This is a genomic window from Streptomyces sp. NPDC050636 (genome assembly GCF_040654775.1).
Classification (GTDB): Bacteria; Actinomycetota; Actinomycetes; order Streptomycetales; family Streptomycetaceae; genus Streptomyces.
Map to the genome: position 1 here is coordinate 345274 of NZ_JBFAIP010000002.1, position 115343 is coordinate 460616.

A 115343-nucleotide genomic window follows, 5' to 3' on the forward strand; every position below is an offset into this window, starting at 1 on the left:
GCCGGGGTGGGCGGTGCGCTGCTGCCGTTCGCCACCCGCCATTTCGCCCTGCAGACCGTTGCGATCACCCTCATGGTGCTGTCGTTCGTGCACGTCAGCGGCGATCCCCAGGCTGCCGCCGAGCGGATCGTCGACACCTCGATCGCCTGCGGCATGGTGCTCGTCGTCGGCCATCTGCCGCGGCTCGCGGACCCGCGCCGCCGGATCGGCCAGCGTGTCACCTCGGCCCTGCGCGCCACCGAACACTTCCTTCGGCACGTCCTGGAGTCGGAACCCGGGCAGGACCCCACCGAGCGGCTGGCGCTGCGCCGGGCCGCCTACCGGGCGCTGGGGGAGGCCCGGGCGGCAGCGGAGACCGCCGCGGCCGAACTCCTCGCCGCCCGCGACCGCAACCCCGACTGGCTGACCGTCGTCACCGCGGCCGAACGCATCGTGGACGCCGCGACCGCCTGCGCCGTACGTCTCGACCACGGCGCCCGCCGCCCGAGCCCGGATGACGCGCGCCGGCTGTGCCAGGCGCTGTCCGCCATGGCCGACGCCCTGGAGGACCCGCGCCGCCGGGCAACCGGGGCACCCGCCCCGGAGATTCACCCCGTCCCGGACTGCGCCACCCTCACCGACGTGGCCACCGAACTGGAGCGCCTCCGCGGGTATGCGGGCGCGAACTGATAACGGGTGCGAGCTGATAGCGGGAGCGATCTGACACAGGGAGCGACCTGACACCGGCCGACCCCTGTTGCTGCCCGCCTGGTCGAGGCCTCGGCCGAGGCGCCGCTGCGGACATGGCGATGCGGAGTCTGACTGAGCGAGCTGGGCTGCGGTGACGGAAGCCAGGCGGGGGTATGGGCGTTACCCTCGTCCTCGCCGCAGGCGGGCCACGTGACTTCCTCACAGCAGGTTGTGCGCAGAGCACATCGGGGCACCCGCAAGTCACCCGCGTCGGCTCCGTAAAGTGTGGGCCATGTCGGCGGAATCCCCCCTTATACAGAGCATGCGTACGGCCGTTGCGGCTGCGCCTGATGACGTGCCCCTGCGGCTGCACTTCGCTGAGTTGCTGCTGGCCGCGGGGCACGGTGACGCCGCGGTGGGGGAAGTGTCCGTGGCGTTGCAGCATGCGCCCGGTGATGTCCAGGCACGCGAGTTGATGGTCCGGGCCCTGACAGGTACTCCGGCAGCCACGCCCGGTGAAGCCGCACTGCCCGCGCCACCGCAGGCCCCGGTGCCCGGCCAACGTCCTGCCCCCGCCCCCACCCCCGCCTCGGGCCCGGGCTTCGACTGGAGCGCGGCCGAGGATCAGGTCGGCGATGTCGTGCCGCCACGGTTCGTGGAGGCGCCGCTCACCGTTGACGGCAGCGGTGATCCTGGGGACGCCGCCGCCTGGGAGGTGGAGCGGCCCGGGGCCATCCGTCTCGCCGATGTGGGCGGCATGCAGGAGGTCAAGGAGCGGCTGGAGGCCGCCTTTCTGGCGCCGTTGCGCAATCCGGAGCTGCGCCGCCTCTACGGCAAGAGCCTGCGCGGCGGGCTGCTGCTGTACGGGCCGCCCGGCTGCGGCAAGACCTTCATCGCGCGGGCCGTCGCCGGTGAGCTGGGGGCGAACTTCCTGTCCGTGTCGGTCAACGACGTACTGGACATGTGGATCGGTAATTCCGAGCGCAACATGCACGAGCTGTTCCAGACTGCCCGCCGCCAGGCCCCGTGCGTGCTCTTCCTGGACGAACTGGACGCGCTCGGTGGAAAGCGCAGCCGCACCCAGAGCAACGGAATGCGCAACACCGTCAACCAGTTGCTGACCGAGCTGGACGGCGTCGAGGCGGAGGCGAACGAGGGCGTGTTCGTGCTCGCCGCCACCAATGTTCCCTGGGACGTGGACATCGCCCTGCGCCGCCCCGGCCGGCTGGACCGGACCTTGCTGGTGCTGCCGCCCGACGGACCGGCCCGGGAGGCGATTCTCCGCTACCACCTGCGTGAGCGGCCCATCGAGAACATCGACCTCGGCAAGCTCGTCAAGGCCACCGACGGCCTGTCCGGCGCCGATCTGGCCCATGTGTGCGAGGCCGCGGCCGAGCACGCGCTGCTCGACTCGGCCCGTACCGGCACCGTACGCCTGATCGGGATGAAGGACCTGCTGGCCGCGGCGGGGCAGATCGCGCCCTCGACGGAGCCATGGTTCGCGGCCGCCCGCAACGTGGCGATGTACGCGAACGACGGCGGGATGTACGACGACCTGGTGGCCTACCTGAAGAAGAAGCGGAAGCTGTGACCACACTGAACCCGACCGTCGAACAGGCCCAGGCCCTCATCGACTTCAAACGCTACGAGCAGGCCCGCACCCTGCTGTCGCAGCACCTCGCCGAAGACCCCGGCGACCTGGCCGCCTGGATCGAGATCGGCAACTGCCACCTCAAGATGGAGCAGCCGGAGCAGGCGCTGGAGGCGGCTGACGAGGCCCTCAGACTCGCCCCCGAGGACTTCTTCGCACTCATTCTGCGCGCCCGGGCGATGACCCGCGGGCCCAATGGCTCATGGCGCGAGGTCGAGCCGGTACTGCGCGAAGCGGTCCGCGTCGATCCGGAGCACTGGTACGGCTATACGATGCTCGCCGATGCCGTGTCCCGCATGGCGCTGCTCCGCTACGTTCAGGCAACCGGTGTCAACGACCTCCGGAACCACGACCTCGGCCACGTCATGCGCGAGGCGTCCGACCTGGTCATGGAGGCGCTGCGGCTGGGCCCCGAGGAGGTCTACGCCCACGAAGTCGCCCTGCAGATCGCCAACTGGTCGAGCAACGTCACCCTCGCCGACCAGCTCGAACGCGCCATCCTCCGGCTCGACCCCACCCACGCTGAGGCCCTGACCGCGCAGACCCACAGGGCCGCCAACGCCCCGGGCGTCAAGGCTGCCAGGGCCGCCGACTTCTACGCCACCGGGCTTGCCGCCGCACCGGACTCCACCGGGATGCAGCGCGGTCTCGACCAGGCCACGTACCGCATGCTGCGCGGGGTACGGTGGCTCGCCCTGCTCTGCGTCGCCTTCGCCGGCACGGGGATGGACCTGTTCGCCGTCGAGGGCAAGGTGCAGCGGGAGTTGCCACTGCCGCTCGGCCAGCGCCTGTGGTACCTCGTGGTGGCGACCGCCATCTGGCTCGTCGGCGCCCTGCTGCGCTACCGGCGGCGGCGCGCCGGCGTCCAGCTCAACGTGCGGTCACTGATACACCGCCGCCGGTGGCCCCGCATAGTGCTGGCCCAGGCGGCCTGGGCCATGCTGTGCGCCCTGCTGATCGCCGAAGTTCCCTGGACGGACCGGCTGTTGCCGCAGGTGCTCTTCTGGGCAGGTCTCGCGCCGACGTTCGCCACGATCTGGTTCGACCGGAAGAAGACCCGGTGAAGAACCGAGCAATGCCGAGGCCGAGGCCGGGGCCTCGACGGCCGCGAGCAGCAGGTCGCCTTAGGCGAAGATGATGGCAAGCACGAAAAGGAGAGCAACCAGGGCGAGCGTCTCCCAACGCATCACGCGGCGCAGGTCCTCCAGCCGCAGGGACGACCCGCTGTGCGTGCTGGCCCGCCCGGAATCCGAATCGTCGCTGTAGTCGTCACTCATGTGTCCAGTACCTGATCTTTCTCGTCGGTCGCCGACATCGGTCCTGCCCGCGCGTCCAGTATCCCGAATCACTCGGACTCGATGGCACACGCTCAAGGTGCGTTGTCACGGACACCTGGCCATCTTGATCGATGGGCCGATTTATGGGAATCGGCGGCATTGAGCACGGGGGTTGCCGGGTGTGTGTCGTGGGGTGTGGTTAGCGTTGGCGCATGGCTTACGACGAGGTGCTGGCGGGGCGGGTCAAGGAGCGGCTGGAGCCCGACGGGGTGGTCGCGAAGAAGATGTTCGGCGGGATCACCTTTCTGCTCAACGGCAATGCGCTGGCCAATGTGTACGACGAGGGCCTGATGGTGCGGGTCGGGCCGGATGGCATGGACGATGCCCTGTCCCGCTCCGGCGCGCGGCCGCTGGTGTTTCGCGGCAAGGAGCAGAACGGCTGGGTGGTGCTGGCGGAGGAGACGCTGGACGATGACGTCCTGGACGACTGGCTGAAGGTGGCCATGGAGGTTACTGCGGAGCTGCCGCCCAAGTGATCCGGGTCGCCCGACTGCGGCCGTAGCCACCTGTTCACCGGTCCACGGCGTCCGTGCCGCCGGGCCCGTTCACCGCGTTCTCCCCGTCGGTTTCGGCAGACCCGGCAGATGCGGCCAGCGCACGGGCAGCGCGCAGCAGGCCGTTGCCCAACTCCTCAAGGTGTGGGGCGAGTTCGGGTGTTCCCCGAACGACGCCGTCCGGGTCGAGGGTGACCCCCAGGAGTTGTCGGGCGATCTGGTGGGGGCTGTCGGCCGCGAGGTCGAGGGCGCTGGTGTGGTCGTCGAGGGGGTGGACGCGGCCGGGGAGGGAGTAGGTGCGGGCGCGTACGGCGGCGGCGTCGGCCAGGGCGGTGGCGTGGATGGTGTAGCGGGCGGGGGCGGCGGCGATGCGCGCGGCGACGTAGGCGGCCGTATCGGTGGCGGGCAGTTCGCGGGGGGCGACGCGGCGGCCTGTGGGGGCGGGGTCGGTGAGGCGGTCGACGCGGAAGATGCGCCATTCCTCGTGGTCGGTGTCGTAGCCGGCGAGATACCACAGGGGGCCTGCGGCGACCAGGCCGTGCGGTTCGGCGCGGCGCGGCCCCGTGGTGCCGCTGCTGGTCTCGTAGGTGAAGGTGACGGTCTCGTGGTCGCGGCAGGCGGCGGCCAGGGTGGCGAGGGTGGAAGGGTCGGCCGTCGGGCCGGTGCTCCAGGGCACTGGAAGGGGAGAGGCCGTGGCGTGGATCGTGGCGACCTGGTGGCGCAGGCGGACGGGCAGGACCTGTTCGAGTTTGGCCAGGGCCCGGACTGCGGTCTCTTCGATGCCGGTGACGCCGGTGGTGGCGGTGCGCAGGGCGACCGCGATGGCGACGGCTTCCTCGTCGTCCAGGAGCAGGGGCGGCAGGTCGGCTCCGGCGGACAGGCGGTAGCCGCCGGCCTGCCCCGTCGTCCCTTCCACCGGGTAGCCCAGCTCGCGTAGCCGGCCGATGTCGCGGCGGATGGTGCGGAGGGTGACGCCGAGGCGTTCGGCAAGTTCGGTGCCGGTCCAGGCGCGGCGGGTCTGGAGCAGGGACAGCAGGCGCAGCATCCGGGCGGGCAGGTCCTGGGGCATGGCGCCTCCTCGGTCATGTCGTGTCCTGGGCCGTGTCTTCCAGGCTGCCAGGCAATGGTGACGCGAGGTGTCCTAATAAGGATCTACGGTCGATTTCAGCGGTCGTGAACCGCGCCGACGTCCCGGCACCGACCCTGTCGGGTCGCGGCACACGGCGAGGGCTCCGCCCCACGCGGCCTCGCCGCTCCTCTCCCATTACCTTCCCTTTGCCTTCCTTGAAAGGACAGCGCCATGACCATCCCGTCTCCCGGCAGTGTCGCCTGGTTCGAGATCGACACCGCCGACCCCAAGGCCGCCCAGGACTTCTACGGCACTCTCCTCGGCTGGACCTTCCAGCCCGTCCCCGCCCCCGACGGCCGGACGTACACGCTGATCACGGTCCCGGGTGACCCCTACCCGACGGGCGGCATCCGGCCGACCGGCACCGGTGGTGAGGAGGGCATCACTGTCTCCATGGTGTCCACGGACGCGGCCGCCGACGTGGCCAGGCTCAAGGATCTGGGTGCGACGGTGGTTCTCCCGCCCGCCAAGGCCGCCGACGGCGGCGACTACGCCCGCCTGAAGGACACCCGCGGCAATCTCTTCACCATCTGGACACCGCCCGTCACCAGCTGGACGCCCCCCGAGCAGTCCGCCGGGAACGGTGCGGGGCGGCAGTCGGACCAGCGCGCGGGCGCCCCGCAGCCCGGCTCGTTCGCCTGGTTCGAGATCGGCACCGCTGACATCGAAGCGACGAAGAACTTCTACGCAGAGGCGTTCGGCTGGACCTACCAGCGCGACCCCGGCGCGGTCGCCCGGCCGTACTACGGCGTCACCACCGGGGGCGAGCGTTCCACCGGCGGCCTGTCCGACAACAGCGCGGAGGCGGTCGTCGCGGAGTATGCCATCCCGCTGTTCCTGTCCTTGGATGTGCCCGCCACCGTCGCCAAGGCTCAATCACTCGGCGCGACAGTCGAGTTCGGGCCGGAAACCACCACCTACGGCCTGGCCTTCGCCCGGCTGAAGGACCCGCGCGGTGTGAGCTTCGGGCTCTTCTCCATGCCCCAGGGCTGACCCGGACGCGGACCCGGCCCGCGTGGGGCCGGGTCCGGCGCCGGCCCCGGGCGGGCACGTGTACATCTTCCGGGGCTCCCGATGCAGCAGCTCCTGAATCACCCCGGGTGACCCCTTCCACCCGTGGGTCCCAGATCCGACACCACTGCGCGCGGGGCCCGGTGTGTTTCCGGGCTCCACCTCCGCGCTACACGAGAGGCAGTTGCTCGCTCCCTCGCGGCGGTTGTTCGTCGGTTACGACCGTGACCTCGGGAACCCCACGATGAATCCTCGGCCACCAGGCGAACTGCCAGTTGCGGCACGTCCGGTGCAGTCTCGATCGACGTAGTGGAGCGTCGGCCGGGATGGAGTGGTCCTTCTGAGTAAAAGATCGGAACGGGGCATGTTCTGCTATTCGGTGACCTGATTTCCGGCTGACGCACAACTCAGTAAGGGCATGATAGGTCCAGTCGGGCTGTCATTCGATCAGCGCGCGGATACCACCGAGGCCGTGCTGGAGCTGGAGGATGGTTACCGGCATGTGTGGGAGGAAGTGGTCTCTGCCGCCAACTTGGAGGAGCAGATTCCGAAGCTGGAAGCCCTGGAACGTGCGCTGAGGGACACGTTGGAGGGAATCCTTGAAATCGCTCGACGATATGTGATCGATGCTGAGCGTTGGAGTCTCAACTGAAAGGCTGCTGACGCCTGCACAACCCGTTATCAGCGGAGACAAGTTCTGCCCCGGCATGTGCTGAAACGGTCTCTGTCCAGGTGGTGGGCCAGCCTTTGGCCCACCACCTGGCGTCAGTTCACGATGCCTTATGCCTGCATCTTTGCCCGCAGGCTGAGCGCGTCTTGCGGGCCGGCGACAGAAACCCTGGTGCAGTCATGTCCGTACGGCCAGACCTTCGCGCCAACCCTCGCCGCGGCTAGGGTTTCCGGCTCACCCGTGCGTGAGCGTGCTGCTGACCGCCTGCTCGGCGGTGCTGACCGGAGCCCATCTCGTTCGCGGCGATCGGGCAGTGGGCCCGCAGCGCCCCGCAGGACGCCCTCGCCCGGCTCGGTCTACGTGCTCATGACTTTGCAACAGCCCTGTCTCGGCAGGCCGGATGGCGTGCGAGGTTGAACAACAGGCTCAGAATTGACAGGGGCGAGGCGATATGCCCCCGGCGACTTGCTGAAACCAGCGTTTATTCACGGTCACTCAGGAATTGACAGGGGGGTGGCGATATGCCCCTGCAACTCGCGGAAATCAGCAGTCTATTGACGGGTATTCAGAAATTGACACGGGCGTGACGATTGCCTACGGTCCCATCGCGTCAGGTTTTTACCGATCGCACCCGAGGGTATTCATGACCACGTCCCCAACGTTGCCGAAGTTCAGGCAGCAGTTGATTCTTGCCGTTCTCATGGTGTGCTCGCTGCTGATCTGGCTGGACAACACCGTCCTGAGTGCCACCTTGGAGACCCTCGCCGACCCGGTTCGTGGACTGGATGCCGGCCCGGCCGAGCTTCAATGGGCCACAGGCTCGTACACCCTGGCCTTCGCCACCTTGATGTTCACCGCAGGTGCACTGGGTGACCGCTTCGGCCACCGGACTGTGCTCGCAACCGGATTGGTGATCTTCGCCGGCGCCTCGGTGTGGGCGGCGTACGCAGGCGACGCAGGCCAGCTGATTGCCGCTCGAGCCGCGATGGGAGTAGGCAGCGCGCTGATCATGCCCGCCAACTTGGCCATCCTTATATGGACCTTCACCGGCCCCGCGCGGGCAACCGCGATCGCCATTTCCTCGACATCCGCCGGTGTCGGAATGGCCGCAGGCCCGGTGTTGGCAGGGTTGCTTCTCGACCATTTCTGGTGGGGCTCGGTCTTTCTGGTCAATGTCCCGGTCGTGGCGCTGGCGTTGGTCGGGATCGTCATGCTGGTCCCGAATTTCCGCAGCCCCACCCCGCGTCCGCTGGACCCGGCTGGGATGTTGCTGTCGATCAGCGGGCTCGCGGCGTTGGCCTACGGGCTGATCCGTGCGGGGCAGGTGGCCGCCTGGAGTCGTACGGATGTCTGGGCGCCGATCGCCGTCGGACTGGCCCTGCTGGCCGCTTTCGTACTCGTCGAACTGCGTATCAAGGTGCCCAGCTTCGATCCCCGACTGCTCGCGCAACGTGCATTCGGTGGCGGCAACGCGGCGATCGGATTGCTCCTCTTCGCCACGACCGCCGTCACCTTCTATAACGCGTTCTACCTGCAGGGTGCACGCGGCTTTTCGCCGATGGAGGCGGGCTTGGCCAGTCTCCCGACCGCGCTCGGTGCGATCCTGGGGGCGTACCTTGGCGCGCGTCTGGTTCGTCGCTGGTCGCTACGCCCGATTACCGCACCAGCGCTCATCGTGGCGGCGCTGACCATGGGCGCGTACGGGTTTCTCGGACTGCAAACCCCACTCATCTGGATCGAGATCTTGTTGTTGGTCCAGGGCCTCTCCATCAGCATGGTGATCAGCCCAGTGACGGCAGCATTGATCAGCTCCCTGCCGTTGGAACGGGCCGGTGCCGGGTCGGCCGTCACCAACACCGTGCGACAGACCGGCAGCGTTATCGGGATCGCGGTTGGCGGCACGATCATGTCGATCGTGTATCGGCGCGCGATCGAACCCTCGCTGAGCGATGTACCCGGGTCGGTGCAGGACCGGGCGCGGGTTTCCGCCGAACAGGCCCGGCATGTCGCCACCGCGATCCACCGGCCCACTCTTGCGCACGCTGCCGATGATGCGTTTATTCACGCTATGCACGTCGGCGCGGCCTGGATCATGCTCATCGGGCTCTTCGGAGCAGCTGTGCTGGTGATTGCCTTGCGTCCTGTCGGAAAGTCCACGGGGCTGGTACAGGAGCCGGAATACGATCGAGGAGGCAGCCGCTCAGTGAATGGGGCGACCCCCCATTCTCGGGCTGACAACCAACCCGCTCGTGAGGGCGATGACGTGAGCAGCCACTGACACAATGGGAATCGGGCAAAAACTTCCTGGTGTCCTGCTTGATAGTCAGGCCACGTACCTACCCGACCGTCATATGTTTGCTTTGTGGACCTGGTCCGGCCGCGCCGTGGGGGCTGCCCCGCCGGTCGGTGATGTCGAGACCGTTGCCTTGGTTGTCCCGACGTCAGACCTTGGCGGGTTTGAGGTGTCCGACGTCGAATGCGCACTGATCGAGCCGGACAGGCTCGCCGGCGTGCCCCTCGACTCGCCTGGTCGGTCGGTGGATGTCTGGCGGGCGTGGATTGCGGGTGACGATTCGGCCCTGCCGATCGCAGCGCATGCCGTTCCCGATGCCACCGGTATCGCCGTGACGTCGGCGGAGCATGCCGTGGCCGTCTTCCGTCATACCAATGCTGTTGCGACCGAACTGCGCACAGCGCTGACCGCCAAGCTGCGGCCATATCAGGTTCGCGGTGTGAGCTGGCTGCGTGAGACCGTCGATGAACACGGCGGTGCGGTGCTGGCCGACGAAATGGGGCTCGGTAAGACGCTGCAGGCCATCGGCTATATCGCCGGGCGCGCCGAGGAGGGGCCACAGCTGGTGGTGTGTCCCACTTCGCTGGTCGGGAACTGGGCACACGAAATCGCGCGGTTCGCACCTGACCTGCGGACGATAATCTGGCGTGGCGGGCCGCTGAAAGCGGTGGATAGCGGGACGGTGGTGCTCACCGGTTACCCGACGCTACGCATACACAGCCCTGTCATGATGGAGCATCATTGGGTCACTGCGGTTTTCGATGAGGCCCAGGTGCTGAAGAATCCCCGCACGCAGGTATCGAAGGCCGCGCGAACCATTGCGGCCGACGCGCGAATCGCCTTGACCGGAACGCCCGTCGAGAATCACCTCGAGGAGCTTTGGGCGCTGCTCAATCTGGTCGCACCGCAACTGTTCGGGCACAAGACGCAGTTCCGTCGTCGCTTTGTCCGGCCGATCGCGGACGGCTCCCTCGCCGCCGCTGCCCGACTGCGCGGGGCAATCGAGCCGATCGTGTTGATGAGGAAGAAGTCCCAGGTCGCAGGCTCACTCCCACCCAAGATCCACGCCGACCTGATCTGCGACCTCACCGAGGAACAGCAGCAGTTGTACGACCAACTGCTGGAGCAGGCGATCGACGATGGCTTCGGCAGCGGCGCACAGCGCCACACCAAGGTGTTGGCAGCCCTCACCGCGCTCAAACAGGTCTGCAACCACCCGGGCCTGATCACCGGTGACCTCGGTGAGCTGTCAGGAAGATCGGGAAAACTCGACCTCTGCACCGACATTGTGGCCAACAACCTCGAAATTGGCTCTCCAACCCTGATTTTCACCCAGTACCGACAGACCGGTGAGCTGCTGGTGCGACACTGCGGCGAACAGTTCGGCGTGTGTGTGCCGTTCTTCCACGGCGGCTTGAATCAGGAGCAACGGGCCGACATCGTCCGCCGGTTCCAGGCCGACAACGGCCCGAAAGTGCTGGTGCTCAGCCTGAAAGCGGGTGGCACCGGGCTCACTCTCACCCGCGCAGCCGACGTCATCCACTTCGACCGATGGTGGAATCCGGCCGTGGAAGCGCAGGCCTCCGATCGAGTCCATCGGATCGGTCAGACCCGCACCGTCACCGTCACCACTCTGACCACGGGGACCACCGTCGAGGAGCACATCGCGGCCATGCACTCGCGCAAATCCGCACTCTCCGATATCGCTGATTCGTCCAGTGTCGCCGAATTGGCCCGCTTGGATGATGACCGCCTCATTGCGATCCTGCGCCGGAAGCGAGACAGCTGACATATGCCCGACAATGATTTCGGCTACACGGTGTGGGGGAAGGACTGGGTTCGGCTCGCTGAGTCGTTGCGTCAGACCCGCCCTGATCCGCAGCTGCCGGGCGCGCGCAGAATCGCACGCGACGGGAAGGTGCAGGTCACGATCGACGGCCGGATCGTGCGCGCCGTCGTACACCGTGGTCGCAGCGCTTCGGTGGCCAACATCGAGGTTGCGCCAATGTCCCGGGAGGCGATAGTCGGGATCTCCCGCCAGTTGTGTGGCGTTCGGCCCGTCCTCACCGACGAGCTGTATCGCGCGATCACCGAAGCGGGCCACCCGCCTGCACCGAAACTCGTCGGCGTCGACTGCTCCTGCTCAGCCGACACTCCACGATGTATCCACGTGTTGGCCGTCTACTACGAAATGGCACGACGCGTCGATGACGATCCTCGAATTGCTCTCGATATCCAGGACTTCTTCCGCGCCTCATCGGACCGTACTGAAGTATCCACCGCAGTAACGCCGCAGCGGTGGATCGCGCTCAATGCCCTTAATCCGGCCGACTACTTCATGGTGTCCAAGTAGTCGCACCATGCGGCGTATGTCAACGACTGTTGCGCGGGCAGACATCGGCAGGGTGTCCCGCGTGCCATCGTGTGCCGCAGCGAACGATCCCGTCTGCTGCGTCGACGAGAACCGTCGCCTCTCCTTGCTGTTGGCATTTTGCTGACTGTGAAGCAGCGCAGCGGGAGCGAGGAACGTTGCACGCGGACCTCAAGTGCAGCCCCGGCGGCACGACAGGGGTTGGGCCGCGCTTCTGCACCTTCCCGCAGGGCGACCGCCCTGCGGGAAGGTGGCTGCCGTGTCCCGATTTCCGCTGCAATTCGGCTGGTTGCCGAGTGGCGCGCGTGCTTCACCCATTTGGCTGATCTGGATCGAATGCCGCTTTCCCGAGGCGGAACACGCCGGTTTGAATCCGGCCGTCCGGGCAGCGGTCCGTACCCTGGCCCCACGGCGAGCGCCGCACGGCACCGCCCCGTCATCGCTGGGCGGGCTGTGGCGTATAGCTGAGGATGATCATGCCGGTGCTGTGTGCCTCCGTGCCGTTCAGTGTGAACGCCGTCGGCAGCCCGTCGCGGTAGAGGAGTTCCGATGGCGCGGCCTTCCCCGACAGGACCGGGTGCAGCCAGATACGGAGTTCGTCGAGCAGGCCGTTGTCCAGCAGCAGTCGGGTGACCTGGCCGAATCCGTACTGGAGGATGTTCCCGCCGGGGCCCGCCTTGAGCTTGCGTACCTCGGCGGCGACATCACCGCTGATCACGCTGGTGTTCGTCCAGGCGGGGTCGCGCAGCGTCGTCGAGACGGCGTACTTCGGCATGCTGTTCATCCGGTCGGCGAACTCGTCCGCGCCGGCCCGCTGCGGCCAGGCGTCGGAGAACGCCTCGTACGTCTTCCGGCCCATGATCAGCGCATCGCTCCCGAAGAGCTGGGCGGTGGCGGCCTGCCGTGCCTCCTCGCCGAAATACGGGAAGTGCCAGTCCTGCATGTTGGTGATGTCGCCGTCGAGCGTCATATAGGTGGCGTTGATGATCTTCCGCATGGTCTCGTCCTCTGGTGGTGTGCAGTGGGCCGCCGAGGCGTTCTCGGACTGTTCGAAGAGATAGACGGCTGCGGCCGCCGATACTCATCGCTGGCTCTTCGTCAGCCGCGCGGACCTGCGGAAATATCCCTTACGGGGGCGAACGCCTGCTCGGATAGGGTGATGGGCGGTCGCGGAACGACGTGCGGCACGGGGGCAGGGGGCAGGGATTCATGGGGGCACGGGGGGCACCGGTGGCACAGGCGGATCGGGCCGGCGACGGCGGGCTCGGCGAGGACGAACTCGCCGCCTTCGACCGTACGGTCGCCCGGCTGCGGGAGCTGCCCGTCGACGACCCGGTGCGGTTGCGTGCGGAGCGGGTCGTCGGCTCGTTCCTGCGCGAGGGCCGGCTGACCCGTCGCAAGGCGCTCAAGCGGGAGCGGGCCATGGCCGACGCGGCGGCATTCGCCGCGACCGCGACCGGGGCGCTGGACCGGCGCGAGGACACCGCTCTGGACGAACGGGCCGGTAGAGGCGGCGAGTTGTCCCGCCCGCGTCGGTGCTATGTCTGCAAGTCGCTCTACCGGCAGATCGATTCCTTCTATCACCTGCTCTGTCCTGAGTGCGCCACCGACAACACCGCCCGCCGTTCGCTGTGCACGGATCTCACCGGGCGCCGCGTGCTGCTCACCGGGGGCCGGGTCAAGATCGGGTTCCAGCTGGCGCTGATGATGCTGCGCGACGGCGCGGAGCTGCTGGTCACCACCCGATTCCCGCGGGACACCCTGCGCCGGTTCCGGGCCGCGCCCGGCAGCGCGGGCTGGCTGGACCGGCTCACGGTCGTCGGCATCGACCTGCGCGACCCACGTCAGGTGCTCGGACTGTGCCAGGAACTGCGGGACGAGGGGCGGCCGCTCGACATCCTCGTGAACAACGCGGCGCAGACCGTACGCCGACCGCCGGAGTCGTACGCGCTGCTCGCGGCGGGGGAGCGCGGAGAGTTGGCGGGTGAGCGCGGCGAGTCGGAGGGGGAGAGCCGTGGCGAACTGCCGGTGTGTGTCCGGCGTGCTCCCGGGTTCCGTACCGATCTCGCGCTGACGGATCGCGCCGAGAACACCCAGCGTCGAACAACGCACGCGCTGGAACTCGTGCTGCCTGCGGCCACCCCCGATCTCGCCGCCGCCGTGGACGAGGCCGGGCTGCTGCCGGACGCCGCGCCCGTCAACTCCTGGTCGGCCCGGATCGGAGACCTCGACCCCGCCGAGCTGCTGGAGACCCAACTGGTCAACGCCCTCGCGCCCGCACTGCTCTGCGACCGGCTGCTGCCTCTGCTGCTCGCCTCGCCGCACCCCCGCCGTTACGTGGTCAATGTGACCGCCGTCGAGGGGCGGTTCACCGTGCGCAGGAAGACCGGTGGCCATCCGCACACCAATATGGCCAAGGCCGCCCTCAACATGCTCACCCGCACCAGCGGCTCCGAACTCGCCGCTCAGGGCGTCCACATGTGCAGCGTCGACACCGGCTGGATCACGGACGAGAACCCGCTGCCGACGAAGGCCCGGATCGCCGAGGCCGGCTTCCGTACCCCGCTGGACATCGTCGACGGCGCGGCCCGCGTCTATGACCCGATCGTGCGGGGCGAGGCGGGAGACCCGGTCGCCGGTGTCTTCCTCAAGGACTACCGGGAAGCGGAGTGGTGAGCGTGCCCCAGGCCCAGCCCCAGGCCCAGCCCCAGGCCCAGGCCAGGCCGGAGCGATAGCCCCGGCCGGAGCCCGAGCCGGAGATCGAGTGGCCCGTGGGTCCCGGCCCGGCCGCCCACCCCGGCCGTCCGCAGCGTGCACCGTACGGCCATGGCACCCACGTCACCGACGGTCCCCGTCTCACCGACGGCACCCCGTCACCGACCGCGCCCACGGAAGACGACCGCCGACGGCTCGGGGGCACCCCGCCTCACCCCCGGGGTATCAGCGCGAACGTCTCGATCCAGAACCGCTGGGCGTCGCTCGACGCGCCGACCAGGTACGTGGAGCGCAGCTTCGGCGGCAGCAGAGCCACCAGCCGGGCGACCACCTTGCGGTGCTTCTTCAGCTGGGACAACTCGGCGTTGGCCAGCACCTGGTGGACCACGTCGCTGTCGTTCGACCCCTCGCTGGACGCGGCCGCCGCCTTCCGGAGCCGCGCTTCCCAGGCATCGATGTCGTTGGCCAGCTCCCGCAGCCCGGTCACCGGACGTTCGTTGAGCCGGTCGATCAGGGCGGTCAGCGGCACCGGCGCATACTCGCCGTCACCCAGATAGACCGTACCCATCTCCAGCGGCAGCCCCCGCTGGTGGAGTTTGATCAGCCGCTCGATGGTGCGCTTGGTGATCCAGGCCCGGCCGTCCTCGTCGATGTCGTGCTTCCACCACTCCAGGACCGTCTCCGCGACCGCACCGTACTTCGCGATCAGCCATTCGTTGGCCGGGATGTCGCCGGGCGCGACCACCAGCGAGGCCGTGAAGCGGGTGGCCTGCGCGATGTTGTTCCGGGCGACCAGGAGCTTGCGGCCGAGGTGGTACGGCGGATTCTGCACCGCGATCTGCGCCCGCAGATTCTCGATCCGCCGCCCCGCCAGCGACCACTCCTGAGTGATCTCCATCAGCTTCGCGAACGCGGCCTTGTCCTTGGGCCGGTTGTACTCGTCCCACACGATCGCCTTCGGCTCCGGCCCGAGGAACGGCCCGGCCAGGAGGTTCTCCAGCGCACCGTCGGTGGTCGGAATCGGCGCGCACAGGTCCTCGACGTTGGTCACCGGCATGGAGAAGTACAGCGGCTCACGCCCGCCGAGGCCCTCACGGACCGTCTCCCGCACCAGCTCCGTCTTCCCGCACCCCGGCGGCCCCTGGAGCAGCACCGACCAGCGGTTGCGCAGCGCCGCGCGCACCACCGCGCGCACCGGATCGGGGATCGTGGTCGGGTTGTCGGCCCCTACCGCGGCCGCGATCCGGTCCAGCACCTCCGCCGTACGGTCCTTGCCGCGCTTGCCGTCGATCCGGGTCTCGACCAGTCGCAGCCGCTCCCCGTTGACCAGCGGAAGGCCCCAGCTCAGCGGGAATCCCTCGCGGGCGTTGGCAAGGATGTGGTCGATGGTGCGCGGCGAGAGCTGCTCGCGCAGCGCCGGGCTGAGGGTGGCCCAGGTGGTGAACACCTCGCGCAGGTTCCAGTCGCGGTACTTCGCGGCGAGCTCATGCCGCCAGGCCGTGTCATTGGCGGTGAGACGGGTCGTCACCATCCGGTCCAGCACGGCCAGATCGCTGCGCCGGGCGGCGGTCTCCGCCAGGGATTCGTTGTCCGTCAGGAAGACGCCGATGCAGCCCAGCGCCCGCAGGTCGAATTCGCCCAGCGTCCAGTTGCAGGCGATCTGCATCAGCTGCGACTGGATCGTGGCACCGGCCTGCAGCGAGTCGTCTATCAGCAGGACGAACGGCTTGCCCGGCCGGAGCTGGCTCATCACCAGCTGCCGCAGCACCAGTTCACCGGTCCTGGCGTCGCGTACCGGGGCGTTGGCGAGCAGATCGTCCGGCGTGAGATTGGCGGCCGGCACAAAGACCAGCTCGGCGTCGGGATACGCCTTGGGCAGATACGAGAAGAAGGTGGCCGTCTTGCCGATGCCGTGCTCGCCGAAGATCTGGCCGGTCTGCCCCATGTCGATCATCGCGTCGATGAACGACTCCAGCCGGGACACCCCCGTCCAGCCCTCGGGCGGCTCCGGGTATGTGGCGCTCGCCCGCCAGCCCTTCCTTGCGGCCGGGGTGACCGGCGCCGCGGAACCGGGCGTCGCGGCCGAAGCGGGCGTCGCGGTCGGCGTGGTCGTGCTCATCGGTCTCCTGTCGTCACTCGATGGCAGGCCATCGGCGTGCTGTGGTGGTCGGGCCAGTCGTCGCCGCCGGCGGTGATCAGCCAGATCCACTTGTCCGGCTCGGCGGGGGTGATGTGCGGGGCATAGCCGTCGGTGAGCATCACGACGGCGTCCGGTATCTCGTCGAAGTGCGCGCCATCGACGGCCGTGCGGCCCTCGACGTAATCGGCCACCGCCTGGAAGCTGGTGCCCCCGCCGCCGTACACCGGCTCACCGGGCCTGAAGGGCATCACCACTCCGTCGAACGACAGCCAGTGCGCCTCCACCCCGTCGATCGCGCCCACCAGCTCCGTCAGCCAGGACACCACCCCATCGGGCATGGAACCCGAGGTGTCATACGCGATGACCAGGACCTTCTCGCGCACCGGTCCGCGCCGCGACAGCATCGGATCGTGGCCCAGCGCGGCCAGCAGGGCACCGCGCTTCTTCGGATAGACCAGCCGCTCGCCCTCCCGCAACTTAGAGGCGAGGACATCGACGAGCCAGCGCTGCCACCAGTCGACCTTCCCCGTCCGCGCGGGCCGGCCGCGCAGCGCCCCCGCGCCCAGCCGCCCCCACACCCGGCTCGCATGCTCCGACGCCCCGTCCGAACGGTCCATCAGGTCGAGCAACTCCCGTTCCGCGCCCGGGTGTCCGCGCCGCGCGGCGAGCAGGGAATTGAGCAGTGCGGAGGAGGCCGTCTCGTCGATGGTCTGCTGGTCGCCCGCCAGCCCGGGATCGGTGAGATGTACACACGGCACGGCGGGAACCGGTGGTTGCCGCATCCTCCTGAGCTCGGCGAAGACGCTCATGTCCGTCTCGACGAAGTTGTCGTAGCCGAGCGGCTCCAGGCCCTGGTCCGTCAGATCGGCGACATAATCCGCGTAGATCTCGTGTGGATCCACACCCGCGGGCCGGCCGTCGATCAGCGGCAGCTCCGTACGCCCCAGCCGCACCAGGGCGACGTGGTTGATGGAGACCTCGGCGGCGATGGTGAAGACCGGGTCCTCGCGCAGATCGAGATCGGCGAACAGATGCCGGTGCACCAGATGCCGCGCCTCATGGAAGAGGACGAACTTCACCCCCTCCAGGCCCAGTTGGACGAAGAAGTCCGGGTTGTAGAGCAGCAGGCAGGTGCCGTCCCCCGAGGCCACCACGGCGGCCGTGCCGACCGCCGTCGTCGGGATCTGGTGATGGCACTTCGCATAGATCCACGACGCGACCACGGAGTCCGTCAACCCGAAATCCAGCAGCGCGGCCTCCTTGAGCCGCCGCGCCTCTTCCACCACACCCGGCTCCGCCGGCCGCCAACTCTCCAGCGCCCGCCGGTCGGTCAGCTCGACCACCGGCCGGTGCTGCGCCGCCCGTGCGTCCAAAGCCACGTCCCACCCCCGTTCTCAGCTGCTCCAATTCGTATCAGGAGCCACTGACAATTAAGCTTCCGGGCAAGGGGCGGGGTCGTATCGCAGAGGCAGTCGAGCCCGGTCTCCAAAACCGCGGAAGACGCTGGTTCGAATCCAGCCGCCCCGCCCCCCTCCGGCCCTGGACGCCGTCAGGCCGCGGTCGACGCGACCGCCCCCGCCGTCCTCGCCAGCTCCGGCAGCGTCCCGTCGAAGGTCGGCAGCAGCTGTGCGAACACCGCCCAGGCCTCCGTGTTCCCGCCCAACTCCGTCCGTACGAGCGGCCGCAGGGTCTCCAGCGCCTGCGCCAGCCGGTGCGGGAACGCCCAGCGGCCCACATCCAGGACACGCAGCACGTGCCGGGGTTGGGCGTGGCGCGAGACGAAATCCTCCGGGTCCTGCACGATGCCCGCCTGCGCCAGCCGTCTGCTGAACTTCGGGTGGGAGCCGAACTGTTCGCGCAGCGCGGGCGGGCAGTCGACCCGGACGGCGAGGTGCCAGCGGGCGTAGCCCGGCAGCGGCTCCGCGCGGTCCGCGGCGGCGACCGCCTCCCAGTCGCCGGGTGTCACCGTCATCGCCGCCGCCCGGCCGTGGCTCATCCGGCGGGCCCGGCGCAGCTCGCCGATGACGCCGTGCGGGCTGTCCGCCAGCCGGATGCGGGGCGGCTCATCGCTGGCGATGCTCTCGTGGACAGGGACAGGGACAGGGACAGGGACAGGGACAGGGACAGAGACAGGGACAGGTCCCGGATACGGCCCGAACGGAACGCCCCGAAGGATGTCCCGCCGGATGGCCGCGGTCGCCCGCTCCGACGCGTAGACCTCGCGATTGATGTCCGGGTCGTCGTATTCGAGCATCCACAGCATCACCGAGGCCGGTGTTCTCCGGTCGTTCAGAATCCCGCGCGCCTCGGACGGGACGACCGGCCGCCCCGCCCCGTCGTCCGCGGCGAGGCCGAGCCGGTCGCGTACCCGCTCGGCCTGCGCCGCGTCGATCAGCCCCGGCAACAGCGAGAGATGCTCCCGCTGCCGCCGGTCGCCGTCGTCCGGCATCAGCGCCCGCCCCGCTCCTTGCCCAGGAGCCCGGCACGCCGCAGAGCGTCGGCCATCGCGTCGTTGGCAGGCCCGGCATCGCGGCCGCCACGGCGGTCCCCGCCGCGCGGCGCTCCGCCGCCCTGCCGCTGCCGGGGTGCGCCGCCACGACCGCCCTCGCGCGGTCCGCCGCCGCTGCCGCCCCGGCGCTCGCCGCCCGCACTACCACGGCGCTCACCGCCGGCGCGCCGCTCGCCGCCGCCGGCCGAAGCGCCCTTGCCGTGCTCGTCGTCCAGCCGCAGCGTCAGCGAGATCCGCTTCCGCGGAATGTCCACATCGAGCACCTTGACCCGCACGATGTCGCCGGGCTTCACCACGTCCCGCGGGTCCTTGACGAACGTCTTCGACATCGCCGAGACATGGACCAGACCGTCCTGGTGGACGCCCACGTCCACGAACGCCCCGAAGGCGGCGACATTGGTCACCACACCCTCCAGGAGCATCCCCGGCTGCAGATCGCCGATCTTCTCCACGCCCTCCTTGAAGGTCGCGGTCTTGAAGACCGGACGCGGGTCCCGCCCCGGCTTCTCCAGCTCCTGGAGGATGTCGGTGACCGTCGGAAGACCGAACGATTCATCGACGAAATCCGCCGGCCGCAGCGCGCGCAGCGCCGTCGCATTGCCGATCAGCGAGCCGACCTCGTTGCCCGTGGACGCCACCATTCGGCGCACCACCGGGTACGCCTCCGGGTGCACGCTGGAGCCGTCCAGCGGGTCGTCGCCGCCGCGGATCCGCAGGAAGCCCGCGCACTGCTCGTACGCCTTCGGGCCGAGCCGTGCCACATCCTTGAGGGCCTTGCGGGAGCGGAACGGGCCGTTGCTGTCCCGGTGCGCGACGATGTTCTCCGCCAGGCCCGAGCCGATGCCCGACACCCGTGAAAGCAGTGGCGCGGACGCGGTGTTGACGTCCACACCGACACCGTTCACACAGTCCTCGACCACCGCGTCCAGGGAGCGCGACAGCTTCACCTCGGACAGATCGTGCTGGTACTGCCCGACCCCGATCGACTTCGGGTCGATCTTGACCAGCTCGGCCAGCGGGTCCTGGAGCCGGCGCGCGATGGACACCGCGCCGCGCAGCGACACATCCAGCTCGGGCAGCTCCTGCGAGGCGAACGCGGAGGCGGAGTACACCGAGGCGCCCGCCTCGGACACCATCACCTTCGTGAGGTTCAGCTCGGGCTGAGCGGCGATCAGATCGGCCGCCAGCTTGTCGGTCTCCCGGGAGGCGGTGCCGTTGCCGATCGCGATCAGCTCGACGTCGTGCTCGCGCGCCAACCGCGCCAGCGTGGCCAGCGACGCGTCCCACTTCTGCTGCGGCACATGCGGATAAATCGTTTCCGTGGCGGCCACCTTGCCCGTGGCGTCCACGACCGCGACCTTCACACCCGTACGGAAACCCGGGTCGAGGCCCATCGTCGCGCGCGTCCCGGCGGGCGCCGCCAGCAGCAGATCGCGCAGATTCGACGCGAAGACCCGCACCGCCTCATCCTCGGCGGCCTGCCGCAGCCGCAGCCGCAGATCGATCCCGAGGTGCACCTGCACCCGGGTGCGCCACGCCCAACGGACGGTGTCCTGGAGCCACTTGTCGGCCGGGCGGCCCCGGTCGGCGATGCCGAAGCGGTGCGCGATGGACCGCTCGTACGCACTGGGCCCCTCGGTCACCGCCGACGGGTCCTCCGGCTCCAGCGTGAGGTCGAGGACCTCCTCCTTCTCGCCGCGGAACAACGCCAGCACCCGGTGCGAGGGCAGCTCGGTGAAGGGCTCGGCGAAGTCGAAGTAGTCGGCGAACTTCGCGCCGGGCCCCTCTTTGCTGTCGCCCTTGCCCTCGCGCACCTTCGCCGCGACCCGTCCGCGCGACCACATCCGCTCGCGCAGCTCGCCGATGAGATCCGCGTCCTCGCCGAACCGCTCGGTCAGGATGGCCCGCGCACCCTCCAGGGCGGCGGCCGCATCGGCGACCCCCTTGTCGGCGTCCACGAACGCCGCAGCCGCAGCCGTAGGCTCCACCGACGGATCGCTCAGCAGACCCTCGGCCAGCGGCTCCAGGCCCGCCTCCCGCGCGATCTGCGCCTTGGTGCGCCGCTTGGGCTTGTACGGGAGGTAGATGTCCTCCAGCCGCGCCTTGGAGTCGGCGCCGCGGATCTGCGCCTCCAGGGCGGCGTCCAGCTTGCCCTGGGACCGTACGGATTCCAGGATCGCGGTCCGCCGCTCCTCCAGCTCCCGCAGATAGCGCAGCCGCTCCTCCAACGAGCGCAGCTGCGCATCGTCGAGCAGCTCGGTCGCTTCCTTGCGGTAGCGCGCGATGAACGGGACCGTCGAGCCGCCGTCGAGGAGCTCGACCGCGGCCTTCACCTGCCGCTCCTTGACGCCGAGCTCCCCGGCGATCCTCGCTTCGATGGACCCGAGGGTCCCGATGGGCTCAGTGGATGCCGTCACGTTGATCCTGACCCGCCTTCCAGCGCTTGCTTGAGCCTGCATTGTGCAGGTTGGCGGGCCGGACTGTCGCGCCGCCCAGCCGGGAGCGCCGGGGTGTGAGAAGCCGCACGCACACCCCGGCCGGCGACGCAGTGCTTCTCAGTCCTTGCCGAACAGCGCCGCGGGGAAGGCCCCCGCGTTCATGGCGGCCGTGGTGAACCCGGTCGCCAGCTCGGTGAGCCGGGCCACGCCGTCGGCGCCCAAGTGCTCGTACGGAGCCCGGTCCAGTCGGTCCGTCGTGGTCTCCAGGTCCTTGCGCAGCTGTGCGCCGGCCTCGGTCAACTCGCCCTCGGCGTCCAGGATGCCGCGGGTACGCAGCCGTTCCTGGGCCGCCGTCCAGTCCTCCTGCGACCAGCCGCGGGTCGTCATGACGCCGTGGTAGCTCATGCCGCGGCCGGTGGCGTGGTGGGAGACCAGCGCCTCCAGGCCGTCCAGTTCGGCGTCCAGCAGCGCCATCAGATGGCCGTCGCCGCGGTGTTCGCGCAGCAGTGTCGAGGCGTGCCAGTACGCGAGGTGCGGCGCGTCGGGCACCGGCAGATCGGCGTGCGCGGCGTACAGCGGCCGGGCGTGGCGGGTACAGCCCTCGACGGCGCGCAGCGCGAGCTTCGCCGCCTCCGCCATCTCCGGGGACTCCAGGGCTTCGTCACCGAGCAGCCGGCGCAGCGTCGCGTCGGCGGCGCGCAGCCGGGCCTCCAGGACGGCTTCGGGCGAGGCCACCGACCAGATGTGCGGGACGTGCCGCGCGATGAGCTCGTGGTTGAAGTTGTAGAAGGTCGCCGTGATGGTGCCGGGGCCCACCGCGCCCATGGCCGCGCCCCGTGCGGCGAAGTACGCGGCACTGCGGTTCTCCAGTCCGAGCTCGGCCAGCTCGGCGGGGAACTCGGGCGCGAAGTAGTGCGTGGAGTGGAACGGATTGATGACGTTGTGGCAGTGACGTCCCGCGGTCTCGGACAGTGCGCTCGTAGATGTCATGGCAGCAGGTTACCGACCGCTCGGTATGAGGCTAGGGGGAGGCCCCCTCCGGTGCGACCGATGGCAGTAAAGGTGGGTTATTCGTCATTGCTGTCATCACCGTGACTGCCCAGGATGGACGGTATGGAACAGCGCGATGTGCTGGTCGTCCTCTTCGACGGCCTCCAGAGCCTCGATGTGACGGGACCGGTCGAGGTCTTCACCGGTGCGAACGGCGGCCTGCCCGGCGCCTACCGCATCCGCACCGCGAGCCTGGACGGCGGCCCGGTCCGCACCTCCAGCGGCCTGACGCTCACCCCGGACCTCGCGCTCGCCGACGCCGCAGCGCCGCACACCCTCCTGGTGCCGGGCGGTGACGGCACTCGTCACCCCGACCCGCGGCTGATCGACTGGCTGCGGACGAACGCCCCCCGCGCCCGCCGGAAGGTCTCGGTGTGCAGCGGTGCGCTGCTCCTCGCCGAGGCCGGACTGCTGGACGGCCGCCGCGCGACGACCCACTGGGTGCTGTGCGACACGTTCGCCGAGCGCTACCCCGCCGTCCATGTCGACCCGGAGCCGATCTACGTACGGGACGGCGACCTGGCCACCTCAGCGGGCGTCACGGCCGGTATCGATCTCGCCCTGGCTCTGGTCGAGGAGGACCTGGGCCGGGACCTGGCGCTGTCCATCGCCCGCCAGCTCGTCGTCTTTCTGCGGCGGCCGGGCAATCAGACCCAGTTCAGCGCCCAGCTCGCCGCCCAGACCGCGGAGCGGCGGCCGCTGCGCGACGTCCAGCAGTGGATCACCGAGAACCCCGCGGCGGATCTGTCCGTCGACGCCCTCGCGGCCCGCGCGGGCCTCTCACCACGGCACTTCGCCCGCGCGTTCCGTGACGAGGTCGGTATGACCCCGGGGCGCTATGTCGACCGGGTACGGCTGGAGGCCGCCCGGCGGCGCCTGGAAGACACCGTCGACGGCATCGAGCAGGTGTCGCGCCACTGCGGCTATGGCACCCCCGAGGCGATGCGCCGCGCATTCGTCAAGGCTCTCGGTGCCGCCCCGGCCGAATACCGCCGCCGCTTCCAGCCGGCACTGCCTGCCCACCCGGGCGGCTGACCTGCACCGACCCGCTCTCCCCGTACCTCTCTTCGCACCACACGGCACGTCTCTCCGCATGACCGCCGTCATTCGACCGCCGGAATTCGACCACCGGTATTCGACCATCGAAAGGACCCCGCAATGCAGATCGCGATCCTCCTCTACGACCGCTTCACCACGCTGGACGCAGTGGGCCCGTACGAAACCCTGAGCCGCATCCCGGGCGCGGAGACCGTGTTCGTCGGCGAGCGCACCGGCCCGTACCGCAATGACAACGGCTCGCTCCGACTGGTCGCCGACGCCCCGCTGTCCGACGTCACCGCGCCGGACATCCTCGTCGTACCGGGCGGCCCCGGCCAGATCGCGCTCATGGAGGACGGCCCGCTGCACGAGTGGATCCGCGCCGTGGACGCCCACACCACCTGGACCACCTCGGTGTGCACCGGCTCCCTGATCCTGGGTGCCGCGGGCCTCCTCAAGGGCCGCCGGGCGACCTGTCACTGGCTCGCGCTGGACCAGCTGCCGGGGCTCGGCGCCGAGCCGACCGGGGAGCGGGTGGTCTTCGACGGCAAGTACGTGACGGCGGCGGGCGTCTCGTCCGGCATCGACATGGGGCTGACGCTGGCCGGCCGGATCGCCGGGGACATCGTGGCCCAGGCGATCCAGCTCGGCATCGAGTACGACCCGCAGCCGCCCTACGACGCGGGCTCCCCGGAGAAGGCCCCGGCCGAGGTCACCGCGATGATGCGGGAGCGCAGCCGGTTCTTGCTCACGGGGGAGGAGTAGCGGCCCGCGCCGGACGGACATCGGACAGACCCTAGCCCGCCGGCCAGGTGAAGCGCGGCGCCCTGCGCTCCAGGAAGGCGGCGGCACCCTCGGCGGTGTCGCCGCTCTCGCGCGCCTGCGCGGCCCAGTACGCGCCCCGCTCCTCGGCCTCCGCCGGCGGCACGTCCCACGTCCCGTTGGCCAGCTCCTTCGCCGCGGCCTGCGTCACCAGCGACCGGCTCGCCAGGACGGCCGTGAACTCCGCCACCCGCTTGGCCAGCTCGCCCTCGGGCAGCACTTCGTCCACCAGACCGGTGCGCAGGGCCCGCGCACAGTCGATCAACTCCCCTGAGAACAGCAGGTACTTGGCGGCCGAGGGCCCGACCAGCCGGACCAGTCGCCGGGTCGCGGACGCCGAATAGGCGATGGCCAGCTTCGCGGGCGTCACACCGAAGAGCGCGCCCTCCTCCGCGAACCGCAGATCGCAGGCGGCCGCCAACTGGGCGCCGCCGCCCACGCAGTAGCCGCGTATCGCAGCCAGCGTCGGCCTGGGAAAGGCCGCCAGCGCCTCCTCGGCCGCCACCGCCAGCCCCTGCGACTCGTCCGCCGCGTCCCGTAGCGACCCGATGTCCGCACCGGCGCAGAACGTCCCACCCTCGCCCGTCAGCACCAGGGACCGTACGGCACGGTCGCCGGCCAGCCGCTCCAGCAGCGGCGGCAGCTCCCGCCACATCTGCACGGTCATCGCGTTCCGCTTCTCGGGATTGCTGATCGTGACGGTCGCCGTGCCGTCGCTGACATGCGTCTTCAGAGCCGGTTCCATATCCCGGATATTAGGACGACCCACGTCCACCCGGCCGGATACGATCGACGGTCTGATGTCAGCAACCCTTGTCGCCAAAGATCTCGCCGCCGGCCACGGCGAGCGTGTCCTGTTCTCCGGCCTCGATCTGGTCGCCGCCCCCGGCGATGTGATCGGCCTCGTCGGCGCCAACGGCGCGGGCAAGTCCACCCTGCTGCGCCTGCTCGCCGGGCTGGACACTCCGGAGGAGGGCAAGCTCGCGCTCAGCCCGCCCACCGCCACCGTCGGCCACCTCCCGCAGGAGCCCGACCGCCGCCCCGGGGAGTCCGTACGGGCCTTTCTCGCCCGGCGCACGGGCGTGGCCGACGCCCAGCGTGCCCTGGACGCCGCCACCCAGGCGCTGGTCGACGAACGGCCCGGCGCGGACGACGCGTACGCCACCGCCCTGGAGCGCTGGCTCGCGCTGGGCGCCGCCGACCTCGACGAGCGCGCCGAGGAGACCGCCGCCCAGCTCGGCCTCACCATCGGCCTCGACCAGCCGATGACGTCCCTCTCCGGCGGCCAGGCCGCCCGCGCCTCGCTCGCCTCGCTGCTGCTCTCCCGCTACGACATCTTCCTGCTGGACGAGCCGACCAACGACCTCGACCTGGACGGCCTGCAACGGCTGGAGTCCTTTGTCACCGGGCTGCGCGCCGGCACGGTCCTGGTCAGCCACGACCGCGAGTTCCTGGCCCGTACGGTCAACCGCGTCGTTGAACTCGACCTCGCCCAGCAGCAGGTCAACACCTACGGCGGCGGCTACACCTCGTACCTGGAGGAGCGTGACCGGGCCCGGCGGCACGCGCGCGAACAGTACGAGGAGTACGCCGACACCAAAGCCGCCCTGGAGACCCGCGCGCACACCCAGCGCAACTGGATGGAGAAGGGCGTCAAGAACGCCCGTCGCAAGGCCCCCGACAACGACAAGATCGGCCGCAAGGCGCGGGTGGAGGCCACCGAGAAGCAGGCGGCCAAGGCCAAGCAGACCCAGCGCCTGATCGAGCGGCTCGATGCCGTCGAGGAGCCCCGCAAGGAGTGGGAGCTGCGGATGGAGATCGCTGCCGCGCCCCGCGCCGGCGCGGTCGTCGCCACCCTGCGCGGCGCCGAGGTGCGCCGCGGAGACTTCCGCTTCGGCCCGGTCGACCTCCAGATCGACTGGGCGGACCGGGTCGCCATCACCGGCCCCAACGGCTCCGGCAAGTCCACCCTGCTCGCCGCGCTCCTCGGCCGGCTTCCGCTGGACGCCGGGCAGGCCTCGCTCGGCCCCGGCGTGGTGGTCGGCGAGATCGACCAGGCGCGCGGCCAGCTTTTCGGTGAACACGGCCTGGGCGACGAACCGCTGATGGACGCCTTCCGGGCCTCCGTACCGGATCTGTCGCCCGCCGATGTCCGCACCCTGTTGGCCAAATTCGGCTTGAAGGCGGCGCATGTGCTGCGCCCGGCGCGCACGCTGTCACCGGGGGAGCGGACCCGTGCCGCGCTGGCTCTCCTCCAGGGCCGCGGGGTCAACCTCCTCGTCCTGGACGAGCCGACCAACCACCTCGACCTGCCGGCCATCGAACAGCTGGAGTCCGCGCTCGCCTCGTACACGGGCACCCTGCTGCTGGTCACGCACGACCGGCGGATGCTGGACGCGGTGCACACCACACGGCGCATCGAGGCGGACGGCGGACAGATCGCCGACCGGGCGGTGTAAGGGGAGCGGCGGAGGGGGCTTCGGCCCCCGCTGCGATTATCGATTTGGTCATGGGTCCGGCGGCCCGTAAGGTGGGGTTCACCGACGCGGGGTGGAGCAGCTCGGTAGCTCGCTGGGCTCATAACCCAGAGGTCGCAGGTTCAAATCCTGTCCCCGCTACTCAGATGGAACGGCAGGTCCGGTGCTCAGGCACCGGGCCTGTTTTCCTGTACGGATCTTGTGTGCGGTCCGCGGTCGCCGTTCTCCGGTGTCGCCCTTCGGGTTCGCGCTTCGATGCCGTACTTCGCCGTACCTCGCGCTGATCTGATGGCGCGTACCGTGCGGTGGCTGCTTGCGGGCAGACCGCGAGTAAGGAACAAAGCGCACGGATACGGTCGCCAGGCCGATCAATTCACTCAGAATCGGTCGTAAGGCGTCGATAGGTGCTGACTTGTGTTCAGCGGGCCGGTCCGGACCAGCGCATTCTCAACACTCGTCCTGTGAGGATGCCTTCCGGACCCCCCGCAGAACCCCCCGAGGAGCTGACCTCCCCGCTCGCGTACGAAGGCGTGTGGCGGTTCACCGCCCCGGCGCTGGAGTCGTCGGTGCCGCAGGCGCGCCACGCGGTCCGGGATCTGCTCGACGAACAGCGCGTGCCCGTCGCCGCCGACATCATGGACGGCCTGCTCCTGATCGTCTCCGAACTCGTCACCAACGCCGTGCGGCACGCCGCCCTGCTCTCGCCCCAGATCGCCGTCCAGCTCACCATCGGGGCGAACTGGCTGCGGGTCGCGGTCGAGGACAACCACCCGTACCGCCCGAAGGCGCTGGAGGCGGACCAGGGTGATGTCGGCGGCCGGGGCCTGTGGCTGGTCAAGACGCTCACCGCGGAGGTGGGCGGCAAGTGCGATGTCGAGCACACCGCCACCGGCGGCAAGGCCATCTGGGCCGAACTGCCGCTGGTCCCGCTCGCTACCAGCCCGCCGAATTCCCGGTGAGCTCGCGGACCGCCGGGCGCGCCGCGTCCAGCACGGTCATGAACCACGCGGAGAACGGCGCCTCGGCATGCCGCTCGGCCAGCTCGTCGGGCGTCACGAACGCGATCTCGCCGATCTCCTCCGGATCCGGTGCGGGCTCGGCCCGCACCAGCCCGACGAACAGGTGGTTGTACTCCTGCTCCACGAGGCCGGAGGCCGGGTCGGGGTGGTTGTAGCGCACCGTGCCGGCCTCGGCGAGCAGCGTGGGCGCCAGCCCCAGTTCCTCGGCGACGCGGCGGGCGGCGGCCGCGAACGGCGTTTCGCCCGGGTACGGGTGGCCGCAGCAGGTGTTGGACCACACACCGGGGGAGTGGTACTTCGACAGCGCCCGGCGTTGCAGCAGCAGCCGGCCCTTCTCGTCGAAGAGGAAGACCGAGAACGCCCGGTGCAGCTGCCCGGGGGGCTGATGCGCGGCGAGCTTCTCCGCGGTGCCGATCGTCGTGCCGTCCTCGTCGACCAGCTCCAGCATGATCGGTTCGGCGGAGCCGTCCCGTGAGCTCACCGCCGAGATCCCGGCGGTCTGTCCGTTGGCAGGTGTGATCGGCATGCCCATCCTTGTCGTCGGTCTACGACGCCAAGTCTGCCCTAGCCACGCGCGCATAAGTCGCAGAGTGGTGCCGTGCGGGTGCGCGGCGCCGGCGTGTTCGAATGCGAAACGATCACGCGGTCGGGCGACGGACAGCACAGCACCGGCCGTCCCGCACGGTGCGTCCGGCCCGTGAGATGGTCCACACCACTTCCCGCCGCCCGCCCGGCCACCCCGTGCCGACACGGGGCAGCGACCACCGGCTCCGCACCCGGCATGGATCTCGCCACATCCGCCCCGGCACAACCCGCCCACCCATGACCAGCCCTCTCATAACCGGCACCGGATCGGGCATCGCGGCCGGACGCCAGTTGTTCCCGCCCCACCCGATCCACCATGATGATCGCGGCAGGCGCAGCCGTCGGTCACTCGATCGTGCGGTGAATGCGCGGTGAACGGCCGCATCCGGCGATCCGATAACCTCTGCCGACGTGCCACCCAGCCCCGCCGGGCCCGAGGTGTGCCACGCCCGCTGCCCGGGTAGTCCGTATCGAATGCGGACGCACCGGAGCTGCCTTGTCAGCATTCAAGGAGTGAGTTCGTCTGTCGACCGCCATCCTCACCGGTCCGCCGGTAGCCGGGTCGCCGCTCGAAGGCGACCTGCGCACGCTGGGCTTCGACGTCCGTACGGCGAGTGACCCGGCGTCCGTCGCCGAGCTGATCGCCGCGGTGCCCGCGCAGGAGCGGGTGGCCGTGGTGGACCCCCGTTTCGTCGGCCATCTGCATGCCCTGCGGCTGGCACTGACCGACCCGCGCTTCCCGGCCGCGGCCGTGCCGGGCGCGCTCACCGCGCAGCCCGAGGCGCGCTCCGCGCTTGCCCGTGCGGCCGCGCGGATCCCGGTCGGCGCCGGTACCGCCCACCTCACGGACGTCCTGACCGGCACGCTGACCGAGTCCCTCGACGGTGAGGACATCGGTCTGCACCGGGTCGAGCTCGGCAGCCTGGTCGCGACCGTCGCGCTCACCCCCGCGCAGCGCGAGGACGCCCAGGAGGACGTCGCGGCCGTCGACGACGAGGCCGTACGGCTGCGCACCGCCGTGAAGTCCCGCGACGGCTTCTTCACGACGTACTGCATCAGCCCGTACTCCCGCTACCTCGCCCGCTGGTGCGCGCGCCGCGGGCTCACCCCCAACCAGGTCACGACCGCGTCCCTGCTCACCGCGCTGATCGCGGCGGGCTGCGCGGCCACCGGCAGCCGGGGCGGCTTCATCGCCGCCGGCGTCCTGCTGCTGTTCTCGTTCGTCCTGGACTGCACCGACGGGCAGCTCGCGCGCTACTCCTTGCAGTACTCGACGATGGGCGCCTGGCTGGACGCCACCTTCGACCGGGCCAAGGAATACGCGTACTACGCAGGGCTCGCCCTGGGCGCGGCCCGCGGCGGTGACGACGTATGGGCGCTGGCGCTCGGCGCGATGGTGCTCCAGACCTGCCGCCATATCGTCGACTTCTCCTTCAACGAGGCGAATCACGACGCCACTGGCAACACCAGCCCCACCGCGGCGCTCTCCGACAAGCTCGACAGCGTCGGCTGGACGGTCTGGGTACGCCGGATGATCGTGCTGCCCATCGGTGAACGCTGGGCCATGATCGCGGTCCTCACCGCGCTCACCACCCCGCGCATCGTCTTCTACGCCCTGCTCATCGGCTGCGCGCTGGCCGCCTGCTACACCACGGCCGGCCGGGTGCTGCGCTCGCTGACCCGCCGGGCGCGCCGTACCGACCGGGCCGCGCAGGCGCTGGCGGACCTGGCCGACTCCGGGCCGCTCGCCGAGCTCTTCGCCGAGGGCCCGGCATCGCGCGGAAACATGACCGCCCCCTTGATGGCGCTGGCGGGTGTGGCCTTCCTCATGGCCCAGCTGGCGTGGAAGGAAGGCGGCAGTTGGTGGCCCGTGCTCGGCGCGGCCGTCTACGCGGCCTTCTCCGGCGCCGCCGTCGCCCGTGCCCTCAAGGGCCCCCTCGACTGGCTGGTGCCGCCCCTCTTCCGGGTCGGCGAATACGTCACGATCCTGGTCCTGGCGGCCCGGTCGGACGCGCAGGGAGCGCTTCCTGCCGCGTTCGGGCTGGTCGCGGCGGTCGCCTACCATCACTACGACACGGTCTACCGCATCCGCGGTGGCACCGGAGCCCCTCCGCGGTGGCTGGTCCGGGCGACCGGCGGGCATGAAGGACGGATCCTCGTGGTCACGGTCCTCGCCGCCCTGTTGTCCCCCACAGGTTTCACAATCGCGCTGACGGCCCTTGCTGTGGTCCTGGCGCTGCTGGTGCTCATCGAGAGCATCCGCTTCTGGGTGACCGCCCATAAACGTGGTGCACCCGCCGTACACGATGAAGGAGAACCCGCATGATCGGCCTCGTGCTGGCAGCCGGCGCTGGACGGCGTCTGCGCCCCTACACCGACACCCTGCCCAAGGCTCTGGTGCCGGTCGACGGCGACACGACCATCCTGGACCTGACCCTCGGGAACTTCGCCGAGATCGGCCTGACCGAGGTCGCGATCATCGTCGGTTACCGCAAGGAAGCCGTGTACGAGCGCAAGGAGGCCCTGGAGCAGAAGTACGGCCTCAAGCTCACGCTGATCGACAACGACAAGGCCGAGGAGTGGAATAACGCCTACTCCCTGTGGTGCGGCCGTGACTCGATCAAGCACACCGTGATCCTCGCCAACGGCGACACCGTGCACCCGGTCTCCGTCGAGAAGACGCTGCTCGCCGCCCGCGGCAACGGCCAGAAGATCATCCTTGCGCTGGACACCGTCAAGCAGCTGGCCGACGAGGAGATGAAGGTCATCGTGGACCCCGCCAAGGGCGTCCAGAAGATCACCAAGCTGATGGACCCGGCCGAGGCGACCGGTGAGTACATCGGCGTGACCCTCATCGAGGGCGAGGCCGCCGAAGAGCTGGCCGACGCCCTGAAGACCACCTTCGAGCGGGACCCCGACCTCTACTACGAGGACGGCTACCAGGAGCTCGTCAACCGCGGCTTCAAGGTGGACGTGGCCCCGATCGGCGACGTCAAGTGGGTCGAGATCGACAACCACGACGACCTCGCGAAGGGCCGTGAGATCGCATGCCAGTACTGACCCGCCTCATCCCGTCCCCGGTCGTCGTTGACATCAACGCCGGCGCCCTGGACGACCTGGCGGGCCTGCTGGCCGATCAGCGCATCTCGGCTTCCGGCAAGCTCGCCATCGCGATCAGCGGTGGCTCCGGGGCACGGCTGCGCGAGCGGCTGGCCCCGGCGCTGCCCGGCGCCGAGTGGTACGAGGTCGGCGGCGGAACCCTGGACGACGCGATCAAGCTCGCCGATGCCATGAAGAAGGGGCACTACGACGCGGTCGTGGGCCTCGGCGGCGGCAAGATCATCGACTGCGCGAAGTTCGCCGCCGCCCGCATCGGCCTGCCGCTGGTCGCCGTCGCGACGAACCTGTCGCACGACGGCCTGTGCTCGCCGGTCGCCACCCTCGACAACGACGCGGGTCGCGGCTCCTACGGTGTGCCGAACCCGATCGCCGTGGTGATCGACCTCGACATCATCCGCGAGGCCCCGGTCCGCTTCGTCCGCTCCGGTATCGGCGACGCGATCTCCAACATCTCCGCGGTCGCGGACTGGGAGCTCTCGCACCGCGAGACCGGGGAGAACATCGACGGGCTGGCGGCCGCCATGGCGCGCCAGGCCGGCGAGGCCGTGCTGCGCCACCCCGGTGGCGTCGGCGACGACAACTTCCTCCAGGTGCTGGCCGAGGGCCTGGTCCTCACCGGTATCTCGATGTCGGTCGCGGGCGACAGCCGGCCGGCCTCCGGGGCCTGCCACGAGATCAACCACGCCTTCGACATCCTCTTCCCCAAGCGGGCGGCGAGCCATGGCGAGCAGTGCGGCCTGGGTGCCGCGTTCGCCACGTTCCTGCGCGGGGACAAGGAGACGTCCGCGCTGATGGTCGAGGTGCTCCAGCGGCACGGTCTGCCGGTCACGCCGGGTGAGATCGGCTTCACGGACGAGGAGTTCGTCCAGGTCGTCGAGTTCGCCCCGAAGACCCGCCCCGGCCGTTACACGATCCTGGAGCACCTGGACCTGTCCACCGACGAGATCAGGGACGCATACGCCGACTATGCCAAAACCATCAGTAGCTGAACTCCGCCCGGTCGTTCACCCCCCGGGTGTGAAGGACCGGCGGAGCGGTGAGCACTGGGCCGGCCGTCTGTACATGCGGGAAATCTCGCTGCGCTGCGACAGGTACCTGGTGAACACCAGGATCACGCCCAACCAGCTCACGTATCTGATGACCGTGGCCGGTGTCCTGGCCGCCCCGGCCCTGCTGGTGCCGGGGATCCCGGGCGCCGTGCTCGGCGTGGTGATGGTCCAGCTCTACCTGCTGCTCGACTGCGTCGACGGCGAGATCGCCCGCTGGCGGAAGCAGTTCTCGCTCGGCGGCGTGTACCTGGACCGCGTCGGCGCCTATCTGTGCGATGCCGCGGTCCTGGTCGGCTTCGGGTTGCGCGCGGCCGACCTGTGGGGCTCCGGGCGGATCGACTGGCTGTGGGCCTTCCTCGGCACCCTCGCCGCCCTCGGCGCCATCCTGATCAAGGCCGAGACCGACCTCGTCGGTGTCGCCCGTCACCAGGGCGGGCTGCCGCCGGTCAAGGAGGCGGCGGCCGAGCCGCGCTCGTCCGGTATGGCACTGGCCCGCAAGGCCGCCGCGGCGCTGAAGTTCCATCGGCTGGTCCTCGGGGTCGAGGCGTCGCTGCTGATCCTGGTCCTGGCGATCCTCGACACGGTCAGGGGCGACCTGTTCTTCTCGCGCCTCGGTGTCGCCGTGCTGGCCGGGATCGCCCTGCTGCAGACCCTGCTCCACCTCGTGTCCATCCTCGCCTCCAGCAGGCTCAAGTAATGGGGGCGTCCCGAATGCGGCTCGGTGCGGTTGTCCTGACCATGGGCAACCGCCCCGAGGAGCTGCGCGCGCTGCTGGACTCGGTCGCCAAGCAGGACGGCGACCCGGTCGAGATCGTGGTCGTCGGCAACGGTTCGCCGCTGCCCGAGCTCCCTGAGGGCGTACGGACCGTCGAGCTGCCGGAGAACGTCGGCATCCCGGCGGGCCGCAACGTCGGCATCGAGGCGTTCGGGCCCGGTGGCAGCGACGTTGATGTGCTGCTCTTCCTCGACGACGATGGGCTGCTGTCCAGGGAGGACACCGCCGAGCTGTGCCGGGCGGCCTTCGAGAAGGACCCGGAGCTCGGCATCATCAGCTTCCGCATCGCCGACCCGGACACCGGCGAGACCCAGCGCCGGCACGTCCCGCGGCTGCGCGCCGCCGACCCCATGCGGTCCTCCCGGGTCACCACCTTCCTCGGCGGTGCCAATGCCGTCCGTACGAAGGTGTTCCAGGAGATCGGCGGGCTGCCGGACGACTTCTTCTACGCCCATGAGGAGACGGACCTGGCCTGGCGGGCCCTGGACGCGGGGTGGCTGATCGACTACCGGTCGGACATGCTGCTGCTCCACCCGACCATGGCCCCCAGCCGGCACGCGGTCTACCACCGGATGGTGGCCCGTAACCGTGTGTGGCTGGCCCGCCGCAACCTCCCGGCCGTACTGGTTCCGGTCTATCTCGGTGTCTGGTTCCTGCTCACGCTGGCCCGGCGCCCCTCCTGGGCCGCGCTGCGGGTCTGGCTGGCGGGCTTCAAAGAGGGCTGGACGACCCCGTGCGGTCCCAGGCGTCCCATGAAGTGGGCTACGGTTTGGCGACTGACCCGATTGGGTCGCCCTCCCGTCATCTGACAAGCTCGTATCTGAGAGCATCAGCCGCGAGCCGGGGCGTGGCCCCGGCAGCGCACCTTGAGGACGAAAGTGTCAACTGTGAGCGAGACCACGCACGACAGTGCGGTCGCCATGAGTGCCCCGCCATCTTCCGATGAAGGGCTCACTCCGGCCCAGCGGGCCCAGAAGTACGGGCTGTCGCAGAGCGGGGCGCGCCCCAGCCTCCCGCAGTACATCCGGGAGCTGTGGGACCGGCGGCACTTCATCTCCGCCTTCGCCAGCGCCAAGCTGACCGCGCAGTACAGCCAGGCCAAGCTGGGCCAGTTGTGGCAGGTGGCGACGCCGCTGCTGAACGCGCTCGTCTACTACTTCATCTTCGGCGTGCTGATCGGTACCCGCGACGGCATCAAAGACTTCGTGCTGTTCCTGGTCACCGGCGTCTTCATCTTCACCTTCACGCAGAACTCGGTGATGGCCGGCACCCGCTCCATCGCCGGCAACCTCGGCCTGGTGCGGGCCCTGCACTTCCCGCGCGCCTGCCTGCCCGTCTCGTTCTGCATCATGCAGCTGCAGCAGCTGCTGTTCTCGATGGGCGTGCTGGTCCTGATCATGCTCGCCAAGGGCCAGATGCCGATGTGGTCGTGGCTCCTGGCGGTCCCGGTGCTGGCGCTGCAGTTCGTCTTCAACACCGGCCTGGCGATGATCATGGCCCGGCTGGGGAGCAAGACCCCGGACCTCGCGCAGCTGATGCCGTTCATCATGCGGACCTGGCTGTACGCGTCCGGCGTGATGTTCAGCATCGACAACATCGCGAACAAGGCGGACATCCCCGGCTGGGTGCAACCCGTGCTGGAGTACAACCCCGCCGCGATCTTCATCGACCTGATGCGCTACTCCCTGATCGAGAGCTTCACGGACGACCGGCTGCCTGCTCACCTCTGGGCCGGCGCAGGCTGGGCCCTGCTGCTGGGCGTCGTCGGCTTTGTGTACTTCTGGAAGGCTGAGGAGCGGTACGGACGTGGCTGAGCAGAAGAACGGCATGCAGCCGACGGAGGCGGCAGAGGCCCGCGTACCGACCGTGATCGCGGACGATCTGCACATCGTCTACCGGGTGTACGGCACCGGTGCGGGCAAGGGCGGCGCCACCGCGGCGCTCAACCGGATCATCCGGCGCAAGCCGTCGGCGGGCGTACGCGAGGTGCACGCGGTCAAGGGGGTCTCCTTCACCGCGTACCGGGGCGAGTCGATCGGCCTGATCGGTTCGAACGGCTCCGGCAAGTCGACGCTCCTCAAGGCGGTGGCCGGACTGCTTCCCGCGGAGCGCGGCAAGGTCTACACCCATGGCCAGCCCTCGCTGCTGGGTGTGAACGCGGCCCTGATGAACGACCTGACCGGCGAGAAGAACGTCGTCCTCGGCGGTCTGGCGATGGGCATGTCCCGCGACCAGGTCCGCGAGCGCTACGACGGCATCGTCGACTTCTCCGGCATCAACGAGAAGGGCGACTTCATCTCGCTGCCGATGCGCACGTATTCCTCCGGTATGGCGGCCCGGCTGCGGTTCTCCATCGCCGCGGCCAAGGACCACGATGTGCTCATGATCGACGAGGCCCTGGCCACCGGTGACCGCAGCTTCCAGAAGCGCTCCGAGGCGCGCATCCGCGAGCTGCGCAAGGAGGCCGGCACGGTCTTCCTGGTCAGCCACAACAACAAGTCGATCCGGGACACCTGTGACCGGGTGCTGTGGCTGGAGCGGGGCGAGTTGTTGATGGACGGTCCGACGGATGAAGTGATCAAGGCGTACGAAAAGGAGACGGGCAAGTAGCCCCTCCCGCGTCCGAAGGCCTCCACGAGCCCGGCTCGTGGAGGCCTTCGAGCGTGAAGAGATGGTCAACTCGTCCGGGTCCGGGAACAGTTGGTCCCCTTTTGGTGTTGACTGGGTCGTCGCCGGAAGCCTCGGTACCCACTCGGACACGGACGAGATGTACAGCGTAAGCTGTACGCGTACTGAACAGCACAAGTGGTATAAGTCGGGCAATGCTCACCTGGACGGGCGATGGAAGCGCGAACAGGGGCGCGTCGTGACCTGCGGCGTGTCCGAAATGGGATGCTTTAGCTTGGCGGTGTAGAACGGGAGACGTGACGGCAATGGCTAGTGGTTCGCTCCGGCTCCGAAACGCGCCGGGCAGCCCCCGGTGAGCGGAGGGAGGCGCAGCGTCTTCAACAGGCGGGCGGTGGTCTCCGGCGGGCCGGCGGACGCACAGTCGCGCACCGTACTCGACCAGGCCGCACACGAGAACTTCCCGGTGGCGCCGTTCTTTCTGCCCCGCGCCTGGTGCGCCGACCTGATGGCCGTCTACGGCTTCGCGCGGCTCGTCGATGACATCGGCGACGGTGATCTCGCCCCCGGCGGTGGCGATGCCGCGCTGCTCGGCCTGGACCGCGCGCAGAGCGATGACCGCCCCGCGATGCTGGACGCCCTTGAGGCCGACCTCCACCGCGTCTTCAGCGACCGCGCTCCCGGCCCCCGGCATCCGCTCATGCGCCGCCTCGGTCCGACCGTCCGCCGTCGCGCGCTGACCCCCGAACCCTTCCTCGGCCTGATCGAGGCGAACCGGCAGGACCAGCGGGTGTCCCGCTACGGCACCTACGACGACCTGGTCGCCTACTGCGAGTTGTCCGCCAACCCCGTCGGCCGGCTCGTCCTCGCCATCACGGGCACCGCGAGCCCCGAGCGCATCCGGTGGTCGGACGCGGTCTGCACCGGGCTGCAGATCGTCGAACACCTCCAGGACGTGGCCGAGGATCTCGGCCGGGACCGCATCTACCTCCCCGCCGACGACATGAAACGCTTCGGCGTCACAGAAGCCGATCTGGCCGCCCCGAGTGGGGGCGCATCGGTGCGCGCGCTGATCGCCTACGAAGCGGAACGCGCCCGTGACCTGCTGGATGAGGGCACCCCGCTGGTGGGTAGCGTCCACGGCAGACTCAAGCTGCTGCTGGCCGGCTTCGTGGCCGGCGGGCGCGCCGCACTCCAGGCGGTAGCGGCCGCCGATCACGACGTACTACCTGGACCGCCCAAGCCGACCACGCTCAGCCTGCTGCGCGAGGTGGGGGCGGCATTGCGAAGAGAGGGGTGAGCCGGACCGTGGAGGTAACCGCACACACGTCCGCGCCGGTGCTCGCTGCGTATCGCTACTGCGAAACCATCACCGGGCAGCAGGCACGGAACTTCGCCTACGGCATCCGGCTGCTGCCGGCCGACAAGCGGCAGGCCATGTCGGCGCTCTACGCCTTCTCCCGCCGGATCGACGACATCGGCGACGGCACCCTGGAGCCGGCCGCCAAACACGAGCGCCTGGAGGAGACCCGGGCGCTGCTGACGCGTGTCAAGGACGACCGGATCGACGAGGACGACACCGACCCGGTGGCCGTCGCGCTCGCCGACGCCGCCCGCCGTTTCGCGCTGCCGCTGGACGGCCTCGACGAGCTGATCGACGGCGTGCTGATGGACGTCCGCGGCGAGACCTACGAGACCTGGGACGACCTGAAGGTCTACTGCCGCTGTGTCGCCGGGGCCATCGGCCGGCTCTCGCTGGGCGTGTTCGGCACGGTGCCCGGCGCGCCGGACGCCGAACGCGCCTCCGAGTACGCCGATACCCTCGGACTCGCCCTCCAACTGACCAACATCCTCAGGGACGTTCGTGAGGACGCGGGCAACGGCCGCACCTATCTGCCCGCGGAGGACCTCGCCAAGTTCGGCTGCGCGGCGGGCTTCCAGGGCCCGGTCCCGCCGGCCGGCTCGGACTTCACCGGCCTGGTCCACTTCGAGGTCAGCCGCGCCCGCGCGCTGTTCGCCGACGGCTTCCGGCTGCTGCCGATGCTCGACCGGCGCAGCGGTGCCTGCGTGGCCGCCATGGCCGGCATCTACCACCGTCTGCTGTCGCGGATCTCCGCCGATCCCGAGGCGGTGCTGCGCGGCCGGGTCTCGCTGCCCGGCCGGGAGAAGGCGTTTGTCGCGGTGCGCGGACTGTCCGGGCTCGACGCCCGCGCGATCGGCCGCAAGCAGGCCGTCAGGAGGCGCGGATGATGCGCCGGGCCGCGAACGACAGCGGTGACCCCGCATCAGTGCGCCGGGCAACCCTCCCCCCGGCGACTGCGTCCATGACTGACGTATGGGGGGAGAACGCATGACATCGGGAGCCACTCGGCCCGCGCTGCACCGTGCCCGGCCCTCGGACCGTCGCGACGGGGCGGCCGCGGTGGTCATCGGCGGCGGTCTCGCGGGCACCACGGCCGCGCTCGCGCTGGCCGAGGCCGGGCTCCGGGTCACCCTGGTCGAGGGCCGGCCCCGCCTGGGCGGACTGGTCTTCTCCTTCCGGCGGGACTCCGCCGCGGGCGAGCTGACCGTCGACAACGGCCAGCATGTCTATCTGCGTTGCTGCACCGCCTACTCCGCCTTCCTGGAGCGGATCGGCGCCGCGCATCTGGTGCCCCTCCAGGACCGCATGGACGTACCGGTCCTGGACGCCGACAGGATGCGGCTCGGTCGGCTGCGCCGCACCGCGCTGCCCGTCCCGCTGCATCTCGCCAAGAGCCTGGCCCGCTACCCGCACCTCTCGCCCGTCGAGCGGGCCGGCGTCGTACGCGCCACCCTCGCGCTCAAGCGCCTGGACCCGGCCGATCCCGCGCTGGACGGCGTGGACTTCGGCAGCTGGCTGCGCCGGCACGGCCAGTCGGCCCGTGCGATCGAGGCGCTGTGGGACCTGGTCGGTGTCGCCACCCTCAACGCCACCGCCGGCGACGCGTCCATGGGCCTGGCCGCCAAGGTCTTCAAGACCGGACTCCTCTCCGCGCCGGGCGCCGCCGACATCGGCTGGGCCGGTGTCCCGCTCGGCGATGTCCACGACACCCTCGCCCGCACTGCGCTGGAGAAGGCCGGCGTCCGGATCGCGTTGCGCACCCGCGCCCAGGCCGTCACGCGTACGGACGGCGGCTGGCAGGTCTCGGTGGCGGACGGCCCGCGCGGCAGCGAGCAGCTCACCGCGGACACCGTCGTCCTCGCCGTGCCGCAGCGCGAGACCCACGCCCTGCTGCCCGACGGCGCGCTGGACGGCAAGGACCGGCTGCTGGACATCGGCACCGCGCCGATCCTCAACCTGCATGTCGTCTACGACCGCCGGGTGCTGCGCCGCCCCTTCTTCGCCGCGGTCGGCTCCCCGGTCCAGTGGGTCTTCGACCGTACGGAGGCCTCCGGGCTGCCCGGACTGCCCGAAGGGGCCGGCAGCCAGTATCTGGCCGTCTCGCAGTCCGCCGCGCAGGAGGAGATCGACCAGCCGGTCGCCAAGCTCCGCGCCCGCTATCTCCCCGAGCTGGAGCGGCTGCTGCCCGCCGCCCGGGGCGCCAGGATCCGCGACTTCTTCGTCACCCGCGAGCGCACCGCGACCTTCGCGCCCGCCCCGGGCGTCGGCCGGCTCCGCCCCGCCGCCCGCACTCAAGCCCCCGGCCTGTTCCTGGCCGGCGCGTGGACCGCCACCGGGTGGCCCGCGACCATGGAAAGCGCTGTTCGCAGTGGCACCGCAGCCGCTCGCGAGGCACTCACCGAACTCGGCTGCCCCCAGGGCCAGTTGCCCCAGGAGGCGGCATGACAACGAGCACGAGCACTCGCACGAGCACGAGCACCGGAAACAGAGGAGAAACCGTGAACCCGGCTTCCCCAGCTATCGACACCGAGAGCGTCACCGCGCTGCTGGAGCGCGGGCGGACACTCGCCACTCCCGTGCTGCGTGCCGCCATTGACCGGCTCGCTCCTCCCATGGACACCGTCGCCGCCTACCACTTCGGCTGGATCGACGCCGAGGGCCGCCCCTCCACGGGCGACAGCGGCAAGGCCGTACGGCCCGCGCTCGCCCTGCTGTCCGCGGAGGCCGCGGGCCAGGCCCCCGAGGTCGGTATCCCCGGCGCGGTCGCCGTCGAGCTGGTGCACAACTTCTCGCTGCTGCACGACGACCTCATGGACGGCGACGAACAACGCCGGCACCGGGACACCGTCTGGAAGGTGCACGGCCCCGCGCAGGCCATCCTCGTCGGCGACGCGCTGTTCGCCCTCGCCAACGAAATACTGCTGGAGCTCGGCACCGTCGAGGCCGGCCGCGCGACCCGCCGGCTCACCCTGGCCACCCGCAAGCTGATCGATGGTCAGGCCCAGGACATCTCCTACGAGCACCGCGAGCGGGTCACCGTCGAGGAGTGCCTGGAGATGGAGGGCAACAAGACCGGCGCGCTGCTCGCCTGCGCCGTCTCCATCGGTGCGGTCCTCGGCGGCGCCGACGACCGCACGGCCGACATCCTGGAGAAGTACGGCTACCACCTCGGTCTCGCCTTCCAGGCCATCGACGACCTGCTCGGCATCTGGGGCGACCCGGACGCCACCGGCAAGCAGACCTGGAGCGATCTGCGGCAGCGCAAGAAGTCACTGCCGGTCGTCGCCGCCCTGGCCGCCGGCGGACCGGCCTCCGAGCGTCTCGCCGGCATCCTCGCGGCCGACGCGAAGAAGAGCGAAACCGAGATCGCCGACTTCACCGAGGAGGAGTTCGCCTCCCGCGCGGCCCTGATCGAAGAGGCCGGCGGCCGCGAGTGGACCTCCCAGGAGGCCCGTCGCCAGCACGCCACGGCCATCGCCGCGTTGAACGAAGTGGACATGCCGGAAAGGATCCGCGCGCAGCTCGTCGCGCTCGCGGACTTCGTCGTCGTACGGGAGAGATGATCACCATCGAAACGAACTAGTTCGCAGTCGCCGGCCGGTGCCCTCCCGGCGCCGGCCGACGGAATCCCTGAGCACGCTTCACAGTTCACTGCAGAAGGGGAAGCCATGACAGCGACGACCGACGGAAGCACCGGGGCGCTGCCGCCCCGGGCCCCATCGGCCAGCGATGCCACCGCTGAGAAAACCGGGACAAGAGAAGAGAGACGGTCTGCCGCGCCTCGGGACACGGCGGCCGCCGCACGGCGTGCGACCGCCCTCGCCACCGAGCATCTGCTGTCCCTCCAGGACTCCGCCGGATGGTGGAAGGGCGACCTCGAAACCAACGTCACGATGGACGCCGAGGATCTGCTGCTCCGTCAGTTCCTGGGCATCCAGGACCCCAAGCTCACCGAGGCCGCGGCCCGGTTCATCCGCGGCGAGCAGCGCGCGGACGGCACCTGGGCCACCTTCTACGGCGGGCCCGGCGAACTCTCCACCACCATCGAGGCCTATGTGGCCCTGCGGCTCGCCGGGGACGCCCCGGACGCACCGCACCTGGCCAAGGCGTCCGCCTGGATCCGCGAGCAGGGCGGAATCGCCGCCTCCCGCGTCTTCACCCGTATCTGGCTGGCGCTGTTCGGCTGGTGGCAGTGGGACGACCTGCCCGAACTCCCCCCGGAGCTCATCTACTTCCCCAAGTGGTTCCCGCTCAACATCTATGACTTCGGATGCTGGGCGCGGCAGACCATAGTGGCGCTGACCATCGTCTCGGCGAAGCGCCCGGTGCGCCCGGCGCCGTTCGCCCTCGACGAGCTGCACACCGACCCGCGCAACCCCAGCCCGCCGCGCCCGCTCGCCCCCGTGACCAGCTGGGACGGCGTCTTCCAGCGTCTGGACAAGGCGCTGCACGTCTACCACAAGGTCGCCTCGCGCAAGCTGCGCGGCGCCGCGCTGCGCTCCGCCGCCCACTGGATCATCGAGCGGCAGGAGAACGACGGCTGCTGGGGCGGCATCCAGCCACCGGCCGTCTACTCGGTCATCGCCCTGCACCTCCTGGGCTACGACCTCGACCACCCCGTGCTGCGTACGGGACTTGAGTCGCTGGACCGCTTCACCGTATGGCGCGAGGACGGCGCCAGGATGATCGAGGCCTGCCAGTCCCCGGTCTGGGACACCTGCCTCGCCACCATCGCGCTGGCCGACGCCGGACTGCCCGCCGATCACCCGCAGTTGGTCAAGGCCGCCGACTGGATGCTCGCCGAGCAGATCGACCGGCCCGGCGACTGGACCGTCCGCAGGCCCCGACTCCCCTCCGGCGGCTGGGCGTTCGAGTTCGAGAACGACAACTACCCGGACATCGACGACACCGCCGAGGTGGTGCTGGCGCTGCGCCGGGTCGCGCATCCGGATCCGCAGCGGGTCGACGCCGCCGTACGCCGCGCGGTGCGCTGGAACGTCGGAATGCAGTCCAAGAACGGTGCCTGGGGCGCCTTCGACGCCGACAACACCAGCCCGCTCCCCAACCGCCTGCCGTTCTGCGACTTCGGGGAGGTCATCGACCCGCCGTCGGCCGATGTCACCGCCCATGTCGTCGAGATGCTCGCCGACGTCGGTCGTACGCACGACCCGCGCACCCGCCGGGGCATCGACTTCCTGCTCGCCGAGCAGGAGCCCAGCGGCGCCTGGTTCGGCCGCTGGGGCACCAACTACATCTACGGCACCGGATCCGTACTCCCCGCGCTCGCCGCGGCCGGCATCCCCGGCTCGCACCCCGCCGTCCGCCGGGCCGTCGGCTGGCTGGAGCGGGTGCAGAACGACGACGGCGGGTGGGGCGAGGACCAGCGGTCCTACCAGGACAAGGCGTGGGCCGGGCGCGGCGCGTCGACCGCCTCGCAGACCGGATGGGCGCTGATGGCGCTGCTCGCGGCCGGCGAGCGGGACAGCGAAGCCGTACGGCGCGGAGTGCGCTGGCTGGCCGAGACCCAGCGCGAGGACGGCTCCTGGGACGAGCCGTACTTCACCGGCACCGGCTTCCCCTGGGACTTCTCCATCAACTACCACCTGTACCGCCAGGTGTTTCCGCTGACGGCGCTGGGCCGCTATGTCAACGGCGGGCCGACCGATGCGCCCTTGGGGGCCTGATGCCGAGACGGCCCCCGCCGGACGCGGAACCGCCGTTGCTGGTCGCCTGTGCGCTCGGCATCGAGCGGTTGGCGCTCCGGGGCGGTGGCCGAGGCGGCGCGGGTCCGCCCGTCATCACGCTCCGTACCGGCATGGGCCCGCAGGCGGCGGAGCGCGCCCTGGCCAAGGTGCTGGGCGAGGGCTGTGCCACCGCGCGGTCCCCGGTCGTGGCCAGCGGTTTCTGTGCCGGGCTCGCCCCCGGGATGCGGCCCGGGGACGTCGTCGTCGCCGAGGCCACCCGTGACCACCGGCCCGCCGCGCCGGAGGTGATCTGCCGTGACAACGGTCCGCTGCTACGGGCTCTGCGGCAGCGCGGCCTGACCGTGCACACCGGCCTGCTCCGCGGCTCCGACCACGTCGTACGCGGCGCGGAGCGGGCCGCGCTGCACGCCGCGGGGGCCGTCGCGGTGGACATGGAATCGGCCGCGACGCTCCGCGCTGCGGTGCGCGCCGGAATCCGTCCGGTTGCCGCCGTCCGGGTGGTCGTGGACGCTCCAGAACATGAACTCATGCGAATCGGCACCGTGCGCGGTGGAATATCGGCCTTCCGTGTGCTGCGCTCCGTTCTTCCTGTCTTTTTTGAATGGCACCGTTCTTTGCTGCTCCCCAGGAGGTGAGCCAGATGGCAATGCCGCTCCGTCAGTCCATCCGGGTCGGGACCTATCTCTTTGAACAGAAAGTGCTGCGACGCCGTGAGAAGTTTCCACTCATCGTCGAGCTCGAACCGCTCTTCGCCTGCAACCTGAAATGCGAGGGCTGCGGAAAGATCCAGCATCCGGCCGGCATCCTCAAACAGCGGATGCCGGTGGCGCAGGCCGTCGGCGCGGTGCTGGAATCCGGCGCGCCGATGGTTTCCATCGCCGGTGGCGAACCCTTGATGCACCCGCAGATCGACGAGATCGTGCGGCAGTTGGTTGCGAAGAAGAAGTACGTCTTCCTGTGCACGAATGCGATGTTGCTGCGCAAGAAGATCGACAAGTTCACGCCTTCGCCGTTTTTCGCGTTCGCGGTGCACATCGACGGGATGCGTGAGCGGCATGACGAATCCGTCGCGAAGGAAGGCGTTTTCGACGAGGCGGTGGAGGCGATCAAGGAGGCCAAGCGGCGCGGCTTCCGGGTCACCACCAACTCCACTTTCTTCAACACCGACACCCCGCAGACCATCATCGAGGTCCTCAACTTCCTCAATGACGATCTGCAGGTCGACGAAATGATGCTGTCGCCCGCCTACGCCTACGAAAAGGCCCCCGACCAGGAGCACTTCCTGGGTGTGGAGCAGACCCGGGAACTTTTCAAGAAGGCTTTCGCCGGCGGCAACCGCAGCCGCTGGCGGCTCAACCACAGCCCGCTCTTCCTCGACTTCCTGGAGGGCAAGGCGGACTTCGCGTGCACCGCCTGGGCGATCCCCAACTACTCGCTCTTCGGCTGGCAGCGCCCGTGCTACCTCATGAGCGACGGATACGTCCCGACGTACCGGGAGCTCATCGAGGAGACCGACTGGGACAAGTACGGCCGCGGCAAGGACCCGCGCTGTGCCAACTGCATGGCGCACTGCGGCTACGAGCCCACCGCTGTGCTGGCGACCATGGGCTCCCTCAAGGAGTCGCTCCGGGCCGCCCGGGAGACAGTCGCGGGAAACCGCGGGTGACATGAGGAGCGGTGCCGGTGGGCCGCCTGCGGTGGGCGGGGACGCGTCCACCGCACCTCCCGGCACCCCGGCGTCACCGTCAGCCGAACCAGTAGAGGGGGACCTACCATGACGATGCTGGAACATATCCGCGATCCGCGCGATCTCAAGGTGCTGCCCGAGCACCGTCTGGACGAACTCGCCGAGGAGATCCGGCAGTTCCTCGTGCAGGCGGTGGCCCGCACCGGCGGCCATCTGGGACCCAACCTGGGCGTGGTCGAGCTGACCATCGCCCTGCACCGGGTCTTCGACTCGCCCGCCGACCGCATCCTGTGGGACACCGGGCACCAGTCCTACGTCCACAAGCTGCTGACCGGCCGCCAGGACTTCTCCAAGCTGCGTGCCAAGGGCGGTCTGTCCGGCTACCCCTCGCGGGCCGAGTCCGAGCACGACGTGATCGAGAACAGCCATGCCTCGACGGTGCTGGGCTGGGCCGACGGCCTCGCCAAGGCCAATGAGGTGCGCGGCAAGGGCGACCACGTCGTGGCCGTCATCGGTGATGGGGCCCTGACCGGCGGTATGGCCTGGGAGGCGCTCAACAACATCGCGGCCGCCAAGGACCGCCCGCTGATCATCGTCGTCAACGACAACGAGCGCTCCTACGCCCCGACCATCGGCGGCCTCGCCAACCACCTCGCCACCCTGCGTACCACCGACGGCTACGAGAAGTTCCTGTCCTGGGGCAAGGACGTCCTCCAGCGCACCCCGGTCGTCGGACAGCCGCTCTATGAATCGCTGCACGGGGCGAAGAAGGGCTTCAAGGACGCTTTCGCCCCGCAGGGCATGTTCGAGGACCTGGGCCTGAAGTACGTCGGTCCGATCGACGGCCATGACATCGCGGCCGTCGAATCCGCGTTGCGCCGCGCGGCCGGCTTCCACGGGCCGGTGCTGGTGCACTGCCTGACCGAAAAGGGCCGCGGCTACCAGCCCGCCCTGGAGGACCACGCGGACCGCTTCCACACCGTCGGCATGATGAACCCGCTGACCTGCGAGCCCGTCGCCCCGCCCAGCGGTCCCTCCTGGACGTCCGTCTTCGGCGACGAGATGCTCCGGATCGGCGCCGAGCGCCCGGACGTCGTCGCCCTCACCGCGGCGATGCTGCAGCCCGTCGGGCTGGGGGAGTTCGCCGCGGCGTACCCGGACCGGGTGTGGGACGTGGGCATCGCCGAACAGCATGCCGCGGTATCGGCGGCGGGGCTGGCCACCGGAGGGCTGCATCCGGTCGTCGCGGTCTACGCCACCTTCCTCAACCGCGCCTTCGACCAGGTCCTCATGGACGTCGCCCTGCACAAGTGCGGTGTCACCTTCGTCCTCGACCGGGCGGGTGTCACCGGCGTCGACGGCGCCTCCCACAACGGCATGTGGGACCTCTCGGTACTGGGTGCCGTACCGGGACTGCGGATCGCCGCTCCGCGCGACGCCGACCAGCTCCGCGCCCAGCTGCGGGAGTCTCTGGACGTGGACGATGCACCGACCGTCATCCGCTTCCCCAAGGAGTCGGTGGGCGAGCCGATCGCCGCGGTGGAGCGGATCGGTGGCGTCGATGTGCTCCACCGCGCTCCGGAGGCCGACGTCCTGCTGGTCGCGGTCGGCGTGATGGCTCCGGTCTGTCTGCAGGCCGCAGAGCTGCTCGCGGCGCGCGGCGTCGGAGCGACGGTCATCGACCCGCGCTGGGTCAAGCCGGTGGACGAAGCCATCGTCCGACTCGCCGCGCAACACACACTGGTGGCCGTCGTGGAGGACAACAGCCGTAATGGCGGCGTTGGTTCGGCGGTCGGCCAAGCGCTCCGCGACGCGGACGTGGATATGCCGCTGCGTACTTTCGGCATCCCGGAGCAGTTTCTGCCGCATGCCAAGCGCGGCGAACTGCTGGCCGATCTCGGCCTCACCCCCGCCGAGATCGCCGGCCGGATCAGCGCCGCGCTGGCCGCCCGCAAGGAGAACGCCTGGTGACCGGATTCGACCTGGCCAAGCTGCTCGCCGAACGCGGCGGCGAGCGCTACGACCTGCACACCCGCCACCTCAACCACCAACTCCCGCGCATGCTGCACACCATCGGCTTCGACAAGGTCTACGAACGGGCCGAGGGCGCCTATTTCTGGGACTCCGACGACCAGGACTACCTGGACATGCTCGCCGGATTCGGAGTGATGGGCCTCGGCCGCCACCACCCGGTCGTCCGGCAGGCGCTGCACGATGTGCTGGACGCCGGCCTGCCCGACCTCACCCGCTTCGACTGCCAGCCGCTGCCCGGCCTGCTCGCCGAGAAGCTGCTGACGTACGCGCCCCATCTGGACCGCGTCTTCTTCGGCAACAGCGGCACCGAAGCCGTCGAAACCGCCCTGAAGTTCGCCCGCTACGCGACCGGAAAACCACGCGTTCTCTACTGCACCCACGCCTTCCACGGCCTGACCACCGGCTCGCTCTCCGTCAACGGCGAGGACGGCTTCCGGGACGGCTTCGCGCCGCTGCTGCCCGACACCCCCATCGAGATGGGCGACCTGGAGGGGCTGGAGCGGGAGATCAAGCGCGGCGATGTGGCGGCGCTGGTCGTCGAGCCGGTCCAGGGCAAGGGCGTACTGCCCAGCCCGCCCGGATTCCTGCGCGCCGCACAGGAATTGCTGCACCGGCACAAGGCCCTGCTGATCGCCGACGAGGTGCAGACCGGCCTCGGCCGCACCGGTGACTTCTTCGCCTACCAGCACGAGGACGGTGTCGAACCCGACCTGGTCTGCGTGGCGAAGGCGCTGTCCGGCGGCTATGTCCCGGTCGGTGCGACGCTCGGCAAGGACTGGATCTTCAAGAAGGTCTACTCGTCCATGGACCGGGTCCTGGTGCACTCCGCCAGCTTCGGGTCCAACGCCCAGGCGATGGCGGCGGGCCTGGCGGTGCTCTCCGTGATGGAGGACGAGCAGATCGTCGCCCATGCCCGGCGCACCGGCGATCTGCTGCGCACAAAGCTCGCCGCGCTGATCGACACGTACGAGCTGCTGCATGACGTCCGGGGCCGTGGCCTGATGATCGGCATCGAGTTCGGCCGCCCCAAGTCGCTGGGCCTGCGGAGCCGTTGGACGATGCTGCAGGCGGCCCGCAAGGGGCTGTTCGCGCAGATGGTCGTGGTGCCCCTGCTGCAGCGGCACCGCATCCTCACTCAGGTCTCCGGCGACCACCTTGAGGTCATTAAGCTGATTCCGCCGCTGATCATCGGTGAACGGGAAGTGGACCGGTTCGTCGAGGCTTTCACGGCCGTCATGGACGACGCCCACGGAGGCGGCGGCCTGATGTGGGACTTCGGGCGGACGCTGGTCAAGCAGGCGGTCGCCAACCGCTGACGACTTTGGTGGGGGAAATGGTCGACGCGACGACGGTACGGGCCGTCAACGACATGACGGCGCGCTGGGCGCGGGACGCCGTGGGGGAGCGGGGCACCGTACTGACCGCGGCCGGTGTCTGGCCGCTGCTGGCCCTGCTCGCCGGACCGGCGGCCGGCCAGGCCCGCAAGGAGCTGGCCGAGGCGCTCGGCACCGATGCGGAGCACGCCGTACGCGCAGGCTGCGACCTGCTTGCCGCGCTGGACGCGGCGGACGGCGTCGATGCCGCGCTGGGGCTGTGGACCCAACGCCTGCTGGCGCTGCGCCCCGAGTGGCTCGGCAGTCTGCCGCTGGATCTGCACGGCGAGCTGACCGGGGACGCCTCCGCGGACCAGGAGACACTGAACGCCTGGGCGCGGCGGCACACCGACGGCCTGATCGAGCACATGCCGGTAGAGGTGACCCCCGACACGCTGCTCGTCCTGGCGAGTGCGCTGCTGGTGCACACGACGTGGGCGTATCCGTTCCGGGAGCGTCCGCTGCGGGTGGACGAAGGACCTTGGGCGGGACGGGAGTTGACCGGCCTGAGCCTCTACGGGGTGGCTCCGGAGCAGTTCCGTGTGTACCGCACGCCGGCCGGGCCGCTGACCGCTTTCGATGTTGCGGGGGACAACGGCCTTGACGTCCAACTGCTGCTCGGCCCGGAGGACATGCCGGGCGGTGAAGTACTGCGCCATGGCCTGGCCGCGCTGGGCGGCGGATATGTGTCGGTGTCCGGGGCGGAGCTGGCCGAGGGAGCGGGCCCCGGGCTGACGGTGACGTCGGAGCCGAGCTGGGACGGCGCACCGCGGGTGGATCTCCTCACCGCGCGGTTCACCGTCGACACCGAGCACGATCTGCTGGAGCGGGCCGGGCTCTTCGGGCTCGAAACGGCCATGGATGACTCACGCGGGCACTTTCCGGGCATCAGCGAGACACCGCTTGCGGTGTCGTCGGCCAAGCAGGCGGTGACCGCGACGTTCGGGCCGCTCGGGTTCCGGGCCGCCGCCGTCACAGCCATGTCACTGGGCCTGGGCAGCGTGCCGCAGACCCCGCCGTACGAGGCGCGACTGGTGTCGGCCCGCTACGACCGGCCGTTCGGCTTTCTCGCGGTGCACCGGGCGTCGGGCCTGGCACTTGTCGCGGGGTGGGTGACGGATCCGGACGTATGGGACGGGAGCCTGGGCGGTCCGGGCATGTGGTGAGGCGCCCGATGAGGTGACGCGGAACGGCCCGGTGGGAGATCCACCGGGCCGTCCGTCTGAAGTGGTGCGGAACCGCCGGTCAGTCGGTCAGCAGCCGGGCGCGCAGCCGCTCGCGGGTCGCGGGCGTCAGCTGCAGGCCCTCGGTGAGATAGGCCTCCGTCGAACCCCAGGTCTGCTCGATCGCGTCGAACGCGGCCTCAAGGTATTCGGTGTGCGCCCCGAACAGCGGCGACAGCAGCTCCAAGACCTCCTGGGACATGCCGACCGCGGAGTTGTCGGAGCGACGGATCTTGTAACGGCGGCTGGGGTCATTGGACTTGAGATAGTCGGCCTCGATGGCGTCCCGCTCCACACCGACGGCCAGCAGCGTCACCGCAATCGACAGGCCCGCGCGGTCCTTGCCGGCGGCGCAGTGCATCAGCGCCGGGACGCTGTCCTCGGCGAGCGAGTGCAGCACCCGGCTGTGGTCCTCTGTGCGCGTGGTGATGATGTGGCGGTAGGTTCTGGTCATTCGGGCGGCGCCCTTGCCGTCACCGAGCGCGATACGCAGCTGCTCCAGCTCGCCGTCGCGCACCATCGACCAGAATTCCGCGCCGTCGGCCGGATCGGTGAGCGGGATGTTCACATTCCGCACGCCCGGAAGCGCGACATCGGGACCTTCCTGCTTGATGTCGGAGGCGTTACGGAAATCGAAGACGGTGTGCAGTCCGAGGCCGGTGAGAAATGCGGCGTCCGCCTCCGTCGCATGTGCGAGGTGGCCGCTGCGGAAGAGCCGTCCCTGCCGCATGCGACGCCCGTCCACGGTCGGCAGCCCGCCCACATCGCGGAAGTTGCGCACCTCCGTGAGCTCGGACTCGGTCGACGGGATCTGCGGCGTCTGCGTCACGGGCGCTCCTCGGGGTCGGCCGCCGACGCTGCTCGTCGACAAAGCGGGCCACCTTCGACGATACGACATTCATGCAAGGGGAAATCAGGCCGTAATAGCGTTGATGTGCGACGTGTAGCCATTCGTGTCGCGTGGCTGAGCGATTCAGGGACGGTCGGAGAGCCGCTCTCGATCGAACATTATTCCAACTTGGTGAGAATTTGACCGGGTGGCATTAATCACCTGCCGTCAACCCCTGGTTACGGTGGCGTAAGTCACTTCTCACAGTGAAGTATGTCCTGGTGGCAGACGATTCGAAGAACATCAAGAGCGGCGTCAACGGCGCCATCGGGTCGTACGCAGCCGTCGGGGACAGCTTCACCGAGGGGGTCGGGGATCCCGGCCGTGACGGGGCGTACATCGGTTGGGCGGACCGGCTAGCGGTCCTCCTGTCGGACCAGCGGGAAGAAGGGGACTTCCGCTACGCGAATCTGGCCGTCAGGGGGCGGCTGCTTGGCCAGATCGTCGAGGAGCAGGTGCCCAGGGCGAAGGAGCTGGCCCCCGCGCTGGTCACGTTCTGTGCCGGCGGCAATGACATCCTGCGACCGGGCTCGGACCCGGACGCGGTGGCCGAGCGCTATGAGCGGGCGGTCGAGGACCTGCGGGAGTCGGTCGGAACGGTGCTGCTCTGCACCGGCTTCGACACCCGCGGCGTCCCCGTCCTGAAGCATCTGCGGGGCAAGATCGCGACGTACACGGCGCATGTCCGGGCCATCGCGGACCGGCACGACTGCCCGGTCCTCGACCTGTGGTCGCTCAAGTCGGTGCAGGACCGCCGGGCGTGGAGCGATGACCGGCTGCATCTGTCCGCCGACGGACACACCCGTGTGGCGCTGCGCGCGGCGCAGGTGCTCGGTCTGCGGGTGCCGGCCGACCCGGATCAGCCGTGGCCCCCGGAGGCGGAGCGCTCGGCCGCCGATGCCCGGCGGGACAACGTCCACTGGGCGCGGGAGCACCTCGTCCCGTGGATCGGACGCCGGCTGCGTGGCGAGTCCTCCGGCGATCATGTCGAGCCCAAGCGGCCCGACCTGCTGCCCCTGTAAGCGGGCAGCGGCAACCCGGACGGCACGGGCCGCAAGAGGCCCTGCCGTACGACATGAGGCCCCGACTTCCGCCGATGGCGGAGCGGGGCCTCAATGTGCTGCGGCGGTATACGGCAGATCCGCCCAGACGGTCCGGCCGAGGCCGCTGTCATCGGGCCGGGACCCCCAGCTTTCGGACAGTGCGCCGACGAGGAAGAGCCCCCGTCCGCACTCCTTGTCCACGCTGCCGGGCTGGACCTGCGGGGCCGACGCGCCCCCGCCGCCCTGGTCCGTGATCTCTATCCGTATATGCGTGCCGACGAGGGCGAGCTCACAGCCGACCTTCTCGCTGCCGGTGTGCCGTACCGCGTTGGTGAACAGCTCGGTCACCACCAACTCCACGTCGTCGCGGACTTGTTGAGCCGCGCCCCATGCGCGCAGCAGCGCACTGACGCGTCTGCGCGCCTCGGGAACGGACGTGCGTCGCGCCGGCAAATGGAACGCGTCCTGCGGGTGCTCGGCGACAAAGCCGCTACAGCGCCCTAACAGAGGAGCGTTGTTGGAGGAAGCCACTCCGTAACTATGTGCGATGCCGGTCTCGGATGGCAAGGATCATTCTGTAATTTGCAGAATCAGATGTGCAGTCTGTTCGTGTAGCTGACGACATGACACACTGCTGATCACTGGAGTGAGTTGGAGGGGATCGGACGTGGCGGATCCACGGTCGGCAGGGGCGCCGACCGTCCTGCGGGTGGTGCTGGGCAAGCGTCTGCAGGACCTGCGCGAGAAGGCGGGACTGTCCTTCGAACGGGCCGCCAGGGCCCTCGATGTGACACACGCCACGATTCGACGCATGGAGAAGGCCGAGGTCGGCCTCAAGATCCCCTACGTCGAGAAACTGCTGGCGACCTACGGCGTCACCGACCAGGAAGAGATCGACGGCTTTCTCTCCCTCGCCCGTGAGGCCAACAAGCCCGGCTGGTGGCACAACTTCCGCGACGTCCTGCCCGAGTGGTTCAGTGCGTTCGTGAGCCTGGAGAGCGAGGCCAACCTCATCCGGGCGTATCAGCCGCACTACGTTCCCGGGCTGCTGCAGACCGAGGACTACGCCGCCGCCGTCCTGCGGGCCGGTATGCCGCACGCCCCCGCCGAGGACATCGACCGCATCGTGGCGCTGCGCCTGGAGCGGCAGTCCCTGCTGACCCGCGAGAACGCGCCGATGCTGTGGGTGGTCATGGACGAAACCGTCCTGCGGCGCCAGATCGGCGGCCCCAAGGTGATGCGCGACCAGATCACCCGGCTGATGGAGGCCACGGCACTGCCGAACGTCCGGCTCCAGGTCATGCCCTTCGCCGCCGGCCCGCATCCCGCGATGTACGGGCCGTTCCACATCTTCCGTTTCCCGATTCCGGAACTCCCGGACATCGCGTACGCGGAGAGCCTCGTCGGCGCCGTGTACTTCGACCAGCGCAACGACGTCTCGCAGTTCCTGGAGGCCCTGGACCGGATGTGTGCGCAGGCCGCGCCGGCACACACCACCGAGGCCATTCTGGGTGGCTTTCGCAAGGAGATCTGAACCGTGGATGGCATACGCGTCTACAACGGCATGCCCGCCAAGGAACTGGGCAACGAGGGCTGGCACAAGCCGTGGAGCGGGGGCAACGGCGGCGAGTGTGTCGAGGCCATGCGGCTGGGGGACGGCCGGGTGGCGCTGCGCCAGTCGACCGACCCGGACGGCCCGGCGCTGATCTACACCCACCACGAGATGGTGAGTTTCATCGAGGGCGCGAAGGCCGGGGACGCCGACTTCCTGCTCTCCGCGGCACCGTGCCGGCGTACCGAACGGAGGACGGCGTGAGCGAACAGGACATACCTCAGGGGGAGCAGGGACCGGAGGTTCCGCAGTTCCCGCACTACGCACAGGCACCGGAGCACTCGGGCTTCTCGGCCGAGGAGATCGACACCGGCCGGCCTCATCCGGCCAGGATGTACGACTACTACCTCGGCGGCTGGGACAACTACGAGGTCGACCGGGTGGCCGCGGAGCGGGTCATCGAGGTCCACCCCCAGGTGCGGGTCAGCGCCCGCGCCAACCGCGCGTTCCTGCACCGGGCCGTCCGCGAACTCGTCGTCGGCGGCATCCGCCAGATCATCGACATCGGCACCGGCATCCCGACCTCGCCCAACACCCATGAAGTGGCCCGCGAGATCGCCCCCGAAACCCGCGTCGTCTACGTCGACAACGACCCGATCGTCGCCACCCACGCCGGGGCACGGCTGACCAACACCGAGCGCACCGGCTTTGTGCTCGGCGATGTCCGCGACCCCAAGGCGATCCTGGACCACCCGACCGTCCGGGAACTGATCGACTTCGACCAGCCGGTGGCCCTGCTGCTGGTGGCCGTACTGCACTTCGTCCGGGACGACGAGAACCCCGCGGGCCTCGTCGCCACGCTCGCCGACGCGCTCCCCGCGGGCAGTCATCTGGTGCTGTCACATGCCACCGATGAGCCCTACGAGGCGTACGAGGCAGGCCGGACGGACGTCAAGGCGCGAGAAGGCGTGGTGAACGTCTACAAGAGCGCCACCGCCACCCTCAATCTTCGGTCGAAGGCCGAGATCCAGCAGCTGTTCGGGCCGTTCGCGCTGATCGATCCGAGCGTGGTGCGGGTGCCGCTGTGGCGGCCGGACGGCGAGGTGCCCGGCGCGCAAGAGCTCAACAACATCATTTTCTACGGTGGGGTGGGCCACAAGGCCGGGGATCTCGGCCGACGGCTCAGCTGACGGGACGGGGCCCGGCCGCCGGGATCCGCTCCAGTACGCCGCCCGCGAACACGTCGTACAACGGCAGCGTCTCCAGATGGACATAGCCGATGTGGCAGTCGCAGACCGCCAGCGGGCAGGGGCGCGGGCGGAGCGCCGCGCGATAGCTGCCGTCGTAGAGATTGCCCAGCTCGGCGCGGACGAAATGGCAGCGCCGGACCGTGCCGTCGCCGTCCACCGAGATCACCGACTCGCCGGTCCGGCACGGGAGCCCGGCGCTCTCGTGCGGACGGCGGCTGAACGGGAACAGCGGATCCAGCTCCGTCCAAAGGGCGGCCTCCGCGTCCGGATAGTCGCGGCCCTCGGCGGCGTTGACCCAGAGATAGACCTGCTCGGGGAGGTCGGCGCGAAGCCGCCGGGCGTGGTCGAGGTGCTCGGGGAAGCCCACGATTCCGACGCTGAACCGGACGCCGCGCTCGGCCAGCTCCCGGGTCTTCGCCAGGAAACGGGCGTACGGCGTCTGCCCCGGGTGGTAGGTGCACCACAGGGCCAGCGTGCCGAGATCCGCCTCGGCCAGCCAGTCGGTGCGGCAGCTGAGGTTGGTCTGGATCGCCACCCGCCGGATGTGCGGCAGCCGGCTCAGCTCGGCGAGGGTGCGGCGGTACCAGGAGCGGACCATGCCCTCGCCCCACGGCGTGAAAAGGATCGACAGCCGGTCGCCGTGCTCGCCCTGCTGCGCCGCCCAGCCGGCGAAGCGGGCCAGCGCCGCGCGGTCGGCGCGCAGCTGCTCACGGCTGTCCCGCCGCTTGGCGAACGGGCAGTACGGGCAGTCGTAGTCGCAGGACGCCAGCGGGCCGCGGTAGAGAATCGTCAAGTCCACGAAACCGCGCCTTACTTGAGGTCGTAGGCGGCCATACGGGCCCGTACGGCAGGAGAGAACAGCATCGGTCCCAGGGCGTCGGAATACGCCAGCCCTTCCGCCGACAGGCGCAGCCGTCCGGGGGCCGCGGTGGTGTCCAGCCAGCCGCGGTCGGCGAACCGCGCCAGTTCCTCAGGGAAGTCATCGGCGGGCGAACTGCCGAAGCGGGCACGGTAGTCCGCCGTCGCCATCCCCTCCGCCTGGAGCACCGACTGCAGCAGATGCCGGCGCCGCGCCTCGTCCTCGGTCATCTCCCAGCCGAACTCGGCGTGCGCGAACGCCGAGGCCGGCCGGGATATGTAGTGGTCGATGATCGTGCGGATCTCCGTCATGCCGACGGCGTAGTCGAACGAGTAGTGCAGGCGGGAGGTGTACGACCGGGCGCCGCAGCCCAGACCGATCATGCCGTCGGTCTGGCAGGTGTGGTCGTCGCCGCCCGAGGCGGGCGCGACGGTGCCCCGGCGGCGGAACATCCGCATGGACACCTGCTCATAGCCCGCGGCCAGCAGATGGTCGCGGCCGTGCCGGTAAAGCCGCAGCCGCTGGGCGTCCCACTCGGGGTCCGGAGCGCCGGGATCCCTGCGGCCAAGGCCGGTCAGCGGGCGCACATACAGCGGGTAGAGATACAGCTCTTCGGGGCGCCAGGCCAGCGCGGTGTCCAGGGACCGCCGCCAGCTGTGCTCCGTCTGGCCGTCGATGCCGTAGATCAGGTCGATGTTGAGGACCGGGACGCCCGACTCCCGGATACGGTCCAGGGCGGCCTCCACTTCAGCCGGACGCTGCGGGCGGACCGCGGCCCGGGCCTCCGCCTCGATGAAGCTCTGCACCCCGATGCTGATCCGGGTCGCACCACGCTCGGCCAGGACGCCCAGGCGGTCCGCGGTGGCGGTCGACGGGGAGGTCTCCACGGAGAGCGGCACCGCGCGCAGATCGGCGCCCATCCGCAGCTCCGCGATATCGCAGAGCCGGGACAGCTCGCCGGCGCTGAGGAACGTCGGGGTGCCGCCGCCGAAGGCCGCCGAGGCGAAGCGGGCGTCGGCGTGCAGCGCGTCCCGGACGGCGGTCGACTGGCGCTCCAGCGCGTCCAGATACGCCGAGGTCATGTCCCCGGGGGCGCCGATGCGGGTGAAGAGATTGCAGAAGCCGCAGCGCACCTCGCAGAACGGTATGTGGAGGTAGAGCGAGAGGGCGTCCTGCGGCTCGGCCGACCAGAGGTCGCGCAGCGACGGACGGTCCGGGCGGGGGCGGTAGGCCGTTTTGTGGGGGTAGGCGTAGACGTAGCTCTCATAGGGGGAGCCGGTGGGCGGGGAAGCGGTGGGCACGGTCTCGGTGAGGGGCCCGGTGAGGGTGTGCGGGGCGGTGGTCATCGGGCGGCCTCGATCGTGAACTGGGCGTAGGGGACGGTCCATACGGCCTCATGGCCGAGGCGGTGGCCCGTATAGCCGTCCTCTCCGTACGTCGTGCCGTGGTCGGAACAGACGATGGCGAAGCACGGACGGCGGCTGCTCGCGGCGGCGAAGAGCCGGCCGACATGGCGGTCGACGTACTCCAGCGCGGCGGCGTGCGTGGCGCGGCTGTCGCCGGCCTCGCGGGTGGCACCGGGCAGATGGAACCAGTTCGGCTGGTGCAGCGCGGCGACGTTCACGAACAGGAACAGCCGCTGCTCCGCCGGGAGGGCGGCGACCACCTCTTCGGCGCGGGCGACCTGCGCCTCGAACGAGGTCGCGGACGCGACACCGAACTCGGGCTCCCAGTGGCTTTCCTGGAACAGCCCGGGAAGCACGGAACCGAGCGCGGCCTGCCGGTTGAAGAAGCCCACCCCGCCGATGCACACCGTCCGGTAGCCGGCCGCGGCCAGGCCGGAGACCAGGTCGGGGGTGTCGAAGACCCAGGTGCCGGGCGCAGTGGTCTCACTGCCCGCGAACCGCGCCGCGAACAGCCGCTGATGCGGTCCCGGAGCTGCCGGGGTCGGCAGGAATCCGGCGAACATCGCCTGGTGGGAGGCGTAGGTGAAACTGCCAGGGGCGTGCCGGCGCTCCCAGCGGCCGCCCGGCAGAAAGCGGGCGAGGTGCGGTATCCGGCCGTCCGCCGCCAGCTCCTGTGCCACGTCGTAGCGCAGTGTGTCGAGCGTGACGAGAAGGAGGTCGTGGCTGCCCACGATCTCGTTCATGTCGGGCGTGGTGGCGGCCGGCTCAGGAGCCCGCGGGGGTGTTTCAGAGGCGTGCACGGTGCGTTCCGATCTTTCCGTTGTTGCTCAGCACGGCGGCGACCTGCGCGCCGTACGTGTCCAGTCCCTCGGCGCCGCTCCCCGGCAGGCCGGTCAGCCGGGGCAGCAGATCACCGAAGGCGTTCACCTCACCCACCACGAAGCGCCGCCAGCCCACCATGGGCAGCAGATCCACGCCCACACACAGGGTGCGCGGGAAGCAGGCTGCTGCCGCCTCGCAGACCGCGAGGGCATCGGCCCAACGGGCTCCCGACGCCTCGACGGACGCCCGCGCCGCGCCGAGGTCACCGCGCGCGCCACCCAGATGGAGGTTGGTCATCGGCGAGCGGCTGGTCCGTACGACGGCATGGGTGGCGCGGCCGTCCACGACCACGACCCGCAGATCGGCGGCCCGGCCGGTCTGCGCCGCCTTGGGAATCCAGCGTTCGATGTGCAGACCGTCCGGCGCCAGCGCGTCGACGATGGCCGCGATCTGCCGCTCGTCCGTGTAGCGGCGGACCCGTAGTGAGTTGAACAGGCTGCCGTCCGGGCACAGTTCGGCGGAGGTCGTGGCCCGGAACCGGCTGCGGCCGTCCGTCTCCAGGGCCAGCACGCCGGACGCCGAGGAGCCGTGCGCCGGCTTGAGGAAAGCGCGTCGCAGGCCGGCGTCCCGCAGCAGCTCGCGGGTGTCCGTCCAGCCACCGACAACCGGCCCGGCCGGCCCGGAGGTGGGTGACTCGGGAATCGGTACCCCGGAGGCACGCAGCACCCCATGACACCGTCGCTTGTCGAACAGCACCGCCATCTCGGCCGGATCGTCCAGAAGCGTGGCACCACCGGCCGAAGCAGCGTGGGCGACCTCGCGCACCGCCTCCGTGAAGCGGGCGTACCACCGGGCCGTGCCCTCGACCCGGGTCGGATCGACGACGCCCCGCAGCAGCCGCTCGACCTCGGCGTTCTCCCCGGGCGAGTCGATCCGTACGATCTCCCCGGAGGCGAACTCCGCGCCCGCGCACAGCACATCGGCCCAGGGCAGCACGCGCGGCGCGGGCAGCCCCGAGGCGCGCACCGCTTCGGCGAAGAGCGTCACCCGACGGTTCTCGGGGTTGCCGACCACGGCGAAGCGGGGCACGGCGGTGCCCGTGCCATCGGTGCGGCCGACGGTGCTCACCTGCCCATCACCTACTCGGTCACCGCGGCATACCGCCACACCGTGCCGTCGTCCTCGTCTTCCTCGCCCCGCTCATCGATCACGACCTCGACCCCGCTGGGCTCCAGAGCCTCGCGCACCCGCCGCACCATCGCGTCGGTGAGGTAGTGGTGGTCCAGGTCGAGCTTCTTGAGGTGGGTGAGCGGCTGGCCGCCGAGCAGCGCCTCCGCGCCGGTGTCCGTCAGCGTGCCCATCGACAGGTCCAGCGTCTCAAGGCCCGCGACGACCGGAGCGGCGCCGACCGCCGCGGCGATCTCGTCCTGGATCTCGCTGTTCTGCAGCCCGAGGTGGCGCAGCGCGGGGAAGCGGCTGCCGGAGAGCGCGGCGGCCAGATCCTTGACCTCGTAGTCGCCGCCGTACCCGGGAACGCCCAGCCAGAGCGTCAGCGACTCCAGTGCCGGGAAGTCGCTCTCGCAGATCCCGCGGACCGCGGCGGCCGGCAGCCCGCCCGACTCGAACCGCAGCTCGCGCAGCGCCTCATGCCGTACGGACGGGAAGACCAGGCCGTCCCCGCCGCGAACGGAGAGGCTCCGCAGCGCGGGGAAGGACGTGAGCAGCGGTGTGACATCGGACTGCTGGATCCACGAGATCTCCGACTCCTCCATCACCATGTCGCCGAGGAAGATCGCGCGCAGTCCGCTGAGCCGGTCCTTCGCGGCGACGACCGCCGCCACCACCACGGCCGAGGAATTCTCGTACGTCTCACCCCACTGACCTATCACCAGGGCGCGTACGCCGGACAGGTCCACGGCCTCGGTAAAGCGCTGCCAGCACTCGGCGAAGGTCTCTTCGTCCTCGTACGGGTCGACGGACAGCCGCCAGGCGACCGCGCCGGGCTCGGGGAGGGCCGTCGTGTCGGCCGTGTCCTGCGGGAAGTCGTGGACGGGCAGGCCGTCCAGCTCTTCCACGTGCTCGTGGATGCTCATGGTCCGTATTCCTATCAACAGCCACTGACAATGCCGTCCCCGCACGTCGTCCGGTCACTGTCCCGTCACCGTCCCCACGGCCCATCTCCGACGATCTCGCGCACAGCCTCGCCTCGTGCAGTGATCTCTCCAACGGTTCGTACGACAGCGAGGGTTCGAGCGGCAACGCATCCCGCCGGCACACCGACTGTCACCCAACGCAGCGTCTTTCCGCAGGTCAGAGCCGATTGTCAGACCCACCCTCTAACGTTTTCAGCATCGGGCACGGCGGCGGATGAGCGTCGGCGATGCGACGGAACGCGGACGGTACGGACGAGTACTGACGAGTGCTGACGAGGGGGAGGGACGGCCTTGTACCGACAGGGAGATGTACTGATCGTGCCGGTCGAGGAAGCGGCGCTGCCGGAGCATGTGAGCGGTCTGCCGGAGGAACCGCGGGATGCTCGCGGACGGATGGTGCTGGCGCTGGGCGAGGTCACCGGCCATGCCCATGCGGTGGTCGGCGCCGGGGCGTTGAAGCGCGAGACCGGGGTTTTCGGGCCCGCATTGCTGCACCTTCCCGACGGCGGCCGCGTCGTGCATGAAGAGCATGCGGCGATATCGCTCCCCAAGGGCTGGTACCGCGTGGTGCGCCAGCGGGAGTACGTGCCGGGGTCCGTGCGGTTGGTGGCCGACTGACGGACGGACCGACTTGGCGGTCGAGCTGACGGACGGGCGATGAAGGGGGCGGAGAAGTGGTGCTGGTGAAGGGGGAGTCGGACATGGAGACGGCCGGAGGAGCAAGGGGCGAGGCCCTGTATGCCGGAGACGGCGTACGGGCCGCAGAAGTCGAGGAGTGGCGTCAGGTGGCGGCCGCGACGGGGGCGGCGGACCGGGCGGCGGCCGAGGCGGGAGTGCGGCTGGCCTATCGCCTCGCGGGGCTCGCGGAGCCGGAGCGGGTGGAGTGGGCCGGTTCGCCGCGGGAGGCGACGGCGCGTGTGCTGGCGTCGTCGCAGGCGGAGCTCGGGGCGAGTGTGCGCGACGCGGTGCGGACCCGGCCCTGGGCCGACGAACGGGCCGCGCTGCACGCCGAGTTGGGCCGGGCCGCGTGGGGCGAACGATGGGGTCTGACCGGCGGCCGTCTGTGGGATACCACCCGTGCACTCGCCGAGCGGATACGCACCGGGGTCGTCGAGGCTCTGGCCGAGACGCCGCAGGACGAGCCGGCGGTGCGCCTGGCACTGCTGGACGTGGTGCTCGGGCAGCATGACGCGCCCTGGCTGGCCGCGTTCGCGGGGGCCGGTGAGCGGCTGGCGGGCATCGCCGAGGTGGCTCGCAGCGCCGGCTGGTGGTGGCCCTACGAGAAGGTGGCGATCATCGCCGAGCGGCCGGTCGAGCTGCATCGCGACGAGGCCGGGCGGCTGGACCGGGGCGATGGCCCGGCGCTCGCCTTCCCCGACGGCTTCGCCCTGTACGCCTGGCGCGGGATGCCGGTCCCGGCCACCTTCCTGGACGGGCTGGCCGGCCTGACACCGGAGCGCATCCGGAAGGAGGAGAACGCCGAACTGCGCCGGGTGATGCTGGAGTTCTACGGCTACGACCGCTACCTCGACGAGTCGGGAGCGCAGCCGCTGCACCGCGACGAGGCGGGCATCCTGTGGCGCATCAACCTCGACGACGATGAGCCGGTGGTGATGGTCGAGGTGGTCAACTCCACGCCCGAGCCGGACGGCACCCACCGCACGTACTGGCTGCGGGTGCCGCCCCGGACCCGTACGGCGCGCGAAGGCGTCGCATGGACCTTCGGACTGGGAGAGGAGGCCTATGCGCCGGTACGGGAGACCTGAGCGCCCGGCGCACCCGGAAGCTCGGCAATGGGTGGAGCGGCAACGGCGCCGACCTTCGCGGCGACCGCGGCTGCGGAGGTGACCGTGGCCGAGCCCGTGGCGGCCGTCGGGACCGTGGCTGTGATCGGGGCCGGGGCCGGGGTCGGGGCCGGGACAGTGGCTGCGGTTCGGGTCGTGGGGGTCGTGTTGAGGGCGTAGTGGAGTTCGTCCGCCTTGATGAGGGCGGTATGGGTGCCCCGCGCGGTACAGGCGTGGGCCCCCGCGACGGTCCCCAGTCGTGCGCACTCCTCCAGGTCCTGGCCCGCCAGCCGACCGTAGAGGAATCCGCAGGTGAAGGCGTCGCCGGCGCCGTTGCTGTCCACGACGCGGCCGGGCGGGACCGCGGCGGGGATCAGCCGTGGGGTGCGGTCGTCGGGGGTGAGGAGATACGCGCCGCCCGCGCCGGCCGTCGCGATCACCGCCTCCGCACGCCCCTTGCGGAGGATCTCCCGCATAACGGGCCCGATCCGCTCACCGGCCCCGGCCGTGCTGAGGAACACCAGGTCGGAGCGGAACGCGAACTCCCGGTGATGGCCGCTCATTCCGTTCCAGTCGTGCAGATCGGTGGAGACGGGGATGCCGAGGGCTTCGATGTCGTCGTACAGAAAGCGGGCGAAGTGTGTGATCGACAGGTGGACGTGGCGGGCACGGCGAAGATGGGGCAGGTAGTGCTCGGCGGGCATACGCAGGTCGAGCGGGTCGCGGGCGTCGTAGAAGGACGTCCGGCGGCCGTCGGGGGCGACGAGGTTGACGGCACGCCGGGTGCCGTGCGGGGAGGTCAGCGGCCGGAAGTCGACGCCGGTACCGGCAAGTCGCTCACGGACCAGGGTGCCTTGGTGGTCGTCGCCGATGAAGTCCACGAATCCGGTGGTGAGTCCGAGCGTCGCACAGCCGAGCGCGACTCCGGTGCCTGTGTGTCCCGCCCATTCCTGGATGGGGGGCACTCCGTATGAGTCGGCGGACGGTACGGGCAGTGCGCCGACGCGCACGATGGTGTCCACGCCCGATCCACCGACGACCAGGACGTCGTACGGCTCATTTTCCTGCTGGAATGTCACAAGCGTCCTTGTATCCCTTGCTGGTGAGACCGCCTGCGGACGTTGCGTCCGCAGCCGGGATTCTAGACGCAGGGTCGCCTTATACCGGGACGATAGGGACTGGCGTGACGTGCGGGGGGAAACAGCTTCCGGGAAGTCGTGACCGGTGGCCGCGGCCGGCGGTCCGTGGCCGGCGACTTGAGTCCGATGGCGAGCGGCCGCCGAGCCCCATGAGCCCCGGTGACCCCTTGCCGGTCCTAGGGTCTGTCCGGTGAATTCCCTTGGGCCGGTTGGCAGAAAGGGGCGTTGACACGGATGTGGTGTGCACTGAAGTCTGAGACCGGTCAGCGATCATGGCCGGCAATCCGGCCGACGGGGGAGCGGAGGAGGAATGGCAGAGGGCATCGATGGTGACCGCACTGCGATCGTGATCGGTGGCGGGCTCGCCGGAATGCTCGCTGTCGCCGCCCTGTTGGGACATGTCGACGCGATCACAGTCGTCGAACGCGATCGGTATCCGGCCGGGCACGCCTTCCGCAAAGGCGTCCCGCAGGCCCGCCATCTGCACGTTCTCCTCAGCGGTGGCCGGCGCGCGCTGGACACCCTGCTGCCCGGTACGGTCGCCGCGCTGACCGAGGCCGGGGGGCGGAGCCTGTATCTGCCGCGCGATCTGCTCACCCGCACCCCCACCGGCTGGCAGCGGCGCTTCGACGAGCGCCGGCACCCCACGCTGAGCGTGACCCGACCCGTCCTGGACGCGGTCGTACGGGAGCGCGCCATGCAGGCGGCCGCCGATTCGCCCACCCGCGTCGAGGTCCTGGAGGCGACCGAGGCGACCGGCCTCACCGGGGACGCCCAGCGGGTGACCGGCGTACGCGTACGGTCACGGAACGGTGAGCGTGCCGACCGGGCCGAGCGTGTGCTCTCCGCGGCGCTCGTCGTGGACGCCTCGGGCCGCGGTTCCCGGGCGCCCCAGTGGTACGCCGAACTCGGCCGGACCGCGCCGCACGAGGAGACCGTCGACGCGGGGCTCGCCTATGCCACCCGGATGTATCGCCCCAGCGACCCGGCCGGCGCACCGGACGCGGGCGTCAATATCCCCGGCTGGCCGGAGTGCCCGCGGGGCGGCGCATACGTGCCGGTCGAGGACGGCAAGTGGCTGCTGACGCTGTCCGGAGTGCGCGGGCACCACCCACCCACGGACGCGGCCGAGTTCACCGAATTCAGCGCCACGATCGGCGACCCATACGTCCGTGAACTCCTCGCGCACGCCGAGCCGATCTCGCCGGTGCACGGCTTCCGCGACACGTACAACCGCCGCCGGCACTTCGAGCGTTCCGGTGCCGTGCCCGAAGGGTTCCTTGTCCTCGGCGACGCCAACTGCACCTTCAACCCCGTGTACGGGCAGGGCATGTCGGTCGCGGCTCTCGGCGCGCTGGCCGTCCGCGGCAGGCTCGACGCGGGCGGTGGCCTGCGCCCCGGGATCTCCGCAGGGGCGCAGCGGGCGGTGGCCCGCGCCGCGGAATCCGCCTGGGTCGCCGCGGTCGGCTCGGACCGCCCGTACGCGAGCGACGGCGACGCCAAGGCGAGCCTGGGCGAGCGGCTGAGCACCTGGTACCTGGACCGGCTGATCGCCCGCGCCGCCATCGATCCCGTCGTCGGCGCGACCTTCCGCGACGTCTTCTGCCTCACCGCCCCGCCGTCCCGTCTCGCCGCCCCACGCATCGTGTTCCGCACCGTCTTCCTGCCGCGCCGACCGGGCCTGCCCAGCCCACCGGCCGTCATCGAGCGAGTGTGAGCCGCCCTGGAAGCCGGTCCTAGGGGTGGGGCCGAGTCCCGAAAACGGGACTCCCCGGGCCGTGAACCGCGGAAGACTGAGCCAGAAGGTGAGCACTGAGCCAGAAGGTGGGCCATGGCGTGGACGACGACACAGGACCTTGACGCGTTCGAGGCGGCCGCCGGCACGTTCTTGCGGGCGCGGCCGACGGACCACACCGTACTGCTCTCGGTGACGGCCTCCCTGCGTGAGCTGGGGGCGGATGCGTACGGGGCCGACGCGCCGTGGTTCGGATGGTGGCAAAGGGGCGGGAGGGAGACAGCTGTCGAGGCCGCGCTCGTATGGACCCCGCCACGGACCGTGCTGCTCTCGCCGACACCGCACGAAGCCGCCGCGGAATTGGTGGATGAGCTGGCGCGGCAGCGGCTCACGATTCCCGGGGTGAATGCCGTTCGTGCGGCGGCTGAGGCCGTGGCCGCGGCGTGGCGGCGACGCCACGGCGGCACGGTGCAGACCGCGGAACGCCACCGGCTCTACCGGCTCGGTGTGCTGACGCCGCCGACGCCCGCCCCACCCGGTGTGGCGCGGGGCGCCACGACCGCTGACCGCGACCTCCTCCTCGCCTGGTTCGCGGCCTTCGCCGCCGAGGTCGGCGATCCACCGCCCCGGGACGCCCGTGCCGTCGACGACCGGATCGCCCACGGCCGCTGCACCCTGTGGGAGGTGGACGGGCGCCCCGTCTCCATGGCCGGAGTCACCCGTACGCTCTGCGGTACGGCCCGCGTCGCCCCCGTCTACACCCCGCCCGACCTGCGCGGACGCGGCTATGCGGGGGCAGTGGCCACGGCCGTGTCACGTGCGGCGCAGGAATCCGGAGCCGCCGGTCTGCTGCTCTTCACGGACCTGGCCAACCCCACCAGCAACGCCCTCTACCAGCGTCTCGGCTACCGGCCGGTCGAGGACCATCTCGTCCTGGAGTTCGCGCCTGCCTAGCCCTCGCGCCGACAGGTCCCGGCAGGCCTGGCCGACGGACGTAGTCAGCTGCCGGTCGAACATCACTCCATCCCGGAATTTCCCGGCCCGTCGCGCGGTTTGTTTCTGCGGGTGATGGTGTGGAGGCCCGGGTGAGCGGCCCGGCGCGCCGGAACCCACCGCTCGCGCGGTCCGTTCACTTCGCGACTGCCCCGACCCTGGAGGTGCCGTGACCGGTTCCCGACCCCGCCGTACGCCACTCGCCGCGCTGCGCCCCGCGAGTTTCGGCGCCGAGCCCACCGGGGAGCGGCTGGCCAGGATGCGCAGGTCGCCGCAGTTCGTGGACGGTCAGTTCCGCAATCCGGCACAGACCAGACAGCTGCTCCAGGGGTCCGCGCTGCCGATGGCGCGTACGCAGCTGAGCCGTGAGGGGCGGCTGCGCCGGGCGCCGGTCGGCCGGATTCCGGTGCATCACCCGAGCGCGGCGGACTGGGGCCGGCCGCCCGGCTCAGGGCTGCGGCTCACCTGGATGGGGCATTCCAGCGTGCTCGCCGAGATCGACGGGCAGCGGGTGCTCTTCGACCCGGTCTGGGGTGAGCGTTGTTCGCCGTTCAGCTGGATCGGACCCAAGCGGATGCACCCGGTGCCGGTCGCGCTGGAGGACCTCCCTCCGGTCGACGTCGTGGTGATCTCGCATGACCATTACGACCATCTCGACATGCCGACGGTCCAGGGGCTGACCAGCACCGGCGCGGCCTTCGTCGTGCCGCTCGGGGTCGGCGCCGACCTGGAATTCTGGGGCGTCCCGGCGGAGCGGATCACCGAACTGGACTGGCACGAGTCCACCCGCGTCGGCGGGCTGACCCTCACCGCCACGCCCGCGCAGCACTTCTGCGGCCGCGGGCTGCGGGGCCCGCAGCACACCCTGTGGGCGTCCTGGGTGGTCGCCGGGCCCGAGCACCGCATTTACCACAGCGGCGACACGGGCTACTTCTCCGGTTTCGCGAAGATCGGCACGGAACACGGACCGTTTGACGCGACGATGATCCAGATCGGCGCGTACAGCGACTTCTGGCCCGACATCCATATGACTCCGGAAGAGGGGCTGCGCGCCCACGCAGACCTCTCCGGCGGCAGCCCGGCCGGCGTTGTGCTGCCGATCCACTGGGGCACGTTCAACCTCGCGCCGCATCCGTGGTCCGAGCCTGTGGAGCGTACGGTCGCGGCGGCGCACCGTACGGGTGCGAAGGCGGCCACGCCCCCGCCGGGCCGGCCGTTCGAGCCCGCGGGCGAGCCGGTCGTGGCACCGTGGTGGCGGGCGGTGGCAGTGCCTCCCGTCCAGGGTTGGCCGAGCTGGCCGGGGGCGCGTATCGCACCGTCGGACACCATGGAAGAGACCCCGTCCGAGGCGCCAACTCCCTCCGTTTGAACGGGAGTTCGGATCGATTCGCACGACAGTGCCATGGCACCCACTTACGGAGGTGGCGCGGGGTAGCGAAACCCCGAGTCGGTCTGAACCCCACCCCCGCAACAACTAGCGTGCGTGCTCCGCGAACTGCCAACGGCCGATCCGGAGGGCGCCGATGCCTACCGCTTTCCCCCTGGGGACGCAGTCGTCCCAGGAGGCTCAGAGGTCCCCGGGGACCCAAGGGTCCCCGGGGGCCGCCCCCGTACCCACATCCGCAAGGCGGCGGGAGCGTGACGGCGCACGGCACGGCCGGGCCTCGTTCCCCGAGTCGGCCGCCGACTCGGCGATACGGTCCCGCCTGGTCCGCCTCGCCGCCGTCCCCTGCCTCCTCGTCGCCGTCACCGGTGCCGCCGTCACCGCCTTCGTCGTCCAGGCCGGCGGCGCCCAGATCGGCAGCCGCGAATGGGCGGTGCTCTCCGGCGGGCTGACGCTGATCTGCGTCATCGTGCTCACCGCGGGCGCCGCCGCCAACTCCGAGGCCCGCGCCACCGTCACCCGCTACGCCCGCCTGCGCCAGGTCTGCGCCCGCAGCCAGTCCGACCTCTACGACGTGCTGGACCGTGTACGCCAGGGCGAGTGGACGCCGCACCGCAACCCCGACCCGGATCTGCTGCCCACCGGCGACACCCTCGATCTGCTCGCCCACGAAGTGGCCGCCGCGGGCCGGGCCGCCGAGTCCGCCGTCATCGACGCGGTGGCCATCGCGCGCAGCAACGCCACCGGCAGTGAGCAGAAGGTCGAGGTCTTCGTGAACCTCGCCCGGCGTCTGCAGTCCCTGGTGCACCGCGAGATCGAGCTGCTGGACGAGCTGGAGAACCAGGTGGAGGACCCGGACCTGCTCAAGGGCCTCTTCCATATCGACCACCTGGCCACCCGCATCCGCCGCCATGCCGAGAACCTCGCCGTCCTCGGCGGCGCCATCTCACGCCGCCAGTGGAGCCGCCCGGTCTCCATGACCGAGGTGCTGCGCTCCGCCATCGCCGAGGTCGAGCAGTATCCGCGGGTCAAGCTCGTCCCGCCGATCGAGGGCACCCTGCGCGGCCACGCCGTCGCCGACGTCATCCACCTGCTCGCCGAACTCGTCGAGAACGCCTCGATCTACTCCGCGCCGCAGACCCATGTCCTGCTGCGCGCCCAGCTGGTCACGGCCGGCCTCGCCGTCGAGGTCGAGGACCGTGGCCTGGGCATGTCGGTGGAGGAGCAGACGCAGATGAACGCGCTGCTGGCCGACCCCGAACACATCGATGTCGCCGAGCTGTTGAGCGATGGGCGGATCGGTCTCTTCGTGGTCTCCTCGCTCGCCCGTCGGCACGGCATCGTGGTCCGGCTGCAGAGCAACATCTACGGCGGTGTGCAGGCGGTCCTGGTCCTGCCGCAGGACCTGCTCGGCGCGGAGTCGAGCCAGGGGGCCGCGGCCCGTACCGGGTCCCCGGACAGCGACCCGGTACGCGACCGCCACGGCGACTGCGACGACTGGCAGGACCTGCGTCACGAGCCGGGCAACGGAAGCCTGGATGCCGCCTCCCATCCCGACGCCGATCGCGCTCTCGACCTACCGCATCGGGGCTACGACGACCGGACGGTCACGGCCCACGCCCACGGCGACCCCGACTCCGGCACCTCGAACGGCCGAGCGGTCCGTGGCCGTGGCGCCACGAGCGCCTCTGACGAACGCCCCGCCGACCCCGGCCCGGTCGTGCTGCCGCCCGCCCCGCCCGCCCGGCTGGACAACAGCGCCCGGCCGCGGCTGCCCCGCCGACGCAAACAGGAGCACCTCGTCCCCGAGCTGCGCGGCGACCCGATCCTGCCGTCCGCCATGCGCAGTACGGGTCCGGAGCCCGAGCCGGACCCCGGCCTGATGGCCGCGTTCCGGCGCGGCTTCAGTCTCGCCGACGAGAGCTACGCAGCCGGCCGCCGCTCCGGGAACACCGCCGGCGGCAATGCCGACACCGCAGGCCAGGGCGGCAACAGCAGCACCGCCGGCGGCAATGACCCGCTCTACGACCCTGACCACGACGCCCCGATGTCCCGCCCCCGAGGAGACGACCCCCACCATGGTGAGTGATGTGCACGCGCAGCCGCATGCTCCGCTGCAGCGAGGTCAGCACACCGATCTGTCCTGGCTGCTGACCGGACTCGTGAAGCGCGTCCCGCATGCCCGCAGCGCGCTCCTGCTGTCCTCCGACGGCCTGGTGAAGGCCGCCGACGGCTTCGACCCGGACAGCGCCGACCACATGGCGGCCCTGTCCTCCGGTCTCTACTCGCTCGCCCGCAGCACCAGCGCGCGCTTCGGGGAGGGGGACAAAGTGCTTCAGGTCGTCGTCGAGCTGGAGTCCTCGTTCCTGTTCGTCTCCGCCGCCGGCACCGGCGCCTGCCTGGCCGTCCTGGCCGGGCGCGAGGCCGATGTGGCGGTGCTGGCCTACGAGATGGGCATGCTGGTCAAGAGCGTCCGGCCCTATCTGTCCACCCCCGCACGCCAGCAGGCACCGGCGGGCGGGCTCTGACCATGGCGCTGAGTCGTCGACGGCGGCAGAGCGGCCAGGACGCACCGTGGTACGACGACGCGGCCGGCCGGTTGGTCCGGCCGTACACCATCAGCAACGGCCGGACCCGCCCCACGGCGCACTTCGACCTGATGACCATGGTGATGGCCACCGGGCGGCGGCCCGCCTCCTGCCAAGGTCCGGACTACGCCCAGGTGTTGGCGCTGTGCGGCGGGCCGGTCTCGGTCGCCGAGATCGCCGCCCACATACGGCTGCCCGCCGTGGTGACCAAGGTGCTCCTCGCCGACCTCGTCGACTGCGGGGCGCTCACCGCGCGGGCCCCGGCCGCTGTTTCGGCAGGGCCCGCGTCCCCTACCGACCGAGCCCTACTTGAGGCGGTGTTGAATGGACTTCGCAAACGACTGTGACCCCCAGGCGCTGGGGGATCCCTCGCCCGACCTCTTCCCGACCGCGCTCAAGATCCTGGTCGCGGGCGGCTTCGGGGTCGGCAAGACGACCTTCGTCGGAGCGGTGAGCGAGATCGAACCGCTCAGTACGGAAGAGCTCCTCACCCAGATCAGCATCGGCACCGACGATCTGGCGGGCATCGAGGACAAGAACACCACCACCGTCGCCATGGACTTCGGGCGGATCACCCTCAGCCCCGACCATGTCCTCTACCTCTTCGGGACGCCGGGCCAGGAACGTTTCTGGTTCATGTGGGACGAACTGTCCCACGGCGCGCTCGGCGCGGTCATCCTCGCCGACACCCGCCGCCTGGACCAGTGCTTCGCCGCCGTCGACTTCTTCGAGCGGCGCGGCATCCAGTTCATCGTCGCCGTCAACGAGTTCGACGGCTCGTTCCACTACGAACCGGACGAGGTCCGCGCCGCCATAGACCTGGAGCCGGAAATCCCGGTCGTGCTCTGTGACGCCCGCCAGTGCAGCTCGGCCACCCACACCTTGGTATCGCTCGTTCAGCATCTGCTCACCCCCGCCCTCGCCGCGACCCCGGAGCCTCCGTGAACCACCCCGTGTCCCGCGTCCCGTACACCTCCTACGACCCGACGCGCCATCTGCTGCTCACCCCTCAGGACGACGAGGCCCCGGCGCGCGTCGCCCGGCTGCGCGCCCTGGGCATCGGCGATTCCCCGCTGCCCGCGTTCGACGAGTTCGCGCGGAAACTGGCGCGGACGACCCAGGCGCCATACTCCATGGTCAACTTCATCGACGAACACCGGCAGTACTTCGCCGGGCTCTACGCGCCCGCGCAGGACCATGCCGTCGAGTTGGGCCCGGCGCCCGCCAGCGCCCAGCCGGGCCGGGTGATGGCCCGCGACCACGGCTACTGTCCGCATGTCGTGGTCCGCCGCAAGGCCCTGGTCCTGGAGGACGTCTGCGACTATCCACGGTTCGCGGGCAACCCCGTCGTCGACGAGATCGGCATCCGCTCCTACCTCGGCGCGCCGCTGATCGACCGTACCGGGATGGCACTGGGCACGGTCTGTGTCGTGGACCTCGAACCGCGTCCCTGGGGGCGGGAGGGGCTGGCGACGATCAAGGCGATGGCCGCCGAACTCGTCGAGCAGATCCACCGGATGGAGGACCGGCAGACCGACATGTCCTGATCCGGCCCTGCCCGGCAGGACGGGCCCGGACCGCGGCGCCGGCTCGGTGCCGAGGGCCGCGGCCCCGGGTCAGGACCGGTCGCTCACCCTGAAAGGCGCGAACCAGGAGCGCCGCCCCGCGGAGGGGCCGGTGCGCTGGCCCGGGACGGTGGCACTCGCCTCCTCCGGGTCGCTTGTGTCCTCCTCATCGGGCCATTCGGCCGGGTCCAGCCGCAGCAGCTCCGCGAGGCGGCTGGACCACTCGCCCTTCGCCTGGCCCAGGGCCAGCTCGCCCAGGCGCAGCAACTGGATGTCGGAGGTGCCGGCCGGCGCGAAGATATGGTGCGCGTCCCGCAGGAAGCGCTCCACCGGCCGGTCGGTGAACAGCCCGCACGCGGCGTGTATGTCCATCGAGTCCTGCGCCGACTCCAGCGCCGACTCCACATTGACCAGCTTGGCGTTCATCAGCTCCGCGTCGCACGGCATCCCCTGGTCCAGCAGATGCACCGCGTGGTACGCGGACAGCCGGGCGAGCAGCAGCCGCGACTGGATGCGCCCGAGCTTGAGCTTGATGTTGCTCAGGTCCGCCAGCGGTTTGCCGTAGCGCTGCCGCTCGGCGCAGAACTTCGTCGTCTCGTCCAGCACGGCCTGATGGATCCCCAGGGACACGGCGGTCAGATTCGGCCGTCCGTACAGCACGCTGGAGGAGTAGGCCACGGACAGACCGTCGCCCTCGCGGCCGAGCAGATTCGCCGCCGGGACCCGGCAGTTGTCGAAGAACAGCTCACCGAAGCTGAAGCCGTGCAGTCCCATCGCGGGCTTCTGCTCGCCGACGCGGAAGCCGGGGCTGTCGGACTCCACGAGGAACGCCGACAGCCCCTTGGAGCCTTCGCCGGTGCGGACGACCACGCCGTGCAGATCGCCGACATGGCTGTTGCCGACGTAGATCTTGCGGCCGTTGAGGATGTAGTCGTCGCCGTCGCGGACCGCGGTGCTCTCCATCCCCAGCACATGGCCGCCGGACTGCGGTTCGGTGACGGCGATGGTGGGCAGGCAGTCACCCGACGCAATGGCCGGCAGCCAGGTCTTCCTCTGCTCCTCGCTCCCGAAGTGGACGATCTTCGCGACGCCCAGCTGTGAAGCCTGCACCATGGCGCCCATCGCGGCGCTCACCCGTGAGAGCTCCTCGATGATCAGGGTCTTGGCGACATGGCCGGCGCCCATCCCGCCGTACGCGCGGTGCACGGTCGCACCGATCCACCCCTGACGGGCGATCAGGCGCGAAAGGTCATGACAAACGGAACGGCTCGCCTCCATCTCCGCAATCCGGGGGCGGACTTCGCATTCGGCGAAGTCCCGGACCCGATGCCGGAGCGTTTCATGTCTCTGGTCGGTGAAATAGCGGTGCAAGACGAGCCCTCCTCCGCGATCTCCCCCGCGCTGTTCGCTCCCCGCCTCGGGACGGCACTGGCGATACCGTCTGCTGTGGTCATTTCGGAACGTGATCTGATGCTTACTGCGAGCAATACCCGTTGGCATACCTACTGCGGAACGCGTGAAACATCAACAGGGTGTCTTTATGTGCGGGTTGGAGTGTGAGGAACCCCCTCACCACCCCCGCCGGATCCGCGACGGTCCGTACACCCTGGTCGGCGATGGCCGGGCGCGGCCCCGGGCAGGCCCCGGGAACCGCGCCGCCCCACAGCCCCAGGCGGGCGCTCAGTGACCGGCATCGCAGCAGGACTCGCGGCGCTGCTGCCGGCCCACCTCCAGCCAGTCGACGGCGTCCGACCGCAGCGCGCGGGCGGACGGGGCGGGGAAGGAACCGACCAACTCCCGCTGCTCGAACAGTCGTCCGCCACGCAGTACCGCCGAGGTCCGCACCAGCGAGTCGAAGTCGGTGAAGGGGTCACCGTCCACCAGCGTCATATCGCCGAGCTTGCCCACCTCCAGCGTCCCCAGGTCCCGCTCCGCGCCGAACACCTTGGCGGGCAGCGCGGTCGCGGTGCGCAGCGTCTGGCTCACGCTGAGACCGCCCCGGTGCAGCGCGCGCAGACACAGGTGCAGGCCCAGGCCCACCGGCGTCAACGGCTGGTCGGTGCCCAGTGCGACCAGCCCGCCGCCGCTCAACACCCTTCGGTAGACGGCGACTTCGGTCTGGATGTCGGTCAGCTGGACGGGCGTGGGACGGTGCCCGGCGTTCTCCCGTACGAACGCGGTGTCCCAGGGCGGCATCAGCGTCCCCACACGGGCGTCATCGGCCAGCGCCGGATCGTCGCCGAGCAGCGCGGACGCCGAGAACGGCGTCGCGAGGAGATGGAAGCCGGTGCCGGTGTAGACCTCCTCGACGTCCTGATAGGAGTGCGCGGAGCCGGACACCGCATGGCCGAACTCCGCCCGCTGGGTAGCCTGTAGATGGGTCGTCAGGTCCTGTCCCAGCTGCACGCCCGGGGTGAGCAGATGGCTGCCGGCCCGGACACCGAGCCGCTCGTGGGCGAAGCGGGCGGCCTCCTCCATCACCCAGCCCGGCGCCCGTACGTACGTCTTGACGAAGTCCCAGTCCAGGGCCGCGCCGCGGTCCAGCGAGCGGCGCAGCCCGGCGCGGGTGCCATGCGCCCGCCCCATGCTGTACGCGACCCGCCCGCCGTCCAGCAGCTCCCCGGAGGTCAGCAGCCGCGGCCCGGCGAGCACACCGGCGGCGACGGCCTCCCGGATGCGCGCCTGCTCGTAGGAGAAGCCGCCGCAGGAGACCGCGGTGGTGATGCCGTAAGCGAGCTGCAACGCCGTCTGTCGGCCGCCGTACGTCGTCTGCCACGGGTGGGTGTGCGCGTCCCACAGGCCGGGCAGCACGGTCTGCCGGGAGGCGTCCACCGTGCGGGCCGTACCGGCGCGGGCCGCACGGTGCGGTTCCACGGCGGTGATCCGTCCGTCCCGGACCACCACATCGACGTCCTCACGCACCTCGTCGCCGGTACCGTCCCAGAACCTGCCCGCATGGACGACGGTGTCCCGGGCGCGCGACCCGCGGTGTTCGAGGGACAGCGGCACGGTCCGCGCCGCCCCGCCGGACAGCCCGATCAGCCGCAGTTTGCCGGCCGAGAGATACAGCAGCGTGCCGGAGTCCCCGGACCACGACGGATGGTCGGCGCACTCGTCGGTCAGCCGCCGCGGCGCACCGTCCGGCGTGCCGTCGGGCCGCACCGGCAGCACCCACAGGGCGGACTCGGCGATCACCGCCATCCACCGCCCGTCGGGCGACCAGACGGGCCCGGAGTCATAGCGGTCGGCGAGGGAGACATGGTCGGCGAGCGCGTGCAGCCGGGCCTTCCCGGTCTCGGTGTCGACGACCCGGATGACGTTGTAGCCCTCGCGGAAACGGCGGTTGAGGCGGTTGCGGTCGCAGAACGCCAGATAGCGGCCGTCGGGCGACCAGCTCGGGCGGCCCGGCAGCCCGCCGGTGCCCATCGGGGCGGCCAGCACCTGCTCCTTGCCGTCGGCCGGCGTCCGCACGACGAGATTCCCCGACATGTCGAGCGCGGCCAGCCGTCCGCCGTCGGGCGACAGCGCCGGCTGCACGCGGCCGCCGGTGGCCAGCACCGTCTCCTCGCCGGAGGCGATATCGCGGCGGCGCACGGCGAACAGCCCGTCCCGGTCGTCCGCGTACAGCAGCGAACGGCCGTCACGGGACCAGCTCGGCGCGAAGACATAGCGGGTGGCATCCGCGCGCACGATCCGACGTGGCGCACCGCCACCCGAAGTCGGCGCCACCCAGAGGGAGTTGAGCGCGGCGAAGGCGACCCTGCGGCCGTCCGGGGACAGCGCGGGCAGATGCACCCCGCGCACCGGCTGCGCCCCCGTCCGCTCGAAGCCGTAGTCCTTGACGCGGTACCCGGGGCGGTCCAGCGGCAGCCTCGCGGTGAAGGGGATGGTCTCGGCCTGCTCGGGCGCATCGGCCTTGACGATCCGGAACTGCCCGCCGACCGTCAGCAGTAACTCGTCCCGAGAGACCCATCGCGGGGGCACCGGCTCCACATCCCCGTCGACCGCGAGCGGCTCACCGTCCACGACGAGGGTGCACGTGGGGCCCGGATAGTCGGTGGTGCGCAGATAGGCGAGCCGGCCGGCGGGGGAGAGGGCCGGTGCCATCACCCGGGCGTCCGCCGCCTCGGTGTGCTCGGTGCGCACCGCGCCGCCGCCGTCGGCGGGCACCGACGCGACCGTACGGGACAGCAGCGCGGCGCCCGCCACCTTCCCGCGCACGAACGTGATCCGGGAACCGTCCGGCGACCAGCAGGGGTCGAAGTCCTCCCAGGCGCCGTCCTGATGGGACCCGTCCTGACCGGGCAGACCGGTCACCCGTGTCAGCCGCTCGGTCTTCACGTCCAGCACCCAGATCCGGTACGGGCTGCCGGCCACCGCGTCGCCGCCCCGCTCCGAGGCGAACGCGATCCGTGTCCCGTCGGGCGACCAGGCGGGGCCGCGGTCGTCCCACGGGCCGTCGGTCAGCTGCCGGAGACCGGAGCCGTCGGTACGCAGCGTCCACAGGTGGAAGCCGCCGCCCCGGTAGGCGCAGACGGCGATCAGGCGGCCGTCGGGGGAGTGCACCGGCCGGGTGGGCTCCAGGTCGGGCGGGGTCAGGGCGACCGCGTCGCCGCCCGCGCGCGGCAGCGACCACAGGACGTTCTGGATCTCGGCGACCAGGCGGTCGCCGGACGGTGCGAGCGTGCCGGCACCGTTGGTGGCGGCGGTGAACGAGAGCGCATCGCCGGGCGCCCCGGCGGCCGGCTGCGCCGCTGCCCCGGGCGCGGCGGCTCCCGCCAGCCCCGCCGCTGCGGCGGCCGATGCGGTGCCCTGCAGAAATCTGCGGCGGGACAGCGGCATCGGGACGGGGGACGCGTTCTCACAGGAAGGTTCAAAACGGTCCGTGGTATCCAACTTTCCTCCTGGGACAGGGAGTTGCGGCACAGACGCCGGAAGCGAACCGACTGATCGTGTCACGCCGGCCGAGTGCGCGGGCAACCCGCCAAGCGCGCCCCTTGGCGCGCGGTCGCGGAGAGGGAGAGAGTGGGCAACCGACGTCTCGTCAGCAACCGACCGCAGCCAGGAGATGACGCCATGGCCGACGCCATGCAGCCCATGCAGCAGGACTTCCACCAGGCCCCCGACGGCGCCCGCATCGCCACCTACACATGGCTCCCGGAGTCCGGCCATCCGCGCGCCCTCGTCCAGATCGCCCATGGCGCCGCGGAACACGGCCGGCGCTACGACCGGTTCGCGCGTTTCCTCGCCGGTCACGGCTATGGCGTCATCGCCTCCGACCACCGGGGCCACGGTGGTACCGCCGCCTCCACCGGAGGCCGCGGCGTGGTCGGCGAGGACGCCTGGCGGGCGATCGTCGCCGACCTCAAGGGCATCGGGGACCACGCGGCCGCCGCCCACCCCGGAGTCCCCCTGGTCCTGCTCGGCCACAGCATGGGCTCGATGCTGGCCCGCGACTACGCCCAGGAGTACGGCGCCGACCTCGCCGGACTGATCCTCACCGGGACGTTCCGCACACTGCCGGGCGCGGAGCTCGACACCTCCGTCGCCGAACTGGAGGAGGAGATCGCCGAACACGGGCGCACCCACCTCTCCGCATTCATCCCCCGCACCTTCAGCTCCTTCAACGACGCCTTCACCCACCGCACCGGCTTCGAATGGCTCTCCCGCGACGCGGCCGAGGTGGACCGCTATGTCGCCGACGAGGACTGCGGATTCCCGTTCTGCGCGGGCCTGGCCGTCGACTGGGTACGGGCCATCCGCAAGATCAACGACCCCGGCAACCTCGCCCGCATCCCGCGCGGACTGCCCGTCCACCTCGCCGTCGGCGACCAGGACCCCTGCCACCAGCGGATGACCCTGGTCTACGAACTGCTGGAGGACTTCCGTTATCTCGGCACCCGCGACCTCACCTGGAAGGCCTATCCGGACGCCCGCCACGAGATCCTCAACGAGACCCATCGCGACGAGGTCCAGGACGATCTGCTGGCGTGGCTGGACAAGCACATCTGAGCCCCTGGCGCCGCTCTGGCCGGGTCGCGTTGTCAGTGGGGCCCGCTACCGTCGGGAGCATGGTCACCGCTGACGATGTCCGTACGTACGCGCTCGCCCTCCCGGAGACGGAGGAGAAGCTCGCCTGGGGCGCGCCCACCTTCCGCGTCCGCGGCAAGATCTTCGCCGCGCTCGCCGACGACGACGCCTCGATGGGCTTCAAGTGTCCCAAGGAGGACCGTCAGGAGCTGATAGCGGCCGAACCGGAGAAGTTCTTCCTCACCCCCGGCCACGACGACTCGTACGCCTGGCTGCGGGCGCGGCTCGGCGCGCTGGACGATGCGGCGGAGCTACGGAGCATCCTCGCCGATGCCTGGCGGTTGGCCGCCCCGCGCAAACTCGCCGACGCGTGCCCCGAACCCTGGGAGGAGGAGGCCTGTTGACTGCCCGCGAGCCCCCGGGAGCGGACCGCCGCGCTACCGCCCCAGGAATCCGGCGATGCTCTCGCGCAGCCCGCGCGGGTCGAGGCCGTGCCCCGCCAGGTGCTCGTCGAGCTGCCCGTAGCGCCGCAGTTCCCGGCGGCCGACGCCGAGCCCCAGCACCCGGTGCGGCCGGTCCACCAGCGCCTCGGTCACGAAGCGCGTCGAGGTCCCCGCGAGATACGGCTCCACGACCGCCACCTCCGCGGCATCGGCCGCCCCGGTAGCGGCCCGCAGCGTCTCGGCGTCGAAGGGGCGCACCGTCGTCGCGTACAGCACCGTCACATCCAGCCCCTCGGTCGCGGCGAGCACCGGGTCCAGCATCGGCCCGACCGCCACCACGACCCCGCCGCGCCCCTCCCGCAAGGTCAGGAAGCGGGCCCCGTCCACCGGCCGCGGTGCCTCGTTGACTTGCACCGACAACCGCACATACACCTTGTCGTCGCCGGCCGCGGCGGCCTCGCGCAGCAGGGTCTCCGCCTCGTCCGGATGGCCGGGGACATGCACGGTCCAACCGTCCAGCGTGTCGAGCAGACCGACATCACCGGGCGCCATATGGGTGAAGCCGCCGCTCGGCCAGTCGTACGAGCCGCCGGCACTCACCAACACCCCGCCCACGCCCTGGTGGCCGAAGTCCAGCTTCACCTGCTCGAAGGGGCGCTCCACCAGGAAGCTGGCGAAGGTGTGCATGACCGGGCGCAGGCCGGTGAGTGCCAGCCCGCCGCCCACTCCGACCAGCAGCTGTTCCCTGATTCCGACATTCACCACCCTCTCCGGATGCCGTTGTGCCGCATCGGCGAAGCCGTCCTTGCCGATCTCGGCGAGTACGACCGCGAGCCGCGGGTCCTCGTCCAGCAGCCGCGAGGTGACCGAGGCAAAGCGCTCACGCATGGTGTCCATCACTGAAACCCTTTCGAAGTCCTGGTCGGGAGAAGTCCTGGTCGGGAGAAATCTGGGTTGGGCGAAGTCTTGATCGGGCGAAGTCTTGATCCGGATACGGGGAATGAGGGGCGGCGGTCCGGTCAGCCGTCCTTGGGCTCGACGCGCGCGACCACCGCGTGCGGACGGCCCGGGTGCGGCGCGCTGAAGGCCTCGTACAGTGCCTGGTGGTCGCGGCCGTCGACGGCCGTCGCGGACCAGCCCGCGGCCTCGAAGCGGGAGGCGATGCCGCCGCGCCAGCCGTGCGTGGCGGAGGAGTTGTCGATGACGAGGGTGTGCAGCCGATCCAGTCCGGCGGCGCCGGCGTAGGCCAGCGCCTCGTGGTTGCTGCCTTCGTCGAGCTCGGCGTCGCCGATCAGCACCCAGACGGCCGGCCCGGGGCGGCCCTGCGCCCGCAGCCCGAGCGCGGTGCCCACGGCCAGCGGCAGCCCGTGCCCCAGCGATCCGCTGCCGATCTCGGCACCCGGCACCAGCACCCGGTCCGGGTGGTGCCCGAGCGGGGAGTCGTACGAGCCGAAGCCCGGCAGCCAGTCGGCGGGGAAGAAGCCCTTCGCGGCCAGCACCGCGTAATAGGCCATCGGGCCGTGCCCCTTGGAGAGCAGAAAGCGGTCCCGGTCCGGGTCGGCGACGGTGCCGGGGGAGACCCGCAGCACCCGGTCGTAGAGCACCCAGACCGCGTCGAGGGTGGAGGTGGCGGCCGGACCGTGCTTCTCATCGCCCGTCATCAGGCTCATCAGGCCCGGCAGTTCATCGAATCCGATCGGCTCGGTGCGCGTGGGCACGTACGCGCCGGCCACCGTGGCGCGGGTGGCGAGGGCGTCCGTCGTGGTGGTGGTCGTGTCCGTCGTCGCGTTCGTCATACGACAGAGCCTGCAACCTCAAGCGCGCTTGAGGTCAAGTCGGGATCTTGAGGTCAAGCCGGGATGGTGGCCCCCCCTGAATCAGACCTGCCCCGGGTTGAAGACGTCCTGCTCGATGAGGATCTTGTCGATCCGGGCCTTGTCCACCCGGTTCGTCACCTCCGCGACCTCCTGGCGGTCGCGTATGCACTTGGCCAGCGTGAACGCCGAGGACACCACGAAGACCAGGCCGAGCGCGAGAAACCCGCGCTCCCAGGGCCCCACCGGCAACTTGATGATCCCGATGATCAGCGCCACCAGCGACAGCCCGAACGAGATCGCAGCCTGCACGAAGAATGCCGTGGTCGTCGGCCGCTGAATCGATGGAGTAGTCATGCGCGTAGCGTGGCGGCGCCGTGACGCGGGCGCATGAGTACGGGTACTCATCTCGGCCCGGCCGACCGCCGCACCGCGGCCGGAATATGGCAACGCCCACCCTCTGACATGCGGTATTGTTCTCATGCGCGGTCAGCCGGGGAATGTCCCGGATGGGGCGCGCATCGGGACGTGGCGCAGCTTGGTAGCGCACTTGACTGGGGGTCAAGGGGTCGCAGGTTCAAATCCTGTCGTCCCGACCAGCGATTTGCAGGTCGGAGGCCGTTTCCTCGTAAGGGGGAAACGGCCTTTCTGTTATGGCGACGTCGGTATCCATGACCACGGCAAGATCATGGAGGCCGACGTTGCACTCGTACTCCTCGTTACGGGTTCCCCTCCTCGTTGCGCGTTTCCCTCCTCGCTACGCGTTCTCCTCCGTGATCATGATTCCTTGATCACGATGCCCGTGAAGTTGTAGAGCGTCCCCTCGTCGGACTCCTCCTTCGAGCGGTGGAGAACCTGCACCTGCACAGCGAGCACGTGACCCACGGGGACGGTGCCGGTGACCCTTGTCGGTCGGTTTGGTCCAGTTCTGGTTCTCGCGGACCGTGATCGTCGCCTTGCGATCGATGGCCGACAGGGGGATGCGTGCGGGAGCCTCGCGGGTGGGCCTGAGCCGAGGCGGCGACTGTCGCGTACGCGATGAACAGGCAAAAAGGTGTGTCTGGCTTTCCTTGGCCGCTGTCTCACTCAACTCCTGGTTAAGTCGGGGCCATCCTCACTGTCCGTATGTGGACTGGTGCGGCCTGTTCCTCACGTGAAAGGATGGGTGACGCGGTCCCGGTGGTCTTAACTGCTCGTTGGGCTTGGTCCATTGGGCCGCGACGCGGTGGCGGGACGCGGGGGCGGTGAAGTCCCCGGGAATCCCGGGGAATGGGGGCGCTGCCGCGCCGGTTGGATGTGTTGGGGTCCGGAGCAGTCTGCAGGAGTTCAAGGGGCGGTGGCATGGCAGTGGGGGGCGACGGTCGGTCCAAGGGGGCGGGCAGTGTGCTCGCGGAGCGGCTGAATCATCTCTTCGCCAACATGCATCCGCCCGGGGCCCCGTACACCAACGCCTTTGTGGCCGACGAGATCAGCGGCGGGGCGGCGGAATACGGCGGGGTCAAGGTCACCGAGCAGTATCTGTCGATGCTGCGCAACGGCAGGCGCACCAACCCGAGTCCGGAGCTGCTGCGCGCGCTGGCCAAGTTCTTTGCCGTACCGGTGGGTTATCTGCTGGGCGACCTCTCACAGCCGCAGGCCGCGCGGGTGGAGGAAGAGGTCCGCTTTCTCGCCGCCATGCGGGACCAGCGGGTACGCGCCATCGCGCTGCGCTCCGTCGGCCTGCCGCCGGAGGTGCAGGACAGTCTGACGACGATCATCTCCCAGTTCCGGCAGCAGATGAATCTGCCGGCCGATCCGCCGGATCAGGGTGACCGCGATGGTCGGAGCGGTGGTCAAAGTGGTGATCAGCGTGGTGAGTGACCTGTTGCCGACAGCGGAACGCGACCGGATTTTCTCTACCTGGCGGCGGACCGGAGCCGAGGACGGGACGAGCATGAGAGTGGGGCAGATGCGCAGGCGGTGCAAGCAGCTCATCAAGGAGCTGGAGCTGCCCGCCTCGATCGATCTGCGGGGGATGTGCGACATCGTTGCCACGCGTGTGGAACGGCCCGTCCACATGGTGCCGATGAGCCTGGGCGGTGTGGTCTCGGGCATGACCGCCGCCACGGACTACGGCTACTGGGTCTTCTTCGAGCTCAAGACGTCGCCGTGGCATCAGGCGCACATCGTGCTGCACGAGCTGGGTCACCTCCTTCTGGGGCACGGTCAGGATCCGGCCATTACCGAGGACGCGCTGAAGATGTGGACGCCGTCGGTCGATGCCGCCACCGCGATGCGGCGGATGGGCCTGACGATGGGCTTCGCGCGGCACCACGGCTACGACAATCTCGCCGAGCGGGAGACCGAGGTGCTGGGCACGCTGCTCATGGAGCGGGTGGCGCCGTCGGCCGAGGAACGTGAACTCCCCCTGGAGGGGCAGGCGGCCGAACTGGCGGCGGCCCTCGGGCCCGCGTTGCAGCACATCAGGCGCCAGCAGGGCGGCGGCCTGGCCGGCAGCGACCACGAGGCGGACGGCGTCGCCGGGGGGCCACGTGTTTGACGCCATCTATCTCTGCTTCGCTGCCGCCGCCTGGGTGATCGTCGGGTACAAAGCCGTCGCCTGGTTCCGTGACCGCCGTAACGCGGACCTGGGGCTCGCCTGTGTGATGACCGGCGGTGTGGCGACGGTCTTTCTCTTCTCCGCGCCCAGCCTCTACCGCTGGTTCGACCGGCTGGTCGGTGTGGCCAACCTCGCCATGGTCTTCCTCTACTCCTCCGTCGTGGTGTTCGCCGCGGGCGCGCTGGTGCTGCTGCTGAGGTGGACGGCAGGTGAGGGCGACGCCGCTCGGGCCCGCGCCCGGGCCAAAGCGCGCGCCGCGGTCGGGGGTGTGGCCGCGCTATGGGCGGTGGCGGTCACCGGCTTCGCCGTCGGACGGCCGGACGCCGTCGAGCATCCCCGGGACTTCAGCACCGCCTACACAGGCTCTCCCGGAGTCATGCTGTTCCTGGTGCTGTATTTGGCCATCTTCGGATCGAGCCTGGCGGGCCTCGGCATGCTCTGCCCGCGCTACGCCGCACGGCTCGGCCGGTCGTGGCTGGCGCGCGGGCTCCGGGTGCTGGCCGCGGGCTGCTGGCTCGGCCTCGTCTACTGCGCCTGCAAGGTGATCGGCTTCGTCCTGTCCTGGGCGGGCCACGAAGCGCTCTGGCTCTCCAACGGCGTGGCCCCGCTGAGTGCCTCCGTCGCGGCGCTCCTCGTCCTCACCGGATTCGCGCTGCCGGCCGCCGGGCCCCGGGCCGCCGCCTGGCGTCGGCTGCGCCGCCTCTCCCCGCTCTGGCGGACCGTCACCGAGGAGACCCCCGAGGTCACGATGGAACGGTCGGCGTGGTCCGTACGGTGGCCGTTCGCCGACCTGGAGTGGCGGGCCAACCGGCAGATGGCGGAGATACGGGACGTACAGCGCGGCATCCGCAGCCATGTGGAGTCCGACGCCGTCGACGTCGCGCGCGAGCGGGCCCGCGCGGTCTCGCTGGACGACCGGCAGCTGGCGGCCGTCGCGGAGGCGGCGGCGCTCCGCCGCGGGCTGGAGAACCGCGCGGTGGGCCATGTGCCCGCCCACGGCGCCGACAGCGTGGTGGTCGCCACGGGCATCGAACCGGCCGAACTGGGCCAGGAGTACGAGCACTTGGCGCTGGTCGCGGATGTCTACCACTCGTCGCTGGTCGAGACGGTGCTCACCGAGCTGCGGCAGCGCAGCTCGGTGTCCCGCAGCTGAGCGGCGACCACACAGACGGGGTGGCCCGGTACGGGGGTCCGGGCTACCCACGCCACAGGGGCGGCATCGGTTCGTACGGGCCGATGCCGCCCGCGTGTCACCCAGGGCACCGACCGGCCGGGCCCGTGCCCCCGAGGTCCGCCTGACAGGCCGTCCGATCTGCTCGTCTAAAGTCGGGCTCCATGCAGAACACCGCCGAGACCGGCCCCGATGACCCCATCGATGTGACCCCCCTCCTCGACGATCCCCATGCCGCTTACGCCGCCCTGCGCGAGGCGGGACCCGTACACCGGATCACCGGCATGGACGGCAACCCCGCCTGGCTGGTCACCCGCTATGACGACGTCCGCCGCGCGCTCGCCGATCCGCGGCTCTCCCTGGACAAGCGGCATGCCACGCCCGGCGGTTACCGCGGCTTCTCGCTGCCGCCCGCGCTGGACGCCAACCTGCTGAACATGGACCCGCCGGACCACACCCGGGTACGCCGCCTGGTCGTCAAGGCCTTCACCCCGGGGCGGGTCGATGCGCTGCGTGAGCCCGTACGACGGGTCGCGGACGACCTGCTGGACGCCATGGCGGAGAACGGCCGCGCGGACCTGATCGCCGACTACGCGGGACCGCTGCCGATCACCGTGATCTGCGATCTGCTCGGCGTCCCGCAGGGCGACCGCCGGGACTTCCGGGCCTGGACGGATGCCCTCGTCACGCCGGATCCCAGCCGGCCGCACCTGATGAAGGAGGCGATCGGGTCGATGCTGGAGTTCTACACCGGTCTGATCGCGACCAAGCGCGCGGAGCCGGGCGACGACCTGCTGTCGGATCTGATCGCGGTGCGGGACGAACCGGGAGCCGGGGACGGCGCATCCGGTGCCGGGCCGGACGGTGACCGGCTCACCGAGGACGAGCTGACCTCGCTCGCCTTCCTGATCCTCTTCGCCGGCTATGAGAACACCGTCCACCTCATCGGCAACGCCGTGCTCACCCTGCTCGATCACCCCGAGCAGCTCGACGAGTTGCGCCGCGATCCGGCCGAACTGCGGCCCGCTGTGGAGGAGTTCCTCCGGTACGACGGTCCCGGGCCGCTGGCGATCCGCCGCTTCCCCAAGGAGGACGTGGAGATCGGCGGGGTACGGATCCCGGCCGGGGAGAGTGTGCTGCTCTCGATCGCGTCCGCGAACCGCGACCCGGGCCGTTTCCCCGACCCCGGCACGCTGGACCGCGGCCGCGACCTCTCCGGGCACCTCGCGCTGGGGCACGGCATCCACTACTGCCTCGGCGCCCCGCTGGCCCGCATGGAGGCGGAGACCGCGCTCGGCGCACTCATCAGCCGCTTCCCGGGACTGCGGCTGGACGTCCCGCGTGGTGAGTTGAGGCACCGGCGGGCGCTGCGCGCGCGTGGCTTGATTTCGCTCCCCGTGACCTGGTAATCGGCAAACGAACAAGCTTTTGAGGCGTAACCGTTCCCGGATGCGGTAGAAAGGTCTTGTGACCCGCCCGGTGTGCATCCCCCGTCGCACCGGGCGGGTCGTTCTTTGCAGATGCGACACACCGATGCGCAAGTGGCTTCCTTGGGCCGACTGGCGCAGCCGCGCTGCGCGCCGTGGTGGCCGTTCCTAGCCTGACGGCATGTCAATTGACGCGCGTGTGTCCAAGAAGGCCGGTGCCGTGGCGGTGATCGCCGCGGTCGGTGTCTCGATGCTGGCCGGGCCTGCCGGGGCTCATCCCGACGGGCCGACGGGCACACGGCCCGCGCCGGACGAGGAACGGGCGGCCGCGTCCGGTGCGGCGCAGTTGCCGCGCGGGCTGTCCGCTCTGTCGTGGACGGTGGCCGACGCGGAGAGCGGGGACATCCTCGCCGCCAAGCACCCGCACCGCAGACTCGCCCCGGCCAGCACCATCAAGACGCTGTTCGCAGTCACCGTCCTGCCGAAGTTCTCGGCCGGCGCCATCCACCGGGTCAGCGCCGACGACCTCGAAGGCATCGGCGTCGGCAGCAGCCTCGTCGGCGTCCAGAAGGGCCGGCGGTACGCGGTCGGCGACCTGTGGCGCGGCGTCTTCCTGCCCTCCGGCAACGATGCCGTCCATGTGCTGGCGTCGATGAACGGCGGCTGGCAGACCACCGCGCGAGAGATGCAGAAAATCGCCCGCAAGCTCGGGGCGCGCGATACGACGGTGAAGTCCCCGGACGGCTACGACGCGCCCGGCCAGGTGTCCTCGGCGTACGACCTGACGGTCTTCGCCCGCGCCGGGCTCGCCAACGACGACTTCGCGCGCTATTGCCGCACCGCCCGTGCACAGTTCCCCAGCAATGGCGGTACCACGATCGAGAACACCAACCGCCTGCTCACCGGCTCCCACGGCGTCGCCATCTACCGCGGCATCATCGGCGTCAAGACCGGCTACACCACCGAGGCCGGCAACACGTTGATCGCCGCCGCCCGGCGGGACGGCCGCACCCTGCTGGTCACCGTGATGAATCCGCAGTCGGGAGAGGCCAACGGCGTCTTCGAGGAAGCCCGTTCGCTGCTGAACTGGGGCTTCCGACACGTCGGGAGGGCCCAGCCGGTCGGCACACTGCCCGCCGTGCGTAGTGTGCCCGCCGACTACGCCCACGGTGCCGCGCTCGGCACGGTGACCGCGCGGAGCACCACTGAAGCCGCGCGGACCACCACTGAGGCCACTCGGCCCACCGAGACCGTACGGACCACTAACGCACCTCGGCCCTCCGAGGATGTCCGGTTCGGCCTCGCCGCTCGGAGCACCGAGGCCGACCCCCGGGACGGACTGCCCTACCGCCCCGCCATCGCCGCCGGTACCGGCATCGGCTCCGCCCTGCTCGGCGTGGGCGGCGGGATGCTCGCCTGGCGGCTGCGCCTCCGCCGCCGGGGCGCGCCAGGGGACGGGGCTTCGGAGTAGCGACGGCGGGGCCGAGCGTCAGCTGTCGGTGGCGTCGGTGGCGGGGCCGGGGTCGGCCCGGCCGTCGGTGCCGCGCAGCCGGGGTGCCGTCTTGGCCGCGGGGACCGGTTCCCGCGGACGCTCGCTCAGCCGCCCCGTCAGCTCCCCGGCCCAGTCCGCCAGTCCGGTGATGTCGATGCCGTACGGGGCGGCGTCCGCGTACGGCGTGATGGCGGCCGTGCCCCGGTCCAGCAGCGCCGTCGCGCCGGAGGCATTGCCGCGTGCGGCGTGGGTGAGGCCCACGGCGAGCTGGGCGAGTCCGCGCCACATCTCGCGCTCCGGCTCCGGCGCCGCCTTCCAGGCGTCCTCCAGTACCTCGTGCGCATGGAACGGCATCCCGGCGTCGAGCAGCCGCTGAGCCTCCGCCAGCGACTCGGCCGGCGTACGGGGCACGCCCTCCGGCTGCCGCGCCACGCCTGGGGAGCCGTACGGCAGCGGGCGTCCGAGCCCGTCGCGCGGCCGGGCGCTGCGGGCCCGGCCCTGCTCGTCCCGGTCCCTGCGGACGGCGGGGCGGCCCGGAGCGCGAGGCGGCGTGGCTGCGGTAGGCGCCGGTGCGCTGCCGGCCCCGGCGCCGCAGTGCTCGCACACCGCACTGCCGGGCCGTTCACGGATCCGGCCGCAGGCGTCACAGACCTGGTCCAGCCAGCAGGCCGGATCGCCGCCCGAGCCGCCGAAGCCGCCGGTGCCCCGCTCGCCGGGCCTGTCGTTCGTTTCCTCCGCGTCGTCGCTCACCCTTCGATTGTGCGCCGCGTGCCGTGCCCGCGTCGCCGTGGGGCGTCGACTTCCGGGGATTCCACCGGCGGAGCCGGTGCGGCGGACGTGACCGGTGTGTACGCGGCGAGCCATCTCTCCACGCGGACCCGGGACTCGGTGATCGACGGCGTCATGCGTTCGATGGTGCCACCCGCCACTGACAACGCCCACGACGCGAACGAACGGGGAGGCATGGGGACTTCACGGTCATGGGGGCTTACCCGTCATGGGTGCTTACTCGTCATGGGGACTTGCCCGGCTGTCCCCTACGGGACCTGTGCGGGTGACGAGGCGTCCGGTACGCGAAGGGACGGGGCGCCGCGGCCGTCCGCCGGCACGGTCCAGATGTCGCTGGCCCGGCCGTCGTCCCCCGGCAGGGCGTAGGCGAGCGTGCGGTCGTCCAGCCAGGCGGCCTGGTCGTCCACGCTGTGTGTCTCGGCGACCGGGTGTTCGCGCAGGGTGCGCAGGTCCAGAACGTACAGCCGCCAGGGGGCGGTGGCGCCGTCGCGGACCCGCTTCTTGAAGGCGAGACGGGTGTTGTCGGGGGAGAGGGAGGGGCATTCGACGTTCTCGCGGAGGGTGTGGGCGGCCCATTTCCGCATATCGCCCTGGACGAGGTAGGTCTTCCCCTTCGTCGAGACGGCGGCGTAGAAGCGGTTGTCGTCGCGGGCGAAGGTGACGCCCCAGTAGTTGACGTCGGGCGAGTGATAGCGGCGGCCGTCGAGGGTGAGCGGAATTTCCTCCATGTTCTTGATCAGGTAGCCGGTTCGGGTGTCCAGGATCGAGGTGCGGGTGGAGAACGACGTGGTGGCGTACGAGTCCCCGGTGGCGAACATCGTCCAGGACAGCATCCGGCCGGAGGCCGAGACCCGGGCCCGGTTGGGTATGCCGGTGAGCGCGATACGCCGCTTCTCGCGCAGCCGGCTGTCCAGGACGACGGCGTACGACCTGGGCGGGATACCCGGACGGCGTTGCAGGCACAGGCCGGTGCCCGCCGCCGCGTAGAAGCGTTCGCAGGCGGGGCCGCCGGTGGTGCGGTGGTCCGGCCCGGGAGCGTGGGCCGCTGCGTGGGCCGCCGTTCCCGCCCCGGCGCCCGGGGCAGGCAGCCTGGCCACCCGGCCTGCCCCGGCGCCGGTGCTGCGGAAGTACAGGCGGCCGTGGTCGAGGCCGAAGGCCGAGCGGGCGTCGGCGGGTTCGGCGCGCCGGGCGGCGCCCACGGTGTAGACGACGGCGACGGTGGCGAGGACCGCGGCGGCGACCGCCACCGCGATGATCCGGGCGCGCAGGGAGAGCGACCGGGACACGCGCTTCGGAACGGGCGGATCCTCTTGCGCTGGGTTCAGTGGGTTCATCCGCGGGACGGCTCCCTTTTCGGGTGGGCAGGGTGGTCGGGACCGGCCGGGCGGGGGAGCAGGACGGCGGCCGCCGCCAGTGCCACGGCCAGTGCGACGACGGCGGCGATCAGCGCCGGACGGGTGCCCCACAGCGTCCAGGCGGCCCCGAAGCCGGCGGCTGCCAGCAGGCGGCACAGCGCCTGTCCCGTTTGCAGCAGGGCCATCCCGCTCGCCCGCCGGGCGGCAGGCAGCACCGGGCCGGCGAGCGCCATCAGTACGCCGTCGGTGGCCCCGTAGAACACGCCGAGCAGCAGCAGTACACCCACTAGCAGAACCATGCCCGCGTCCGTCGTCAGCAGCAGGACATAGGCGCCGAGCAGCGCGGCATGCCCGCACAGGAACGGGATCCGGCGGCCGATGCGGTCACCGAGCCGCCCGGCGGGCACCGCCAGCAGCAGATAGACCGCTGCCGATCCCAGCGGCAGCAGGGGGAACCAGCTCACCGCGAAGTCCAGCCGGCGCTGCAGCAGCAGATAGAGGAACGAGTCGCCGATGGTCGCCGCGCCCAGCAGCGCCGCCGCCCCGCAGATGCGCCGGAAGGCGGGATCGCGTAGTGGCGCGAGGAGCCGTGCGCGCGGGCGGGGCGCGGCGGTCGGCGCCTGGTGGTGTGTGGGCAGCGCGGCCCGCCCCGGTACGAAGGCGATCATCATCAGCACGCCGAGCAGACCGAAGCAGAAGCTGACGACGAAGACGGCGTCGTATGCGTCGGCGGTGGCCCACAGCAGGGCGAATGCGGCGAGCGGCCCGAGGAGGGCGCCGGTGGTGTCCATCGCGCGGTGCACGCCGAAGGCACGGCCGAGTGCGTCCGGCGGGGCGCTGAGCGAAATCAGGGCATCGCGCGGGGCGGTCCGTACGCCTTTGCCGATGCGGTCGGCGGCGAGCGATGCGCCGATGCCGACGGTGCCGCCGCCCGAGAGCAGCAGCCCGAGGCGGGACAGCGCGGACAGCGCGTAGCCGGATCCGGCGACGAGCTTGTGCCGTCCACCGCGGTCGGCGGCCTGCCCGCCCAGCAGCCGGACGAAGGCTGTAACGCCGTTATAGAGGCCGTCGAGAAAGCCGAACTGGAGTGGTGACAGCCCCAGTTGAAGGACGAAGTAGAGGGGCAGCACCGCGGTGACCATCTCGGAGGAGATGTCGGTGACGAGGCTGACCGCGCCGAGGGCGAGGACCGGGCCGCCGACGCGGCCGCGCGTCACCTTTGCCGCCGCGGCGGCCGCGTCCGTGGTTGCGAGATACATCAATCAGACCTGGCCCATGGGTCCCGGATACCGGTGGCCCCGGGGCTCAGTGGCACTCGTAGGACGGGCTGCTGTCCTTCGTGCCGCCGTCCGTGCCGACCAGGTCCCAGGAGAAGCCGGTGTCGGTGAAGTTCAGCTTCACCACGCCGAAGGTGTCGGTCAGCCGCTTCTCGCTGTTCGGCTGGACCTCTTCGATCTTGTACGGGTTGGCGCCGCCCGTCCCGCCGAGGAGTTCGACCAGCCCGGCCTTGTCGGCCTTGCCGTCCGGGTCCTGCGGGGCGAAGCGCTCGTAGTGGTGGTCGTGACCGTTGAGGACCAGTTCGGCCTTGGCGTCGTAGAGCAGCTTCCAGACCGGCCGGCTGACCGGGTCGTTGCCGTGCTCGCCGGAGGAGAACAGCGGGTGGTGCCAGTAAGCGGCCACGCACTTCTTGGAGTTGGCGGCGAGGTCCGACTTGAGCCAGTCGAGCTGCGCGGAGTCCAGGCTGTTGGAGTCCAGCGCGATGAAGTGCCAGTTGTCCTGGTCGAAGCTGTAGTAGCTCTTGCCGTCGGGGTAGGCGATGGAGCCGAAGTACGCCTTGTAGCCCGCCAGTTCACCGTCCGGGTCGTATGTTTCGTGGTTGCCGGCGACGGGGCGCGTCTTGTCCTTGAAGGCGCCCCAGCTCTTGTCGTAGTACCTCTGGAAGTCCTTGAGTCGGGCGTCGTCGTACTGGTTGTCGCCCATGGTGAGCACGAACGCGGGGTTGATCTCCTTCACCAGCGCCGCGGTCTTGGGGTGTTCGCAGCCGCTGTCGCTCGCGGTGCACTTCTCGGCGATGTCGCCCGCGGCGACGGCCGTGAATCCGGCGGCGTGCGCGCCCGGAGCCCGGTCGGGGGCGGCGTCCGCGCGGCCGGCGGTCGACCACAGTGCGACGCCGCCGACGAGCGCGAGTGCGGCGCCCGCGGCGGCGGGAATCCCGAAGCGGGGGTTGCCGAGCAGAGGCTTCTTGGCGCGAGGGGTGGACGTCATATCCGTCTCCTGGTGTCGGCGTGGGGGAGCCGTTCCGAGGAATCCTGACGCTCCCGCATGTACGCGTCAAGGAGGCGGAGGATTATTGTTAGGAAACTTTCCTACCAGGTGGGTTTCCGGCGCTCCGGACTACCGCTATTGCGCCAACTCGACCTCGTAGAAGCAGAGATGGTCCTTGATCTGAGCGACCCCGGGGCGCGGCTCAGGGTAGGCCCACACGATGTCCTCCGGGCCACCGGCAAGTGACCAATAGGAGGCGGTTCCCTTGAATGGGCAGAAGGTGCGCGTCTCGGAAGGTGTCAGCAGCTCGGTCCGTACGTCCTCGGGCGGCAGGTAGTAGCGCACCGGATAACCGGTCTCGGAGAGGAGGAGTGGACGGCGGCTGTCGGCGAGCAGTTGGCCGTTGTTGGCGACGCGGATGTGGTCGGTGCCTTGTTTGATCTCGATGCGGTGGCCTTTGGTGGTGGTCATGGCGCTCGCTTCCCATCGGTGGCCGATGAAGGTGGTCTGGTCTCGTGGTCTTTCCCAGGGTGGCACCAGGTGGGGTGGTGCCGGCGAGTGGCGCGCGGGAGAGGGGCGGCCGCCCTCGGGCGCCGGCACGCGCTCGGGCGGTGGCGAGGGCCGCTCCAGGGAGCCGGCGGGTCCGCGCGATCCGGCGGGCGAATTCACGACGGCCGCAGCCGACCCGTCGGTCACCTGCCGGACACGGTCCGTGACATCCCGGGAATCGCCGGAGGGGGTCAGGAGTGCGGTGGGCGAGGCCGGACGGTCGGGTGGACACGCCGCAATCCGGGTGAATGTGGCAAAGTGACGACATGGCTGACCGGGCAGCGAAGCAGCCCACCGTGTCGGTGCCGGACGACTGGCCCGCCCACCCGGACCTGACCCTTGCCCTCAACGGCATGGGCGGCTTCGACTGGGACCTCGACAGCGGGCTGATGCATATGGACCCGCACGCCCTGGAAGTGTTCGACATGCTTCCGGGCGAGTACAACGACCGCCCGGAAACGCTCAGCTGCCGCGTACCGTCCACCGAGGCCGCCCGCCTGGACGCCCTCGTCGCCCGCGCCCTCAAGGACGGCAGTCACTCCTACGGCGCCTACTTCCGGGTCCGGCTACGGGACGGCGAACTGCGCTGGACCCACGCCCAGGGCAGCATCCGCCGCGACGAGACCGGCCGGCCCCGCCGCATCATCGGCGTGGTCCGTGACGCCAGCGACGAATACACCCAGGCGGCCGAGCGGCTCGCGGTCGATGAGGAGCGCCGACGGCACACCAGCGTCGTCGAGCGCACCACCGCCGCCCTCGCACACGCCAGGACCGTCGGCGAGGTGATCGCCGTACTCGCCGACGAGCAGGGCCTGAGCCGGCTGGGCGCGGAGAACGTCATCCTCGGCCTCGTCGAGGCCGGCCGTATCCGGCTGGTCTCCGAAGGCAAGGCGGGCAGCTTTGTGCCCGACCTGGAATACACCCGGGTCGGCGACGAATTCCCGATGAGCGAGGTCGTCCGCACCCTCGCCCCGCGCTACGTCCGCAGCCGCGCCGAATTCCGCAACGGCTGGCCCCGGCTGTGGCCGGCCATCGAACCGCTGAACATCGGCTCCGCCGCGTATCTGCCGCTGATCGCGCAGGGCCGCCCGATCGGCGTGATCGGCCTGTTCTTCGAGCGCGAGAGCGACTTCCGCGGCCAGGAGCGCAACGTCCTGGTCGCGCTCGGCAGCAGCATCGCGCAGAGCCTCGCCCGCGCCATGCTCTACGACCAGGAACACGACCTGGCCGCCGGCCTCCAGCAGGCCATGCTGCCGCGCCGCATCCCCGGCGTCCCGGACGCCCAGATCGCGGTCCGCTACCGCTCCGGCCGGATGGGCCGGGACATCGGCGGCGACTGGTACGACGTGATTCCGCTGCCCGACGGCCGGGTCGCCGCTGTCATCGGCGACGTCCAGGGACATGACACCCAGGCCGCCGCGCTCATGGGACAGCTGCGGATCGTGCTGCGCGCCTACGCCGCCGAAGGCCACGCGCCCGCCACCGTCATGGGCCGGGCCTCCGCCTTCCTGAACGAGCTGGAGACCGACCGCTTCGCCACCTGCATCTACGTCGACGCCGACCTGAGCACCGGCGCGGCCCGGTTCGTCCGCGCCGGGCACATCGACCCGCTGCTCCGGCACGCCGAAGGGATCTGCCGCCGGCTGCCGGTGGCCGGCGGGCTGCCGCTCGGCATCTCCTCCGAATTCCGACGGCTCGACTACCCCGTCACCACCGTCCACCTCGCCCCCGGCGACACCCTGCTGCTGTGCACCGACGGCCTCATCGAAGAGCCCGGCATCGACCTCGACGACGGTATGCGGGACCTGGCCCGGGAGGTCCGTGACGGACCCCAGGATGTCCAGCAACTCGCCGACTGCCTCTGCGAATCGGCGTACGGCCGGACCGGCGAGGACGATATGGCGCTGCTCCTGCTGCGCCGCCTCGGCGTCCCGGAGCACGACACCGTCGGACGGTTCCGGCAGCACATCGCCCCCGCCGACCCCGAAGCCCTGTCCGCCGCCCGGCACATGATCCGGGCCGCGGTACGCGCCTGGGGCGCACGGGAGCGCTCCGACGAGATCGAGCTGGTGGCCGACGAGCTGATCACCAACGCCCTGCTGCACACCGACGGTGAGGCGGTGGTCAACATCCGGATGCCGCACAGCGCCGAACGGCGCCTGCGCCTGGAGGTCGAGGACCAGTCCAGCAGCCTGCCGCGGCGCCGCGAACCGGGCGAGGCCGGGGTCTCCGGCCGCGGGCTGCTGCTGGTGGACCGGCTGGCAGATGTATGGGGTGTGGAACCTCGTGGTGGAGGAAAGTGCGTATGGTGCGAGTTCAACTGCCCGTGACCGGGGAGGCCCTGGGCCGCACCGGCGACAGCGGGATTCGGGCGCCGAGGGATCGGCACGGCCAAGTGAGGACGGCTCTATGGGATCGCGGGCTGCGGAACAGCGCGGTGACGCCCGCCAGTTGGCGGCGCAGCTGGATGCCGAAGGCGTCCGGAATGTGGCCCTGACCTGGGTGGACAACGCGGGCATCACGCGCGTCAAGGCCATTCCGGCACAGCGTCTGGCGCATGCCGCGGAACGGGGCGTAGGGATGTCGCCGGTCTTCGACGTCTTCACCTCCGACGACGCGATGACCGAATCCGACGATCTCGGCGGGCCCGACGGCGATCTCCGGCTCTTCCCCGACCTGGACCGGGTCACCGTGCTCGCCGCACAACCCGGCTGGGCCTGGGCCCCAGTGGACCGCTACGACCAGCAGGGGCAGCCGCATCCCGCCTGCCAGCGGCTGTTCGCCCGCCGGATGGCCGAGCGGGCCACCGAGGCCGGCCTCGACCTGCGGATGGGCTTCGAAACCGAGTGGGTGGTCACCCGCGCCCCCGCGAGCCTGACCCCGGCGGCCGAGGGCGAGTTCGAGCCCCTCGACTACCCCTGCGCGGGCCCCGCGTACGGCATGACCCGCATCGTCGAACTCTCCGACTACGTCCGCGATGTCACCGAAGCGCTGACCCTCCAGGGCATCGAGGTCCTCCAGGTCCACCCCGAGTACGCGCCGGGCCAGTTCGAGGTCACCACCGCACCGGGCGACCCGGTGCGCGCCGCCGACGACGCGGTGCTGGTCCGCGAGACCGTCCGCGCCGTCTCCACCCGGCACGGCCTGCGCGCCTCCTTCGCCCCCTCCGTCGTCGCCGGACAGGTCGGCAACGGCTGCCACCTCCACCTCAGCCTCTACCGCGACGGCACCAGCCTGCACCGCACCCCGGACGCCGAATGGGGCCTGGCGCCCGACGCGGTGGCCTTCCTCGCCGGCATCCTGGGCGCCCTGCCCGCCCTCCTCGCCATCGGCTGCCCCTCACCCGCCAGCTATCTGCGGCTGCAGCCCTCCCAATGGGCCGGCGTCTACCAGTGCTGGGGCCTGGAGAACCGCGAGGCGGCGCTGCGGCTGATCACCGGCGCTGCCGACGACCCGGACGGCGGCCAGGCCGAGGTCAAGACCTTCGACGCGGCCGCCAACCCCTACCTCGCCGTCGGCGCGGTCATCGCCGCCGGACTGCACGGCATCGAGACCGGGGCACAGCTGCCCACACCGGAGCGCGGCGACCCGGGCGTCCTCGGCGTCCGCGAGCGCGCCCGGCGCGGCATCCTCCGGCTGCCGTCCACCCTCACCGAGGCCACCGACCGGCTGGAGAAGTCGGCCCCGCTGCACGAGGCGCTGGGCAAGGTGCTGCACGGCGCGGTGCTCGCGGTCCGGCGCGCCGAGGAGGCCCACTTCGCCGAGAGCGACGCCGACGAGATCGCCGCCGCCACCCGCTGGCGCTGGTGATGACCGCGAACGCCCCGGGGCCGGGCCCCGGCCCCGATGACGGGCTTCCGCCGCTGGTGGACCACCACTGCCACGGCGTGATCCGGCACCAGCCGGACCCCGGGACGTTCGCCGCGTACCTCACCGAATCCGACCGCCCGCCCGCGGCCGGCACCACCTTCTTCGACACCCAGGCCGGCTTCGCGGTACGCCGCTGGTGCCCGCCGCTGCTCGGCCTGCCCGCCCACTGCCCACCCGACCAGTACCTGCAACGCCGCCGCGACCTCGGCCCGGACGAGACCCGGCGCCGCCTGCTGGGCGCCACCGGCATCGGCGCGTACCTCCTGGACACCGGCCTCCCCGGCGATCTCACCGGGCCCGCCGAGACCGCCGAGGCCGGCGGCGCCACCGGATACGAGGTCGTCCGGCTGGAGACGCTGGCCGAACGCGTCGCGGCCGGCTCCCGCGACGCCGAGGAATTCACCGACACCCTCGACCGCGCCGTACGGGACGCGGCCCACACCGCCGTCGCCTTCAAAACCGTCGCCGCCTACCGCCACGGGCTCGCCCTCGACCCCGAGCCGCCCTCCTCCGACGACGTACACACCGCCGCCCGCGACTGGCTGGCCGCCGGCCCGCCCCGCCTCACCGACCCGGTCCTGCTGCGCCACCTGATCTGGCTGGCCGTCGCCACCGGCCGCCCCCTCCAACTGCACACCGGCTTCGGCGACCCCGACCTGCGCCTCGACCACGCCGACCCGGCGCTGCTCACCGGCCTCGTCCGAGCCACCGCCGACACCGGCACGGACCTGGTGCTGCTGCACTGCTACCCGTACCACCGCCAGGCCGCCTACCTGGCGAGCGTCTTCCCCCATGTCTACGCCGACATCGGCCTGACGCTCACCCACACCGGCCCGCGCGCCGCCGCCGTACTCGCCGAATTCCTGGAACTCGCCCCCTTCGGCAAGCTGCTTTTCTCCACCGACGCCTACGGCCTCCCGGAGCTCTACACCGTCGGCAGCGCCCTCTTCCGTACCGCCCTGTCCTCGGTACTCGGCGACTGGACCGCCTCCGGGGCGTGGTCCGAGCACGATGCCCGGCGGGTCGGCGCGATGATCGCGGCGGACAACGCACGGCGGGTGTACCGCCTCCCGGGCGGCCGACCGGGCCGGTGACCGGTTCGGCGGGGTAAGGGGCGCACCGGGTGCGCGGCTCTTCCCGCCCTGCTGCCCGCCGCTCTCGCACAGCGTGGTTTACTGCGCCGCGTGGCCCCTACAACGACTTCCGACGCGACCTCCGAAAAGGGCGGAACACCGCTGCGCTCCCGGATATTCGCGGACCTGACCCCACTGCGCAGCTCCCCGGACTACCGCCGCCTGTGGTGCGGCAACACCATCTCCTGGATGGGCCAGCAGATGACCGCGCTCGCGGTCTCGCTCCAAGTCTACGCCATCACCGGATCCACCTTCTCCGTCGGCCTGGTCGGCCTCTGCTCCCTCATCCCCCTGGTCGTCTTCGGGCTGTACGGCGGCGCCATCGCGGACACCGTCGACCGCCGCAAACTGGGCCTGTTCTCCGCCACGGGCGCGACCGTGATGTCCATCGTGCTGGCCACCGCGGCGCTGGCCGGCTACCACCGCGTCTGGCTCCTCTACACCGTCGTCGCCCTCCAGGCCGTCTGCTTCGCGATGAACTCCCCGGCCCGCTCCTCGATGATCCCGCGACTGCTGCCGACCGAGCAGCTGCCCGCCGCCAACGCCCTCAACTCGCTGACCAGCAACCTCGGTCTGATGGGCGGTCCGATGCTGGGCGGCGTCATCGTCGGCCTCTGGGGCTACCAGGCCGCGTACCTGATCGACGTCGCGGCCTTCAGCGCCTCCCTCTACGCCATGTGGCGACTGCCCTCCATGCGCCCCCAACAGGACGACGGGCCGCGGCGCCGGGCCTCCGTCCTGGACGGCCTCCGCTTCCTGGCCACCCGGCCCAACCTGCGGATGACGTTCTTCTCCGACCTGGCGGCGATGGTGCTCGCCCAGCCCCGCGCACTGTTCCCGGCGATCGCCGTGCTCTGGTTCGCCGGGGACGCCAAGACCGTCGGCCTGCTGGTCGCCGCGCCCGCGGTGGGCGCCGTCCTGGGCGGGCTGTTCTCCGGCTGGCTCGGCGGAATCCGCCGGCACGGCCTGGCCATCCTGATCGCGGTGGCCTCCTGGGGCGCGGCCATCGCCTGCTTCGGCCTCTCCCGGCACCTGTGGCTCGGTCTGTTCTTCCTCGCCGTCGCCGGCTGCGCCGACACCGTCTCGATGGTCTTCCGCAGCACCATGCTCCAGGCCGCGACACCCGACCGGATGCGCGGCCGCCTCCAGGGCGTCTTCATCGTGGTGGTCGCGGGCGGCCCACGCCTCGGCGACTTCCTCGCCGGGTCCGCGGCCGACCTGACCTCCCCGGCCACCGCAGTGGTCGGCGGCGGCATCGCCTGCATCCTGGTGGTGACCGCCCTCGGACTCGGACGGCGGGCCTTCGCCCGCTACGACGCGCGCGATCCGCAGCCATGAGCCTGCGCCCCTGGGGGCGCCGTCCGGGTGAACACCGGCGCGGTCGGCATTCCGGGCGGGTAGAACTACCGTGCCCGACTGGGCATCCAGCATCATCCAGCATCATCCAGCAAGGGACAGCGCCATGGCTCAGGGCACCGTGAAGTGGTTCAACGGCGAGAAGGGGTACGGATTCATCGCGGTAGACGGGGGACAGGACGTGTACGTCCACTACAGCGCGATCGATATGGACGGATTCAAGGCCTTGGAAGAGGGCCAACGGGTCGAGTTCGAGGTCTCCCAGGGGCAGAAGGGGCCACAGGCGGATCGTGTGAGGGTGATGAGCTGAATCCTGTCGCGAACGGCGGGCCGAAAGGGTACAGGCGAAGGCGCAACGGTCCGAGCCGCCCGCACCCGCTACAGCACCACCGCCCTCAGCTCCGGCTCCTCAAAGCCCTCGTCATCGAACGGATAGAGCGGCCGCAGCACCCTGTGGTGCCCCAGCCGCAGCAGATCCTGGTCCACCCCGCCCGGGGTGAGCGCGAGCAACCAGTCCGCGGCCATCGCATACAGCTCCGGCTCCAGATAACCGATCTTGACGACCACCAGGTCGTACGAGAGCGGGTCCAGCGCCCCGAAGTCCGCGCGGGTGTGGAACGGCTTGCGGCGCTCGGTGAGCACCACCGTCACGCCGCCGCGGGTGACCGCAGCGGTCAGGCCGCCGCCGTCATAGGCCGGATTACCGCGTGGCGCACCGGAGTTGGGGACCGATGAACCTTCCAGGGCGGTGACGGTGCCGGTCAGCTCGTACGGCTCGGCGTGCGGGCCGGTGCCCGCGCTGACCTGGCCGCCCACGGCGAGCGTGACCTCGGCGCCCACCCCCGCGTCGAAGCAGGCGACGACGGCCTTCGGGTCGGTGATGCCCGGGTGCAGCGCGGTGACCCGGCCGTCGGCCAGCTCCTCGTGTGCCAGCAGCCGGCCGAGCACATACGCCAGGTCGCCGGCCCCGCCCGCGGTGGGGTTGTCGCCGGAGTCGCTGATCAGGAAGGGGCGGGCGGGGGAGGCGACGGCGCGGGCGATACAGGTGTCGGCATCGCCGGTCGGGCCGACGAAGACGAAGTCGCGGCGTACGTCCCAGTACTCCCGGGCCAGCGACTCCGCCTGGGCGACGGCGAGTTCCGGATCGTCCGCGGTGACCACGACGGCGGCCCGGCAGCGCTCCTCGTCGGCCCAGGCGTAGCCCACCCAGATCGCCGCGTCGACGATCCCGTCGAGCGCCTCGATCGAAGTCAGCCGTCCGTACAGCGACTTGGCCGGTTCGAGGCGGGTACTGGTCTTCTCGCCGGGCAGGAGGACGGGGACCTGTACCCAGGCGCGGTGCGGGCGCCCCCTCCCGGAGACCAGCCGCTCGACGAGCTTGCGGGCGGCCCGCTCCCGGGTCTCCCAGGCGTCCTCGTGCGGGGCGAGGCGGTGCGCGGTCAGCAGATCGAGGCGCTCGGCGAACCGGCGGGACACGTTTCCGTGCAGGTCCATGGCGGCCGAGATCAGCGTTCCGGGGCCGGTGGCGGCGCGTACGGCGTCGGTGAGATCGGCCTCCGCGTCGTCCATGCCGACAACGCTCATGGCGCCGTGGATGTCGTACACGAGGCCGTCCAGCGGGCCCGACTCCCTTATCCGGCCGGTGAGTTCGCTCTTGATGCGGTCGTACGTGGAGCGCTCGACGGGACCGCCGGGCAGCGCGACGGCATGCACCAGCGGCACCCACTCGACCAACTCCGCCAGATCGCCGTCCGGCCGGGTCCAGGTGTAGCGCGCCAGCAGCGCGTCGTCCCGGGTGACGCGGAAGTCGTCGTATGTCGAGCGGTGCGGGCAGAACTGGCTGGACTCGATGGCCATACCGCCGATACCGATCCGAAGGCGGCGGTCGGGGGGAGAGGGGGGCTGGGGGGTGGTCATGGGGGCGGTCATGGGGGCGGATGTAGGGGTGCTCATCGGGGTGGTCTCGGGGGTGGTCATGCGGGCTCGCTTTCCGTGCAGGCGAGTGGTTGGCATGGATGGGCGTTGGCGTGGATGTGCATCGGCATGGGTGGGCCGGGACGTGGTCAGCCGCGCCCTGCGACCGGCGCCCGCAGCCCGTCCGCCGCGGCCAGCTCGCGCAGCGCGGCATGCCCAGCGCCGAGCAGCCCCGCGTCCGGGCCGCCGGCCGCGGCGTCGATGGTGAGTTCGCGGGTCGCCATCGGCAGGCAGCGCTCGTAGAGCATCCCGCGTACCGCGGCGACCAGGGGTTCCGCACCGGAGAGTGCGCCGCCCAGGATCACCGCCTCGGGGTTGAAGAAGTTCACGACGACGGCGAGCACCGCGCCGATGTCCCGGCCGGCCTGCCGTACGAGGGTGGTGGCATGCGGTTCGCCGTTCTCGACGAGGCGGAGGATGTCGGTCGTGGAGTCGACGGCGATGCCCCGGGCACGCAGCGCGGTGGCGATGGCGGCGCCGCTCGCCACCGTCTCCAGGCAGCCGATGTTGCCGCAGGAGCAGGGGCGTTCGGCAGCCGTACCGACCCGGACATGGCTGATGTCGCCGGCCGAACCGCGGGCCCCGCGGTAGAGCCGGCCGTGGCTGATGACACCGGATCCGATGCCGCGGCCGGCCTTGACGACGACGAGATGGCGCAGCTTGGGGTGGGCGGCGCGGTGTTCGCCCAGCGCCAGCACATTGGCGTCGTTGTCGAGCAGCACCGGCAGGCCCAGGCGGTCGGCGAGCCGGTCGCGCAGCTCGAACAGATGCCAGCCGGGCATCCGGGACGGGGCGATGATCCGTCCGCCGTCGGTGTCCACCGGGCCGGGGAAGCCGACACCGACGCCGCGGACGGTCCGGCCGGCCGTGCGCTGCCGCTCGGCCAGCTCCGCCAGCCGCTCGGCCAGCACGTCCAGGGCGGGTTCGGGCCCGGCGGTCAGGTCGAAGGCGTACTCGTCGATGTCGAAGCCGGCGCCGGTCAGTCCTACGGCGCCGGTACGGATGTGATGGCTGCCCAGGTCGGCGGCGAGTGCGACGGCCCCCTGGGCGGCGGCCCGCAGCAGCCGCGGGCGCCGGCCGCCGCGCGAGGCGCCCTGGCCGGACTCGGTCAGCAGCCCGGCGTCGACCAGCTCCTGGACGCGGGTGGAGACGGTGGAGGCGGCCAGTCCCAATTCCCGTACGAGGTCCGCGCGGGAGGTGGCGGAGCCGTTGGCGACGAGTTCGAGGACATGCGCGGCGGAGCCGGGCAGCTCGTCGGAGGCGGTCATGGGGCGCCTTTCGGCTCGGGGTGGGGGCGGTATGGGAGCGGTGTGGGAGGACGTGTGGGAGAACGCGTGGAGGAACATGTGGAAGGGCGTGTGGGAGAACGCGTGGAAGGACGTGTGGGGGACAGGACTTGTTTCGGTGGTCGAACGAAGTCAGGGGAGTAACTCGCTGACAGTAGAACCCAGTTCATGTTCGTCCGCCAAGACCCTGGCACTGCTTCGGCGAACCGCGACTCCGTCGCGCCAAGCCCTTGACTTCCTTTCAGGGCCGTCCGTACTTTGCTCGCATTCTTCGACCGGTCGATCCCCGGAGGCAGCATGCGCCTGCGCAGCACACGAATACGTGGGCCCCTGGGGCGCATCCTGGCCGCGGCCCTGCTCGGCGCCTGCGCACTGGCCGGCTGCGGCCCGCGTGGCAACGTTGTCACCGACGTGGGGCTCACCGGCGGCACCCGCGTCGAAGGCGGCACCGCCACCATGGCCCTGCCGCCCGCCTCCACCCCCAACTGGATCTTCCCCATAGGCGCCCCCGGCTATCTGGCCTCGTACAACAGCGCCATACAGAACCTGCTGTTCCTGCCGTTGTTCCAGCCCGAGCAGAAGGGCGACGCGCTGACCATGGAGTCGCCGCGCGGCCTCGCGGAACCGCCCCGCTACAGCGACGGCAACAAAACCGTCAGCATCACCCTGAAGAAGGGCTACGAGTGGTCCGACGGCAAGGCCGTCACCACCCGCGATGTGAAGTTCTGGTTCGATCTGGTCAAACACAACAAGCAGGACTGGGCTGGCTATTCACCCAAGCTGATGCCGGACGACGTCAAGGCGTTCGAAACCGTGGACGACCGCACCTTCCGGCTCCGGCTCGACCGCGCGTACAACCCGGCATGGTTCACCGCCAATGAACTCCAGGACTTCGCCGCACTACCCGTCCACGCCTGGAACCCCGATCACCAGGGCCCGAAGCAGGCCTTCGCCCGGCTGATGCGACACGCCAAACAGTTCTCCAGATTTGACAGCGACCCGCTGTGGAAGACCGTCAACGGGCCCTGGACGATTGAAAAGTGGAGCACCTCGGGCCAGGTGTCCCTGATCCCCAACAAGAAATACCGGGGACCGGACAAACCCCACCTCGACCGGGTCGTCCTCAAGCCCTTCACCACCGCCGACTCCGAATTCAATGTGCTGCGCGCCGGCGGCGTCGACTACGGCTATATCCCGCCGTCCGTCATGGCGCAGTCCGCGAAGTTCAAGGAGATGGGCTATCGCATCGACCCGTGGGAGGGCTGGGCGGTCACGTATATCGTCCTCAACTTCAACCACCCCACGGCCGGACCACTGCTGCGCCAGCCCTATCTCCGCCAGGCGCTCCAGCACCTCATCGACCAGCGGGCCATCTCCAAGGTGATCTGGCACGGCAGCGCCACGCCCACCCTCGGCCCGGTCCCCGCCGGGCTCCTGGACGGCGACCCCTATCCGTACGACCCGAAGAAGGCGACGGCGCTGCTCGCCGCGCACGGCTGGGCCGACCGGGACGGCGAACTGCGCTGCGTACGGCCGGGAAACGGCACCCGAGAGTGTGGCGCGGGCATCAAGAACGGCCAGGAGCTGCGACTTTCGCTGCTCTCCCAGTCCGGTTCGACCGAGACCTCCAACACCATGCAGGCCGTCAAATCCGAATTCGGCAAGGCGGGAATCACCCTCGACATCCGGCAGCAGCCGCTCAACACCGTCCTGGGCACCACCGTCCCCTGCAAGAAGTCCGAACCCATCTGCGCGGAATGGCAGCTCGGCTTCTTCGGCACCCAGGGCAGCTGGTATTTCCCGCCCGCCCCCAGCGGGGAGAAGCTCTTCGCCACCAACGCCCCGTCGAACATGGGAAATTGGTCCGATCCGCGTACCGACCGTCTGATCCGGGACACCGAATACTCCGACGACCCGGCCGTGATGCGCGACTACGGCCGCGAGGTCGCCCGTCAGCTGCCGGTCCTGTGGACCCCCAACCCCGCCTATCAGGTCTCCGCCATCCGCAACGACCTGCGCGGCGTCGACCAGAACCCGACACTCACCCTCGCACCCCAGGACTGGTATTTCGTGAAGAAGGGCGGTGCCGGCAAATGATCCGCTTCCTCGCCAAGCGCATCGCACAGGCCGTCGTCGTGCTGCTGCTCGTCTCCGTCATCGTCTTCGTCCTGCTGCACATGCTCCCCGGCGGCCCGGCCCGCGCCATTCTCGGTGTCCAGGCCACCCCGGAATCCATCGCCCACTTCAACCACCAGCAGGGATACGACCGTTCACTGCCCGAGCAATACGTCAGGTACCTCGGGCGGCTGCTTTCGGGCGACCTCGGCGAGTCGTACAAGCTCAACCAGACCGTCGCCTCACTGCTCGGCGAACGGCTGCCCAAGACCGCCCTGCTCGCCGGCCTGGCCATCGCGCTCGCCGCACTGCTGGCCGTCCCGCTCGGCATTCTCCAGGCCGTACGCCGCGGCAAGGCCGCCGACTACCTGCTGACCGGCGCGGCCTTCCTCGCCTACGCCACCCCGGTGTTCTTCCTCGGCCTGGTCCTCATACTCGTCTTCAGCCAGCAGCTCCAGCTCTTCCCCGCCGAAGCGCCCCAGGCCGACACCGTCGGCGGCATCCTCGCCGACCTGCCCGCTCTCGTACTCCCCGTCGTCACCGCCGCGCTCGGCATCATCGCCGCCTTCAGCCGCTATATGCGCTCCGCCGTCCTCGACAACCTCAGCGAGGAATACGTACGCACGGCGCGCGCCAAGGGCCAGTCCAATGCCCGGATCATGACCCGGCACGTACTGCGCAACGCCCTCATCCCGCTCGCCACCCTCCTCGGCCTCTACCTCCCCACCCTCTTCAGCGGCACCCTCGTCGTCGAGTCGATGTTCAACTACCCAGGAATGGGGCTGCTGTTCTGGAACGCGGCCCAGGGCTCCGACTTCTCGGTCCTGCTCGGCGTCACCCTCGTCGTCGGCGTCGCCACCGTCCTCGGCTCCCTGATCACCGATATCGCCTACGCCGCCCTCGACCCGCGCATCAGGAGCGTGACGTGACCGCCATCGATGTCCCCCTTCCCGAGGCGGCCCTCGCCACCCCTGGACCGGCCCGCCGCACCCTCGCCGTCTTCGCCCGCAACAAGCTCGCCCTCACCGGCGCGCTGGTGCTGCTCGCCCTGCTCGCCTTCTGCTTCCTCGGGCCGCTGATCCACCCCACCGACCAGATCCACACCGACCTCTCCCAGGCAAGCCTCGCCCCCGGCGGCGGCCACCCGCTGGGCACCACCGACCTCGGTTACGACCTGCTCGGACGGCTGATGCACGGCGGCCGCACCTCACTCGAAGTCGGCCTGGCCGCAGGCCTGTTGGCCACCCTCTTCGGGACGGTCTACGGCGCGGTCGCCGGCTACTTCGGCGGCTGGATCGACGCCGTGATGATGCGGATCACCGACGCCGCGCTCGCCATCCCGGCGCTCTTCCTGCTCGTCGTGGTCGCCGCGATCGTCACACCCAGCAAGCCCGTCCTCATCCTGATCATCGCCTCCGTCGCCTGGCTCTCCCCGGCCCGGCTCATCCGCGGCGAAGCGCTCGCGCTGCGCAGCCGCGACTACATCCACGCCATGCGGCTGATGGGCGGCGGCGGTGGCCGGGCGGTGTTCCGGCATATCGTCCCCAACGCCATCGGCACCGTCATCGTCAACGCCACCTTCCAGATCGCCGACGCCATCCTCTACGTCGCCTATCTGTCCTTCCTCGGCCTGTCCATCCCACCGCCCGCCGCCGACTGGGGCTCCATGCTCTCCGCCGGCATCACCTACACCCAGGTCGGCCACTGGTGGCTGATCTTCCCGCCGGGCCTCGCGATCGTGCTGGTCGTCTCCGCCTTCAACTTCATCGGCGACGGGCTGCGGGACGCCTTCGACGTACGGCTGAACAAGAACTGAGGCCCCCATGACCGACCCGCCCCCGATGACCGAACCGCTCCTGACGACCGACTCGCTCCTGACCATGGACGACCTGCATGTCGAGATCACCGGCCGCGGCCGCACCGTCCACGCCCTCGACGGCGTCGACCTCGACCTCGCCCCCGGCGAAGCGCTCGGCATCGTCGGTGAATCCGGCTGCGGCAAGACGATGACCGCGCTTTCCGTCCTCGGCCTGCTCCCGAACGGCGGCAAGGTCACCGGCGGCCGGATCCTCTTCGACGGCACGGACCTCGCCGCCGCCCCGGAACCCGCCCTGCGGCACATCCGCGGCAACACCATCGGCATGGTCTTCCAGGACCCCCTCACCTCCCTCAACCCCACCCTCACCATCGGCGCCCAGGTCGCCGAACCCCTGTTGCTGCACACGGAGTTGACCAAGGCCGAAGCCTGGGCGAAGGCCGAGGAGACCCTGCGGCTGGTCGGCATGCCGCACCCCGCCGAGCGGATGAGGAACCATCCGCACCAGCTCAGCGGCGGGATGCGGCAGCGCGTCGCGATCGCCATGGCACTGGTCTGCGAACCCCGGCTGCTGATCGCCGACGAGCCGACCACGGCCCTCGACGTCACCACCCAGCACCAGATCCTGGAACTCATCGACGAGCTGCGCGAGCGCCTCGGCATGGCGATGATCCTGGTCACCCACGACCTCGGGGTGATCGCCCGTCGGGTCGACCGGGTCGCGGTGATGTACGGCGGCCGGATCGCCGAACGCGCCCCCGTACGGCCGCTGTTCGCCACCCCGCGGCACCGCTACACCCAGGCCCTGTTCGCGGCCCTCCCCGAACGCGCCGTCGACGGCACCCTGCGGGCTACGGATGTCACTGAACGTGCGGTCGACGGTGCTCTGCGGGCTACGGATATCACTGAACGTGCCACCGACGGCGCCCTACGCGCTACGGATGCCACTCAACGTGCCACCGACGGTGTCCGCTCGCTGTCCAGCATCCCCGGCCTGCCGCCGTCCCTCGTCACCAGGCCCGCCGGCTGCCGCTTCGCCCCGCGCTGCGGCTTCGCCACCGACATCTGCCGCGCGGCCGAGCCGGAACTGACCGGCGAGACCAACGGGGACGGCGACGCGCCCCATGCCTTTGCCTGCTTCCACCCGGTCGATCCGGCGCCCGGCGCCGACCCGGTCGCCGAGGTCCGCCCGCCCACACCCACCGCGCCCCCGGTACGTACCGAAGAAACGCTGCTGCGGCTGGTCGGCGTAGCCAAGTCGTATCCGCTGCACGGCGGCCCCTTCGCCCGCCGGAAGAGCGCCGCGTCGCAGGTCAGCGCGGTGGCCGGGATCTCGCTCACGGTGCGGCGCGGTGAGACCTTCGGCATCGTGGGGGAATCCGGCTGCGGCAAGTCCACCCTCGGCCGGATCGTCGTCGGCCTGGAGGCGCCCACCGACGGCACCGTCCACTTCGCCGACCGCGACATCAGCACCCTGACCAAGCGGGAGCTACGCGCGCACCGGCGCGACGTCCAGCTGATGTTCCAGGACTCCTACGCGTCCATGGACCCCCGGATGCGAGTGGGCGCCGTACTGCGCGAACCCCTGGTCATCCAAGGCATCGGAGACAAGGCGGAACAGCGACGGCGGATCGCCGGGCTGCTGGACGACGTCGGGCTGCCGCGCGGCGCGGTGGACCGCTATCCGCACGAGTTCTCCGGCGGCCAGCGCCAGCGCCTCGGCCTGGCCCGCGCCCTCGCGCTGACGCCCTCACTCGTCGTCGCCGACGAACCGGTCTCCGCGCTCGACGTGTCCGTCCAGGCGCAGATCCTCAACCTGATGCGCGATCTACAGCGCGAGAAGGGACTCACCTACCTCTTCATCTCGCACGACCTGGCGGTGGTGCGGCACCTCGCGGACTCGGTCGGTGTGATGTACCTCGGCAAGCTGGTCGAGACCGGCCCCGCCGAGCGGGTCTTCACCCGCCCGCTGCACCCGTACACCCGTGGGCTGCTCGACACGGTCAACGTCCCCGACCCGGACGCCACCCCGGCCGGCACCCCGCTCGGCGGCGAGTCACCCTCAGCCGCCACCCCGCCCTCCGGCTGTCGCTTCCGTACCCGCTGCCCGGCCGCCACCGAGCTGTGCGCGACCACCGAGCCGCCGCCCGCCGAGCCGGAAACGCCTGGCCACCGGGTGGCCTGCCACTTTCCGCTGACGGTGGATCTGGCCGGGAGCGGTCGATAGGTGGCACTGGTCAGGGTTGCTGGGCAGTGGTCGGTGGTCGGTGGTCGGTGGTCAGTTGTCGGTAGTCGGTAGTCGGTAGTCGGTAGTCGGCCGTGGGCGGTGGTTGATGGGTCGTGGTTGGTGGTTGGTGATTGGTCGCTGGTCAGTAGCGGGTGATCGCCGTCGGCCCGTGGGCCGTGCCGATGGCGATATGCGGGTGCTCGGACGGCCGGACCCAGGACAGGATCCGCGCCATCGCCCGGGCCGGTACGGACACACAGCCCGCCGTCGCGCCCTTCCCATTGACATGGAGAAAGATCCCGGCGCCGCGGCCGTGCACCGGGCGGTGGTAATTGAACCCGATGACCAGGGCGCGGCTGTACTGCGTCGGATAGTCCGCCAGCCGCTCGGACTCGGCGGCCGCACAGTCCCGCGGCCGTGGCTCCACCCAGCGGTTGTAGGAGGTGGAGGCGTTGTCCTCGCACCACCACGAATCCGGGCGGACCCGGCGGTACGGGGTGGTGGTGCCGTCCGGCGCCGGGTCGATCCCGAAGGCGAACGGCAGGTCGTACAGCCCGGTCGGAGTGGTTGAGGTGCCCTGCTCACGGGTGCTGCCCTCGGTCAGCCCGCCGGAACCGAAGCGGGCCGGCGCCGAACCGGCCTGGTGCCAGCGGCCGTTGCGCCACTGCCACCACTTCACGGTCCCGGTGGTGGAGCCCTTCCTGGGCGCACGGGCGGTGATGAGCTGGTCGCCGCCGCCGGTGTCGGCCATCCGGTAGGGGAGCGGAATGCGGTCGGCGGCGGTCTGGGCGGGTGGCGTGGCCGGAGGGGTCGCCGAGGCGGGAGAGGCGACGGCGAGCAGCCCCGCCGCGCAGACCGCCGACAGCAGCGCGGCGGTCGCGGGGGTGGCAGTGGCCCTGGCAGCGGCCTTGGTCCTCGCGCCGCTCCTGCCGCTTCCGCCGCGCTTGCCGCTTCCGGCCGTGGTCGTACGGGTACGCGTCAGGGGCATGCCCGCAATCTAGAGCGTGGCGGGTCGACGCGTCGCCGCCCAAACAGGTCACATACGCAGAGCCGCGCGGATGACGTCTGGGCCCCGGCGGACGTGTCCGGGCCGCAACTCGCGGATGCGTCCGTCCTGCCCCACCGCGCCCGCATCCCGTCCGGGGGAAGTCCATCGTGCGCCAGGGCCATGGACGGGCCAGACTCGGGTACGGGGGCTTATGTCCCATGTGCCATCAGCCGTCTCGTTCTGGAGGCCCGCAGTGCAGCGGCAACCGCTTACCCGCAGTGACCGCGCCGTCGACCGCGATCCTCAGCCCGTACCGCCCCCGGACCCGGGAGGCCCGCCTCCCGGCCCCGTTCCGGAGCCGCTCCCCGGTCCGCCGCCGGTGCCCGGACCGCCCGGGCCCGGAGAACCGGAACCGTCCCCGGTCCCGCGTCCGCCCGGACCCGACCCGGACCCGGTGCCCGAGCCGTCCCCGGCCCCCTCGCCGCTCTCCTAGAGGCACGCGTTCTCTGGGGCCGTCCGCACTACCGAAGGAGGTGCCGGCCATGGCCATCGCCACGGTCAACCCGGCCACCGGCGAGACCCTGAAGACCTTCGACGCGCTCAACGCGGGCGAGATCGAAGACCACCTGATCCGGGCCGAGCAGGCCTTCAAGCAGTACCGCGACACATCCTTCGCCCACCGGGCCGAGCTGCTGCTCAAGGCCGCCGACCTGCTCGACGCCGACCAGGACACCATCGCCCGCACCATGACCACGGAGATGGGCAAAACGCTGGTCGCGGCGCGCGCAGAGGCCGCGAAATGCGCCAAGACCATGCGCTGGTACGCGACCCACGCCGAGGAGCTCCTCGCCGACGAGCAGCCCGACCCCGCCGACGTCAAGGACTCCGGTGCGGCGCGCGCCGTGGTGCGCTACCGCCCGCTGGGCACCATCCTCGCGGTGATGCCGTGGAACTTCCCGCTCTGGCAGGTCGTGCGGTTCGCCGCACCCGCCCTGATGGCAGGCAACACCGGGCTGCTCAAGCATGCGTCCAACGTTCCGCAGACCGCGCTCTACCTGGAGGAACTCTTCCGCAGGGCGGGCTTCCCCGAGGGCTGCTTCCAGACCCTGTTGATCGGGTCAGGCGCCGTCGAGGACATCCTGCGCGACCCGCGGATCGCCGCCGCGACGCTGACCGGCAGCGAGGTCGCCGGCCGCTCCGTCGCGTCGATCGCCGGTGACGAGGTCAAAAAGACCGTCCTTGAACTCGGCGGCAGCGACCCCTTCCTCGTCATGCCGTCGGCCGACCTCGACAAGGCCGCCCGCACCGCCGTCACCGCACGTGTCCAGAACAACGGCCAGTCCTGTATCGCGGCCAAGCGGTTCATCGTCCACAACGATGTCTACGACGCATTCGCTGAACGGTTCACCGCGGGGATGGCCGCGCTGACCCTCGGCGACCCGATGGACGAGGACACCGACGTCGGGCCGCTCTCCAGCGAGCAAGGCCGCTCCGACCTGGAGGAACTGGTCGATGACGCGGTGCACCGGGGCGCGCGGGCGCTGTGCGGCGGCCGGCGCCCGCCGGAGCGCCACACGGGCTGGTTCTACGAGCCGACAGTGCTCGACGGCATCACCCCCGAGATGCGCATCCACCAAGAGGAGGCGTTCGGCCCGGTTGCCACGCTCTACCGTGTGGCGGACCTGGACGAGGCGGTGACGGTCGCCAACGACACGCCGTTCGGGCTGAGTTCCAACGCCTGGACCCGGGACGCGGGCGAACAGGCCCGTCTCGCAAGGGACTTGCAGGCCGGTGGCGTCTTCTTCAACGGGATGACCGCCTCGCACCCCGGCCTGCCGTTCGGCGGAGCCAAGCGCTCCGGCTACGGGCGGGAGTTGTCCGGGCACGGCATCCGCGAGTTCTGCAATATGACGACGGTGTGGTACGGCCCGGAGGACTGAGCGGTCGGAGCGGTCGGAGCGGTCGGAGCGGTCGGAGCGTCCGGAGCGGCCGGAGCGGCCGGAGCGGTCGGAGAGGTCGGAGAGGTCGGAGCGTCCGGAGCGGTCAGAGCTGGCAAGGCCGCCGGAGCCGCCAGAGTGGCCGGAGCGGCGATCGGGTGGTGGTACGGGGTGCTACCCGGCAGGCCTCCCTGCGCCACCTGGCGGGCGCCTGCGCCGGAGCGGTTTCCGTCTCCGCCGTCAGGGTGTACGTTCCGGTCAGGTCGAGCTGGCCGACGGCCAGGTTGGTCGGCTCGGCCACCGAGGACGCTGACCGTTTGGATACTGCGGACACCGTCTCCCCCCCGCCCGCGACGTTCAGCGCGGCGCCGAGTCTGCTGAATCCGGCAGGCCCGCTGAATCCGGCAGGCCCGCTGAATCCGGCAGATCCGCCGACTCCAGCAGATCCTCCGATTCCGGCGGCACGCCCATGGACTCCCGCACGACCGTCGACGCCAGATCCGTCGACTCCAGATCCGGCGGATCCGGCAGATCCGGCGGATCCGGCACGACGAACTCGCACCACAGCGCCTTGCCGGAGCCCCGCGGCTCCGCGCCCCAGCGGTTCGCCAGCGCCTCCACCAGTAACAGCCCCCGCCCGGACGTGGCGGTCTCGCCGGGCCTGCGGCGCCGGGGCCACTGGCTGGAGCGGTCCTCGACCTCCAGCCGGATCCGCCGCTGCGCGCCGGGCAGCAGCTCAACAGTGACCAGCGCGCCGCTCTCGGTGTGCGTCAGTGCGTTGGCGATCAGCTCGGACGCGGCGACCTCGACGTTGTGCGAGACCTCGCCGGCCCGCCACTGGTCCAGGGTGCGGCGCAGCGCCGAGCGGACCTCCGCGGTCCCCGCCGGGTCGGCCTGATGGACATGCAGCCGCATCCGGGGCGTGATGGCGGCACGGTGGTCGGTCAGCCGGTGCAGCAGCAGAAGCGCCATATCGTCCTCCGAGCCGGGCTCCGCCCACAGGTGGTCCGAGAGCTGGTCGGCGAGCGCGTCCAGCTCCGGGGGTCCGGCCCGGACCGCCGCGGACAGCGCGTCGATGCCCGCCGAGATGTCCCGTCCGGGCTGCTCCACCAGGCCGTCGGTGCACAGCAGCAGTGTCGACCCCGGTTCGAGGAACAGCTGGGTCTCCGGAAAGTGGTCGTGACCGAAGCCGGTGGCAAGGCCCAGCGGCAGCCCGCCGCGGATCTCGGGCCAGTCGATGTGCCCGGAACCGTCGCTGATCAGCGGGCCGAGATGGCCGGCCCGCGCCACATGCAGCGCTCCTGACTCCATGTCGGCCTGGATGTAGGTACAGGTCGCGAACCGCTCGGTCTCCAGCTCCGCCAGGAAGCGGGAGGCGCGCACCAGCACCGTCTCCGGCGAGTGCCCCTCGCTGGCGTACGCGCGCAGGGCGATGCGCAACTGGCCCATGACGGCGGCCGCATGGGTGTCATGGCCCTGCACATCGCCCACCACGAGCCCGGTCCGCCCCTGGGGCAGCGGGACCACGTCGTACCAGTCGCCGCCGATGTCCCGGCCGACGCTCGCCGGGTGATAGCGGACGGTGACCTCGCCGCCGGCGATGGCCGGGACCCGGCGCGGCAGCATCGTCGCCTGCAACCCCGTCGCGAACTCCCGCTCCTGGTCGAAGAGGGTGGCCCGCTGCACCGACTGGGCGACGACACCGGCCAGCGCCAGCGCCAGGTTCTTCTCCTCCGTCGACTGCACCGACGGTTCGGCGTTGAACAGCCCCAGCGCCCCGATGACGGTGTCCTGCGCGATCAGTGGCAGAAACGCGGAGCTGCCCGCCGGGAGTGCCTCGCTGTACGGGCGCAGCCGCGGATAGCGGGCGATCAGCTCGCCCCGGGTGGCCAGGAAGCACGGCCGTCGAGAGCTCGCCACGTCCGACAGCGGCAGGGTGTCGTCCAGGCGGGAGTTCATCATGTCGTCGGGCACCTCGCCCTCCAGCCCGGCGGCCGCGATGATCTCGAACCGCCCGCCTTCGACCAGCCCCAGAACCAGTCCGTCCGCGCCGAACCGCCGGGCGCCGCCGGTCCCGGTGAGGACCCGCGTCACATCCGCGACGGACAGCGCGCGGGCCAGCGCGGCCGTGATCTGCTGCACCATCACCGTCTGCCGCCGCCGCTCTTGCTGGAGCGAGCGCAGCAGTGCGGAGTCCGCCAGCTCGCTGGACGCCTCCCGGACGATGCCGATGATCCGGTACGGCAGCCCGCCGTCGTCGTGCAGGATCCGGCCCTGGGAGTGCGTCCAGCGCATGGTTCCGTCGCGGCACTCGACACGGAAGTACGCGCCGTAGGACGAGCTGCCGTCCTGCAGGGCCTGGGAGAGCGCCGCGTCCAGCCGCAGCCCCTCCTCCGCCGGTACCCGCGAGACCAGGGACAGCGGCGCACCGTCGTATTCCTCCGCGCGCAGGTCGAACACGTCCAGCGCGCCCGGGTCCAGGTTCATGAACCCGGTGTCCAGATCCCAGTCGAAGGTGCCCATCCGGTTGAGCGAGAGCCGCTCGCGCAGACCGATGGGCTCATGGTGCGACACCCCGGGCGCGTCCTCCTCGACCCGGCGCGGATGCCGGTCGGCGCGGGGATCGTAGCCCTTGTCGTCCGGCGGTCCGGTCTGCCTGGTCACGCCCTCTGCCTCCGCCTCGTGCACTTGGCCTCCGCCTCGTGCCCTTGCCTCGCGATGCCTCCTCATATCCGGCAACGATTACACAGCGTAATCAGTTCCCGGACGCGCGGTGAGTGGGGGTGTCAGGGCAATCGGTTCCCAGCGGGCGGCCGGGGCCGATGTCCACCGGAACGCGGCCATGCGCTCACGATAGGTGCGGCCTCGAAACCCCGCATTTCCGGTGCTCCGGTTGCCGCTGGGCGTTACGGAAGACGGGTGACGGGCGATGGTGTGGCGGGTGACGGGTCAAGCTCCGGGCCTAGGGCACCCCGCAGAGCTCCGTCTCCACACGCTGCTCCATAAGTTGAATCCACTGAGCGGATTTGCCTGGACCAACTTCCGTGTCGTGCAGGACTCTTGACGCGGCACGTTCAATTCCCGAAGCATGTGGCCGAGCAGTCGGCCGTGACCACACCGGCCGGAAGCAGTAGCTGGGCCGTGACCGCACCGGCCCGATGGGCAGAACCGGGTGTGCGCGAGCCTGCTCTGTCCTTGCCACAGAAAGGCAACCCCCCACATGAGATCGCGAAGAGTCCGCCGGGTGCTGAGTGGCGTGGCCGGCGCGGCCGTGGCCGCCCTCGTACCCGTATGGGCCGCCGTCACCGGGCCGTCGGTCAACCCGGATACCGTCGCCCGCAAACAGGTCCAGGTCCACTTGACGACCACCTCCGACCCCGGGGGCCGACATGTCGTCAAGGGCCTGGAGAAGCAGCGCCCCGTCCGATTCCGGCCGGGTGGCGGAGGCAATATCACCGTCGACGAGTCGAAGACGTATCAGAAATTCGAAGGCGGCGGCGCGGCCTTCACCGACACCGCCGGCTGGCTGATGAACAGCAGCGGCACGCTGAGCGACGCCACCCGCGACAGAGCGATGACGAAGCTCTTCGACCCCGTCAAGGGCATCGGCCTCAGCTTCCTCCGCAATCCCATGGGCGCCTCCGACCTCGCCCGTTTCGGCTACACCTACGACGACATGCCCGCCGGGCAGCACGACCCGCAGCTCAGGCACTTCTCCGTCGAGCACGACCTCGCCGACATCCTGCCGCTGGCCGCACACGCCCGCAGACTCAACCCGGACATCAAGGTGATGGCCTCGCCGTGGAGCGCGCCCGCCTGGATGAAGGACAACGGCAGTCTCGACCAGGGCCGGCTCCAGGCGAAGTACTACGGCACCTACGCCCGCTACTTCGTGGCATACCTGCGGGCGTACAAGGACAGGGGCGTGCCCGTCGACTACGTCACCGCCCAGAACGAGCCCAACTGCTGCTCCGGCTACCCGTCCATGCAGTGGAACGCCCCGGGCCTCGCCTACTTCACCAAGAACGACCTGCTGCCCGCCCTCAAGAAGGCCGGGCTGTCCACCAAAGTCCTCGCGCTGGACTGGAATTGGGACAGGTACCGAGACCTCGGCGCGCCCATCGTCGACGATGCGGCCATCCGCCGCCACCCCAACTTCGGCGGCCTGGCCTGGCACGGCTACAGCGGCGAGGTCACCGAGCAGACCCGGGTGCACAACAAGTACCCGGGCCTCGCCACGTACGACACCGAGCACTCCGGCGGCTGGTGGATCACCAACCAGCAGCGGGAGGACATGCACAACCTCATCGACTACACCCGCAACTGGGGCCGCAGCTGGCTCAAGTGGTCCCTCGCCGTGGACCAGAACGGCGGCCCGCACCACGGCGGTTGTGACGGCTGCACCGGCCTGATCACCGTGCACCACGGCGGCCCGAAGCACGGCACCGTCGGCTACACCGTCGAGTACTACACGATGGGCCATCTCACCAGGTTCGTACGGCCCGGAGCCCGGCGGATCGGCTCCACGGACTCCGCCGACGTACCCAACGTGGCCTGGAAGAACCCCAATGGCTCCAAGGCGCTGATCGTCTACAACGACACCGGCAGCACCCAGAAGGCCGACATCAACTGGGGTGGCGAGCATGCCTCCTACGATCTGCCGGCCGGCGCCTCGGCCACCTTCACCTGGGACGGGAACCCCACCGGCGGCGATCGGAATGCCGCGCACGGCCCCGTCACCGCCGCCCTTCACCGAGAGCAGGAGTGAACGCGATGCGCGAACCGGGGCACGGCCCCGGGAGCAGGAGCACTGCCGGCACCACCACCTACCCCTACAACGGCCGGCAGTTCAGCCAGATCTTCGCCCGGTACACGGGCTGACAAGGAGAACCCCGTGAAACTCGGATTCACCGGCGGACACCGCAGAACGCGGTTGGCCCGCCGTGCCACCGTCCTCGCCTCCCTCATAGCGGCCTGTGCCGCCACCCTCGCCGTCCCGCACGCCGACGCCGCCGCGGCCGACCCCGACCTCGGGCCCAATGTGCGGATCTTCGACCCCTCGACGCCCAAGGACCAGATCCAGAGCGCCGTGAACGACGTCTTCAAGGAACAGGAGACCAACCAGTTCGGCGAGGCCCGGCACGCGCTGCTGTTCAAGCCGGGCTCGTACGACGTCGACGCCAACATCGGCTTCTACACCCAGATCGCCGGCCTGGGCCTGTCCCCGGACGACACCACCGTCAACGGCGCCGTGCACGCCGAGGCCGACTGGTTCGACGGCAATGCGACCCAGAACTTCTGGCGGTCGGCGGAGAACCTGGCCGTCAACCCGACCGGTGGCGCGGACCGTTGGGCGGTGTCGCAGGCGGCACCGTACCGGCGGATGCACCTCAAGGGCGATCTGCAGCTGGACGACGGCGGCTGGTCGAGCGGCGGGCTGCTGGCCGACACCAAGGTCGACGGTCAGGTGCGCTCCGGCTCCCAGCAGCAGTGGCTGTCCCGCAACACCGAATGGGGCAGCTGGACCGGCGCCAACTGGAACATGGTCTTCGTCGGTGCCGAGAACGCCCCGGCTGGAAACTTCCCCGACCCGCCCTACACCCGAGTCGACACCACCCCCGTCTCCCGCGAGAAGCCATTCCTGTACGTGGACGACGCCGGCGCCTACAAGGTGTTCGTACCGGCCGTCCGCAAGGATTCCCAGGGCACCAGCTGGTCCTCGGGCAGCCCGCAGGGCGGTGCACTGCCGCTGAGCGACTTCTTCATCGTCAAGCCCGGCGCGACCGCGGCGCAGATCAACACCGCGCTGGACGCCGGGAAACATCTGCTGGTCACCCCCGGTGTCTACCACCTTGACCAGACGCTGAAGATCACCAAGCCGGACACCGTGGTGCTCGGCCTGGGCCTGGCCACCCTCATCCCCGACAACGGCATCACCGCCGTCTCCGTGGCCGACGTGTCCGGTGTGAAAGTGGCCGGCCTGCTCATCGACGCCGGAACGGAGAGCTCACCGTCCCTCATGGAGGTCGGCCCGCAGGACTCCGCCGCGAGCCACGCCGACAACCCGACCTCGCTGCACGATGTCTTCTTCCGCGTCGGTGGTCCGGGCACTGGTAAAGCCGCCAAGAGCCTGGTCGTCAACAGCTCACATGTCATCGGCGACCACCTGTGGA

General features: G+C 70.6%; 95 protein-coding genes, 3 tRNA genes and 1 pseudogene (2 of these 99 only partly in view). 67 read left to right on the forward strand and 32 right to left on the reverse strand.

What is annotated here, in order from left to right; genetic code table 11:
* The 3 genes from AB0I10_RS04065 to AB0I10_RS04075 form a co-directional block, all read left to right on the forward strand.
* Positions 1 to 669, forward strand: the 3' end of a protein-coding gene (locus tag AB0I10_RS04065) for an FUSC family protein (RefSeq protein ID WP_363150695.1). It extends 1407 nt beyond the left edge of the window; only the last 669 of its 2076 coding nucleotides appear in the window; the start codon falls outside the window, past its left edge; it ends in the stop codon at positions 667 to 669.
* Between the two features lie 292 nt (positions 670 to 961).
* On the forward strand, positions 962 to 2260 hold the full coding sequence (locus AB0I10_RS04070; protein WP_363150696.1) for an AAA family ATPase: 1299 nt from the start codon (positions 962 to 964) through the stop codon (positions 2258 to 2260).
* A complete protein-coding gene (locus AB0I10_RS04075) occupies positions 2257 to 3384 on the forward strand; it encodes a tetratricopeptide repeat protein (protein ID WP_363150697.1) in 1128 nt (375 codons plus the stop codon). The genes AB0I10_RS04070 and AB0I10_RS04075 overlap by 4 nt, the downstream gene beginning before the upstream one ends.
* 60 nt (positions 3385 to 3444) lie before the next feature.
* Here AB0I10_RS04075 and AB0I10_RS04080 read toward each other — a convergent pair whose 3' ends face one another.
* Positions 3445 to 3597: a hypothetical protein gene (locus AB0I10_RS04080; protein WP_363150698.1), complete on the reverse strand. Its 153-nt coding sequence runs from the start codon at positions 3595 to 3597 to the stop codon at positions 3445 to 3447.
* A 212-nt stretch (positions 3598 to 3809) separates the two neighbouring features.
* Between AB0I10_RS04080 and AB0I10_RS04085 the strand changes: the two genes are divergently transcribed.
* Positions 3810 to 4133 (forward strand): TfoX/Sxy family protein, encoded by a 324-nt coding sequence (locus AB0I10_RS04085; protein WP_363150699.1) that lies wholly within the window; start codon positions 3810 to 3812, stop codon positions 4131 to 4133.
* Positions 4134 to 4167: 34 nt separating this feature from the next.
* On the opposite strand, the gene AB0I10_RS04090 is transcribed toward AB0I10_RS04085, so the two are convergent.
* The gene (locus AB0I10_RS04090) at positions 4168 to 5220 is read right to left on the reverse strand and encodes a transcriptional regulator (protein ID WP_363150700.1); all 1053 of its coding nucleotides are present in this window, start codon (positions 5218 to 5220) and stop codon (positions 4168 to 4170) included.
* A 231-nt stretch (positions 5221 to 5451) separates the two neighbouring features.
* On the opposite strand from AB0I10_RS04090, the gene AB0I10_RS04095 reads away from it, so the two are divergent.
* From AB0I10_RS04095 to AB0I10_RS04115, 5 genes are all read left to right on the forward strand, one after another.
* Complete coding sequence (locus AB0I10_RS04095; protein WP_363150701.1) at positions 5452 to 6273, forward strand: VOC family protein; 822 nt, start codon at positions 5452 to 5454, stop codon at positions 6271 to 6273.
* A gap of 490 nt (positions 6274 to 6763) precedes the next feature.
* Positions 6764 to 6943, forward strand: a complete 180-nt coding sequence (locus AB0I10_RS04100; RefSeq protein ID WP_363150702.1) for a hypothetical protein — start codon at positions 6764 to 6766, stop codon at positions 6941 to 6943.
* Positions 6944 to 7604: 661 nt separating this feature from the next.
* Positions 7605 to 9239 carry an MFS transporter gene (locus AB0I10_RS04105; protein ID WP_363150703.1) on the forward strand — a complete coding sequence of 545 codons (1635 nt, stop codon included), beginning with the start codon at positions 7605 to 7607 and terminating at the stop codon, positions 9237 to 9239.
* 4 nt (positions 9240 to 9243) lie between these two features.
* Positions 9244 to 11043: a DEAD/DEAH box helicase gene (locus tag AB0I10_RS04110; protein WP_363150704.1), complete on the forward strand. Its 1800-nt coding sequence runs from the start codon at positions 9244 to 9246 to the stop codon at positions 11041 to 11043.
* A 3-nt stretch (positions 11044 to 11046) separates the two neighbouring features.
* Complete coding sequence (locus AB0I10_RS04115; RefSeq protein WP_363150705.1) at positions 11047 to 11607, forward strand: hypothetical protein; 561 nt, start codon at positions 11047 to 11049, stop codon at positions 11605 to 11607.
* A 454-nt stretch (positions 11608 to 12061) separates the two neighbouring features.
* On the opposite strand, the gene AB0I10_RS04120 is transcribed toward AB0I10_RS04115, so the two are convergent.
* Positions 12062 to 12622, reverse strand: a complete 561-nt coding sequence (locus AB0I10_RS04120) for a dihydrofolate reductase family protein (protein WP_363150706.1) — start codon at positions 12620 to 12622, stop codon at positions 12062 to 12064.
* A 233-nt stretch (positions 12623 to 12855) separates the two neighbouring features.
* Between AB0I10_RS04120 and AB0I10_RS04125 the strand changes: the two genes are divergently transcribed.
* The gene (locus AB0I10_RS04125) at positions 12856 to 14301 is read left to right on the forward strand and encodes an SDR family NAD(P)-dependent oxidoreductase (RefSeq protein WP_363150707.1); all 1446 of its coding nucleotides are present in this window, start codon (positions 12856 to 12858) and stop codon (positions 14299 to 14301) included.
* Between the two features lie 250 nt (positions 14302 to 14551).
* Here the strand turns inward: AB0I10_RS04125 and AB0I10_RS04130 are convergent, their stop codons facing one another.
* Entirely contained in the window at positions 14552 to 16459 is a 1908-nt protein-coding gene (locus AB0I10_RS04130; RefSeq protein ID WP_363150708.1) for an AAA family ATPase, read from the reverse strand.
* The gene (locus AB0I10_RS04135) at positions 16456 to 17853 is read right to left on the reverse strand and encodes a hypothetical protein (RefSeq protein ID WP_363150841.1); all 1398 of its coding nucleotides are present in this window, start codon (positions 17851 to 17853) and stop codon (positions 16456 to 16458) included. The genes AB0I10_RS04130 and AB0I10_RS04135 overlap by 4 nt, the downstream gene beginning before the upstream one ends.
* 76 nt (positions 17854 to 17929) lie before the next feature.
* Between AB0I10_RS04135 and AB0I10_RS04140 the strand changes: the two genes are divergently transcribed.
* A tRNA-Trp gene (locus AB0I10_RS04140) sits at positions 17930 to 18008 on the forward strand.
* A gap of 21 nt (positions 18009 to 18029) precedes the next feature.
* Here the strand turns inward: AB0I10_RS04140 and AB0I10_RS04145 are convergent.
* From AB0I10_RS04145 to AB0I10_RS04155, 3 genes are all read right to left on the reverse strand, one after another.
* Complete coding sequence (locus AB0I10_RS04145) at positions 18030 to 18929, reverse strand: hypothetical protein (protein ID WP_363150709.1); 900 nt, start codon at positions 18927 to 18929, stop codon at positions 18030 to 18032.
* On the reverse strand, positions 18929 to 21406 hold the full coding sequence (locus AB0I10_RS04150; protein WP_363150710.1) for a Tex family protein: 2478 nt from the start codon (positions 21404 to 21406) through the stop codon (positions 18929 to 18931). Before AB0I10_RS04150 ends, AB0I10_RS04145 begins: the two co-directional genes overlap by 1 nt.
* Before the next feature lie 138 nt (positions 21407 to 21544).
* Positions 21545 to 22417, reverse strand: a complete 873-nt coding sequence (locus tag AB0I10_RS04155) for a hypothetical protein (RefSeq protein ID WP_363150711.1) — start codon at positions 22415 to 22417, stop codon at positions 21545 to 21547.
* A gap of 123 nt (positions 22418 to 22540) precedes the next feature.
* Here AB0I10_RS04155 and AB0I10_RS04160 point away from each other — a divergent pair, with 123 nt between their 5' ends.
* Positions 22541 to 23512, forward strand: coding sequence for a DJ-1/PfpI family protein (locus tag AB0I10_RS04160; protein WP_363150712.1), 972 nt, complete (start codon positions 22541 to 22543; stop codon positions 23510 to 23512).
* Positions 23513 to 23635: 123 nt separating this feature from the next.
* On the forward strand, positions 23636 to 24280 hold the full coding sequence (locus AB0I10_RS04165) for a DJ-1/PfpI family protein (protein WP_363150713.1): 645 nt from the start codon (positions 23636 to 23638) through the stop codon (positions 24278 to 24280).
* A 31-nt stretch (positions 24281 to 24311) separates the two neighbouring features.
* Here AB0I10_RS04165 and AB0I10_RS04170 read toward each other — a convergent pair whose 3' ends face one another.
* Positions 24312 to 25082, reverse strand: a complete 771-nt coding sequence (locus tag AB0I10_RS04170) for an enoyl-CoA hydratase-related protein (RefSeq protein ID WP_363150714.1) — start codon at positions 25080 to 25082, stop codon at positions 24312 to 24314.
* 55 nt (positions 25083 to 25137) lie between these two features.
* On the opposite strand from AB0I10_RS04170, the gene AB0I10_RS04175 reads away from it, so the two are divergent.
* From AB0I10_RS04175 to AB0I10_RS04185, 3 genes are all read left to right on the forward strand, one after another.
* The gene (locus AB0I10_RS04175) at positions 25138 to 26796 is read left to right on the forward strand and encodes an ABC-F family ATP-binding cassette domain-containing protein (RefSeq protein ID WP_363150715.1); all 1659 of its coding nucleotides are present in this window, start codon (positions 25138 to 25140) and stop codon (positions 26794 to 26796) included.
* 85 nt (positions 26797 to 26881) lie between these two features.
* Positions 26882 to 26955: transfer RNA gene (locus AB0I10_RS04180), tRNA-Met, on the forward strand.
* A gap of 326 nt (positions 26956 to 27281) precedes the next feature.
* Complete coding sequence (locus AB0I10_RS04185; RefSeq protein WP_363150716.1) at positions 27282 to 27773, forward strand: ATP-binding protein; 492 nt, start codon at positions 27282 to 27284, stop codon at positions 27771 to 27773.
* Here AB0I10_RS04185 and idi read toward each other — a convergent pair.
* Positions 27748 to 28359, reverse strand: coding sequence for an isopentenyl-diphosphate Delta-isomerase (idi, locus tag AB0I10_RS04190; RefSeq protein WP_363150717.1), 612 nt, complete (start codon positions 28357 to 28359; stop codon positions 27748 to 27750). The two genes, AB0I10_RS04185 and idi, sit on opposite strands and share 26 nt — an antisense overlap.
* 582 nt (positions 28360 to 28941) lie before the next feature.
* Between idi and AB0I10_RS04195 the strand changes: the two genes are divergently transcribed.
* The 17 genes from AB0I10_RS04195 to AB0I10_RS04275 all read left to right on the forward strand — a co-directional run bounded on the left by AB0I10_RS04195 (position 28942) and on the right by AB0I10_RS04275 (position 49315).
* Positions 28942 to 30744, forward strand: coding sequence for a DUF5941 domain-containing protein (locus AB0I10_RS04195; protein WP_363150842.1), 1803 nt, complete (start codon positions 28942 to 28944; stop codon positions 30742 to 30744).
* Positions 30741 to 31478 (forward strand): phosphocholine cytidylyltransferase family protein, encoded by a 738-nt coding sequence (locus AB0I10_RS04200; RefSeq protein WP_363150718.1) that lies wholly within the window; start codon positions 30741 to 30743, stop codon positions 31476 to 31478. The genes AB0I10_RS04195 and AB0I10_RS04200 overlap by 4 nt, the downstream gene beginning before the upstream one ends.
* Complete coding sequence (locus AB0I10_RS04205) at positions 31466 to 32527, forward strand: iron-containing alcohol dehydrogenase family protein (RefSeq protein WP_363150719.1); 1062 nt, start codon at positions 31466 to 31468, stop codon at positions 32525 to 32527. The genes AB0I10_RS04200 and AB0I10_RS04205 overlap by 13 nt, the downstream gene beginning before the upstream one ends.
* Positions 32505 to 33284 (forward strand): CDP-alcohol phosphatidyltransferase family protein, encoded by a 780-nt coding sequence (locus tag AB0I10_RS04210; protein ID WP_363150720.1) that lies wholly within the window; start codon positions 32505 to 32507, stop codon positions 33282 to 33284. The genes AB0I10_RS04205 and AB0I10_RS04210 overlap by 23 nt, the downstream gene beginning before the upstream one ends.
* A 14-nt stretch (positions 33285 to 33298) precedes the next feature.
* Positions 33299 to 34171 carry a glycosyltransferase gene (locus AB0I10_RS04215; RefSeq protein ID WP_363150843.1) on the forward strand — a complete coding sequence of 291 codons (873 nt, stop codon included), beginning with the start codon at positions 33299 to 33301 and terminating at the stop codon, positions 34169 to 34171.
* A gap of 78 nt (positions 34172 to 34249) precedes the next feature.
* A complete protein-coding gene (locus AB0I10_RS04220) occupies positions 34250 to 35176 on the forward strand; it encodes an ABC transporter permease (RefSeq protein ID WP_363150721.1) in 927 nt (308 codons plus the stop codon).
* A gap of 13 nt (positions 35177 to 35189) precedes the next feature.
* Positions 35190 to 35972, forward strand: a complete 783-nt coding sequence (locus AB0I10_RS04225) for an ABC transporter ATP-binding protein (protein ID WP_363150844.1) — start codon at positions 35190 to 35192, stop codon at positions 35970 to 35972.
* Positions 35973 to 36381: 409 nt separating this feature from the next.
* Positions 36382 to 37287, forward strand: coding sequence for a squalene synthase HpnC (gene hpnC / locus AB0I10_RS04230; protein ID WP_363150845.1), 906 nt, complete (start codon positions 36382 to 36384; stop codon positions 37285 to 37287).
* On the forward strand, positions 37284 to 38237 hold the full coding sequence (gene hpnD / locus AB0I10_RS04235) for a presqualene diphosphate synthase HpnD (RefSeq protein ID WP_363150722.1): 954 nt from the start codon (positions 37284 to 37286) through the stop codon (positions 38235 to 38237). The genes hpnC and hpnD overlap by 4 nt, the downstream gene beginning before the upstream one ends.
* A gap of 100 nt (positions 38238 to 38337) precedes the next feature.
* A complete protein-coding gene (gene hpnE / locus AB0I10_RS04240) occupies positions 38338 to 39795 on the forward strand; it encodes a hydroxysqualene dehydroxylase HpnE (protein ID WP_363150723.1) in 1458 nt (485 codons plus the stop codon).
* Positions 39796 to 39848: 53 nt separating this feature from the next.
* Complete coding sequence (locus AB0I10_RS04245) at positions 39849 to 40913, forward strand: polyprenyl synthetase family protein (RefSeq protein ID WP_363150724.1); 1065 nt, start codon at positions 39849 to 39851, stop codon at positions 40911 to 40913.
* A 105-nt stretch (positions 40914 to 41018) separates the two neighbouring features.
* On the forward strand, positions 41019 to 43034 hold the full coding sequence (gene shc, locus AB0I10_RS04250) for a squalene--hopene cyclase (protein ID WP_363150725.1): 2016 nt from the start codon (positions 41019 to 41021) through the stop codon (positions 43032 to 43034).
* A complete protein-coding gene (locus AB0I10_RS04255) occupies positions 43034 to 43690 on the forward strand; it encodes a 1-hydroxy-2-methyl-2-butenyl 4-diphosphate reductase (protein WP_363150726.1) in 657 nt (218 codons plus the stop codon). The genes shc and AB0I10_RS04255 overlap by 1 nt, the downstream gene beginning before the upstream one ends.
* Positions 43691 to 43695: 5 nt before the next feature.
* Positions 43696 to 44721, forward strand: a complete 1026-nt coding sequence (gene hpnH / locus AB0I10_RS04260; RefSeq protein ID WP_363150728.1) for an adenosyl-hopene transferase HpnH — start codon at positions 43696 to 43698, stop codon at positions 44719 to 44721.
* A gap of 108 nt (positions 44722 to 44829) precedes the next feature.
* Positions 44830 to 46713 (forward strand): 1-deoxy-D-xylulose-5-phosphate synthase, encoded by a 1884-nt coding sequence (gene dxs / locus AB0I10_RS04265; protein ID WP_363150730.1) that lies wholly within the window; start codon positions 44830 to 44832, stop codon positions 46711 to 46713.
* Positions 46710 to 48092, forward strand: coding sequence for an aspartate aminotransferase family protein (locus AB0I10_RS04270; RefSeq protein WP_363150731.1), 1383 nt, complete (start codon positions 46710 to 46712; stop codon positions 48090 to 48092). Before dxs ends, AB0I10_RS04270 begins: the two co-directional genes overlap by 4 nt.
* A gap of 17 nt (positions 48093 to 48109) precedes the next feature.
* Positions 48110 to 49315, forward strand: a complete 1206-nt coding sequence (locus AB0I10_RS04275) for a serpin family protein (protein WP_363150733.1) — start codon at positions 48110 to 48112, stop codon at positions 49313 to 49315.
* A 79-nt stretch (positions 49316 to 49394) separates the two neighbouring features.
* Here the strand turns inward: AB0I10_RS04275 and AB0I10_RS04280 are convergent, their stop codons facing one another.
* The gene (locus AB0I10_RS04280; RefSeq protein ID WP_363150735.1) at positions 49395 to 50201 is read right to left on the reverse strand and encodes a tyrosine-protein phosphatase; all 807 of its coding nucleotides are present in this window, start codon (positions 50199 to 50201) and stop codon (positions 49395 to 49397) included.
* A 281-nt stretch (positions 50202 to 50482) separates the two neighbouring features.
* Here AB0I10_RS04280 and AB0I10_RS04285 point away from each other — a divergent pair, with 281 nt between their 5' ends.
* Positions 50483 to 51283: an SGNH/GDSL hydrolase family protein gene (locus AB0I10_RS04285; protein WP_363150736.1), complete on the forward strand. Its 801-nt coding sequence runs from the start codon at positions 50483 to 50485 to the stop codon at positions 51281 to 51283.
* Positions 51284 to 51373: 90 nt separating this feature from the next.
* Here the strand turns inward: AB0I10_RS04285 and AB0I10_RS04290 are convergent, their stop codons facing one another.
* Positions 51374 to 51871 carry an ATP-binding protein gene (locus tag AB0I10_RS04290; RefSeq protein WP_363150737.1) on the reverse strand — a complete coding sequence of 166 codons (498 nt, stop codon included), beginning with the start codon at positions 51869 to 51871 and terminating at the stop codon, positions 51374 to 51376.
* Between the two features lie 100 nt (positions 51872 to 51971).
* Between AB0I10_RS04290 and AB0I10_RS04295 the strand changes: the two genes are divergently transcribed.
* From AB0I10_RS04295 to AB0I10_RS04305, 3 genes are all read left to right on the forward strand, one after another.
* Positions 51972 to 52838, forward strand: coding sequence for a helix-turn-helix transcriptional regulator (locus AB0I10_RS04295; RefSeq protein ID WP_363150738.1), 867 nt, complete (start codon positions 51972 to 51974; stop codon positions 52836 to 52838).
* A 3-nt stretch (positions 52839 to 52841) separates the two neighbouring features.
* Positions 52842 to 53120, forward strand: a complete 279-nt coding sequence (locus AB0I10_RS04300) for a DUF397 domain-containing protein (protein WP_363150739.1) — start codon at positions 52842 to 52844, stop codon at positions 53118 to 53120.
* 128 nt (positions 53121 to 53248) lie between these two features.
* Positions 53249 to 54046 carry an SAM-dependent methyltransferase gene (locus tag AB0I10_RS04305; RefSeq protein WP_363150846.1) on the forward strand — a complete coding sequence of 266 codons (798 nt, stop codon included), beginning with the start codon at positions 53249 to 53251 and terminating at the stop codon, positions 54044 to 54046.
* Here AB0I10_RS04305 and AB0I10_RS04310 read toward each other — a convergent pair.
* The 5 genes from AB0I10_RS04310 to AB0I10_RS04330 are packed head-to-tail and all read right to left on the reverse strand — an operon-like array spanning position 54039 to position 59286.
* Entirely contained in the window at positions 54039 to 54905 is an 867-nt protein-coding gene (locus AB0I10_RS04310) for an STM4011 family radical SAM protein (protein ID WP_363150740.1), read from the reverse strand. The two genes, AB0I10_RS04305 and AB0I10_RS04310, sit on opposite strands and share 8 nt — an antisense overlap.
* Positions 54906 to 54916: 11 nt before the next feature.
* A complete protein-coding gene (locus tag AB0I10_RS04315; protein ID WP_363150741.1) occupies positions 54917 to 56311 on the reverse strand; it encodes an STM4012 family radical SAM protein in 1395 nt (464 codons plus the stop codon).
* Positions 56308 to 57114, reverse strand: coding sequence for an STM4013/SEN3800 family hydrolase (locus AB0I10_RS04320; RefSeq protein ID WP_363150742.1), 807 nt, complete (start codon positions 57112 to 57114; stop codon positions 56308 to 56310). The genes AB0I10_RS04315 and AB0I10_RS04320 overlap by 4 nt, the downstream gene beginning before the upstream one ends.
* A 43-nt stretch (positions 57115 to 57157) precedes the next feature.
* The gene (locus AB0I10_RS04325; protein WP_363150743.1) at positions 57158 to 58321 is read right to left on the reverse strand and encodes an STM4014 family protein; all 1164 of its coding nucleotides are present in this window, start codon (positions 58319 to 58321) and stop codon (positions 57158 to 57160) included.
* An 11-nt stretch (positions 58322 to 58332) separates the two neighbouring features.
* Positions 58333 to 59286: an STM4015 family protein gene (locus AB0I10_RS04330; RefSeq protein WP_363150744.1), complete on the reverse strand. Its 954-nt coding sequence runs from the start codon at positions 59284 to 59286 to the stop codon at positions 58333 to 58335.
* Between the two features lie 351 nt (positions 59287 to 59637).
* Here AB0I10_RS04330 and AB0I10_RS04335 point away from each other — a divergent pair, with 351 nt between their 5' ends.
* The gene (locus AB0I10_RS04335; RefSeq protein WP_363150745.1) at positions 59638 to 59964 is read left to right on the forward strand and encodes a hypothetical protein; all 327 of its coding nucleotides are present in this window, start codon (positions 59638 to 59640) and stop codon (positions 59962 to 59964) included.
* Between the two features lie 56 nt (positions 59965 to 60020).
* A complete protein-coding gene (locus AB0I10_RS04340; protein WP_363150746.1) occupies positions 60021 to 61112 on the forward strand; it encodes a DUF6745 domain-containing protein in 1092 nt (363 codons plus the stop codon).
* Between the two features lie 215 nt (positions 61113 to 61327).
* Here AB0I10_RS04340 and AB0I10_RS04345 read toward each other — a convergent pair.
* Positions 61328 to 62209: pseudogene (locus AB0I10_RS04345) on the reverse strand (PfkB family carbohydrate kinase); the annotation flags it as partial.
* Positions 62210 to 62579: 370 nt separating this feature from the next.
* Between AB0I10_RS04345 and AB0I10_RS04350 the strand changes: the two are divergent.
* The 8 genes from AB0I10_RS04350 to AB0I10_RS04385 all read left to right on the forward strand — a co-directional run bounded on the left by AB0I10_RS04350 (position 62580) and on the right by AB0I10_RS04385 (position 70516).
* Positions 62580 to 63986, forward strand: coding sequence for an FAD-dependent monooxygenase (locus tag AB0I10_RS04350; RefSeq protein ID WP_363150747.1), 1407 nt, complete (start codon positions 62580 to 62582; stop codon positions 63984 to 63986).
* Between the two features lie 114 nt (positions 63987 to 64100).
* Complete coding sequence (locus tag AB0I10_RS04355; RefSeq protein WP_363150748.1) at positions 64101 to 64958, forward strand: GNAT family N-acetyltransferase; 858 nt, start codon at positions 64101 to 64103, stop codon at positions 64956 to 64958.
* A 208-nt stretch (positions 64959 to 65166) separates the two neighbouring features.
* On the forward strand, positions 65167 to 66366 hold the full coding sequence (locus AB0I10_RS04360) for an MBL fold metallo-hydrolase (RefSeq protein ID WP_363150749.1): 1200 nt from the start codon (positions 65167 to 65169) through the stop codon (positions 66364 to 66366).
* Positions 66367 to 66520: 154 nt separating this feature from the next.
* Positions 66521 to 68470: an ATP-binding protein gene (locus AB0I10_RS04365; protein ID WP_363150750.1), complete on the forward strand. Its 1950-nt coding sequence runs from the start codon at positions 66521 to 66523 to the stop codon at positions 68468 to 68470.
* Positions 68460 to 68909 carry a roadblock/LC7 domain-containing protein gene (locus AB0I10_RS04370; RefSeq protein ID WP_363150751.1) on the forward strand — a complete coding sequence of 150 codons (450 nt, stop codon included), beginning with the start codon at positions 68460 to 68462 and terminating at the stop codon, positions 68907 to 68909. The genes AB0I10_RS04365 and AB0I10_RS04370 overlap by 11 nt, the downstream gene beginning before the upstream one ends.
* A 2-nt stretch (positions 68910 to 68911) precedes the next feature.
* A complete protein-coding gene (locus AB0I10_RS04375) occupies positions 68912 to 69316 on the forward strand; it encodes a DUF742 domain-containing protein (protein WP_363150752.1) in 405 nt (134 codons plus the stop codon).
* Positions 69294 to 69914: an ATP/GTP-binding protein gene (locus tag AB0I10_RS04380; protein WP_363150753.1), complete on the forward strand. Its 621-nt coding sequence runs from the start codon at positions 69294 to 69296 to the stop codon at positions 69912 to 69914. Before AB0I10_RS04375 ends, AB0I10_RS04380 begins: the two co-directional genes overlap by 23 nt.
* Positions 69911 to 70516, forward strand: coding sequence for a GAF domain-containing protein (locus tag AB0I10_RS04385; protein ID WP_363150754.1), 606 nt, complete (start codon positions 69911 to 69913; stop codon positions 70514 to 70516). Before AB0I10_RS04380 ends, AB0I10_RS04385 begins: the two co-directional genes overlap by 4 nt.
* 69 nt (positions 70517 to 70585) lie before the next feature.
* On the opposite strand, the gene AB0I10_RS04390 is transcribed toward AB0I10_RS04385, so the two are convergent.
* Positions 70586 to 71905, reverse strand: a complete 1320-nt coding sequence (locus AB0I10_RS04390) for an acyl-CoA dehydrogenase family protein (RefSeq protein ID WP_363150755.1) — start codon at positions 71903 to 71905, stop codon at positions 70586 to 70588.
* Positions 71906 to 72214: 309 nt separating this feature from the next.
* Positions 72215 to 75376 carry an amidohydrolase family protein gene (locus tag AB0I10_RS04395; RefSeq protein ID WP_363150756.1) on the reverse strand — a complete coding sequence of 1054 codons (3162 nt, stop codon included), beginning with the start codon at positions 75374 to 75376 and terminating at the stop codon, positions 72215 to 72217.
* Between the two features lie 246 nt (positions 75377 to 75622).
* On the opposite strand from AB0I10_RS04395, the gene AB0I10_RS04400 reads away from it, so the two are divergent.
* Together AB0I10_RS04400 and AB0I10_RS04405 are read left to right on the forward strand one after the other, a co-directional pair.
* Positions 75623 to 76546 carry an alpha/beta hydrolase gene (locus AB0I10_RS04400; RefSeq protein WP_363150847.1) on the forward strand — a complete coding sequence of 308 codons (924 nt, stop codon included), beginning with the start codon at positions 75623 to 75625 and terminating at the stop codon, positions 76544 to 76546.
* Positions 76547 to 76605: 59 nt separating this feature from the next.
* Entirely contained in the window at positions 76606 to 76968 is a 363-nt protein-coding gene (locus AB0I10_RS04405; protein WP_363150757.1) for an MmcQ/YjbR family DNA-binding protein, read from the forward strand.
* 33 nt (positions 76969 to 77001) lie between these two features.
* Here the strand turns inward: AB0I10_RS04405 and AB0I10_RS04410 are convergent, their stop codons facing one another.
* The 3 genes from AB0I10_RS04410 to AB0I10_RS04420 form a co-directional block, all read right to left on the reverse strand.
* The gene (locus AB0I10_RS04410; protein ID WP_363150758.1) at positions 77002 to 77904 is read right to left on the reverse strand and encodes a transketolase; all 903 of its coding nucleotides are present in this window, start codon (positions 77902 to 77904) and stop codon (positions 77002 to 77004) included.
* A 122-nt stretch (positions 77905 to 78026) separates the two neighbouring features.
* Positions 78027 to 78677, reverse strand: coding sequence for a transketolase (locus AB0I10_RS04415; RefSeq protein ID WP_363150848.1), 651 nt, complete (start codon positions 78675 to 78677; stop codon positions 78027 to 78029).
* 207 nt (positions 78678 to 78884) lie between these two features.
* Positions 78885 to 79178, reverse strand: coding sequence for a YiaA/YiaB family inner membrane protein (locus AB0I10_RS04420; protein ID WP_363150759.1), 294 nt, complete (start codon positions 79176 to 79178; stop codon positions 78885 to 78887).
* A 165-nt stretch (positions 79179 to 79343) separates the two neighbouring features.
* On the opposite strand from AB0I10_RS04420, the gene AB0I10_RS04425 reads away from it, so the two are divergent.
* The 6 genes from AB0I10_RS04425 to AB0I10_RS04450 all read left to right on the forward strand — a co-directional run bounded on the left by AB0I10_RS04425 (position 79344) and on the right by AB0I10_RS04450 (position 85489).
* Positions 79344 to 79420: transfer RNA gene (locus tag AB0I10_RS04425), tRNA-Pro, on the forward strand.
* 742 nt (positions 79421 to 80162) lie between these two features.
* A complete protein-coding gene (locus AB0I10_RS04430) occupies positions 80163 to 80681 on the forward strand; it encodes a helix-turn-helix transcriptional regulator (RefSeq protein WP_363150760.1) in 519 nt (172 codons plus the stop codon).
* A gap of 79 nt (positions 80682 to 80760) precedes the next feature.
* Entirely contained in the window at positions 80761 to 81360 is a 600-nt protein-coding gene (locus tag AB0I10_RS04435) for a hypothetical protein (protein ID WP_363150849.1), read from the forward strand.
* On the forward strand, positions 81353 to 82573 hold the full coding sequence (locus tag AB0I10_RS04440; RefSeq protein WP_363150761.1) for an MAB_1171c family putative transporter: 1221 nt from the start codon (positions 81353 to 81355) through the stop codon (positions 82571 to 82573). The genes AB0I10_RS04435 and AB0I10_RS04440 overlap by 8 nt, the downstream gene beginning before the upstream one ends.
* 182 nt (positions 82574 to 82755) lie before the next feature.
* Complete coding sequence (locus tag AB0I10_RS04445) at positions 82756 to 84000, forward strand: cytochrome P450 (protein WP_363150763.1); 1245 nt, start codon at positions 82756 to 82758, stop codon at positions 83998 to 84000.
* Positions 84001 to 84199: 199 nt separating this feature from the next.
* Positions 84200 to 85489: a D-alanyl-D-alanine carboxypeptidase gene (locus AB0I10_RS04450; RefSeq protein ID WP_363150764.1), complete on the forward strand. Its 1290-nt coding sequence runs from the start codon at positions 84200 to 84202 to the stop codon at positions 85487 to 85489.
* Positions 85490 to 85507: 18 nt separating this feature from the next.
* On the opposite strand, the gene AB0I10_RS04455 is transcribed toward AB0I10_RS04450, so the two are convergent.
* The 5 genes from AB0I10_RS04455 to AB0I10_RS04475 form a co-directional block, all read right to left on the reverse strand.
* On the reverse strand, positions 85508 to 86260 hold the full coding sequence (locus AB0I10_RS04455) for a DUF309 domain-containing protein (protein ID WP_363150765.1): 753 nt from the start codon (positions 86258 to 86260) through the stop codon (positions 85508 to 85510).
* Positions 86261 to 86547: 287 nt separating this feature from the next.
* Positions 86548 to 87633 carry a hypothetical protein gene (locus AB0I10_RS04460; RefSeq protein WP_363150766.1) on the reverse strand — a complete coding sequence of 362 codons (1086 nt, stop codon included), beginning with the start codon at positions 87631 to 87633 and terminating at the stop codon, positions 86548 to 86550.
* Positions 87630 to 88913, reverse strand: a complete 1284-nt coding sequence (locus AB0I10_RS04465) for an MFS transporter (protein ID WP_363150767.1) — start codon at positions 88911 to 88913, stop codon at positions 87630 to 87632. Before AB0I10_RS04465 ends, AB0I10_RS04460 begins: the two co-directional genes overlap by 4 nt.
* A gap of 46 nt (positions 88914 to 88959) precedes the next feature.
* Positions 88960 to 89919, reverse strand: coding sequence for a metallophosphoesterase (locus tag AB0I10_RS04470; RefSeq protein ID WP_363150768.1), 960 nt, complete (start codon positions 89917 to 89919; stop codon positions 88960 to 88962).
* 135 nt (positions 89920 to 90054) lie between these two features.
* Positions 90055 to 90390, reverse strand: coding sequence for a DUF427 domain-containing protein (locus AB0I10_RS04475; protein ID WP_363150769.1), 336 nt, complete (start codon positions 90388 to 90390; stop codon positions 90055 to 90057).
* A gap of 344 nt (positions 90391 to 90734) precedes the next feature.
* Here AB0I10_RS04475 and AB0I10_RS04480 point away from each other — a divergent pair, with 344 nt between their 5' ends.
* The 5 genes from AB0I10_RS04480 to AB0I10_RS04500 all read left to right on the forward strand — a co-directional run bounded on the left by AB0I10_RS04480 (position 90735) and on the right by AB0I10_RS04500 (position 97137).
* Positions 90735 to 92798: a SpoIIE family protein phosphatase gene (locus AB0I10_RS04480; RefSeq protein WP_363150770.1), complete on the forward strand. Its 2064-nt coding sequence runs from the start codon at positions 90735 to 90737 to the stop codon at positions 92796 to 92798.
* Positions 92799 to 92877: 79 nt separating this feature from the next.
* Positions 92878 to 94278, forward strand: a complete 1401-nt coding sequence (locus tag AB0I10_RS04485) for a glutamine synthetase family protein (protein ID WP_363150771.1) — start codon at positions 92878 to 92880, stop codon at positions 94276 to 94278.
* Positions 94278 to 95432 carry an amidohydrolase family protein gene (locus AB0I10_RS04490; protein ID WP_363150772.1) on the forward strand — a complete coding sequence of 385 codons (1155 nt, stop codon included), beginning with the start codon at positions 94278 to 94280 and terminating at the stop codon, positions 95430 to 95432. Before AB0I10_RS04485 ends, AB0I10_RS04490 begins: the two co-directional genes overlap by 1 nt.
* A gap of 90 nt (positions 95433 to 95522) precedes the next feature.
* Positions 95523 to 96809, forward strand: a complete 1287-nt coding sequence (locus AB0I10_RS04495) for an MFS transporter (protein ID WP_363150773.1) — start codon at positions 95523 to 95525, stop codon at positions 96807 to 96809.
* A 124-nt stretch (positions 96810 to 96933) separates the two neighbouring features.
* On the forward strand, positions 96934 to 97137 hold the full coding sequence (locus AB0I10_RS04500; protein ID WP_363150774.1) for a cold-shock protein: 204 nt from the start codon (positions 96934 to 96936) through the stop codon (positions 97135 to 97137).
* A 68-nt stretch (positions 97138 to 97205) separates the two neighbouring features.
* Here AB0I10_RS04500 and AB0I10_RS04505 read toward each other — a convergent pair whose 3' ends face one another.
* The gene (locus tag AB0I10_RS04505; RefSeq protein ID WP_363150850.1) at positions 97206 to 98756 is read right to left on the reverse strand and encodes a M81 family metallopeptidase; all 1551 of its coding nucleotides are present in this window, start codon (positions 98754 to 98756) and stop codon (positions 97206 to 97208) included.
* Between the two features lie 134 nt (positions 98757 to 98890).
* Positions 98891 to 100069: an ROK family transcriptional regulator gene (locus AB0I10_RS04510; RefSeq protein WP_363150776.1), complete on the reverse strand. Its 1179-nt coding sequence runs from the start codon at positions 100067 to 100069 to the stop codon at positions 98891 to 98893.
* A gap of 315 nt (positions 100070 to 100384) precedes the next feature.
* Between AB0I10_RS04510 and AB0I10_RS04515 the strand changes: the two genes are divergently transcribed.
* The 4 genes from AB0I10_RS04515 to AB0I10_RS04530 are packed head-to-tail and all read left to right on the forward strand — an operon-like array spanning position 100385 to position 106245.
* Entirely contained in the window at positions 100385 to 102184 is a 1800-nt protein-coding gene (locus AB0I10_RS04515) for a peptide ABC transporter substrate-binding protein (protein WP_363150777.1), read from the forward strand.
* On the forward strand, positions 102181 to 103131 hold the full coding sequence (locus tag AB0I10_RS04520; RefSeq protein ID WP_363150778.1) for an ABC transporter permease: 951 nt from the start codon (positions 102181 to 102183) through the stop codon (positions 103129 to 103131). Before AB0I10_RS04515 ends, AB0I10_RS04520 begins: the two co-directional genes overlap by 4 nt.
* A 5-nt stretch (positions 103132 to 103136) precedes the next feature.
* A complete protein-coding gene (locus tag AB0I10_RS04525; RefSeq protein WP_363150851.1) occupies positions 103137 to 104018 on the forward strand; it encodes an ABC transporter permease in 882 nt (293 codons plus the stop codon).
* A gap of 7 nt (positions 104019 to 104025) precedes the next feature.
* The gene (locus AB0I10_RS04530) at positions 104026 to 106245 is read left to right on the forward strand and encodes an ABC transporter ATP-binding protein (RefSeq protein WP_363150779.1); all 2220 of its coding nucleotides are present in this window, start codon (positions 104026 to 104028) and stop codon (positions 106243 to 106245) included.
* A gap of 142 nt (positions 106246 to 106387) precedes the next feature.
* On the opposite strand, the gene AB0I10_RS04535 is transcribed toward AB0I10_RS04530, so the two are convergent.
* The gene (locus AB0I10_RS04535) at positions 106388 to 107233 is read right to left on the reverse strand and encodes a L,D-transpeptidase family protein (protein WP_363150780.1); all 846 of its coding nucleotides are present in this window, start codon (positions 107231 to 107233) and stop codon (positions 106388 to 106390) included.
* 542 nt (positions 107234 to 107775) lie between these two features.
* Between AB0I10_RS04535 and AB0I10_RS04540 the strand changes: the two genes are divergently transcribed.
* Complete coding sequence (locus tag AB0I10_RS04540; RefSeq protein WP_363150781.1) at positions 107776 to 109173, forward strand: NADP-dependent succinic semialdehyde dehydrogenase; 1398 nt, start codon at positions 107776 to 107778, stop codon at positions 109171 to 109173.
* 354 nt (positions 109174 to 109527) lie between these two features.
* On the opposite strand, the gene AB0I10_RS04545 is transcribed toward AB0I10_RS04540, so the two are convergent.
* Positions 109528 to 111834, reverse strand: coding sequence for a SpoIIE family protein phosphatase (locus AB0I10_RS04545; protein WP_363150782.1), 2307 nt, complete (start codon positions 111832 to 111834; stop codon positions 109528 to 109530).
* 556 nt (positions 111835 to 112390) lie between these two features.
* On the opposite strand from AB0I10_RS04545, the gene AB0I10_RS04550 reads away from it, so the two are divergent.
* The gene (locus AB0I10_RS04550; protein ID WP_363150783.1) at positions 112391 to 113938 is read left to right on the forward strand and encodes a glycoside hydrolase family 30 beta sandwich domain-containing protein; all 1548 of its coding nucleotides are present in this window, start codon (positions 112391 to 112393) and stop codon (positions 113936 to 113938) included.
* A 126-nt stretch (positions 113939 to 114064) separates the two neighbouring features.
* A protein-coding gene (locus tag AB0I10_RS04555; protein WP_363150784.1) for a coagulation factor 5/8 type domain-containing protein crosses the window boundary here: on the forward strand, positions 114065 to 115343 show its 5' portion. The gene runs 485 nt beyond the window's last position; the window shows 1279 of its 1764 coding nt (coding positions 1-1279); its start codon is at positions 114065 to 114067; the stop codon falls past the right edge of the window.

What these genes read in the sequence shown, in the direction of transcription:
- dxs (WP_363150730.1), top strand. Translation starts at nt 44,830, where the DNA reads ATGACGATGCTGGAACATATCCGCGATCCGCGCGATCTCAAGGTGCTG.
- idi (WP_363150717.1), bottom strand. Translation starts at nt 28,359, where the DNA reads ATGCCGATCACACCTGCCAACGGACAGACCGCCGGGATCTCGGCGGTG.
- shc (WP_363150725.1), top strand. Translation starts at nt 41,019, where the DNA reads ATGACAGCGACGACCGACGGAAGCACCGGGGCGCTGCCGCCCCGGGCC.
- AB0I10_RS04375 (WP_363150752.1), top strand. Translation starts at nt 68,912, where the DNA reads ATGGCGCTGAGTCGTCGACGGCGGCAGAGCGGCCAGGACGCACCGTGG.
- AB0I10_RS04320 (WP_363150742.1), bottom strand. Translation starts at nt 57,114, where the DNA reads ATGAACGAGATCGTGGGCAGCCACGACCTCCTTCTCGTCACGCTCGAC.
- AB0I10_RS04485 (WP_363150771.1), top strand. Translation starts at nt 92,878, where the DNA reads ATGGGATCGCGGGCTGCGGAACAGCGCGGTGACGCCCGCCAGTTGGCG.
- AB0I10_RS04480 (WP_363150770.1), top strand. Translation starts at nt 90,735, where the DNA reads ATGGCTGACCGGGCAGCGAAGCAGCCCACCGTGTCGGTGCCGGACGAC.
- AB0I10_RS04255 (WP_363150726.1), top strand. Translation starts at nt 43,034, where the DNA reads ATGCCGAGACGGCCCCCGCCGGACGCGGAACCGCCGTTGCTGGTCGCC.
- AB0I10_RS04350 (WP_363150747.1), top strand. Translation starts at nt 62,580, where the DNA reads ATGGCAGAGGGCATCGATGGTGACCGCACTGCGATCGTGATCGGTGGC.
- AB0I10_RS04450 (WP_363150764.1), top strand. Translation starts at nt 84,200, where the DNA reads ATGTCAATTGACGCGCGTGTGTCCAAGAAGGCCGGTGCCGTGGCGGTG.
- AB0I10_RS04215 (WP_363150843.1), top strand. Translation starts at nt 33,299, where the DNA reads ATGCGGCTCGGTGCGGTTGTCCTGACCATGGGCAACCGCCCCGAGGAG.
- AB0I10_RS04070 (WP_363150696.1), top strand. Translation starts at nt 962, where the DNA reads ATGTCGGCGGAATCCCCCCTTATACAGAGCATGCGTACGGCCGTTGCG.
- AB0I10_RS04415 (WP_363150848.1), bottom strand. Translation starts at nt 78,677, where the DNA reads ATGAGCCTGATGACGGGCGATGAGAAGCACGGTCCGGCCGCCACCTCC.
- AB0I10_RS04400 (WP_363150847.1), top strand. Translation starts at nt 75,623, where the DNA reads ATGCAGCCCATGCAGCAGGACTTCCACCAGGCCCCCGACGGCGCCCGC.
- AB0I10_RS04515 (WP_363150777.1), top strand. Translation starts at nt 100,385, where the DNA reads ATGCGCCTGCGCAGCACACGAATACGTGGGCCCCTGGGGCGCATCCTG.
- AB0I10_RS04115 (WP_363150705.1), top strand. Translation starts at nt 11,047, where the DNA reads ATGCCCGACAATGATTTCGGCTACACGGTGTGGGGGAAGGACTGGGTT.
- AB0I10_RS04210 (WP_363150720.1), top strand. Translation starts at nt 32,505, where the DNA reads ATGCCAAAACCATCAGTAGCTGAACTCCGCCCGGTCGTTCACCCCCCG.
- AB0I10_RS04145 (WP_363150709.1), bottom strand. Translation starts at nt 18,929, where the DNA reads ATGCCGGACGACGGCGACCGGCGGCAGCGGGAGCATCTCTCGCTGTTG.
- AB0I10_RS04445 (WP_363150763.1), top strand. Translation starts at nt 82,756, where the DNA reads ATGCAGAACACCGCCGAGACCGGCCCCGATGACCCCATCGATGTGACC.
- AB0I10_RS04510 (WP_363150776.1), bottom strand. Translation starts at nt 100,069, where the DNA reads ATGACCGCCTCCGACGAGCTGCCCGGCTCCGCCGCGCATGTCCTCGAA.
- AB0I10_RS04160 (WP_363150712.1), top strand. Translation starts at nt 22,541, where the DNA reads ATGGAACAGCGCGATGTGCTGGTCGTCCTCTTCGACGGCCTCCAGAGC.
- AB0I10_RS04155 (WP_363150711.1), bottom strand. Translation starts at nt 22,417, where the DNA reads ATGACATCTACGAGCGCACTGTCCGAGACCGCGGGACGTCACTGCCAC.
- AB0I10_RS04090 (WP_363150700.1), bottom strand. Translation starts at nt 5,220, where the DNA reads ATGCCCCAGGACCTGCCCGCCCGGATGCTGCGCCTGCTGTCCCTGCTC.
- AB0I10_RS04405 (WP_363150757.1), top strand. Translation starts at nt 76,606, where the DNA reads ATGGTCACCGCTGACGATGTCCGTACGTACGCGCTCGCCCTCCCGGAG.
- AB0I10_RS04410 (WP_363150758.1), bottom strand. Translation starts at nt 77,904, where the DNA reads ATGGACACCATGCGTGAGCGCTTTGCCTCGGTCACCTCGCGGCTGCTG.
- AB0I10_RS04540 (WP_363150781.1), top strand. Translation starts at nt 107,776, where the DNA reads ATGGCCATCGCCACGGTCAACCCGGCCACCGGCGAGACCCTGAAGACC.
- AB0I10_RS04305 (WP_363150846.1), top strand. Translation starts at nt 53,249, where the DNA reads ATGTACGACTACTACCTCGGCGGCTGGGACAACTACGAGGTCGACCGG.
- AB0I10_RS04205 (WP_363150719.1), top strand. Translation starts at nt 31,466, where the DNA reads ATGCCAGTACTGACCCGCCTCATCCCGTCCCCGGTCGTCGTTGACATC.
- AB0I10_RS04080 (WP_363150698.1), bottom strand. Translation starts at nt 3,597, where the DNA reads ATGAGTGACGACTACAGCGACGATTCGGATTCCGGGCGGGCCAGCACG.
- AB0I10_RS04430 (WP_363150760.1), top strand. Translation starts at nt 80,163, where the DNA reads ATGGCAGTGGGGGGCGACGGTCGGTCCAAGGGGGCGGGCAGTGTGCTC.
- AB0I10_RS04490 (WP_363150772.1), top strand. Translation starts at nt 94,278, where the DNA reads ATGACCGCGAACGCCCCGGGGCCGGGCCCCGGCCCCGATGACGGGCTT.
- AB0I10_RS04370 (WP_363150751.1), top strand. Translation starts at nt 68,460, where the DNA reads ATGGTGAGTGATGTGCACGCGCAGCCGCATGCTCCGCTGCAGCGAGGT.
- AB0I10_RS04550 (WP_363150783.1), top strand. Translation starts at nt 112,391, where the DNA reads ATGAGATCGCGAAGAGTCCGCCGGGTGCTGAGTGGCGTGGCCGGCGCG.
- AB0I10_RS04395 (WP_363150756.1), bottom strand. Translation starts at nt 75,376, where the DNA reads ATGCCGCTGTCCCGCCGCAGATTTCTGCAGGGCACCGCATCGGCCGCC.
- AB0I10_RS04365 (WP_363150750.1), top strand. Translation starts at nt 66,521, where the DNA reads ATGCCTACCGCTTTCCCCCTGGGGACGCAGTCGTCCCAGGAGGCTCAG.
- AB0I10_RS04530 (WP_363150779.1), top strand. Translation starts at nt 104,026, where the DNA reads ATGACCGACCCGCCCCCGATGACCGAACCGCTCCTGACGACCGACTCG.
- AB0I10_RS04200 (WP_363150718.1), top strand. Translation starts at nt 30,741, where the DNA reads ATGATCGGCCTCGTGCTGGCAGCCGGCGCTGGACGGCGTCTGCGCCCC.
- AB0I10_RS04165 (WP_363150713.1), top strand. Translation starts at nt 23,636, where the DNA reads ATGCAGATCGCGATCCTCCTCTACGACCGCTTCACCACGCTGGACGCA.
- AB0I10_RS04470 (WP_363150768.1), bottom strand. Translation starts at nt 89,919, where the DNA reads ATGACGTCCACCCCTCGCGCCAAGAAGCCTCTGCTCGGCAACCCCCGC.
- AB0I10_RS04225 (WP_363150844.1), top strand. Translation starts at nt 35,190, where the DNA reads ATGCAGCCGACGGAGGCGGCAGAGGCCCGCGTACCGACCGTGATCGCG.
- AB0I10_RS04085 (WP_363150699.1), top strand. Translation starts at nt 3,810, where the DNA reads ATGGCTTACGACGAGGTGCTGGCGGGGCGGGTCAAGGAGCGGCTGGAG.
- AB0I10_RS04355 (WP_363150748.1), top strand. Translation starts at nt 64,101, where the DNA reads ATGGCGTGGACGACGACACAGGACCTTGACGCGTTCGAGGCGGCCGCC.
- hpnH (WP_363150728.1), top strand. Translation starts at nt 43,696, where the DNA reads ATGGCAATGCCGCTCCGTCAGTCCATCCGGGTCGGGACCTATCTCTTT.
- hpnE (WP_363150723.1), top strand. Translation starts at nt 38,338, where the DNA reads ATGACATCGGGAGCCACTCGGCCCGCGCTGCACCGTGCCCGGCCCTCG.
- AB0I10_RS04315 (WP_363150741.1), bottom strand. Translation starts at nt 56,311, where the DNA reads ATGACCACCGCCCCGCACACCCTCACCGGGCCCCTCACCGAGACCGTG.
- AB0I10_RS04185 (WP_363150716.1), top strand. Translation starts at nt 27,282, where the DNA reads ATGCCTTCCGGACCCCCCGCAGAACCCCCCGAGGAGCTGACCTCCCCG.
- AB0I10_RS04105 (WP_363150703.1), top strand. Translation starts at nt 7,605, where the DNA reads ATGACCACGTCCCCAACGTTGCCGAAGTTCAGGCAGCAGTTGATTCTT.
- AB0I10_RS04535 (WP_363150780.1), bottom strand. Translation starts at nt 107,233, where the DNA reads ATGCCCCTGACGCGTACCCGTACGACCACGGCCGGAAGCGGCAAGCGC.
- AB0I10_RS04130 (WP_363150708.1), bottom strand. Translation starts at nt 16,459, where the DNA reads ATGAGCACGACCACGCCGACCGCGACGCCCGCTTCGGCCGCGACGCCC.
- AB0I10_RS04110 (WP_363150704.1), top strand. Translation starts at nt 9,244, where the DNA reads ATGGGAATCGGGCAAAAACTTCCTGGTGTCCTGCTTGATAGTCAGGCC.
- AB0I10_RS04175 (WP_363150715.1), top strand. Translation starts at nt 25,138, where the DNA reads ATGTCAGCAACCCTTGTCGCCAAAGATCTCGCCGCCGGCCACGGCGAG.
- AB0I10_RS04500 (WP_363150774.1), top strand. Translation starts at nt 96,934, where the DNA reads ATGGCTCAGGGCACCGTGAAGTGGTTCAACGGCGAGAAGGGGTACGGA.
- AB0I10_RS04170 (WP_363150714.1), bottom strand. Translation starts at nt 25,082, where the DNA reads ATGGAACCGGCTCTGAAGACGCATGTCAGCGACGGCACGGCGACCGTC.
- AB0I10_RS04465 (WP_363150767.1), bottom strand. Translation starts at nt 88,913, where the DNA reads ATGTATCTCGCAACCACGGACGCGGCCGCCGCGGCGGCAAAGGTGACG.
- AB0I10_RS04380 (WP_363150753.1), top strand. Translation starts at nt 69,294, where the DNA reads ATGGACTTCGCAAACGACTGTGACCCCCAGGCGCTGGGGGATCCCTCG.
- AB0I10_RS04330 (WP_363150744.1), bottom strand. Translation starts at nt 59,286, where the DNA reads ATGAGCATCCACGAGCACGTGGAAGAGCTGGACGGCCTGCCCGTCCAC.
- AB0I10_RS04520 (WP_363150778.1), top strand. Translation starts at nt 102,181, where the DNA reads ATGATCCGCTTCCTCGCCAAGCGCATCGCACAGGCCGTCGTCGTGCTG.
- AB0I10_RS04095 (WP_363150701.1), top strand. Translation starts at nt 5,452, where the DNA reads ATGACCATCCCGTCTCCCGGCAGTGTCGCCTGGTTCGAGATCGACACC.
- AB0I10_RS04505 (WP_363150850.1), bottom strand. Translation starts at nt 98,756, where the DNA reads ATGACCGCCCCCATGACCACCCCCCAGCCCCCCTCTCCCCCCGACCGC.
- AB0I10_RS04475 (WP_363150769.1), bottom strand. Translation starts at nt 90,390, where the DNA reads ATGACCACCACCAAAGGCCACCGCATCGAGATCAAACAAGGCACCGAC.
- AB0I10_RS04275 (WP_363150733.1), top strand. Translation starts at nt 48,110, where the DNA reads ATGGTCGACGCGACGACGGTACGGGCCGTCAACGACATGACGGCGCGC.
- AB0I10_RS04420 (WP_363150759.1), bottom strand. Translation starts at nt 79,178, where the DNA reads ATGACTACTCCATCGATTCAGCGGCCGACGACCACGGCATTCTTCGTG.
- AB0I10_RS04120 (WP_363150706.1), bottom strand. Translation starts at nt 12,622, where the DNA reads ATGCGGAAGATCATCAACGCCACCTATATGACGCTCGACGGCGACATC.
- AB0I10_RS04460 (WP_363150766.1), bottom strand. Translation starts at nt 87,633, where the DNA reads ATGAACCCACTGAACCCAGCGCAAGAGGATCCGCCCGTTCCGAAGCGC.